103 protein-coding genes, 2 pseudogenes and 1 riboswitch (2 of these 106 cut by a window edge) are annotated in these 113,652 nt (G+C 63.0%); of the genes and pseudogenes, 51 read left to right on the forward strand and 54 right to left on the reverse strand.

Annotated features, from left to right (window positions below):
* Positions 1-1,874: the 3' portion of a 1-deoxy-D-xylulose-5-phosphate synthase gene (gene dxs / locus ACP146_RS05735; RefSeq protein WP_422365809.1), read on the forward strand. Its footprint begins 61 nt before the window's first position; only the last 1,874 of its 1,935 coding nucleotides appear in the window; its start codon lies off the left edge, out of view; its stop codon occupies positions 1,872-1,874.
* 41 nt (positions 1,875-1,915) lie between these two features.
* On the opposite strand, the gene ACP146_RS05740 is transcribed toward dxs, so the two are convergent.
* Positions 1,916-3,235, reverse strand: a complete 1,320-nt coding sequence (locus tag ACP146_RS05740) for a GAF domain-containing sensor histidine kinase (RefSeq protein ID WP_422365810.1) — start codon at positions 3,233-3,235, stop codon at positions 1,916-1,918.
* A 217-nt stretch (positions 3,236-3,452) separates the two neighbouring features.
* Here ACP146_RS05740 and ACP146_RS05745 point away from each other — a divergent pair, with 217 nt between their 5' ends.
* Positions 3,453-4,880 (forward strand): MATE family efflux transporter, encoded by a 1,428-nt coding sequence (locus ACP146_RS05745; RefSeq protein WP_422365811.1) that lies wholly within the window; start codon positions 3,453-3,455, stop codon positions 4,878-4,880.
* Positions 4,877-5,629, forward strand: coding sequence for a TlyA family RNA methyltransferase (locus ACP146_RS05750; protein ID WP_422365812.1), 753 nt, complete (start codon positions 4,877-4,879; stop codon positions 5,627-5,629). The genes ACP146_RS05745 and ACP146_RS05750 overlap by 4 nt, the downstream gene beginning before the upstream one ends.
* A 146-nt stretch (positions 5,630-5,775) precedes the next feature.
* On the opposite strand, the pseudogene ACP146_RS05755 reads toward ACP146_RS05750, so the two are convergent.
* Both ACP146_RS05755 and sppA read right to left on the reverse strand, forming a co-directional pair.
* Positions 5,776-6,533 (reverse strand): annotated as a pseudogene (locus ACP146_RS05755) (IS5 family transposase).
* 99 nt (positions 6,534-6,632) lie between these two features.
* Positions 6,633-8,462 (reverse strand): signal peptide peptidase SppA, encoded by a 1,830-nt coding sequence (gene sppA / locus ACP146_RS05760; RefSeq protein ID WP_422365813.1) that lies wholly within the window; start codon positions 8,460-8,462, stop codon positions 6,633-6,635.
* Positions 8,463-8,714: 252 nt separating this feature from the next.
* Between sppA and ACP146_RS05765 the strand changes: the two genes are divergently transcribed.
* Positions 8,715-10,007: a class I SAM-dependent RNA methyltransferase gene (locus ACP146_RS05765; RefSeq protein ID WP_422365814.1), complete on the forward strand. Its 1,293-nt coding sequence runs from the start codon at positions 8,715-8,717 to the stop codon at positions 10,005-10,007.
* 6 nt (positions 10,008-10,013) lie between these two features.
* On the opposite strand, the gene ACP146_RS05770 is transcribed toward ACP146_RS05765, so the two are convergent.
* The 3 genes from ACP146_RS05770 to fabI form a co-directional block, all read right to left on the reverse strand.
* A protein-coding gene (locus tag ACP146_RS05770; RefSeq protein WP_422365542.1) for an IS630 family transposase occupies positions 10,014-10,962 on the reverse strand; the annotation gives its coding sequence in 2 pieces (ribosomal slippage) (positions 10,014-10,625 and positions 10,627-10,962; 948 coding nt in all).
* Between the two features lie 296 nt (positions 10,963-11,258).
* Positions 11,259-12,353, reverse strand: coding sequence for a chorismate synthase (gene aroC, locus ACP146_RS05775; protein ID WP_422365815.1), 1,095 nt, complete (start codon positions 12,351-12,353; stop codon positions 11,259-11,261).
* A gap of 20 nt (positions 12,354-12,373) precedes the next feature.
* Complete coding sequence (gene fabI / locus ACP146_RS05780; protein ID WP_422365816.1) at positions 12,374-13,213, reverse strand: enoyl-ACP reductase FabI; 840 nt, start codon at positions 13,211-13,213, stop codon at positions 12,374-12,376.
* Positions 13,214-13,384: 171 nt separating this feature from the next.
* On the opposite strand from fabI, the gene ACP146_RS05785 reads away from it, so the two are divergent.
* Positions 13,385-14,653, forward strand: coding sequence for a YihY family inner membrane protein (locus ACP146_RS05785; protein ID WP_422365817.1), 1,269 nt, complete (start codon positions 13,385-13,387; stop codon positions 14,651-14,653).
* On the opposite strand, the gene ACP146_RS05790 is transcribed toward ACP146_RS05785, so the two are convergent.
* The 3 genes from ACP146_RS05790 to ACP146_RS05800 all read right to left on the reverse strand — a co-directional run bounded on the left by ACP146_RS05790 (position 14,654) and on the right by ACP146_RS05800 (position 16,584).
* The gene (locus ACP146_RS05790; RefSeq protein WP_422365818.1) at positions 14,654-15,001 is read right to left on the reverse strand and encodes a chaperone modulator CbpM; all 348 of its coding nucleotides are present in this window, start codon (positions 14,999-15,001) and stop codon (positions 14,654-14,656) included.
* Between the two features lie 67 nt (positions 15,002-15,068).
* Positions 15,069-15,977, reverse strand: a complete 909-nt coding sequence (locus ACP146_RS05795) for a DnaJ C-terminal domain-containing protein (RefSeq protein ID WP_422365819.1) — start codon at positions 15,975-15,977, stop codon at positions 15,069-15,071.
* Between the two features lie 139 nt (positions 15,978-16,116).
* Positions 16,117-16,584, reverse strand: a complete 468-nt coding sequence (locus ACP146_RS05800) for an RT0821/Lpp0805 family surface protein (protein ID WP_422365820.1) — start codon at positions 16,582-16,584, stop codon at positions 16,117-16,119.
* 198 nt (positions 16,585-16,782) lie between these two features.
* Here ACP146_RS05800 and pdxH point away from each other — a divergent pair, with 198 nt between their 5' ends.
* The 6 genes from pdxH to ACP146_RS05830 all read left to right on the forward strand — a co-directional run bounded on the left by pdxH (position 16,783) and on the right by ACP146_RS05830 (position 20,922).
* On the forward strand, positions 16,783-17,391 hold the full coding sequence (gene pdxH, locus ACP146_RS05805; RefSeq protein ID WP_422365821.1) for a pyridoxamine 5'-phosphate oxidase: 609 nt from the start codon (positions 16,783-16,785) through the stop codon (positions 17,389-17,391).
* Complete coding sequence (locus ACP146_RS05810; protein WP_422365822.1) at positions 17,388-18,308, forward strand: cation diffusion facilitator family transporter; 921 nt, start codon at positions 17,388-17,390, stop codon at positions 18,306-18,308. Before pdxH ends, ACP146_RS05810 begins: the two co-directional genes overlap by 4 nt.
* 155 nt (positions 18,309-18,463) lie before the next feature.
* Positions 18,464-19,327, forward strand: a complete 864-nt coding sequence (locus tag ACP146_RS05815; RefSeq protein ID WP_422365823.1) for a universal stress protein — start codon at positions 18,464-18,466, stop codon at positions 19,325-19,327.
* A 70-nt stretch (positions 19,328-19,397) separates the two neighbouring features.
* Positions 19,398-19,673 (forward strand): hypothetical protein, encoded by a 276-nt coding sequence (locus ACP146_RS05820; protein WP_422365824.1) that lies wholly within the window; start codon positions 19,398-19,400, stop codon positions 19,671-19,673.
* A gap of 56 nt (positions 19,674-19,729) precedes the next feature.
* The gene (locus ACP146_RS05825) at positions 19,730-20,095 is read left to right on the forward strand and encodes a hypothetical protein (RefSeq protein ID WP_422365825.1); all 366 of its coding nucleotides are present in this window, start codon (positions 19,730-19,732) and stop codon (positions 20,093-20,095) included.
* A gap of 86 nt (positions 20,096-20,181) precedes the next feature.
* The gene (locus ACP146_RS05830; RefSeq protein WP_422365826.1) at positions 20,182-20,922 is read left to right on the forward strand and encodes an SDR family NAD(P)-dependent oxidoreductase; all 741 of its coding nucleotides are present in this window, start codon (positions 20,182-20,184) and stop codon (positions 20,920-20,922) included.
* 54 nt (positions 20,923-20,976) lie between these two features.
* Here ACP146_RS05830 and ACP146_RS05835 read toward each other — a convergent pair whose 3' ends face one another.
* From ACP146_RS05835 to ACP146_RS05855, 5 genes are all read right to left on the reverse strand, one after another.
* The gene (locus tag ACP146_RS05835; RefSeq protein ID WP_422365827.1) at positions 20,977-21,519 is read right to left on the reverse strand and encodes a hypothetical protein; all 543 of its coding nucleotides are present in this window, start codon (positions 21,517-21,519) and stop codon (positions 20,977-20,979) included.
* Positions 21,520-21,662: 143 nt separating this feature from the next.
* Positions 21,663-22,790 carry an extracellular solute-binding protein gene (locus ACP146_RS05840; RefSeq protein WP_422365828.1) on the reverse strand — a complete coding sequence of 376 codons (1,128 nt, stop codon included), beginning with the start codon at positions 22,788-22,790 and terminating at the stop codon, positions 21,663-21,665.
* Positions 22,791-23,026: 236 nt separating this feature from the next.
* Entirely contained in the window at positions 23,027-24,238 is a 1,212-nt protein-coding gene (gene hemA, locus ACP146_RS05845) for a 5-aminolevulinate synthase (protein WP_422365829.1), read from the reverse strand.
* A 292-nt stretch (positions 24,239-24,530) separates the two neighbouring features.
* Complete coding sequence (locus ACP146_RS05850) at positions 24,531-25,922, reverse strand: aspartate aminotransferase family protein (RefSeq protein WP_422365830.1); 1,392 nt, start codon at positions 25,920-25,922, stop codon at positions 24,531-24,533.
* A gap of 155 nt (positions 25,923-26,077) precedes the next feature.
* A complete protein-coding gene (locus tag ACP146_RS05855) occupies positions 26,078-27,925 on the reverse strand; it encodes an ABC transporter ATP-binding protein (RefSeq protein ID WP_422365831.1) in 1,848 nt (615 codons plus the stop codon).
* A 335-nt stretch (positions 27,926-28,260) separates the two neighbouring features.
* On the opposite strand from ACP146_RS05855, the gene ACP146_RS05860 reads away from it, so the two are divergent.
* The 8 genes from ACP146_RS05860 to ACP146_RS05895 all read left to right on the forward strand — a co-directional run bounded on the left by ACP146_RS05860 (position 28,261) and on the right by ACP146_RS05895 (position 37,492).
* Positions 28,261-28,959, forward strand: a complete 699-nt coding sequence (locus tag ACP146_RS05860; RefSeq protein ID WP_422365832.1) for a DUF2927 domain-containing protein — start codon at positions 28,261-28,263, stop codon at positions 28,957-28,959.
* Between the two features lie 89 nt (positions 28,960-29,048).
* Positions 29,049-30,284, forward strand: coding sequence for an amidohydrolase family protein (locus ACP146_RS05865; RefSeq protein ID WP_422365833.1), 1,236 nt, complete (start codon positions 29,049-29,051; stop codon positions 30,282-30,284).
* Between the two features lie 187 nt (positions 30,285-30,471).
* The gene (locus tag ACP146_RS05870; protein ID WP_422365834.1) at positions 30,472-32,085 is read left to right on the forward strand and encodes an ABC transporter substrate-binding protein; all 1,614 of its coding nucleotides are present in this window, start codon (positions 30,472-30,474) and stop codon (positions 32,083-32,085) included.
* An 87-nt stretch (positions 32,086-32,172) separates the two neighbouring features.
* Positions 32,173-33,198, forward strand: coding sequence for an ABC transporter permease (locus ACP146_RS05875; protein ID WP_422365835.1), 1,026 nt, complete (start codon positions 32,173-32,175; stop codon positions 33,196-33,198).
* A gap of 9 nt (positions 33,199-33,207) precedes the next feature.
* The gene (locus tag ACP146_RS05880) at positions 33,208-34,176 is read left to right on the forward strand and encodes an ABC transporter permease (protein ID WP_422365836.1); all 969 of its coding nucleotides are present in this window, start codon (positions 33,208-33,210) and stop codon (positions 34,174-34,176) included.
* A 7-nt stretch (positions 34,177-34,183) separates the two neighbouring features.
* Positions 34,184-35,218 (forward strand): ABC transporter ATP-binding protein, encoded by a 1,035-nt coding sequence (locus tag ACP146_RS05885; RefSeq protein ID WP_422365837.1) that lies wholly within the window; start codon positions 34,184-34,186, stop codon positions 35,216-35,218.
* A complete protein-coding gene (locus tag ACP146_RS05890; RefSeq protein ID WP_422365838.1) occupies positions 35,211-36,284 on the forward strand; it encodes an ABC transporter ATP-binding protein in 1,074 nt (357 codons plus the stop codon). The genes ACP146_RS05885 and ACP146_RS05890 overlap by 8 nt, the downstream gene beginning before the upstream one ends.
* A gap of 23 nt (positions 36,285-36,307) precedes the next feature.
* A complete protein-coding gene (locus ACP146_RS05895; protein ID WP_422365839.1) occupies positions 36,308-37,492 on the forward strand; it encodes a M20 aminoacylase family protein in 1,185 nt (394 codons plus the stop codon).
* A 27-nt stretch (positions 37,493-37,519) separates the two neighbouring features.
* Here ACP146_RS05895 and ACP146_RS05900 read toward each other — a convergent pair whose 3' ends face one another.
* Positions 37,520-38,125, reverse strand: coding sequence for a LysR family transcriptional regulator (locus ACP146_RS05900; protein WP_422365840.1), 606 nt, complete (start codon positions 38,123-38,125; stop codon positions 37,520-37,522).
* 199 nt (positions 38,126-38,324) lie between these two features.
* Between ACP146_RS05900 and ACP146_RS05905 the strand changes: the two genes are divergently transcribed.
* The 9 genes from ACP146_RS05905 to ACP146_RS05945 all read left to right on the forward strand — a co-directional run bounded on the left by ACP146_RS05905 (position 38,325) and on the right by ACP146_RS05945 (position 48,512).
* Positions 38,325-38,810, forward strand: a complete 486-nt coding sequence (locus ACP146_RS05905) for an L-2-amino-thiazoline-4-carboxylic acid hydrolase (RefSeq protein WP_422365841.1) — start codon at positions 38,325-38,327, stop codon at positions 38,808-38,810.
* A gap of 143 nt (positions 38,811-38,953) precedes the next feature.
* Positions 38,954-39,682, forward strand: a complete 729-nt coding sequence (locus tag ACP146_RS05910) for a rhomboid family intramembrane serine protease (RefSeq protein WP_422365842.1) — start codon at positions 38,954-38,956, stop codon at positions 39,680-39,682.
* 157 nt (positions 39,683-39,839) lie between these two features.
* Positions 39,840-40,541, forward strand: a complete 702-nt coding sequence (locus tag ACP146_RS05915; protein WP_422365843.1) for a hypothetical protein — start codon at positions 39,840-39,842, stop codon at positions 40,539-40,541.
* A 4-nt stretch (positions 40,542-40,545) separates the two neighbouring features.
* Positions 40,546-41,541 carry a ketoacyl-ACP synthase III gene (locus ACP146_RS05920; RefSeq protein ID WP_422365844.1) on the forward strand — a complete coding sequence of 332 codons (996 nt, stop codon included), beginning with the start codon at positions 40,546-40,548 and terminating at the stop codon, positions 41,539-41,541.
* A 70-nt stretch (positions 41,542-41,611) separates the two neighbouring features.
* Positions 41,612-41,863, forward strand: a complete 252-nt coding sequence (locus ACP146_RS05925; protein WP_422365845.1) for an acyl carrier protein — start codon at positions 41,612-41,614, stop codon at positions 41,861-41,863.
* A gap of 43 nt (positions 41,864-41,906) precedes the next feature.
* The gene (locus ACP146_RS05930) at positions 41,907-42,992 is read left to right on the forward strand and encodes a hypothetical protein (RefSeq protein ID WP_425032312.1); all 1,086 of its coding nucleotides are present in this window, start codon (positions 41,907-41,909) and stop codon (positions 42,990-42,992) included.
* Positions 42,982-44,229 (forward strand): MBOAT family O-acyltransferase, encoded by a 1,248-nt coding sequence (locus ACP146_RS05935; RefSeq protein ID WP_422365847.1) that lies wholly within the window; start codon positions 42,982-42,984, stop codon positions 44,227-44,229. The genes ACP146_RS05930 and ACP146_RS05935 overlap by 11 nt, the downstream gene beginning before the upstream one ends.
* Positions 44,226-44,387, forward strand: coding sequence for a hypothetical protein (locus ACP146_RS05940; RefSeq protein ID WP_422365848.1), 162 nt, complete (start codon positions 44,226-44,228; stop codon positions 44,385-44,387). The genes ACP146_RS05935 and ACP146_RS05940 overlap by 4 nt, the downstream gene beginning before the upstream one ends.
* A 423-nt stretch (positions 44,388-44,810) precedes the next feature.
* Positions 44,811-48,512, forward strand: a complete 3,702-nt coding sequence (locus ACP146_RS05945) for a CheR family methyltransferase (RefSeq protein ID WP_422365849.1) — start codon at positions 44,811-44,813, stop codon at positions 48,510-48,512.
* A gap of 26 nt (positions 48,513-48,538) precedes the next feature.
* Here the strand turns inward: ACP146_RS05945 and ACP146_RS05950 are convergent, their stop codons facing one another.
* From ACP146_RS05950 to ACP146_RS05970, 5 genes are all read right to left on the reverse strand, one after another.
* Complete coding sequence (locus tag ACP146_RS05950) at positions 48,539-49,498, reverse strand: ABC transporter permease (RefSeq protein WP_422365850.1); 960 nt, start codon at positions 49,496-49,498, stop codon at positions 48,539-48,541.
* Complete coding sequence (locus tag ACP146_RS05955) at positions 49,495-50,442, reverse strand: ABC transporter permease (protein WP_422365851.1); 948 nt, start codon at positions 50,440-50,442, stop codon at positions 49,495-49,497. The genes ACP146_RS05950 and ACP146_RS05955 overlap by 4 nt, the downstream gene beginning before the upstream one ends.
* A gap of 15 nt (positions 50,443-50,457) precedes the next feature.
* Positions 50,458-52,128, reverse strand: coding sequence for a peptide ABC transporter substrate-binding protein (locus ACP146_RS05960; RefSeq protein WP_422365852.1), 1,671 nt, complete (start codon positions 52,126-52,128; stop codon positions 50,458-50,460).
* A 105-nt stretch (positions 52,129-52,233) separates the two neighbouring features.
* Positions 52,234-53,226 (reverse strand): TAXI family TRAP transporter solute-binding subunit, encoded by a 993-nt coding sequence (locus tag ACP146_RS05965; RefSeq protein WP_422365853.1) that lies wholly within the window; start codon positions 53,224-53,226, stop codon positions 52,234-52,236.
* A 191-nt stretch (positions 53,227-53,417) separates the two neighbouring features.
* Complete coding sequence (locus ACP146_RS05970; RefSeq protein ID WP_422365854.1) at positions 53,418-53,978, reverse strand: hemerythrin domain-containing protein; 561 nt, start codon at positions 53,976-53,978, stop codon at positions 53,418-53,420.
* Between the two features lie 292 nt (positions 53,979-54,270).
* Here ACP146_RS05970 and ACP146_RS05975 point away from each other — a divergent pair, with 292 nt between their 5' ends.
* On the forward strand, positions 54,271-55,521 hold the full coding sequence (locus ACP146_RS05975) for a polyhydroxyalkanoate depolymerase (protein WP_422365855.1): 1,251 nt from the start codon (positions 54,271-54,273) through the stop codon (positions 55,519-55,521).
* Positions 55,522-55,606: 85 nt separating this feature from the next.
* On the opposite strand, the gene ACP146_RS05980 is transcribed toward ACP146_RS05975, so the two are convergent.
* On the reverse strand, positions 55,607-56,272 hold the full coding sequence (locus ACP146_RS05980; protein ID WP_425032314.1) for a class I SAM-dependent methyltransferase: 666 nt from the start codon (positions 56,270-56,272) through the stop codon (positions 55,607-55,609).
* 975 nt (positions 56,273-57,247) lie between these two features.
* On the opposite strand from ACP146_RS05980, the gene ACP146_RS05985 reads away from it, so the two are divergent.
* Positions 57,248-57,955: an AAA family ATPase gene (locus ACP146_RS05985; RefSeq protein WP_422365857.1), complete on the forward strand. Its 708-nt coding sequence runs from the start codon at positions 57,248-57,250 to the stop codon at positions 57,953-57,955.
* A 1-nt stretch (position 57,956) separates the two neighbouring features.
* Entirely contained in the window at positions 57,957-60,161 is a 2,205-nt protein-coding gene (locus ACP146_RS05990; RefSeq protein ID WP_422365858.1) for an SPOR domain-containing protein, read from the forward strand.
* 30 nt (positions 60,162-60,191) lie between these two features.
* Here the strand turns inward: ACP146_RS05990 and ACP146_RS05995 are convergent, their stop codons facing one another.
* The 4 genes from ACP146_RS05995 to ACP146_RS06010 form a co-directional block, all read right to left on the reverse strand.
* Positions 60,192-61,046, reverse strand: coding sequence for a division plane positioning ATPase MipZ (locus ACP146_RS05995; RefSeq protein ID WP_422365859.1), 855 nt, complete (start codon positions 61,044-61,046; stop codon positions 60,192-60,194).
* Between the two features lie 136 nt (positions 61,047-61,182).
* A complete protein-coding gene (locus ACP146_RS06000; RefSeq protein ID WP_422365860.1) occupies positions 61,183-61,764 on the reverse strand; it encodes a hypothetical protein in 582 nt (193 codons plus the stop codon).
* A 171-nt stretch (positions 61,765-61,935) separates the two neighbouring features.
* On the reverse strand, positions 61,936-62,622 hold the full coding sequence (locus ACP146_RS06005) for an orotate phosphoribosyltransferase (RefSeq protein ID WP_422365861.1): 687 nt from the start codon (positions 62,620-62,622) through the stop codon (positions 61,936-61,938).
* Between the two features lie 98 nt (positions 62,623-62,720).
* A complete protein-coding gene (locus tag ACP146_RS06010) occupies positions 62,721-64,016 on the reverse strand; it encodes a multidrug effflux MFS transporter (RefSeq protein ID WP_422365862.1) in 1,296 nt (431 codons plus the stop codon).
* A gap of 246 nt (positions 64,017-64,262) precedes the next feature.
* Between ACP146_RS06010 and ACP146_RS06015 the strand changes: the two genes are divergently transcribed.
* Positions 64,263-65,825, forward strand: a complete 1,563-nt coding sequence (locus ACP146_RS06015; RefSeq protein WP_422365863.1) for an MFS transporter — start codon at positions 64,263-64,265, stop codon at positions 65,823-65,825.
* 10 nt (positions 65,826-65,835) lie between these two features.
* Here the strand turns inward: ACP146_RS06015 and ACP146_RS06020 are convergent, their stop codons facing one another.
* Entirely contained in the window at positions 65,836-66,903 is a 1,068-nt protein-coding gene (locus ACP146_RS06020; protein WP_422365864.1) for a patatin-like phospholipase family protein, read from the reverse strand.
* Between the two features lie 205 nt (positions 66,904-67,108).
* Here ACP146_RS06020 and ACP146_RS06025 point away from each other — a divergent pair, with 205 nt between their 5' ends.
* A complete protein-coding gene (locus tag ACP146_RS06025; RefSeq protein ID WP_422365865.1) occupies positions 67,109-67,303 on the forward strand; it encodes a hypothetical protein in 195 nt (64 codons plus the stop codon).
* Between the two features lie 24 nt (positions 67,304-67,327).
* Here ACP146_RS06025 and ACP146_RS06030 read toward each other — a convergent pair whose 3' ends face one another.
* The gene (locus tag ACP146_RS06030) at positions 67,328-67,762 is read right to left on the reverse strand and encodes a PaaI family thioesterase (RefSeq protein ID WP_422365866.1); all 435 of its coding nucleotides are present in this window, start codon (positions 67,760-67,762) and stop codon (positions 67,328-67,330) included.
* A gap of 65 nt (positions 67,763-67,827) precedes the next feature.
* Positions 67,828-68,649, reverse strand: a complete 822-nt coding sequence (locus ACP146_RS06035) for a phytanoyl-CoA dioxygenase family protein (RefSeq protein ID WP_422365867.1) — start codon at positions 68,647-68,649, stop codon at positions 67,828-67,830.
* Positions 68,650-68,805: 156 nt separating this feature from the next.
* Positions 68,806-68,969: riboswitch (FMN riboswitch) on the forward strand.
* 82 nt (positions 68,970-69,051) lie between these two features.
* Between ACP146_RS06035 and ACP146_RS06040 the strand changes: the two genes are divergently transcribed.
* Both ACP146_RS06040 and ACP146_RS06045 read left to right on the forward strand, forming a co-directional pair.
* A complete protein-coding gene (locus tag ACP146_RS06040; protein WP_422365868.1) occupies positions 69,052-69,531 on the forward strand; it encodes a 6,7-dimethyl-8-ribityllumazine synthase in 480 nt (159 codons plus the stop codon).
* Positions 69,532-69,639: 108 nt separating this feature from the next.
* Positions 69,640-70,398 (forward strand): sulfite exporter TauE/SafE family protein, encoded by a 759-nt coding sequence (locus ACP146_RS06045; RefSeq protein ID WP_422365869.1) that lies wholly within the window; start codon positions 69,640-69,642, stop codon positions 70,396-70,398.
* Between the two features lie 12 nt (positions 70,399-70,410).
* Here ACP146_RS06045 and ACP146_RS06050 read toward each other — a convergent pair whose 3' ends face one another.
* From ACP146_RS06050 to ACP146_RS06115, 14 genes are all read right to left on the reverse strand, one after another.
* Positions 70,411-71,454, reverse strand: a complete 1,044-nt coding sequence (locus ACP146_RS06050) for a succinylglutamate desuccinylase/aspartoacylase family protein (RefSeq protein WP_422365870.1) — start codon at positions 71,452-71,454, stop codon at positions 70,411-70,413.
* A gap of 4 nt (positions 71,455-71,458) precedes the next feature.
* A complete protein-coding gene (gene rimK, locus ACP146_RS06055) occupies positions 71,459-72,364 on the reverse strand; it encodes a 30S ribosomal protein S6--L-glutamate ligase (protein WP_422365871.1) in 906 nt (301 codons plus the stop codon).
* 97 nt (positions 72,365-72,461) lie between these two features.
* Entirely contained in the window at positions 72,462-72,950 is a 489-nt protein-coding gene (locus ACP146_RS06060; protein WP_422365872.1) for an ATP-dependent zinc protease, read from the reverse strand.
* A 283-nt stretch (positions 72,951-73,233) separates the two neighbouring features.
* On the reverse strand, positions 73,234-76,422 hold the full coding sequence (locus ACP146_RS06065; RefSeq protein ID WP_422365873.1) for an efflux RND transporter permease subunit: 3,189 nt from the start codon (positions 76,420-76,422) through the stop codon (positions 73,234-73,236).
* A gap of 68 nt (positions 76,423-76,490) precedes the next feature.
* The gene (locus ACP146_RS06070) at positions 76,491-77,639 is read right to left on the reverse strand and encodes an efflux RND transporter periplasmic adaptor subunit (RefSeq protein ID WP_422365874.1); all 1,149 of its coding nucleotides are present in this window, start codon (positions 77,637-77,639) and stop codon (positions 76,491-76,493) included.
* A 592-nt stretch (positions 77,640-78,231) separates the two neighbouring features.
* Positions 78,232-80,007 (reverse strand): SulP family inorganic anion transporter, encoded by a 1,776-nt coding sequence (locus tag ACP146_RS06075; protein WP_422365875.1) that lies wholly within the window; start codon positions 80,005-80,007, stop codon positions 78,232-78,234.
* Positions 80,008-80,112: 105 nt separating this feature from the next.
* Positions 80,113-81,780, reverse strand: coding sequence for a TIGR01244 family sulfur transferase (locus ACP146_RS06080; RefSeq protein WP_422365876.1), 1,668 nt, complete (start codon positions 81,778-81,780; stop codon positions 80,113-80,115).
* A gap of 53 nt (positions 81,781-81,833) precedes the next feature.
* The gene (locus tag ACP146_RS06085) at positions 81,834-82,697 is read right to left on the reverse strand and encodes an MBL fold metallo-hydrolase (RefSeq protein ID WP_422365877.1); all 864 of its coding nucleotides are present in this window, start codon (positions 82,695-82,697) and stop codon (positions 81,834-81,836) included.
* A 48-nt stretch (positions 82,698-82,745) separates the two neighbouring features.
* Entirely contained in the window at positions 82,746-82,946 is a 201-nt protein-coding gene (locus tag ACP146_RS06090; protein ID WP_422365878.1) for a YgaP family membrane protein, read from the reverse strand.
* A gap of 126 nt (positions 82,947-83,072) precedes the next feature.
* On the reverse strand, positions 83,073-83,735 hold the full coding sequence (locus tag ACP146_RS06095) for a Crp/Fnr family transcriptional regulator (RefSeq protein WP_422365879.1): 663 nt from the start codon (positions 83,733-83,735) through the stop codon (positions 83,073-83,075).
* 204 nt (positions 83,736-83,939) lie between these two features.
* Positions 83,940-85,037, reverse strand: coding sequence for a TRAP transporter substrate-binding protein (locus ACP146_RS06100; RefSeq protein WP_422365880.1), 1,098 nt, complete (start codon positions 85,035-85,037; stop codon positions 83,940-83,942).
* A gap of 79 nt (positions 85,038-85,116) precedes the next feature.
* Entirely contained in the window at positions 85,117-86,439 is a 1,323-nt protein-coding gene (locus ACP146_RS06105; protein ID WP_422365881.1) for a TRAP transporter large permease, read from the reverse strand.
* 103 nt (positions 86,440-86,542) lie between these two features.
* Entirely contained in the window at positions 86,543-86,923 is a 381-nt protein-coding gene (locus tag ACP146_RS06110) for a TRAP transporter small permease subunit (protein ID WP_425032321.1), read from the reverse strand.
* A gap of 118 nt (positions 86,924-87,041) precedes the next feature.
* On the reverse strand, positions 87,042-87,797 hold the full coding sequence (locus ACP146_RS06115; protein ID WP_422365883.1) for a DeoR/GlpR family DNA-binding transcription regulator: 756 nt from the start codon (positions 87,795-87,797) through the stop codon (positions 87,042-87,044).
* Between the two features lie 257 nt (positions 87,798-88,054).
* Here ACP146_RS06115 and ACP146_RS06120 point away from each other — a divergent pair, with 257 nt between their 5' ends.
* The 6 genes and pseudogenes from ACP146_RS06120 to ACP146_RS06145 all read left to right on the forward strand — a co-directional run bounded on the left by ACP146_RS06120 (position 88,055) and on the right by ACP146_RS06145 (position 94,304).
* Positions 88,055-89,464 carry an NAD(P)/FAD-dependent oxidoreductase gene (locus ACP146_RS06120; protein ID WP_422365884.1) on the forward strand — a complete coding sequence of 470 codons (1,410 nt, stop codon included), beginning with the start codon at positions 88,055-88,057 and terminating at the stop codon, positions 89,462-89,464.
* Entirely contained in the window at positions 89,448-90,713 is a 1,266-nt protein-coding gene (locus ACP146_RS06125; RefSeq protein WP_422365885.1) for an NAD(P)/FAD-dependent oxidoreductase, read from the forward strand. The genes ACP146_RS06120 and ACP146_RS06125 overlap by 17 nt, the downstream gene beginning before the upstream one ends.
* Positions 90,714-90,730: 17 nt before the next feature.
* Positions 90,731-91,426 (forward strand): annotated as a pseudogene (locus ACP146_RS06130) (FGGY family carbohydrate kinase); the annotation flags it as partial.
* 42 nt (positions 91,427-91,468) lie between these two features.
* Positions 91,469-92,161, forward strand: coding sequence for an FGGY-family carbohydrate kinase (locus tag ACP146_RS06135; RefSeq protein WP_422369622.1), 693 nt, complete (start codon positions 91,469-91,471; stop codon positions 92,159-92,161).
* 153 nt (positions 92,162-92,314) lie between these two features.
* A complete protein-coding gene (locus ACP146_RS06140; RefSeq protein ID WP_422365886.1) occupies positions 92,315-92,797 on the forward strand; it encodes a GFA family protein in 483 nt (160 codons plus the stop codon).
* 238 nt (positions 92,798-93,035) lie between these two features.
* On the forward strand, positions 93,036-94,304 hold the full coding sequence (locus ACP146_RS06145; RefSeq protein ID WP_422365887.1) for a sensor histidine kinase: 1,269 nt from the start codon (positions 93,036-93,038) through the stop codon (positions 94,302-94,304).
* Positions 94,305-94,362: 58 nt separating this feature from the next.
* On the opposite strand, the gene ACP146_RS06150 is transcribed toward ACP146_RS06145, so the two are convergent.
* The gene (locus ACP146_RS06150) at positions 94,363-94,707 is read right to left on the reverse strand and encodes a DUF6665 family protein (protein WP_422365888.1); all 345 of its coding nucleotides are present in this window, start codon (positions 94,705-94,707) and stop codon (positions 94,363-94,365) included.
* A gap of 247 nt (positions 94,708-94,954) precedes the next feature.
* On the opposite strand from ACP146_RS06150, the gene ACP146_RS06155 reads away from it, so the two are divergent.
* The gene (locus ACP146_RS06155) at positions 94,955-95,755 is read left to right on the forward strand and encodes a crotonase/enoyl-CoA hydratase family protein (RefSeq protein ID WP_422365889.1); all 801 of its coding nucleotides are present in this window, start codon (positions 94,955-94,957) and stop codon (positions 95,753-95,755) included.
* A 17-nt stretch (positions 95,756-95,772) separates the two neighbouring features.
* Here the strand turns inward: ACP146_RS06155 and ACP146_RS06160 are convergent, their stop codons facing one another.
* Both ACP146_RS06160 and gcvA read right to left on the reverse strand, forming a co-directional pair.
* Positions 95,773-96,273, reverse strand: a complete 501-nt coding sequence (locus ACP146_RS06160) for a YdeI/OmpD-associated family protein (RefSeq protein WP_422365890.1) — start codon at positions 96,271-96,273, stop codon at positions 95,773-95,775.
* 19 nt (positions 96,274-96,292) lie between these two features.
* Positions 96,293-97,210, reverse strand: a complete 918-nt coding sequence (gene gcvA, locus ACP146_RS06165) for a transcriptional regulator GcvA (RefSeq protein ID WP_422365891.1) — start codon at positions 97,208-97,210, stop codon at positions 96,293-96,295.
* 119 nt (positions 97,211-97,329) lie between these two features.
* On the opposite strand from gcvA, the gene ACP146_RS06170 reads away from it, so the two are divergent.
* The 5 genes from ACP146_RS06170 (at position 97,330) to ACP146_RS06190 (ending at position 100,882) form a co-directional block, all read left to right on the forward strand.
* On the forward strand, positions 97,330-97,791 hold the full coding sequence (locus ACP146_RS06170; protein WP_422365892.1) for a carboxymuconolactone decarboxylase family protein: 462 nt from the start codon (positions 97,330-97,332) through the stop codon (positions 97,789-97,791).
* An 11-nt stretch (positions 97,792-97,802) separates the two neighbouring features.
* Positions 97,803-98,708, forward strand: coding sequence for an RNA polymerase sigma factor SigJ (sigJ, locus tag ACP146_RS06175; protein WP_422365893.1), 906 nt, complete (start codon positions 97,803-97,805; stop codon positions 98,706-98,708).
* A gap of 84 nt (positions 98,709-98,792) precedes the next feature.
* On the forward strand, positions 98,793-99,233 hold the full coding sequence (locus tag ACP146_RS06180) for a RidA family protein (RefSeq protein WP_422365894.1): 441 nt from the start codon (positions 98,793-98,795) through the stop codon (positions 99,231-99,233).
* A 33-nt stretch (positions 99,234-99,266) separates the two neighbouring features.
* Positions 99,267-100,034, forward strand: coding sequence for a methyltransferase domain-containing protein (locus ACP146_RS06185; protein ID WP_422365895.1), 768 nt, complete (start codon positions 99,267-99,269; stop codon positions 100,032-100,034).
* Between the two features lie 158 nt (positions 100,035-100,192).
* Positions 100,193-100,882 carry a GntR family transcriptional regulator gene (locus ACP146_RS06190; RefSeq protein WP_422365896.1) on the forward strand — a complete coding sequence of 230 codons (690 nt, stop codon included), beginning with the start codon at positions 100,193-100,195 and terminating at the stop codon, positions 100,880-100,882.
* Between the two features lie 60 nt (positions 100,883-100,942).
* Here ACP146_RS06190 and ACP146_RS06195 read toward each other — a convergent pair whose 3' ends face one another.
* The 3 genes from ACP146_RS06195 to ACP146_RS06205 form a co-directional block, all read right to left on the reverse strand.
* Complete coding sequence (locus ACP146_RS06195) at positions 100,943-102,226, reverse strand: TRAP transporter large permease (RefSeq protein WP_422365897.1); 1,284 nt, start codon at positions 102,224-102,226, stop codon at positions 100,943-100,945.
* Between the two features lie 2 nt (positions 102,227-102,228).
* Positions 102,229-102,789, reverse strand: coding sequence for a TRAP transporter small permease (locus ACP146_RS06200; protein ID WP_422365898.1), 561 nt, complete (start codon positions 102,787-102,789; stop codon positions 102,229-102,231).
* A gap of 88 nt (positions 102,790-102,877) precedes the next feature.
* Positions 102,878-103,876 (reverse strand): TRAP transporter substrate-binding protein, encoded by a 999-nt coding sequence (locus ACP146_RS06205; protein WP_422365899.1) that lies wholly within the window; start codon positions 103,874-103,876, stop codon positions 102,878-102,880.
* Between the two features lie 260 nt (positions 103,877-104,136).
* On the opposite strand from ACP146_RS06205, the gene ACP146_RS06210 reads away from it, so the two are divergent.
* Complete coding sequence (locus tag ACP146_RS06210) at positions 104,137-104,901, forward strand: SDR family NAD(P)-dependent oxidoreductase (protein WP_422365900.1); 765 nt, start codon at positions 104,137-104,139, stop codon at positions 104,899-104,901.
* A 19-nt stretch (positions 104,902-104,920) separates the two neighbouring features.
* On the opposite strand, the gene ACP146_RS06215 is transcribed toward ACP146_RS06210, so the two are convergent.
* Positions 104,921-105,361 carry a GNAT family N-acetyltransferase gene (locus ACP146_RS06215; protein ID WP_422365901.1) on the reverse strand — a complete coding sequence of 147 codons (441 nt, stop codon included), beginning with the start codon at positions 105,359-105,361 and terminating at the stop codon, positions 104,921-104,923.
* A 247-nt stretch (positions 105,362-105,608) separates the two neighbouring features.
* Here ACP146_RS06215 and ACP146_RS06220 point away from each other — a divergent pair, with 247 nt between their 5' ends.
* The 3 genes from ACP146_RS06220 (at position 105,609) to ACP146_RS06230 (ending at position 108,735) form a co-directional block, all read left to right on the forward strand.
* Positions 105,609-106,550, forward strand: coding sequence for an ImuA family protein (locus ACP146_RS06220; RefSeq protein ID WP_422365902.1), 942 nt, complete (start codon positions 105,609-105,611; stop codon positions 106,548-106,550).
* Positions 106,551-106,557: 7 nt separating this feature from the next.
* The gene (locus tag ACP146_RS06225; RefSeq protein ID WP_422369623.1) at positions 106,558-108,183 is read left to right on the forward strand and encodes a Y-family DNA polymerase; all 1,626 of its coding nucleotides are present in this window, start codon (positions 106,558-106,560) and stop codon (positions 108,181-108,183) included.
* A 201-nt stretch (positions 108,184-108,384) separates the two neighbouring features.
* Positions 108,385-108,735: an endonuclease domain-containing protein gene (locus ACP146_RS06230; protein WP_422365903.1), complete on the forward strand. Its 351-nt coding sequence runs from the start codon at positions 108,385-108,387 to the stop codon at positions 108,733-108,735.
* A 189-nt stretch (positions 108,736-108,924) separates the two neighbouring features.
* On the opposite strand, the gene ACP146_RS06235 is transcribed toward ACP146_RS06230, so the two are convergent.
* The 5 genes from ACP146_RS06235 to ACP146_RS06255 all read right to left on the reverse strand — a co-directional run.
* Complete coding sequence (locus tag ACP146_RS06235) at positions 108,925-110,280, reverse strand: IS4 family transposase (RefSeq protein WP_422364713.1); 1,356 nt, start codon at positions 110,278-110,280, stop codon at positions 108,925-108,927.
* A 236-nt stretch (positions 110,281-110,516) separates the two neighbouring features.
* Complete coding sequence (locus ACP146_RS06240) at positions 110,517-111,275, reverse strand: amino acid ABC transporter ATP-binding protein (RefSeq protein WP_422365904.1); 759 nt, start codon at positions 111,273-111,275, stop codon at positions 110,517-110,519.
* Between the two features lie 259 nt (positions 111,276-111,534).
* Complete coding sequence (locus ACP146_RS06245; protein WP_422365905.1) at positions 111,535-112,422, reverse strand: amino acid ABC transporter permease; 888 nt, start codon at positions 112,420-112,422, stop codon at positions 111,535-111,537.
* A 5-nt stretch (positions 112,423-112,427) separates the two neighbouring features.
* Entirely contained in the window at positions 112,428-113,171 is a 744-nt protein-coding gene (locus tag ACP146_RS06250; RefSeq protein WP_422365906.1) for an amino acid ABC transporter permease, read from the reverse strand.
* Positions 113,172-113,351: 180 nt separating this feature from the next.
* On the reverse strand, positions 113,352-113,652 hold the 3' end of the coding sequence (locus ACP146_RS06255) for a transporter substrate-binding domain-containing protein (RefSeq protein ID WP_422365907.1). 533 nt of this gene lie beyond the right edge of the window; 301 of the gene's 834 nt are visible here — the last part of the coding sequence; its start codon lies off the right edge, out of view; the stop codon is at positions 113,352-113,354.

Consider the following 113,652-nt stretch of genomic DNA (forward strand, 5'->3'; position numbering starts at 1 on the left):
CGGATCTGCGCAAGCTGGAGGAAGACCAGCTCAAGGATTTCGCAGACGAACTGCGCGCGGAGATGATCGAGGCGGTGTCGGCGACCGGCGGGCATCTGGGGGCCGGCCTGGGTGTCGTGGAACTGACGGCAGCCCTGCACTACGTTTTCAATACGCCCGACGACCGTCTGATCTGGGACGTCTCCCATCAGTGCTATCCCCACAAGATCCTGACCGGCAGGCGGGAGCGGATGCGCAGCCTGCGCCAGGGCGGGGGGCTGTCCGGATTCACCAGCCGCAAGGAGAGCGAATACGACCCCTTCGGCGCGGCGCACAGTTCCACTTCCATTTCCGCCGGTTTGGGTTTTTCGGTCGCCCGTGATTTCCGTGGCGAAGACAACGCCGTGATCGCGGTCATCGGCGACGGCGCCATGAGCGCCGGCATGGCTTATGAGGCGATGAACAATGCCGGCGCCATGAACAGCCGGCTGATCGTCATTCTCAACGACAACGATATGTCCATCGCCCCGCCGGTCGGCGCTATGAGCGCCTATTTGTCCCAGCTTATTTCCTCCAAACCTTTCCAGTCGGTGCGCAGCCTCGGGCGGGAACTGGCAAAGCGTTTTCCCCGGCCCATTGAAAAGGCTGCGAAACGCGCCGAGGAATATGCCCGTGGCCTGCTGACCGGCGGCACGCTGTTCGAGGAATTGGGGTTCTTCTACATCGGTCCCATCGACGGCCATAACCTGGACCACCTGCTGCCGGTTCTGAAGAACGTGCGCGATGCCGACTACGAAGGGCCGGTGCTGATCCACTGCGTCACTCAGAAGGGAAAGGGCTACGAGCCCGCAGAGGCCGCTGCCGACAAATATCACGGCGTCGCCAAGTTCGATGTGGTGACGGGCAAGCAGGCAAAGCCTGCACCGAAGGCGCCGGCCTATCAGAACGTTTTCGCCGAAGCCCTGATCGCCGAAGCCGAGCAGGACGACAAAATCGTGGCCGTCACTGCGGCCATGCCTTCCGGCACCGGACTCAACAAGTTCGGGGCGCGTTTTCCCGAACGCACCTTTGATGTTGGGATCGCCGAGCAACATGCCGTGACCTTCTGCGCGGGGCTTGCCTGTGAGGGCTTTCGGCCCTTTGCCGCGATTTATTCGACCTTCCTGCAGCGCGCCTATGACCAGGTTGTCCACGACGTTGCCATTCAAAGCCTGCCGGTGCGCTTCGCCATCGACCGCGCCGGTATGGTCGGTGCCGACGGCGTAACCCACCAGGGCAGCTATGATCTGACCTATCTCGGTTGCCTGCCGAACTTCGTTCTCATGGCGCCAAGCGACGAGAACGAGCTGATGCACATGGTTGCGACGGCATGCCAGATCGACGACCGGCCCTCGGCCTTCCGCTATCCGCGCGGCGAAGCTTTAGGTCTGGAGATGCCGGCGCGGGGCAGCGCCCTGGAGATCGGCAAGGGCCGCATCGTCCGCGAGGGCAGCAAGGTGGCGATCCTGTCGCTGGGAACCCGGCTGTCCGACGCCCTGGCGGCAGCCGATGATCTGGCGGCCCGCGGCCTTTCGACCACCGTCGCCGATGCCCGCTTTGCCAAGCCGCTAGACGAGGATCTGGTGCGCCGGCTGGCCCGCGAGCATGAGGTGTTGATCACCGTTGAAGAAGGCGCGATCGGCGGCTTCGCCACTCAGGTGATGCAGTTTCTGGCGCTGGAGGGGGCTTTCGACAAGGGTCTGCGCTTCCGGCCGGTCACCCTGCCGGACGTCTTTATCGACCATGACAAGCCGGATCTGCAGTTGGTCCAGGCCGGTATCGACCGCGGCGGGATTCTGAATGCGGTGCTGCAGGCTCTTGGCCAGGACAGCGTCGAGTCGCCGGCCCGCGCCTGACGCCGCCCCGCTGTTTCAGATCATCTGCCGTTTCAGATCATCTATTGAAGATTGATCGGCTGGGTATCTGCCGGTATCCCGGCTTCGCGCACCCGGTAAGCCGGAAAACGCAGGGTTATCCTGGTCCCGCGGCCCGGCTTGCTGTCGATCGCCAGTTCGCCGCCGTGCAGTTCGAGCAGCCGCTTGGTCAACGGCAGACCGATCCCCAGGCCGGCTTGGTGGCCCTGGTCCTCCCGCTTGATTTTGCTGAAGGGGGTGAGCGCCCGGCGAATGTCCTCTACCGTCATGCCGCTGCCCTGGTCGGTCACCGAGAGGTCGAGCCCGCCGTCCGAACGCTGCTTGGCGTCCACGGCAATGCTGCTGCTTTGCGGTGAGTGGTGGGCCGCATTGCAGATCAGATTGACCAGCATCTGGGCAACCTGGCCGCGATCTGCAAGCAGCTTGGGGGCATCGGCGCCGAAATCCAGCTTCAAATCTGCCTGAAAGACGTCCAACTCGCTTTGGGACAGCTTTTTCGCCAAGCGTGAAACCTCTTCGAGATCTACGACGGATTCTTCCAGTTTCAATCCTCCACGCATCGCCCGTGACAGATCCATCGTTTTGCTCAGAACCCCTAACAGGTGCAGCCCGCAGTCTTCGATCTGGCTGGCATAGGCCGCATAGCGCTTGTCACCGATCTCGCCGAAGAACTCACGGCGAATGATCTCGGCGAATCCCATCATGGCGCTGAGCGGGGTGCGCAGCTCGTGGGCGACGTGGGCGATTACATTCATCTGAGCCTGACGGGCAAGATCCTCTTCGGCCTCGCGCATGGAGTTCAGGGCGCTGGTGACCTCGCTGCTGAGCCCGAAGCTGCTGTCGCCCAGCAGCCGGCGCAGCCGCCGCAACTCCATTTCATTGATCACCAGTTCGGCGAAGTCACGCAACCGGGCCTGTTGCACCTCGTCCAGCGGCTGACGGGGCCGGGAATCGATCATGCAAAGGGTGCCGAGCCGGAAGCCCTTCTCGGTGACCAGCGGTGCGCCTGCATAGAAGCGGATGTGCGGTTCGCCGGTGACCAGGGGGTTTTGGGCGAATCGCGGGTCCACAGTGGCATCGGGGACCTGCATGACCTGATCATCCATGATGGCAAACTGGCAGAAGGAAAACTCACGCGGTGTTTCGTCAACCTCCAGGCCGATCTTCGACTTGAACCACTGACGCGCCGGATCGATCAGCGATATCAGGGCGATCGGCACGTCGAATTGCTGGGCAGCCAGACGTGTCACCCGGTCGAAAGCCGGCTCCGGCGGCGTATCGAGAATGTCCAGAGCCTGGAGCGACGCCAATCTTTGGACTTCATCGAAGGGAATCGGGTTCATGCGGCTTGCGGCTTCCCTGTTGGTTTCCCGTTCATTCTACGGCCTGTGAACGGTCAGCTTAAACGTTTGCATAAAAAATAAATCGTATATCTGACGGCATCATTGACAAGCGAGCCCGAGTTGCGATTTTAACCGGCCGATTCAGGTCGCCGCTGCATAGCCGCTCTGCACCCATAGCGGGTTTTATGCTTCATATAGAAGCGTCATAGTGGGAACGATGTCAAAGAGTCTCTTTTCTGATCCCGGCACTCCGGGAACCAGCGGCTCCCGGTCACCTGGCGGTCTCTGGCGCCGGGAAATTTGGGAAACCCTATGCCTTTCAGCGCCGCTGGCCTTCACCCAGCTGGCGATGATCGGCATCAACACGACCGATATTGTGATGATGGGCTGGCTGGGTCCGGAGGATCTGGCCGCCGGTGCCCTGGGCATGAATATCTATATCCCGCTTTTCCTTTTCGGGCTGGGGATTGCCACGGTGGTCGCCCCGATGGTGGCCCAGGCGCTTGGCGGGCGGGATTTCAAGGGCGTGCGCCGCACGGTCCGCCAGGGCTTCTGGCTGACCCTGGTGTTCTCGGTGATCTTCAGTCTGGTGATCTGGAATGGGCGCTGGATCATGCTGCTTTTCGGGCAGGAGGCCGATGTCGCCCTGCGGGCCGACGCCTATCTGAAGGCGGTCACCTGGGCCCTGCTGCCCAGCCTGTGGTTCGTGGTGTTGCGCTGTTTCGTGACCGCCCATTCCCGTCCGCGTTCCGCCCTGGTCATCACGCTGCTGGCGGTCGCCGTCAACGCGGTCGGCAACTACGGCCTGATGTTCGGCAACTTCGGTCTGCCGCGCTGGGAACTGATGGGGGCGGGGATCACCAGTTCCGTCGTCTCCTGGCTCATGTTCGCAGCCCTGCTGGGCTTTGTGCTCTGGGACCGGCGCTTCAAGCGCTACGCCATCCTGCTGCGTTTCTGGCGCCCGGACTGGCCGCGCTTTCGTGAACTGTTCCGCCTCGGACTGCCGATCGGGCTGACCCTGCTGGCGGAAACGGGCTTGTTCTCCGGTGCCGCTTTCCTGATGGGGCTGATCAGCACTGAAGCGCTGGCGGCCCATGCCATCGCGCTGCAGTGTGCGGCGGTGGCCTTTATGGTGCCGATGGGGATCAGCCAGGCCGCTGTGGTGCGTGTCGGCCTGGCCGCCGGATCGCGCGACGCTGCCGCGGTGGGCCGGGCCGGCTGGTCCTCGCTGATCGTCGGCACCCTCTTCATGACCGGCTCGGCGCTGGTGTTCTGGTTTGCGGGGCGGCAGCTTGTCGGCTTGTTTCTGGACCTGGACCTGCCGGCAAATCAAGGGGTTGTCCAGTTGGCGGTTTCCTTCCTGGTGATCGCGGCTCTTTTTCAGTTGGTCGACGGCGCCCAGGTCATCGGCGTCTCCGCCCTGCGCGGCCTGAAAGACACCAAGGTGCCGATGTGGCTCGCCCTGACCGGTTATTGGGGTGTCGGCTTCGGCACCTCCGCGGTGCTCGCTTTTCCGCTCGGCCTTGACGGCATGGGCGTTTGGATCGGGCTGGCGGTTGGCCTCGCCTTTGTCGCCGTTGCCGCGGTCTGGCGTTTTCACCGACGCGCTGTCCTGCTGCCCAACGGTGGTCTGGCGGTCGCGTGACCAAGGCGCTGAAGGTCAGGGCCGACGTTGCCCTGGTGGACCGTGGTCTGGTCGAAAGCCGCAGCAAGGCCCAGGCGCTGATCATGGCCGGCAAGGTCTTTGCCGGCGAACGCAAACTGGCCAAGGCGGGGGAGGCGATTGCCGCCGATCAGGTGTTGGAGGTGCGCGGTCAGGACCATCCCTGGGTCAGCCGCGGCGGGTTGAAACTGGCGCGCGCGCTGGAGGTTTTCCGGATCGATCCGGCGGGCGCCGTCTGTCTCGATCTCGGGGCTTCGACCGGCGGCTTCACCGATGTTCTTCTGAGCGCGGGGGCGGCGCGGGTCTATGCCGTTGATGTCGGCCATGGCCAGCTTGCCTGGAAGCTGCGCAACGATCCCCGCGTCGTGGTGCTGGAGCGCACCAACGCCCGAAATCTCACATCTGCCGAGGTGCCGGAACCGGTCGATCTGCTGGTTTGCGATGCCAGCTTCATCGGCCTGGAGGTGATCCTGCCCGCCCCCCTGGCCCTGGCCAAACCCAACGCCAGCCTTGTGGTGTTGATCAAGCCGCAGTTCGAAGTCGGACGGGAGAACGTCGGCAAGGGTGGTGTGGTTCGCGATCCCGCCCTGCACGACCAGGTCTGTCGGCGCATCGAATCCTGGATGAACGCGCAGCCCGGCTGGCGCGTTGACGGGATCTGCGAAAGCCCGATCACCGGACCGGAAGGCAACAAGGAATTCCTGCTCGCCGCCTTCAAGAACAGCGGCTAGATCGGATCATGTTTTATCGGAACCACTTCGTGGTTGCGCCAAAACATGTGAATCCGATCGACATTAAATGGTTAGAGCAGATTCACCGGGTTTAATGGATCGCTGAAGCGATTCCATCAAACCCGGATCTGCTCTAGGGTCGAGACTCAATTGAGCCACCAAGTGATAGATGCGGCCAGACAGATGGCGGCGAGGAAGATATCGGCGCGCTTGTCGTAGCGGGTTGCTATCCTTCTGAAATCCTTGAGCCGACAGAACATCCGCTCCACGCGGTTGCGGTCTCGGTAGGCGACTTTGTCGTACGATTGAGGATGCTTGCGGGTTGGGTTTGGAGGGATGACCGGCTGGCAGCCTCGTTCGATCAACCAGTCCCGCAGCTTTGCGGCGTCATAGGCGCGATCGGCCAGGAGCCGTTTAGGGGTTGGTATGCGCTCGAGAAGCATGGCCGCGCCGACCAGATCATGGGTCTGTCCGGGCGTGATCGAGAGGGCAATAGGGCGCCCCAGTGCATCGGTTATGGCATGAATTTTAGTCGTCCGTCCGCCGCGCGATCGACCGATTGCGTGCTCGAAGTCCCCCCTTTTGCCCCCGCCGCCGAGCGGTGCGCCTTGATGTGGGTGGAATCGACCGCTGTGGTCGATACGACAACACTTTTACCCGTCAGGGCGTAGAAAATATCCTCCCAAACCCCTTGCTTGCTCCAGCGATTGAAGCGGTTGTAGATCGTCGTGTAGGGGTCGTATTCCGACGGACAGTCGCGCCAGCGCGCTCCGACCTTGAGCATATGGACGATACCGGAAATCACCCGACGGTCATCCACCCGATGAGCCCCGCGCCGACCGCGCGGCAGATAAGGCTCGATCCGAGCCCATTCCTCGTCCGAAAGCCAGTAAAGCCGTGCCATCCAATCCTCCCTGCCTTGGGAAACCTGGATCAAAGAATCACAACTGCAGACGTAGGGGAATCCCTAATTGAGTACCGACCCTAGTCGCGGAACCGCATCTTATCGCAGCGCCGTATCGGGAACCGGTCCGGTATGCAGGGTCTGGCCGCGGGGATCGGCGTTGAGGCTTTCGAGGGCCCCGACCAGCGGCGCCAGCGCCTGGGCCAGGCGAGCCAGACTGCGCACCATCGTACGTACCGCCGAATTTTCGATCTCTCCACCCATGGCGTCTTCCAGCAAGGCCGAGAAGGGGTCGCGCTCTTCCGGATAGGCCAAGAGCTGCACCGCCGCATCTGCGGGAATGCCGGCCGCTTCCTTGGCGAGGTTCAGCGCCTTGCGATAACCGCCCAGGTCATCCACCAGGCCGGCGGCGAGGGCATCTTCGCCGGACCAGATGCGTCCGCCTGCAGCCGCCAGAACCTCTTCACGCGAGAGGTTGCGGCCGCGCGCAACCTTTTCCGTAAAGTCAGCGTAGGTCGTATCCAGGGTCGACTGCAGCCAGTCCCATTCCTCGCGGGAAAAGGGCGCATGGGGGCTCCAGAGATTGGCCCGGCGCCCAGCCTGCACACCGTCCCAGTTTACCCCCAGGTCCTGCCAGAGTTCATTCAGGGCGAACTTGCCGGTGACCACGCCGATGGAGCCGGTGAGGGTACCGGGCTGGGCGACGATGCTGTGCGCCGCTGCGGAGACGAAGTATCCGCCCGATCCGGCGATATTGCCCATCGAGACGACGACCGGCTTGCCCAGGTCGCGGGCCCGCTGGACTTCGCGCCAGATGGTGTCTGAAGCCACGTAAGACCCGCCGGGGCTGTCGACCCGGAACAGGATCGCGGCCACCTCAGGATCATCGATTGCCGTGGCCAGGGCGTCGGCAACATCGACCGCGCCCATGGAGACGTTGCCGAACACGGGATCGTTTTCGCCCTGTTCGAGCACGATGGGACCGCTGCCATGCACCAGGGCGATGATCGGGGCGTCTTCAAGCACCCCGTTGTCTTCCCCGGCGGTTGCCCTGGCATAGTCGCGCAGGGAGACAAGCTCGGCCTCCGGCCCGGCGGCAACCTCGACGGCATTACTGGCCTCATCCCAGTAGCCCAGCTTGTCGACCAGTCCGCGCTGCAAGGCGTCGCTGCCGCGGTGAGGCGCGTTGTCGATGAGGCCGCGCACGGCGCCGGCCTCCAGGTTGCGGGCCTCGGCCACAGCGGTAACGATCTGGGAGAGGGTGGAATCCAGATAGCGCTGCAGATTGCGGCGCTGCGCTTCGGGCAGGCGGGTTTCGGTGAACATCGCCATGGCGCCCTTGTATTCCTCGCGCTGACCGACCTGGGCGCGGACACCATATTCCTCAAGCAGCTGGCGCAGGAACGGCTGCTCCATGGCAAAGCCGGTGATGTCGACATCGCCGGAGGGCTGCACCCAGATTTCCCCGGCGGCGGAGGCGAGATAGTAGTGCAGGGTGCCGTTGCCGGCTTCCCCGAAGGTCTCGGCAAATGCGGTCACCGGTTTGCCCCGGGCGCGAAAGTCGACGATGGCATCGCGCAGCTCCTGGATCTGGGCGAGCCCGGGATTGCCCCAGCCGGCGCGGATCACAAGGCCTTTCACGCGTTCGTCGCGGGCCGCCGCATGCAGGCTGTCGACCGCATCGCGCAGGATCAGGGCTGAACCCATGGAGATCTGACCCAGGGGATTGTCTGAACGCTGCTCGATCAGGCCGTCGGCCATGTCCAGCACCAAGACGGAATCTTCCGGCAACTCGGCCAACTTCGGCTGCCAGCCGCTGAAGTTCTGCAAAATCAGTCCGCCGGCCAGGATTCCGGCGGCGACGAGCAATCCGATCGTCGCGAAAATCCCGACGAAACACTTGAGAATGAAGAGAATGATTCGTGTCATGGGCCTATATCAGCCTTTGCGCGCCGTCAGTGCCAGTGAAATTTTAGCGCCAGGTCAGTGCGATTTGTCGCAATGGAGCTTGTCGTCAAGCCGGGCTGAGTCATCCAAAACCGGGCTTGTCAGCACGCAGTCTTCAGCGCAGTCTCCCGCACTTCCGACGACAAGCGTGGTTTTCAGACGTGGTTCCAGCGATACACCCAACCTCCTACGGTCCTCCGGCCCCTGCGGACAACGGCTTCGCGCCGGTGACCCTTGCGCCGTAGAGCGCGCGGCGGCGGTGGCCGTCAGGCGGAAGTCGTGATCAGCGGCCTCGGCGCCAAAGGCGACGGCCTGGCGGAGATCGACGGCCGGCCGCTGTTTCTGCCCCAGACCGTGCCCGGCGACCGGGTGCTGGCCCGGGTGACCGGGGAGCGCAGCGGCGGCTTCAAGGGCACGGTGATCGAGTTGCTGGAGGCCGGTCCTCTGCGCGCCGAACCACCTTGTCCTTTCTTCGGGCCCTGCGGCGGCTGTGCCCTGCAGCACTTCGACGAGGCGGCCTATGGCGACTGGAAGGCCGCGTTGCTGCCGCAGGCCCTGGAGCGCCGTGGCCTGGAAGCCGGGAAGCTGAACCCCCTGGTGAAGATCCCGCCGGGACGGCGCCGGCGTCTGGTGCTGTCCGCCACCCGAACTGCAAAGACGGTCCTGCTCGGCTATCACGAGCGCGAGTCCCACCAACTGGTGGATATCGACCACTGTCTGCTGGCGACACCGGGCCTCACGGCCTTGCTGCCGCCGCTGCACGACTTTCTGGGCGCGCTGCTGTCGGTACGGGAGGAGGCGCGGATTACGCTGCTTGAAAGCGAAACCGGCCTCGATCTGTTGATCGACTCGCGCCATCCTTTGGCGCTGCGCGACCGCGAGCTGCTGGCGGCTTTCGCCGAGACCGCCGACCTGGCGCGTCTTTCCTGGGCCGACAGCGGGGCGGAGGCCGAACTCGTCAGTCTGCGGCGCGAACCCCTGCTGACCTTTGGCGGTGTGCCGGTGGTGCCGCCGCCCGGCGGTTTCGTGCAGCCCAGTGCCGAGGGGCAGCAGGCCCTCGTCGACCACGTGATGGCCGCGACACCGAAGACGGCAAAGACGGCCGCCGATCTGTTTTCCGGCTGTGGGACCTTTTCTTTTCCCCTCGCCGAGCGGTTGGAGGTTTATGCCGCTGAGGGGGAGCGGGACGCCGTGGCCGCGCTCTCCGCCGCCGCACGACGTTCAGACCGGGCCGCCCGCATCACCGCCGAGGTCCGTGATCTCGCCCGCTTCCCGGTATTGGCCGACGAGCTTTCCGGCGGCGATGTGGTTGTTTTCGACCCGCCGCGCAACGGCGCCCGCGAACAGGTCCGCGAACTGGCGGCCAGCGACGTTCCCCTGGTGATCGCCGTCTCCTGCAATCCGACGACCTTTGCCCGCGACGCCCGCAGCCTGGTGGACGGCGGCTACCGCCTGAAAGAAGCAACCCCGATCGACCAGTTCCCCTGGTCCGGCCATCTGGAGCTGGTTGCGGTCTTCGAACGCTAGAGCGTTTCACGTTTTGACGGAAGCATATCCAGCGTTTTGGAAGTAGTTGGCGCATTCCTGTGCCTGGATGGTTGCGAGGAGCTGGCCGAGGTGGCGCCAGGTGTCATCGGTGCTTCGGCGTTGGGCAAGGCGCATCCAGTGTTTGATTTTGGCGAAGGCCTGCTCGATGGGGTTGAGGTCGGGCGAGTAGGGTGGCAGGAACCAGAGCCGTGCGCCGGCGGCCTTTATGGCGGCTCGGACGGCCTTGGATTTGTGGCTGCCGAGGTTGTCCATCACGACGATGTCGCCGGGCCTCAAGGTGGGCAGGAGTAGCTGGTCGACGTAGGCGCGAAATGCCTGGCCGTTGATCGGGCCGTCGAAGACGCAAGGAGCGGTCAGGCCATCGCACCTGAGGGCCGCCAGGAAGGTCATGGTGCGCCAACGGCCTTGCGGGGCAAAGCCGCGCAGGCGCTTGCCCTTTGGTCCCCAACCGCGCAGCGGCGCCATATTGGTCTTGATCCAGGTCTCATCGATGAAGACGAGGCGCTGGGGATCGAGCCGGCTCTGCCAGGACTTCCAGCGCCATCGCCGCCGGGCGATGTCGACGCGCGTCTGCTCAAGAGCGAACAGCGTTTTTTTTGAAGCGCAATCCCTCGCGGCGCAGGAACAGCCAGACCGCATTGTGGGAGACCTTGACCCCGCGCGCGGCCAACTCGTCCTTCAAGCCGTGCAGGGTCAGGTGCGGGGTCTGCTCGATCCGTTCCACGATGAACGCCCGATGCGGCTCCAGAAGCCGACGACGGTGACCGCCAACCTTGCCTGGCGCAACGCTACCCGTCGCCCGATAGCGCTGATGCCACTTCACCACTGAAGACACTGCCACACCGAACCTCTTGGCAACCACACGACAGCTCTCGCCTGCTTGCAGGGCCGCTATCGCGCGCTCACGAAGGTCATTCGAATAGGGTCGCGTCATGCATGCTGGCCTCCTACTCCAGTAGAAAGCTTGAATCACAAATCCGCGCCCCTGGGAACCCACATTCCGATTCAATCAATGCGTGAAACGCTCTAGAGGGCGGTTTTCTTCGCTGGAGAGCTCCCCCTCACCCCGACCCTCTCCCACGAGGGGAGAGGGGGAACCAAAAACGTTGGCTCCAATTCCCTCTCCCCTTGTGGGAGAGGGAGGGGCCCGCGTTAGCGGGAGGGTGAGGGGCTTTTGGTTTTAGCGGTCCGATAACCGCCTAGGCAGACATCAGCCCCGCAAATGTGGCTTTAGTTTTCGAAATCGCCGCAGAGGGCGCGCTGGCGCAGCAGGTGATCGGCCAGCACGATCGCCATCATGGCTTCGCCGACCGGCACCGCACGAATGCCGACGCAGGGATCGTGGCGCCCCTTGGTGACGATTTCGGTTTCCGCGCCATGGCGGTCCACGGTCTTGCGCGGGGTGAGGATGGAGGAAGTCGGCTTCACCGCGAAGCGCACGACCACGTCCTGGCCGCTTGAGATGCCGCCCAGCACGCCCCCGGCTTTGTTGGAGGTGAAGACGACGCGGTTGCCTTCCTTGCGCATCTCGTCGGCGTTTTCTTCGCCGCTGAGGGCGGCGGCCTCCAGGCCGGCGCCGATCTCCACGGCCTTCACCGCGTTGATCGACATCATCGCCTTGGCAAGGTCGGCGTCGAGCTTGTCGTAGATCGGCTCGCCCAGGCCCGCGGGCACGCCGCTGGCCACCACCTCGATCACCGCACCGATGGAGGAGCCGGCCTTGCGCAGGCCGTCGAGATAGCCTTCCCAATCCTTGGCGGCGGCCGGGTCGGGACACCAGAAAGGGTTTTCCGTGATCTGCGCCCAGTCCCAGTTCGCCCGCTCGATTTTGTGCGGGCCCATCTGCACCAGGGCGCCGCGAATGGAAACCGGCAAGGGCAGCACTTGGTCCAGCACTTTGCGGGCGATTCCGCCGGCGGCGACCCGCATGGCGGTTTCCCGCGCCGAGGAACGGCCGCCGCCGCGGTAGTCGCGGATGCCGTATTTCTGCCAATAGGTGTAGTCGGCATGGCCCGGACGGAACTTGTCGGCGATATCGCCGTAGTCCTTGGAGCGCTGATCCTGGTTTTCGATGAGCAGCGAAACCGGTGTACCGGTGGTCATGCCCTCGAAGACGCCGGAGAGGATTTTTACCTGGTCCGGTTCGCGGCGCTGGGTGGTGAAGCGCGATTGGCCGGGCTTGCGGGCATCGAGCCAGCTTTGCAGCTCGGCCGCCTCAAGCGGAATGCGCGGCGGCACGCCGTCGACAACGCAACCGATTGCCGGCCCGTGGCTCTCGCCCCAGGTGGTGAATCGAAATGCTTCGCCGAAGCTGTTTCCCGCCATGGCAGCTGCGTCCCGGGGGCCTAAGACTGAGGCGTGAAGTTTTTCAGCATCTCGGCGACAGCCGGTGCCGCATCGACGGCCATCATCCCGACCACGTGATAGCCGGAGTCGACGTGATGCACCTCGCCGGTGACGCCGGCGGAAAGATCCGACAACAGATAGAGGCCGGAGCCGCCGACCTGATTGATGCTGACGTTCTGGCGCAGCGGCGAATTCAGCTCGTTCCACTTCAGGATATGGCGGAAGTCGCCGATGCCGGAGGCGGCAAGGGTCTTGATCGGACCGGCCGAGATTGCGTTGACCCGAATGCCCTGGTCACCCAGATCGGCCGCCAGATAGCGCACGCTTGCCTCCAGCGCGGCCTTGGCGACACCCATGACGTTGTAGTGCGGCATCACCCGCTCGGCGCCGTAGTAGGTCAGTGTGAGAATGCTGCCGCCTTCCTTCATCAGCGGCACGGCACGCTGGCTGATCGCTGTCAGCGAGTAACAGGAGATATCCAGGCTGCGCACGAAGTTGTCGCGGCTGGTCTCGAGATACTTGCCCTTCAACTCTTCCTTGTCGGCGTAGGCGATGGCATGGACCAGGAAGTCCAGCTTGCCCCACTTCTTTTCGATCTCCTGGAAAACCTGATCGATCGAGCCGTCGTCGGTGACGTCGCAGGGCACGACAATGTCCGATCCGACCGACTGCGCCAGCGGGCGCACCCGCTTTTCCAGCGCCTCGCCCTGATAGGTGAAAGCCAGTTCGGCACCCTGATCATAGGCGGACTTGGCGATACCCCAGGCAATTGACCGATCATTGGCCACACCCATGACAAGACCACGTTTTCCGGCCATCAGCGGTTGGGGCTCGGTCATTCCAATTCCTTAATGTCGGTCAGAATACAAAGGCTTTGCGGAAAGAGCGGCATCCTACACCAAAGGCCTGCCGGGTCAACGCTGTGACAGCGCAATAATCCCACTTTTCTGCGGAATTCTGGTGTAAAATGGAGCAGGATCATAAGCTTGCCGGAACAGCGGGAGCCAGCCATGAAAACGCCCGACTTTTCGGGATTCCTGCGCAGTCTGACGGGTTTTGCCGCCTATTGCGGGCAGCGCTTCGCCGCGGACCAGTGTCTGCGCACGGCAACCCAGCTCAGCTATGCATCCTTGCTGGCCATGGTGCCGATTCTGGCAATCTGTCTGGGCCTGTTGTCGGCCTTTCCGGCTTTCGAACATCTGCGCCAGGACGCGCAGATCTTTCTGTTCGAGAATCTGGTGCCCAATGCGGGGGTGGAGGTCAGCGATCAGCTTGCGACCTTTGTCGAAAATGCCCGCGGCATGACGGGCTTCGGGACCGCCGCCCTGGCGGTAACCGCGCTGTTTTTGCTGTCGACGATCAACGGCGCCTTTAACGGCATTTGGCGCGTTACCGAGCCGCGTCCGCTGATGGTGCGGATCATGGCCTATTGGATGGTGCTGACCGTCGGACCGATCTTCCTCGGCATCTCCCTGTCTTTGTCGAGCTATGGCTTTGCGACGACCTTGCTGGAGCAGGGGGACCGTGCCTTCGGACTGACGCGGCTGCTGCCCTTCGTGCTCACCACCTGCGCCTTCACGGTGCTCTATGCAGTGGTGCCGGCGCGCAATGTGGCGCTGCGCCATGCGCTGGTCGGGGCGCTTGTTGCGGCTGTTCTCTCGGAGGCCTTGAAGTTCGGCTTTGCCTTCTACCTGAAGCAGTTTCCCTCCTACGAGGTCATCTACGGGGCCATCGCTTCAGTGCCGATTTTTCTGATCTGGATGTACCTTTCCTGGGCCGTGGTGTTGTTCGGGGCCGAGGTCGCCGCCGCGGCGCCGGAGTGGCGGCTTGTCGACCGTCTGCGCACGGCGCGCTATGGGCCCGGCCCGCGCTTGGCTCTGGCACTCTCACTACTCTTTCGCCTGCGCTCGGCTGCGCGGGCGGGCACGGTCATGAAGGAATCGGCGCTGACCCGCCAACTTCCGGCCGGGCTCGACGAGTTGTCGAAGGTCATGCATTCCTTGAACAGGCACGGTTTTGTGAGCCGCGCCAACGGGCGCTGGGTGCTGTCACGCGATCTGACGGCAACCAGCTTGGAAGAACTGTTGCAGGCGATTGATCTGGACCTCGAACCGGGTGAGGGCTGGCCCGAGGGAGTCGACCAGATCGTCCGCTCCGCGGGTCAGATGATGGCGGACGTTCGCGGCAAAAGCCTGGCGACCCTCTTGGACGAAGCTTCGGAGACCGAGACCCCAGATGGCGTTGCGCGCCTGCATCCCTTGCCGCGCGACGAGGGCTGATTAACTCTGCCCATGGTGGCTGTCGGTGTCGTCGCTGCGGTCGGCCAGGCTGTCGCGGAGTTGTTCCTGAACATCCTCCGGCAGAACTGCAATCGCGTCGTTGAGGTCTGACAAGGCACGGCGCAGGCTGTAGATCTGGTCGAGCAACCGCAGTACCACGGGAATGGCATCGTCGTTGACGCCCATGTCGCTGCGCAACTCTGCGATCAGGCGCACACGGGCGACATCGGCGTCGTCGAAAACAAAGGTTTCCTGTTCGCGGACCGGCAGAACCCAATTCTGTTCGATCCAGCTGTGCAGCTCGCTGGCGCCGATGTCCAATTCGGCCAAGACCTCTTCGAATTCCATTCTACCGGGTCTCCATTAGCCTATCTGCCTGTTGCGGCCTGCCTGAGGGACATGGGACTTCGTCCGTTCAGGTCATGCCGGATTTGCGCCGCGGATCGTAGCCGTGCGACTGGCTCCAGCTTTCGACGAAATCGCGCAGCTCCTGGTCCGGCCGATCCGGCAGCATGACCCGCAACTTCACGTACTGATCGCCGATCTCCGCAGAGTCCTTGGCCTGGATTCCCTTGCCTTTGAGCCGCAGCGTGGTGCCCGAGTTCGATCCTTCAGGGATCTTCATCGAAACACTGCCGTGCACCGTGGGCACGGTGATCGTCGCCCCCAACAGCGCCTCCTGCAGGGTCACCGGCAATTCCAGATGCACGTTGTTGCCCTTGCGCTCGAAAAAGGGGTGGGCCTGGATCTGCACCTCCACCAAAGCGTCGCCGGCCGGGCCGCCGCCGACTCCGGGCATGCCCTGGCCCTTCAGCCGCAGGGACTGACGATCCTCGGTGCCCGGTGGGATCTGCACGTCCAGCGTTTTGCCGTCGGCCAGCTTGATGCGTTTCTTTGCGCCCTGGGCAGCTTCCAGAAAAGAGATCGGGACCGTGTAGGAGATGTTGGCGCCGGGCCGACGAACCCGGCGCGTGCGGGCGCCGAAAAGGTCGGCGAAGATATCATCGGCGCTGTCGGTCTCGCCGAAATCAAAGGGGTTGTACTTGGCGCCATGCCGGGTGCCTGCGTGATTGCGGTAGAAGCCACCCTTCCAGGGTGTTTCCTGGCCGCTGGCATCGATCTCCCCGCGGTCGAAGCGCTTCCGTTTCTCGGCATCGCCCAGGATGCTGTAGGCCTGAGAGATCTCCTTGAACTGCTGCTCCACCGCGGCGTTGCCCGGGTTGATGTCCGGGTGCAGTTCCTTGGCGAGTTTGCGGTAGGCGCGCTTCACGTCCTCCTGGGAGGCGGAGCGGTCAATGTTCAAGAGCTTGTAGGGATCCTGCATGGGCCAGTCTCAGCGCAAGAAGGCCGAATCAACGAGAGGGAGCATCCCGACAGGATACTCCCTTCGTCGTTCCGACCCAAGAGCGGTCTTGCATATCGGTAAGCAGGCGAACTGGAGGGCCGTTTATGCCCCCGGTCCGTCAGGATTGGATTTCCCAGGCGCCGTCGGGCTGGCGGCAGGCTGTTCCGTAGGCTTCTTCCTGCTTGCCGCCGATGGTCACGGTCTGTTGGAACTCGCGGCAATAGGCCCCGGTTGAAGAGGTCCCTTCGCGGGTCGGCGTGACCGAGCCGCTGTTCCCGGTGTCCGGGTTGCTCCAGGTGATTTTCTCGCCGACCGGTGCGGTGGTCGCCTTGTTGTAAGCCTGCTGGGCCTTCAGCCGGTCGACCTCGTCCATGGTGCGGCCGATTTCACTGCCGACGAAGGCGCCGAGCAGGGCGCCGGCGGCGGTCGCGGCCAACTGGCCGGAGCCACTGCCGAACTGGGCGCCGAAAAGGCCGCCCGCAGCACCGCCTGCCAGGGTGCCGATGGTCTGCTTGGTACCGACGCCTTCGCAGGCGGCGGTGGTCAGGGCGATCGCGGCAGCGGCGATGACGACTTTGAATTTCATAGAAAAAACCTCTCTCGAAGAATTGCCCCGTCGTCGACGATTCCGGGGCCGACGCCCGCTAATGGCGGCCTGTTGGTACTACGCGCAAAGCACCTAAAACATCCCCGACCAGCATATTCGCCGGGGATATCGGTTTTCTAGGCTATATCGCCGCTATATGTTTCAAATAAGGCAAATCTAACAGGAATAAAGCTTCGCATGAGCTTGCCAATCCAGATTAGGGCGGATGCCCCTGCAGATCCGCTGGAAATCTTCAAATCCTGGCTGGCGGAAGCGGAATCCGCCGAGCCCAACGACCCCACGGCGCTTTCGCTTTCCACGGTCGGCGAGGACGGCATGCCCTCTTCGCGTATGGTCCTGCTGAAGGGCTATGACGCGCGCGGATTCGTCTTCTACACCAATTACGAGAGCCGTAAGGGCCGGCAGCTGCTCGGCCACCCCAAGGCCGCCATGCTGTTCCATTGGAAGAGCCTGCGCCGCCAGGTTCGGATAGAGGGCGCGGTCGAGCAGGTGAGCGCGGCGGAGGCCGACGAGTATTTCGCCTCCCGCCCGAAGCAGAGCCAGATCGGTGCCTGGGCCAGCGATCAGTCGCGCCCGCTGGAGGGCCGCTTCGAGCTGGAGAAGCGTGTCGCGAAGTTCGCTGCAAAATACGGCCTCGGCAAGGTACCGAGGCCGCCTCACTGGTCCGGCTTCCGCGTGGTCCCAAGGCTCATCGAGTTCTGGCAGGACGGCGCCTTCCGTCTGCATGACCGTCTGGTCTATACCCGCGTGGGCGAGGACTGGACGACCGAGCGGCTGTTTCCGTGAGCAGCGGGCCTCAGCGTCTGACAGGGCCGGAAGCGGCCAGTCTGCTGAAGCTCGCCACCACGGCTTCGGTCGTCACAGCGACGGTGCTGATCGTCGTGAAGTTGGTTGCTTTCCTGCTGACAGATTCGGTCAGCATTCTTTCCACCCTGGTTGACTCGCTGCTCGACGTGGCGGCCTCCATCGTCAATCTCATCGCCGTGCGTCACGCGCTGGTGCCGGCCGACCGCGAACACCGCTTCGGCCACGGCAAAGCCGAACCCCTGGCCGCTCTCGGCCAAGCCGCGTTCATCACCGGCTCGGCGGTCTTCCTGATGATCGAAGCCAGCCAGCGCTTCGTTTCCCCGCGCCCCCTGACCAACGGCGACATCGGCATCGCGGTCATGGTGTTTTCGATTCTGGCGACGCTTGGCCTTGTCACGCTGCAGCGCTATGTCATCCGCCGGACCGGCTCATTGGCGATCAAGGCGGATTCGCTACACTACGTCGGCGACATACTAGTCAACGCCGCCGTCATCGTCGCCCTGGTGATTACCGCGCAGCTCGGCTGGCGTTATGCCGATCCGGTCTTCGGCCTGGCGATTGCCGTCTACATTCTCTACAACGCCTGGCAGATTTCCGCCGGCGCCATGGACATGCTGATGGACCGCGAACTGCCCGAGCAGGACCGGCGCAGGATCATCGACCTGGCCTTGGCGCATCCCTCGGTGAAAGGGTTGCATGACCTGCGCACCCGTGCATCGGGTCCGCAAATCTTTATCCAGGGACATATCGAAATGGATGGCGCCTTTTCTCTGCTGAAGGCGCATGACATCGCCGATGAGGTGGAGGCCGAATTGCGCCAGGCTTTTCCCGGCGCAGAGATAATCCTTCATCAGGACCCCTTCGGTATAGAAGAGGAGCGCAGCGATTTCGCCTAGGGACGGGCTTAAGCTTTTGTATAACCAGAATTTCTGGGGCTGTCGTTGAGCGGCCAGGACGCTTGACCCAAGTCAATGCCCGAACAGCCCCATCTCATCTCTAATTGACGTTGTCAGGGCGTTTTCCTGGTTTCACGGGTTAGAGGATACATATGATGGTTTGGGCCAATGTTCTTGCCGTAACCGACGGCGGTGCCGGATGCGAAGCTGCGATGACTGCAGCCATCGACCTGGGACAGCGCTTCGGCGCCAGAGTCGAATTTCTGCACGTCGAGAACGACGCGCGCGACCTGATGCCCTTTGTCGGCGAAGGAATGTCGGCGACGGCGATGGAACAGATTATGGCCTCGGTCGACGCCCGCAACGTTGCGCGGCGCGAAACGGTGGACAAGAGCTACAAACGCCATTGCAGTGGCGCGGGCCTGCCGGAAACGGATCCAGGGCTGCCGCCGGAGCCTGGGCAATTCAGTGTCTGCCTGCATCGCCTGACCGGCCGAGAGGCGGAACAGGTGGAACGCCTCGGACGCCTGAGCGATCTGATCGTGTTGCCGTTTCCCGCGGCCTTTGAAGGTGATGGAGAGGCCACCCTGGATGCGGCGCTTTTCGGCAGCGGCCGGCCGGTGCTTCTGGCGCCGGTGTCGAACAGCAAGAACTTCGGCAAGAAAATCGCGGTCGCCTGGGATGGTTCCAAGGAGGGCGCCTGCGCGGTCACTGCGGCCCTGCCGTTGCTGAAAGAAGCGGAAAGCGTGGTCGCGATTACGGCCCGCGAGGGCGGTGAGGCGGACCCGAGTGCGCTGGCCCGCTATCTCGCCGGTCATGGGGTCGCAGCCAAGACCTGGGCCTATACGCCGGGTTCGGAGAGCATCGCTGCCGGCCTTCTGGAGCAGGCCGACCATGCCCATGCCGACATGCTGGTCATGGGGGCCTACGGCCACAGCCGGCTGCGCGAACGTATCCTCGGCGGCGCCACCCAGGGCATCCTCGAGCACGCCAAGATCCCCGTGCTGATGATGCACTGAAGCCCGCCTCCCTTTGATCGCGGAATTTCCTCCGGGCGGTCCAAGGGCTGCTCTTTGGGAAGGATAGCGAATGTTGACCTTGGAAGACTGCATAGCCTTGTCGGAGCTGAACGAGGATGAGATCGCAGCGATTTCCGAACACGAGCATGTGCCTGAGATCGTTGCGGCGGAGTATGGCAACTATCTGTTGCATCAGCCGAACGGGGTACCTGCGCTGAAGCGGATCATTCTCGAAGACATCGCCGATGCCGAGCAACGCAATGATCTGAAGCATGCCCTGCATCTGCGGTTGGTCCTGCGCCACTTCGTCCGGAACCATAGCGATCTGCAGTCGACCGGAATGTGAACTGCGCCTGAGATTGGCGGTTCGGATTTGCTGTAAACGTCTCTTTTGGAGGATCAATGACCTTGAAGACCATCCGCCTGGAACTTGCCCGGGACCATGACTTTCCCAATGGTTCTCCGGAAAGAGGCTATGAGATGCGCGTACCGCTGACCGGTGAAGGCCATATCGATGCCGAAGGGTGGCGCAAGAACCGGGCCGCCTGCCGCGTGACGCGTTTCTGGGAGGGTGAAGGGGACGAGAGCGGCCATCTGCGCCACACCCGCGGCGGCAAGTGGGCCTTTCACTACGACATTGACGGCGATCCGGACGACGACGAGGTCGGCTTCAAATTCGAATCGCATATCTTCAAGGAGGGCGAGTACGTTTCGATCCGTGAACACGACGGCGCCCTGCGAACCTTTCGTGTGGTGTCCGTTCGCTAGGGCGGCTCCAGACTCTTTTTGCTTCAATCGGCCCTGTCGCCATATTCCGCACTGGCATGATGCAGCGCGGGGTATATGATCGCGCCATGACGCAAGATCGGCAAAGAGTGGTCCTGACCGGCGCCAGCCGCGGGATCGGGCATGCGACGGTGAAACGTTTCAGCGACGAGGGCTGGGAGGTGATCACCTGTTCGCGCGAAGACGTGCCGGAACACTGTCTCCGCGATCCGAACTGGACCCATCACATTACCGCGGACCTGGCCAATCAGGCAGCGGTGGACAGTTTTCTGGAAGAGGCCTTGGCATTGATCGGCGATGGACCGGTCCATGCTTTGGTCAACAATGCGGCCGTTTCGCCGAAAACCGAATTCAAGGAACGCCTCGGCTGTCTGAACGGGGACCTCGACCATTGGCGCGAGGTCTTCGAGTTGAACCTCTTCGCCCCTCTGGCGCTCGGCCGCGGTTTTGCCACGCCGCTGCGCAAGGGCGCCGGCGCTATCGTCAACATCACCTCGATCGCCGGTCACGGGGTGCACCCCTTTGCCGGTTCGGCCTATTCCACTTCAAAAGCGGCCCTGTCGGCGCTGACCCGCGAAATGGCCGTTGAGTTTGCGGAACTGGATATCCGGGTCAATGCGGTGGCGCCCGGGGAGATCGAAACCGCCATGATCGGCGAGGAATACGAAGCGCTGATCCCCCGCATTCCCCTGCACCGCATGGGCCGGCCGGAGGAGGTGGCGGCGACGGTCTTCCGACTCTGTACTGAGGATTTCGGCTATGTCACCGGCACCGAGATCTTCGTCACCGGCGGCCAGCACCTTTACTGAGCCGGCAGCGCAAGCGTCGCTCCTGGTGAGTTTGTTCTACCTGGTGAGTCTGTTTTAGGCGAGGCGCCGGTGCAGGCCCGCGAGCCAGTCGAGGCGGGCCCGTGTCTGGGCGACTTCAAGGTCAAGCCAGTCGCGCAGGTGGCCGCCTTCTGTGGCGTGATGTTCGCGCAGATCGTTGAGCCGCGCCAGTTCCCGCTCGCAGATGTCGTGCAACAACTCGGCCTGGATCTTCTGGTCCTCGACCGGCATCAGATGCAGGAAGCGCATCTTCAGCGCGATGATCAACTTGTTGAGGTCGCTGACCTGCGGGCGCACATTGGCGGCCAGAAGGCGCAGCATTTCGCTGCGGCCCTGATCCGTGACGGTCAGGGTGGCTTCTTCGCCTTCCGCACCGGCATCGACCGTGTCGACGAGACCCTCCACCTTCAAAACTTCCAGCGGGGCCCCGACCAGATCGAGTGACGGGCCGACAATGCGGCCGGTGAAATGACGCACCTCGCGCGCCAAAGCGGCATAGGAGAGCGGGGCGCTGGCCAGCATGCCAAGGGCCAGCAGTCGGATCGCTTCACTGGGGATCAGCGTATTGTCGCGGTACATGATGCCTCTGCTCGCTTGGTTCGCCGCCAAGCGGAACCATCAGGATGCCGGGGGTCTAACTCAACACGACCTCAATATAGACCTGCATACCGGGACTGTCCATCTATTTGAGAACGATTCGCAATTAAGAGTCTTCTTTAGACCTATCTTGTCACCCACAGGTTAAATTTTTCCACCAGTTCTTCGCCGTTCTGGCTCCAGAAGGCGGCACTGCTGCGCAGTGATACGGCGAAGTTCTCCTCCGATGTTGGCAGCAGCGGTCCCATCTCAACGTCCTCAGCCAACGCATAGGGGCCGGCCAGAGCGTTGGCGGATCGCCGTGCGGGGCCGTAGGGCATCGCCTTGGTGAAACTCGCAAGGGGTACGGTACCGGTGGCGAAGCGGACGAACTCAATCGCCTGCTCCTTGTTTTGCGCGCCCTTAGGGACCGCCCAGAGATCCACGTCCCAGACCTGATGGTCCCAGATGAGGCTGTAGGGCTTCTTCTCCACGGCGACGTCGTTGAAGATGCGGCTGCTGTAGGTGGAGGTCATGATGACCGCTTCCCGGTCGAGCAATTTGCCCGGTTCGTCGCCACTTTCCCACCAGACGATCTGGTCTTTGATGGTGTCCAGTTTGGCGAAAGCGCGCGCGACGCCGGCATTGCTGGCCAGCACCTCGTAGACCTCGTCCGCCGGAACGCCGTCGGCGATCAGGGCCCATTCCAGATTGACCTTCGGGGTTTTGCGCAGGCCCCTGCGGCCGGGAAAGTCTGCAAGGTTGAAGAGGTCGGCCAGTTTATCCGGCTGGTTTTCGCCGGCCCGGTCACTGTCGACGGCGAGAACCGTCGACCAGACGGTGGAGCCCACCGCGCAGGCCTGCAGGGTGCCGGGCAGGAAGTCCTCGACCGCAGAGGTGCCGTCAGGCGCCGGCGGCAGCAACAGGGGCAGTCTCTCCAAAAGCCCCTCTTCGCAGGCGGCTTCCGCATCGCCGGGCGTGATATCCACGACATCCCAGTAAACATCGCCGCCCTGGACCTGGGCACGGATCTCACGCAGACCGCCGCGATAGTCTTCGCTGATGACCTCCAGGCCGCTCATCTTTGTGAAGGGCTCCAGGAAAGCCTCTTGCTGGCTGCGCGCATAGATGCCGCCCCAGGAGACGACGACCAGGCTTTCGCCGGTTACGGTCTCCTGCGCTGCCGCCGAACCGCCGGCGCCCGACAAAACGCCGCCAAGGACGGCGGCGAGCGATGCCTGTCTCAGTGTTGCTGCTATCGCACTTTCGCGCATGGCGATCCCCGATGTCGTCGTTTCCTTGGCATGATGACTGAGCCGACGGCCAGAGGCCAGCCAGGCACGACTAGCTAAGCCCCGCGGTCCGCGTTTTGCCCCTTCGAATCACAGCTTTACCCGCTGTGACGGCTTGGGCAATCCCCGAGAAGGTGTCTTATTTGTGCCCTGATGGCCTGCGACGCTTGCAGAGGTCCGTTTTGGCGGATCAACCGCCGCGATAACGGCGCTCGGCTTCAGGCCGCGCGCCGCAGGTCCATGGCTTGCCAGATCTCGCTGAGGGCGTTCACCAGATGGTCCATGTCGCCGTCACTGTGCAGCGGGCAGGGGGTGAGGCGCAGACGCTCGGTCCCCCGGGGTACCGTGGGATAATTGATCGGCTGCACATAGATGCCGTATTGACTCATCAAGCGGTCGGTGACCGCCCGGCAGGCCACCGGATCACCAACCAAAATCGGCACGATATGGCTTTCCGACGGCATCACGGGTATGCCGGCAGCCTCTAGGCGCTGCTTCAAGGTGGCCGCGCGTTCCTGATGGGCCGCACGCTCCGCCTGGCTGCGGCGCAGGTAGGCGACGCTGGCGCGGGCGCCCGCGGCGATTGCCGGGGGCAGGGAGGTGGTGAAGATGAAGCCAGAAGCAAAGCTGCGCACGAAATCGGTCAGGTTGGCGGAGGCGGTGATGTAACCGCCCATGACGCCGAAGGCCTTGCCGAGGGTGCCTTCGATGACCGTCACCCGGTCGGCCACCCCGTCGCGCTGTGAGATACCGCCGCCTTCGGCGCCATAGAGGCCGACGGCGTGGACTTCGTCCAGATAGGTCATGGCGCCATGGCGCTCGGCGACGTCACAGATCTCGGCGATCGGTGCGATGTCGCCGTCCATGGAATAGACCGATTCAAAGGCGACCAGCTTGGCGCCTTCGGGGCCGGCTTCCGTGAGCTTGCGGTCGAGGTCTTCCGGGTCGTTGTGGCGGAAAATCGCTTTCTTTGCCCGGCTCTGGCGGATGCCCTCGATCATCGAGGCGTGGTTCATGGAATCGGAGAAGACCGTGCAGTCCGGCAGGCGGCTTGCCAGGGTGCCCAGCGCCGCCCAGTTGGAAACATAGCCGGAGGTGAAGAGCAGCGCTGATTCCTTGCCATGGAGGGCCGCCAGTTCTTCTTCCAGAAGCACATGGTAATGGTTGGTGCCGGAAATGTTGCGGGTGCCACCGGCGCCGGCGCCGCAGCGCTCGATCGCTTCGTGCATCGCCCCCGTAACCACCGGGTGTTGCCCCATGCCGAGATAATCGTTGGAGCACCAGACCGTGACTGCCTCGACCCCGTTGGGGCCGTGATAGGTGGCTTGGGGGAAATTGCCCATCTTGCGCTCAAGATCGGCGAAAATCCGGTAACGGCCCTCGGCTTTCAGCCCGGCCATCTCTTCAGCAAAAAAACGCTCGAAGTCCATGCGCTTGATATCTCTCAATCCGTTTCGCGGCGTCTCATGCCCCGCTTGCCGGCCATTTTAGTCGTTCAGACGGAGTGGTCCTTGATGTTCATCAAGTGGCTCCGCAGTGTTTTTGGCCCAATTTGTCCACAACTTTAACAAGCCCGACAGAACTGGTCATAATTCATTCTATCGGACTTAACAAAGTTTTGTGAACAACGCGTCAATAGGCCGCATAACCTGGGGTTTTTTGTCTTTCGGCGCCAATGCACCTGTTCAGCTATCGGGGTTCACGGGCAACAAAAAACCATCCTCAGGCCACCGCGGCCAGGCCCTGCTCGGCGACCCAGGCTTCTGTTTCGGCCAGGGCGGCGGCAAAGCCTTCCAGCAACTGGTCGATTTCCGCTTCGGTGATGATCATCGGGGGGCAGACCGCGATCGAATCCCCCAGATTGCGGAAAATCACCCCATGGGCCTGGGCGCGGGCCGTGAAATAGGCGCCGACCTTGCCGATGGGGTCGAAGGGCGTCTTGCCGGCCTTGTCGGCCACCAGCTCGGCGGCGGCGATCAGCCCGATGCCCCGGATTTCGCCGATGATGGGGCTGTCCTGGAAGCGCCGCAGACCCTCCTGCAGTTGCGGGGCGACAGTCTGGACATGGGAAACGATCTCCCGCTCCTCATAGATTTTCAGGGTTTCCAGGGCGACCGCGGCGGCCACCGGATGGGCGCCGTAGGTATAGCCGTGGCCGAAGGAGCCGAGCTTGTCGGAGCTGTCGGCGACGGCCTGATAGATCGGGTCGGAGACCATGACGGCGGAGATCGGCGCATAGGCGCTGCTGAGCTGCTTGGCCAGGGTCATCATATCGGGCTTGAGGCCGAAGGTCTCGCTGCCGAACATCTGTCCGGTGCGCCCGAAGCCGCAGATCACCTCGTCGGCGATCAAGAGGACATCGTATTTCTTCAGCACAGCCTGAATCTTGGCCCAATAGCTTTCCGGCGGCACGATAACCCCGCCGGCGCCCTGCAGCGGTTCGCCGATGAAGGCGGCCACGGTGTCAGGGCCTTCGCTCAGGATCAGATCCTCCAGTTCCTGCGCCAAGCGGTCGGTGAAGGCCTCCTCGCTCTCGCCTTCCTTGGCGAAGCGATAGTGGTGCGGCGCGCCCGTGTGGATGATGTTGGCGATCGGCAGGTCGAAACCGGTCTGCACATAGGGCATGGCGGTCAGGCTGGCGGCCGCGATGGTCACCCCGTGATAGCCCTTTACCCGGCTGATGATCTTCTTCTTTTCCGTGCGGCCCAGGGCGTTGTTGTAGTACCAGACGATCTTGATGGCGGTGTCGTTGGCCTCGGAGCCGGAGTTGGCGAAGAAGACCTTGGTCAACTGCGGTGGCGTCATCTCGACCAGCTTTTCGGCGAGGTCGACCACCGGGCTCGCGGTTTTCTGTGCAAAGGAATGGTAATAGGGCAGGCGGGCCATCTGGTCGGTCGCCGCCTTTACCAGGCGCTCTTCGCTGAACCCCAGGCCGGTGCACCAGAGGCCTGCCATGGCCTCCAGGTAGCGGTTGCCCTGGTCATCGACGACATAGACCCCGTCGCCGCGTTCCATGATCATCGAGCCTTCGTGCTCGTTCTTGCGGGCGTTGGTGTAGGGGTGCAGGTGGTATTCGATGTCGCGGTTTGCCGCCGAGTTCGAGCGCGCAGTCATTTTTGTCTCCCGATCTTTTGAGCTGTGCCCCGCTTCCGGCGGCAGTTGACGGCAGCCTACCCTTCGCGGGCAGGTGCGGCCAAGTCTTGTCGGCGCATAGCGGGCCGGGGCCCGGCGCATGGCCACGGCATTCCGATGGAACGCGCTGCCGGGCGTCAGGAGGCCCGGCGGGCTTCGTTGAGCCCCAGGAAGCCGCCGGACTGGCGCTCCCACAGCCGGGCATAGAGGCCGCCCCGGCGCAGCAGGTCCTCATGACTGCCCTCTTCGACGATGCGTCCCTGGTCCATCACGACCAGGCGGTCGAGGGCGGCGATGGTGGAGAGGCGGTGGGCGATGGCGATCACGGTCTTGCCGGTCATCAGGTTCTGCAACTGATCCTGAATGGCTGCTTCGACTTCCGAATCGAGGGCCGAGGTGGCCTCGTCGAGGATCAGGATCGGGGCGTCCTTCAGGATCACCCGGGCAATGGCGATGCGCTGGCGCTGGCCGCCGGAGAGTTTGACGCCGCGCTCGCCGACATGGGCGTCGAAGCCGCGCCGGCCCTGCATATCCTCCAGCTCCGGAATGAAGGTCTGGGCCTCGGCCAGCTCGGCGGCGCGGCGCATCTCCGCCTCGCTGGCTTCGGGCCGGCCGTAGAGGATGTTGTCGCGGATCGAGCGGTGCAGCAGGGCGGTATCCTGGGTCACCATGGCGATCTGACGGCGCAGACTATGCTGGGAGACCCTGGCGATATCCTGGCCGTCGATCAGGATGCGCCCGCTTTCCAGGTCGTAGAAGCGCAGCAGCAGGTTGACCAGGGTCGACTTGCCGGCGCCGGAGCGCCCGACGATGCCGACCTTCTCGCCGGCGCCCACCGTGAGCGACAACTCCTCGATGACGCCCTCTGTCTTGCCGTAGTGGAAGCGGATGTTCTCGAAGTTCACCGCGCCGTCGCCGACAACCAATTCTTCGGCCTCTGAGTGATCCTGCACCGCATAGGGTTGGGAGATGGTTTCGATACCGTTCTGCACCGTGCCGATGTTCTCGAACAGGCTGGTCACGGTGCGCAGAATCCAGCCGGACATCTGGGTCAGGCGGATGATCAGGCTGATGGCGACGGCAATGGCGCCGGTGCTGATGCCGCCGTCCATCCAGAACATGATCGACAGCCCGGCGACGAGGACGATAAGGGCGGTGTTCAAAAGCGTGAGCGTGATCGTCATGCCGATGACGGAACGCATCAGGCGGCGCAGCGCTGCGGTGTGACGGCCGACGACCTCGCCGACGAAGTCGTCCTCGCGTTCGCTGTCGGCAAACAGTTTCACCGATTGAATGTTGGTGTAGCTGTCGACGATGCGCCCGGTGAGCGCCGAATTGGCTTCGGAAAGGTCGGCGGACTTGCGGCGCACCGGCGGTACCATGAAATAGATCACCGCAGCATAGGACAGTGTCCAGGCGAGGACCGGCAGCAACAGGCGCCAGTCGATCCCGGCGAAGAGCACCAGGGTGCCGAAAAGGTAGATCAGCAGGAACCAGACGCCGTCGATGACGTTGACCACAGCTTCGCGCAGAGCATGACCGGTCTGCAGCACCTTCTGGGCGATGCGGCCGGCAAAATCGTTGTGGAAGTAGGTAAGGCTCTGGCGCAGCACATAGCGGTGGTTCAGCCAGCGCACCCGGTTGGTCAGGCCGGGCACCAGGCTGAGGTTGACCAGCCCGCGGGAGGCGAGCGTGGCCACCGGACGCAGGATCACCGCGACCACGGCCATGGCGGTCAGCCCCCAGGCGTGATCTTGCAGAAAGGTCTCAGGGGTGCCGGCGGTGAGCCAGTCCACCAGCTTGCCCAGGAAGGCATAAAGCGCGATCTCCGCCACCGCGGCGATGCCGGAAACGGCGAGCGTGACCAGCAGCAGGCCCTTGATCGGCGCCAGGAAGTGGACAAAGAATGCACGCGTCGTGGTGGGCGGTTGTTCGATCTCCGCCTCTGCGAGGGGGTTGAAGAGGCGCTCGAAGAAGGCATACATCTGCGGGGCGGTTCTCCTGGTCCGTTCCGGTTTTCGGTTTCGCGCGCGGGCCACTCAGGCCAATCAGGCCACAAGGGGGACATTCGGCGTGCTGCGACTTCCAAACTTAATCTGAAACGCAGCAGCGCAAAGGCAATCTCTTCCGGGATTGCCACATCAGAGGTGGCGCGATGGAGGGGATCATAGCAGCTTCTTTGCTCGGCACCTTTGCTAAAACCGAAGCCCTGCCAATCAGGTCTTTGAGCAGGGCCCTGGCGTTCTCCTGCCTGCTCCTGACAGTTCCGGCAGGCTGTACGCCGCCGTCCGGGCCGCCCGATCCGGTAGAAGAGGGGCTGTTGCAGGATTTCCGCGCTGTTGCCTACCGGACCGAGCGCCCGGTCCTGGGCAATGACGGACAGCCGCGTCCGCGCCGGGATCATCTGGCGAAGTGGACCTTGCCGGTCCGGGCTGCCCTGATTGCCGGCGACACGGCGGACACCGCCGCGCCACTGCCGCCGGCCTTTCGGCAAATGGCGGCGGGTCACCTTGCCGAACTTGCGGGGCTCACCGGCCTGGATATCGCTGCCGCGCCGGTTGAGGCGGCCAACCTGCTGATCTTTCTGGCCGATGATCCCTTCGCCGCGGCCCGCCGCCATCATGGCCTCTTCGGCCACAAGATTGCCGACCGGCGCCGCTACGAGGCCTTACTGGCCCGGATGGAAGACTCTGCAACCTGCTTCGGTTTCGTCTGGGGCGGCTGGCCCAGCGGGCGCAGCATCGACTTCGCCGTCGCCTTTATCCGCAGCGACCGTGGGGAGCGCACCGTCCGAGGCTGCCTGGTGCAGGAGGTGACCCAGGTCTTCGGCCTGATGAACGATCTGGCGCCGACGGCGGACTCGGTCTTCAGCGATTCAGGTCGGCAGGTCGACCTGACCGCGCGCGACCGCTTGTTGATTCGGATGCTCTACGATGACGGCCTGAAGCCGGGTATGCCTTGGGCCGAGGCCGAACCCCTGGCGCGGGCGGTGCTGCGCGGTATTCGCAGCGACGGATAGTTCTCAGGCGCTCAATTGCCAGCAGGCGGACAAGTCCCTAGCATGCGCTGACTGTGCAGGGTCCGGTAGCAAGGGGGGAGGGCGCGACGATGGCTCAGATAGTTTTCCAAGACTGCAGGCTGTTCGACGGGCTCGGTTCCGAGTTATTGGAAGGTCGCCATGTCCTGGTCGAGGGCGAGCGCATCAAAGAGGTGTCCGACCGCCCGATCACCGCTGATGGCGCGGAGGTTATCGATCTGGGCGGGCGCACCCTGATGCCCGGTTTGATCGACGCCCACTTCCACGCCATGGCGGCAGATCCGGATTTCGCCAAGATGGAAGTCATGCCGCGTTCCCTGCTGGCCCAGCACGCCCGCCATCTGCTGGAGGCGGCGCTGCTGCGCGGTTTCACCACGGTGCGTGACGCCGGCGGCGCCGACTACGGCCTGGCCATGGCGATCAAGGCAGGGCTCATCCAGGGCCCAAGGCTTTTCTACTCCGGGCGGGCCCTGACTCAGACCGGCGGCCATGCTGACTTTCGCGCGCTGGAGGATCACAGCGCCTTTTGCTTCTGCGGACAGGGCAGTCATATCTTCGGCGTCATCGCCGACGGTGTGCCGGCCGTTCAGCAGGCAGCCCGCGAAGAACTGCGCAAGGGTGCAACCCAGATCAAGATCATGGCCTCCGGCGGCGTGGCCTCGCCGAGCGATCCGATCTGGAACCTGCAGTATTCAGAGGATGAGATCCGCGCCATCGTCTGGGAGGCTGCTTCCTGGCGCACTTATGTGATGGCGCATGCCTATACACCGGAAGCGATTTCCCGCTGTGTGCAATACGGCGTGCGGTCCATTGAGCACGCCAATCTGATCGACGAGCCGACGGCGGCGCTTTGCGCGGCGGAGGGCGCCTTCGTGGTGCCGACCCTGGTGACCTATGACGCGCTGCACCGTTTCGGGCCCGACCTTGGGCTGCCTGCGGTCAGCCAGGAGAAGCTGAAAGCGGTACGGGCCGCGGGCCTGACGTCGCTGGAGATCTTGAAGGCGGCCGGCGTGACCGTGGGCTTCGGTACAGACCTTCTGGGCGATATGCAGGCCCACCAATCGGGCGAGTTCCTGATTCGCGCCGAGGTGCTGTCAGCCGCTGAAATCCTGCGCTCGGCGACCTCGGTAAATGCCGCCCTGCTGAACGCCGAGGGCGAACTCGGCGTGGTGGCGGAAGGCGCCCTGGCGGACCTTATCGTCGTCGACGGCGATCCTCTGGCAGACCTGTCGGTGTTGCAGGATCAGGGCAAGCATATTCCGATGATCATGAAAGCCGGCGCCTTCGTGAAGCGAAAGGCGTCGTAAGACCCGTTTCCGCCAGCAGTTGGGGCTGCTCGGCGGGGCGGCAAGCGGCTTGTGAATCCGGAGCGCATCGGGCTAGGCTGTGACCCACAGAAAAAACAAAACCCCTAAGTTTCTCCGGTTTGACCCTTTGGCAACCGGAATCTCTGAGGGATGTGGGTGAACAGGGATGACTGCGAGGGAGACAGCAATGAAATTGCGACGAGGAAAGAGTCTGCGCCACGGCCTTATGGCCGCTGTTGCAGCCGCCGCTCTGACGATTGGCGGCGCCGTGGGTGGCGCCGAAGCGAAGACCTTTAAATGGGCTTTCCAGGGCGACGTTCAGACCATGGATCCCCATGGACTTTTTGAGACCATGACCCTGGGTTTCCAGTCCAACTTCTATGAAGGCCTGGTGACCCGGACGCCGGATCTGGAGTTGGTGCCGGCCCTGGCGACATCCTGGGAAAACGTGAAGCCGGACACCTGGCGCTTCACACTGCGCAAGGGTGTGAAGTTCCAGAACGGCAACAGCTTCAATGCCGATGACGTACTCTTCTCTGTTGATCGCATCAACACCGAAGGCTCCGACATGAAAGTCGTGGCCGGCCTGATCAAAGAGGCGGTGAAGGTCGACGACCATACGGTCGACATCGTGACCCCGGCGCCGAACCCGATTCTGCCGCTGCAGCTCGAAATTTTCTACATCATGGACAAGGAATGGGCGGCGGAGAACAACACCACCTCCGCCACCAACGTGAAGGGCGATGATCAGGGCAACTTTGCCAACATCAACGCCAACGGCACCGGCCCCTTCATGGTCACCGAGCGCCAGCCGGACGTGAAGACGGTGCTTGTTCCCAATCCCAATTGGTGGGGTCAGAACAAGAGCAACATCACCGAAGCGGTGTTCACCCCGATCAGTCAGGACGCCACCCGTGTCGCCGCGCTGATTTCCGGTGACGTGCACATGGCCTATCCGATTCCGGTGCAGGACTGGAAACGCCTGGAAGACGCCAACGGCGTCAGCCCGCTGACCGGTCCGGAAGCGCGCACGATCTTCCTCGGTTTTGATCAGGACCGTGACGAACTGCTCGCCTCCAGCGTCAAGGGCAAGAATCCCTTCAAGGATCAGCGGGTTCGCCAGGCTTTCTATCAGGCGATCGATATCGAAGCGATCCGCTCAAAGGTGATGCGTGGTTCCGCCACGCCCAGCAACCTGATGGTCGCGCCGCAGATCAACGGCTTCAATGCAGCGATGAACGAGCGTCTGCCCTTTGACGTCGAGAAGGCCAAGTCCCTGCTGGTGGAGGCCGGTTATCCCGATGGTTTTGAAGTCACCATGGATTGCCCCAACGACCGCTATGTGAACGACGAGCGGATCTGCCAGGCCGTGGCCTCCATGCTGGCCAAGATCGGCGTGAAGATTGATCTGCTCGCGCAGACCAAGTCGAAGTACTTCGGCAAGGTTCTGGCCCAGAACAACTACGACACCAGCTTCTATCTGCTGGGCTGGACGCCCTCGACTTTCGACTCGCACAACCCGATCACGGCGCTGATGTCCTGCCGTGTCGACGGCAAGGGCGCCTTCAATCTGGGCGGTTATTGCAATGAGCGGGTGACCGAGCTGTCGGATCTGATCCAGGTCGAAACCGACCAGGAAAAGCGTCAGGCGCTGATCGACGAGGCTTTCAAGATCCACTCCGAAGAGGTGGGGCACATTCCGCTGCATCAGCAGCCGCTGTCCTGGGGCGTCAACGACGACGCCACGGTCGCCCAGCGGCCCGACAACGTCTTTCACCTTCAGTACGTGACGGTGAACTAGATCACGATTGCGTAGAAGGCCCGGACCTGCCGGTTCGGGCCTTCGCTTTTCGCGTTCCGCCTTTCTTCGGCTCGGGTTCTCGAATTCATGATCGCCTTCGTTGTCAGACGGCTCTTGCAGTCCATCTTCGTGATGCTGGCAGTGGGCTTCATCGCCTTCTCGCTGTTCAACTACGTCGGCGATCCGATCAACAACATGGTGGGGCAGGACACCACCCTGGAACAGCGCCAGGAACTGCGCGAGCGTCTCGGCCTCGACGATCCTTTCGTGGTGCAGTACGGGCGCTTTCTGGTGAAGGCGGTACAAGGGGACTTCGGAATTTCCTACCGCCACCGCCGCCCTGTCTCGCAACTGATTGCCGAGCGCATGCCGGCGACCCTGGAACTCTCCCTGGTGGCCGCCTTCCTGGCGCTTTTCATCGGCGTGCCCATGGGCGTCTATACAGGTCTGCATCGCCGCGGCTTTCTCTCGCAGGTTTTTCTGACCATTTCGCTGATCGGCGTGTCGCTGCCGACATTCCTGATCGGCATCCTGCTTATTCTGATTTTCGGCGTGATGTCCCAGGACATAAACTCGGCGCTGGGTTTCTCTCTATTGCCGCAGCTGCCGACCTTCGGGCGCGGCGAGGTCACCCAGGTCGGCTGGTGGAGTACCGGTTTCCTCACACAGTCCGGCATTCTGGCGCTGATCCTGCCGTCGATTACCCTGGCGCTGTTTCAGATGACTCTGATCATGCGCTTGGTGCGCTCTGAGATGCTGGAGGTGCTGCGTACGGACTACATCAAGTTCGCCCGCGCCCGCGGCCTGACCAACCGTGCCGTCAATTTCGGCCACGCGCTGAAGAACACCCTGGTCCCGGTGATCACCATCACCGGCCTGCAGCTCGGCTCGATCATTGCCTTCGCGCTGATTACCGAACAGGTATTTCAGTGGCCGGGCATGGGCCTGTTGTTCATTCAGGCAATCAACGAAGTCGACATTCCGGTCATGGCCTCCTACCTGATGATGATCGGCTTCTTCTTCGTGGTCATCAACCTCGTCGTCGACCTGCTTTACTACGTCGTCGATCCGCGGCTGCGCGCCGACCGCGCCGTCGCGGCCGGACATCAGTAGGGGGCGGGCATGGCTGTGAACCAGGAAAGACCTCTTGCCGCCGGGCCCGGATTGGGTGAGCGGATTATCGATGTCACAAAGCGCTTCTTCGACAGCGACATCTGGTATTCCTTCACCCGCTCGCCGGTGATCATCGTCTCCGCGGTCATCACCCTGATATTCGTCGGTGCTTCGGCCTTCGCGCCGCTGGTAGCGCCCAACAATCCCTTCGATCTCACGACCATCGACCTGCTCGATTCCTTCATCCCGCCGATCTGGCAGGATGGCGGAGACGCCCGTTTTCTGCTGGGCACCGATGATCAGGGGCGCGGCATTCTCTCGACCATCATCTACGGTTCGCGCATTTCCCTGGGCGTCGGCTTTGCGTCGGTTCTTTTCGCCATGGTGCTGGGTATTTCCCTGGGCCTGATCAGCGGTTACTTCGGCGGCACCATAGATGCCATCATCATGCGCGCCGCCGACGTGCAGCTCACCTTTCCGGCGATCCTCATCGCCCTCCTGATCGACGGCCTGGCGCGGGCGGTGCTGCCCCGCGACTTCCACAGCGAGGTCTGGTTCTATGTCCTGGTGCTGGCCATCGGGCTTTCGTTCTGGGTGCAATACGCCCGTACGGTGCGCGGCTCGGCCATGGTGGAGCGCAACAAGGAGTATGTGCAGGCCGCGCGGGTTATCGGTATTCCGCCGTTCCTCATCATGCTGCGCCACGTGCTGCCCAACGTGATGGGGCCGGTGCTGGTGATCGCCACCATCAATCTCGCCATCGCCGTCATCACCGAGGCGACACTTTCCTTCCTCGGAGTCGGGGTGCCGCTGACCTCGCCCTCACTGGGCACGCTGATCCGCGTCGGCAACGACTTCCTTTTCTCCGGCGAGTGGTGGATCACCATCTTCCCCGGCGTGGCGCTGGCGGTCCTGGTTCTGGCGGTCAATCTGTTGGGCGACTGGTTGCGCGACGCCCTCAATCCGAAGCTCCGTTAGAGCTGATATGAGCGATCTCTCCGCCCTCTCCCCGCAGACCAATCCGGCCCAAAGCAATCAGCCGCTGCTGCAGGTCGATCATCTCCGCATCGAGATTCCCAACCGCCGGGGCACTCTGGTTGCGGTGGATGACGTGTCGTTCCATATCAATGAGGGCGAAGTTCTGGGCGTGGTGGGTGAATCGGGCGCCGGCAAGTCGCTGACCGGTGCCGCCGTGATCGGCCTGCTGGAGCCGCCCTGCCATGTCGCCGGCGGTCAGATACAGTTGGACGGCCGGCGTATCGACAACCTTTCTTACGAGAAGATGCGCCGCATCCGCGGACGGGAAATCGGCATGGTCTTTCAGGACCCGCTGACCTCGCTCAATCCGCTCTACACCATCGGGCGGCAACTGACCGAAACCATCCTGACCCACACCGACCTGAACGAGAAGGGGGCCCGGGCCAGAGCCATCGAACTGTTGGAGGAGGTTGGCATTCCGGCCGCCGCCCAGCGCATCGACCAGTATCCGCATCAGTTTTCCGGCGGCATGCGCCAGCGTGTCGTGATCGCTCTGGCGCTCTGCATCAACCCGCGCCTGATCATCGCCGACGAGCCGACGACGGCGCTGGATGTTTCCATCCAGGCCCAGATCATCGCCCTGCTGAAGCGGCTCTGCCGGGAACACGGCGCCGCCGTCATGCTGGTCACCCACGACATGGGGGTAATTGCGGAAACGGCTGACCGCGTCGCGGTGATGTATGCCGGGCGCATCGTCGAGATCGGCCCGGTTGACGATGTAGTGCTGCGGGCCCAGCACCCCTATACCGCCGGGCTGATGGGATCGATCCCCCTGGTCGGCCATGACGTTGAGGACCTCGCACAGATCGATGGTGCCATGCCGCGCCTGAACGCGATCCCCCGGGGCTGTGCCTTTAATCCGCGCTGTCCGCGCGCCTTCGACCGCTGCCGTCAGGAGCGGCCGGATCTGCAGCCGGTCGGTGCCACCCAGGCGGCCTGCTGGCTGTTCGATGAAGGGGTGAGGAGCGGCACTGATGGTTGAGGTCCCGATGAAGGATACTGCAGGCGACAGCCCCCTGGTACAGGTCGAGGGCTTGGCCAAGCTTTTCGATGTTTCGCCGCCCTTGTTGAACCGCATCCTGCAAGGTGAGAAACGGGTGCTGCTGAAAGCCGTTGACGGGGTTTCTTTTGACATCCCCCGGGGCAAGACCTTCAGTCTGGTCGGCGAATCCGGCTGCGGCAAGTCGACGGTGGCGCGGCTCGTAGTGGGGCTGCACAGCCCCACACGCGGCAGGATCGTCATCGACGGCACGGACATGGCGAGCCTGAAGACCCGCGCCGAAATCGCCCCGCTGCGCAAGCGCCTGCAGATGATTTTCCAGGATCCTTACGCCAGTCTCAATCCGCGCTGGCGCGTCGCGGACATCATCGCCGAGCCGATCCGCGCCCACGGCCTGATGAGCGACAAGAAGGAGATTGCCGAGAGGGTTGGCGAACTGCTGGTTCAGGTTGGTCTGGCCGCCGCCGACGGGGAGAAGTTTCCGCACGAGTTTTCCGGCGGCCAGCGTCAGCGCATTTCCATTGCCCGGGCGCTGGCCAGCAACCCGGAGTTCCTGATCTGCGACGAGCCGACTTCCGCGCTCGACGTCTCGGTCCAGGCACAGATTCTCAATCTCATGAAGCGGCTGCAGCGCGAGCTGGGCCTCACCTATCTTTTCATCAGCCATGACCTGGCGGTGGTCTATCACATCTCCGACATGGTCGGGGTGATGTATCTGGGCCGCTTGGTGGAGTGGGGGGAGGCGCGGGCGCTGTTCCGAAATCCCCAGCACCCCTACACCCGGATGCTGCTCGACGCCATTCCGGACCTTGAGATGACAGGGCGCCACCGCATCCCCGTGGCCGGCGAGGTGCCGAGCCCGATTTCACCGCCCAGCGGCTGCCACTTTCATCCGCGCTGCCCCTTCGCCAATGATCGCTGCCGGCAGGAAGCGCCGAAACCGCTCCTGACCGCGGCGGGCGAAGTCGCCTGCCACGCGGTGGAGGAAAACCGCCTGCCGGCGGCGGAGCCCCGCCGTATGCCGCAACAAGACGCGCCGCAACCTTAGACGAGCGCTGTAGGAGAACGACCATGGCCGTCATCAATCGCATTGCCGAGTTTCACGAGGAGATCAAAGGCTGGCGCCGCGATCTCCATGCTCATCCCGAAACCGCTTTTGAGGAATTGCGCACCTCCGACTTCGTGGCCGAGAAGCTGGCCGAGTTCGGTATTGAGGTGCATCGCGGCCTCGCCACCACCGGCGTTGTCGGCGTGCTTGACGGTACAACCAACAAGAGCGGACGGGCCATCGGGCTGCGCGCCGACATGGACGCCCTGCACATTCATGAACTGAACGAGTTCGATCACCGTTCGCAGAACGAGGGCAAGATGCACGCCTGCGGCCACGACGGCCATACCGCGATGCTGCTCGGCGCCGCCAAGTACCTGGCCGAAACCCGCAACTTCGATGGCCGCATCGCCTTCATCTTTCAGCCGGCCGAGGAGAACGAAGGCGGCGGCCGGGTGATGGTGGAAGAGGGCCTCTTCGAAAAGTTCCCGGTCGAGGCGGTCTACGGCCTGCACAACATGCCGGGCCGCGAGGCTGGCACCGTCGGCCTGCGGGCCGGGCCGGCGATGGCGGCCTTCGACATCTTCGAGATCACCATCACCGGCAAGGGCGCCCATGCGGCGATGCCGCACCTCGGCGTCGATCCGGTGGTCACCGGCGCGCAGCTCGTATCCGCCCTGCAGACCATCGCCAGCCGGCGCAGCGACCCCCTCGACCCGGTGGTCCTGAGCGTCACGCAGTTCCACGCCGGCGATACCTGGAACGTTATCCCGGAGACCGCGGTGATCCGCGGCACCGTCCGGACTTTCCGCAAGGAAACCCAGAGTCAGATCGAAGAGGACATTGCCCGTATTGGCGAATCGGTCTGCGCCGCCCAGGGGGCGACCATGGCCCTGCGTTACGAGCGCCGCTATCCCGCGCTTGTGAACAGCGAAGCCGAAACCGGCATTGCCGCCGCGGTCGCCGCCAAGGTCGTGGGGGCGGAAAACGTCGAGATCGGCGCCGAGCAGTTGATGGGCTCGGAGGACTTTGCCTATATGCTGGAAGAGAAGCCCGGTTGCTACATCTGGCTGGGCAACGGCACCGAGGGCGGCCCCGGCGGCTGCTCTGTCCATAACCCCCATTACGACTTCAACGACGAGGTCGCGGTGGTCGGCGCCAGCTATTGGGCGACACTGGCGGAATCGACCTTGCCGAAGGCGGGGTGAAGGTCCGGCTATTGACCTGAACGGATACTACGGGTTTGCGCCCGCCTGTTCCTCTAAGTCTTCCAGTATGGCCTTTGATTGCCGGCAGTCCGCAAGGCCGGGCTTGCAGACGAAATGCAGTGCTTTCGGATGCTTCGCGGTGCTTGCCGGGCTGGGAACTGTAACCAATGCAAGGTCGCCATAGGGGCCGCCACCGAGTCGGATCAGGCAGTCGATCTCGTTGGTCCTGACCAACTCAACATCGGTCGTTTGGACCACGTCTCGCACGTAGGGTCTCAGTCGGTCGCAGTGGTTTGGCCAGTTCGCCGGCAATACAGCCTGCGCTTTGGAACACAGACCGACATTGAACTTCTTGCCGTTCATGTTCGGCGCGATGGCTTCGGTGGCATCGGTCAAGTCTTCGAAGACCCGGGTGATCCGGGGCAGATAGGCCTCCCCTTCCGCCGTCAGAAGCAGACCCTGCGCCAGGCGGCGGAACAAGGCCACGCCCAAAGAGGCTTCCAGCTTTTTCACCTGTTGACTGACGGCGCCTGCGGTAACGCCGAGTTCGCTGGCGGCTGTCTTGAAACTCAGGTGCCGCGCCGCCGCTTCGAAAGCGCGCAGGGTGTTCAGCGAAGGTAGTCTGTAGGTCATCGTTTTTCTCCTCGGCGCAGAATGCCACGAAACGATGCCCCGGGAGACTCAGTATATCTATTCCTCCGACCGAGATTTCCTGAGTTGAGGGGCGGTCTTCCAAAGCGATAGCGTCGCCCTGGTTTAACGGTCCAGTGATGTCGGGCCGGTGATATCGGGCCGGTGATATCGGGCCGGTGATATCGGGAGTGCATTGGGAATGAACCAGGAAAAATCCAACTCGTTGCTGAGCAACGCCATCAAGGAGCGCGGAAGAATTTATCTCGAAGTCTTTCGGGAGCTGTCAAAGAGATATGGCGAGACCGAAGCGGTCAGTGTGATGCGCAGCGCCAGCCATGCGCAGGGCGCCGCCGTGGGCAAGGCTTTGGCGCATCTCGGCCCGCGTGACTTTGCAGGCATGGCAGAGAGCTTTGCAAAACCCCCTAACAATGGTGTGACCTATGCAACGGAGATCAGGCAGTTGGACGGCACCTGCCTGGAATTCAAGAACATGGCCTGCCCGCTGAAGGAAGCCTGGGTGGAGGCCGGCTGCAGCGATGAGGAGATCTGTACTCTGCTGCATTGTGCCTCGGCCTGGGATGAAGCCGCCCTGGAGGCCGCCGGATTCGACTATGAGCTGGAGTTGTGGTCGCCGGGCAAAGAAGGGTGCTGCCGCACGAAGATCACGGAAAGAACCGCTCCGTAAGCCTGAGGACCCTGAGCGCTGCGCCGGGCGCAATCTCCGCGGATGGCGAATAATTCGAACGTTAATGATTAACGTCTATTGTCTTGGTCGGACCGGGATAACACATCTCATGAGTCCCGTCAGAAACCCTTGCCGGCCAGCCGATGAGTTCAGATCCGATTCCCTTCCGCCGCCCGCCCGCACCGCCGCCTCCACCGGAGGAGAAGGGGGCCGAGCCGATGTTCAATCTGCCGCCGGCGACGCTTTGGCTCGCGGCCGTCATTGGCGTCAGTTTCTTCGTCGATCTGCTGCTGCCTGGCACGGTCGGGCGCATCTTCTTCGACAGTCTCGCCTTCAATTCCCTGACCTTCTGGCCGCCGGGCAGCGATCTGCCGAGTCTGACAGGCCTCTTGACGCTGGCGACCTATACGCTGCTGCATGGCGACTTCATGCATCTGGCGTTGAACCTGGGCTTCCTCCTGGCTTTCGGCAGCTACGTGGAACGCAGCATGGGCCTGCTGCCCTATCTGTTTCTATTTATCGTCTGTGCCGTTGCCGGTGCCTTGACCGAGTTTGCTTTCCGCGGCGGAAGCGAACTGGTTCTGATCGGCGCTTCCGGCTCGGTCTATGGTGTTACCGCAGCGGCAATCTGCTTCATGCGCGTCGATCCGCGCCCCGACCGCCGCCGCACGGCCCTCGCTTTCGTTGCAGTTCTGATGGGGCTGAACCTGATGCTCGGCCTCACCGGCCTTGGCGAGTTCCTCGCCGGCGCCCAGGTCGGTTGGAAGGCGCATCTCGGCGGATTTCTGGCCGGCTTACTGATTGCCCTTGCCTACTGCCGCTGGCGCCCGCCTTCCGCACCCGGGGGAAGAGCTGAAGGGCTGCGGGAGTAATACACGCGCCCCGCCGGGCCGTTTTCCACTATCCCTCTGCGTGCCCCAGAACGGTCACATCTGACCGAGCCTGCGACTGTGTATAACGCCAAGGCCCCGGCGCGGTCGAACGACCGGGCCGGGCGCTTAGTGGAACAGGCGGCACAACAGAGGGTTCATGGCAGCCTCCCTGGCGCATCCGAGCAAGCCCTTCACCGGCGACGACCTGCATCGTATCGACGTCTTTCTGAACGGCGGGCGCGACTATGTGCAGGGTACGCAAATGATCGCCCGGGCGGCCGAGATCCTGCCCGGTGGATTGGCGGAGACGGCGATCCTCACCACGGCGGCCTTCAAGAAGATCACGCGGAACAAGATACTCTGCCTGCGCGGGGATGCCGCGCCGCCCGAGGGGCTGGCGCTGATCGGCGATGCCGGCTTCAGAAAGGACGGCGAGACCTTGACCTTGCGCTTTGCCGAATTGGTGGAGCCTGCCGAGCGCCGCGACCTTCCGGAGAACGTCGCCTATGAACCTCTCGGGATGTTGAAACCTGACCTCTGCGGCGACTTCGCCTTCGCCGGGCTCAACAGTTTCGAAGATCTGCTGGTCCTGATTGTCCAGACGGTCAAGGCGGTACATGAAGCCGCCGGTCCCGGTGTCCATGATATCTGGTTCACCGGCTGCCGGAACGCTGCGCTGCCGTTGGCGGGCCCGCCAATGACCGCCGGCAAGCTGACGGTCCGGCATCTGCGGCTGCTGGGCCGTGCGCCTTTGTTTCAGACCATGTCGGCAGTCGACGTCGAGGGTGCGGGCGGCGACACGCTTTCCGCCATCGTTACCTTCGCTTTCCAGGCTCCTGCCTTCGAATTGGAGGGCTAGCCGCATGTCGCTTGAGGCGATTGCTTCGGCACTTCCCTCGATCCGCCAGGACGCTGCAGAGGTCGCCCGGCTGACCGGCGCCAAGGAATCCTTCATCAAGGACAAGGTGGGCCTGAAGCAGCGTTACATCCTGGCGCCGGAGGAAACCGGCGTCGGCCTGGCGGCAGCGGCCTGTGAGAAGCTGATGGCGGCGAAGGGGCTGAAGCCGGAAGCGGTCGATGTCCTGATCTTCGTGACCCAGACGCCGGACCGCAAACTGCCTCAGAACTCGGCGCAACTGGCCCAATGCCTGGGCCTGAAGGCCGGGCTTGCGGCTTTCGACCTGGCGCTTGGCTGCTCCGGATATGTATACGGGCTGCAGGTGGTGGAGAGCTTCCTGGCGGCGACCGGCTGTGAGACCGCTCTCCTGGTCACCTGCGATCCCTATTCGCGGATCATGGCAGCGGAGGATACGGCGACCAATGCCGTTTTCGGCGACGCCGCCACCGCAAGCCTGGTGCTGCGCCGCGGCGACCGCAGCCGTTTGGGGATCACCGACTTCGGTACCGACGGCGGCGGTGGTGAAGCCATCCGCATTGATGCCGGCGCCGCCCAGGCGCCTTCGGTGGCCTTGCAGGTCGACGACGTGGCGGCGCATGACCGTGATGCCCTGCGCTTGAAGATGAATGGGCGCGAGGTCTTCAACTTCGTGATGACACGCATTCCCGTAAGCATAGAAACCTGCTTGGCGCGTAACGGTCTGGCGCTCGACGAGGTCGACTGTTTTGCCTGCCACCAAGGTTCCCTCTACATGCTGCAGTCTCTCGCCAAGCGCGCCGGCATTCCGCCCGAGAAACTACTGATCAACATTGACCGCTACGGCAATACCGTCTCCTCCACCATCCCGATGCTGCTGGAAGCACAGATGGCCAATGGATCGATGGCCGGGAAGACGGTTTTGGTGTCGGGTTTCGGTGTCGGTCTCTCTTGGGCGACTTCCGTGATCCGCTTCGGCAGTTGAACGGAAGGCGGCTGCCGTATGTGCAAATCTCCGCAGTTCCTTTCCCCCCAAACAACATCCGGGTAACGCCATGACCGACACGATGACTGAAGACGCCACCCTCCTGTTGATCCGGGATTCGCTGAACAAGGTGGCTGAAGGGGCCGGCGATAAAATCACGCCGGAAACCGATCTGGTCGCAGAGGAGATCGTCGACTCTCTCGACCTGATGAACTTCCTCTTCGAGGTCGAACAGACCCTCGGCACCAAGCTCACCGCAGTTACCGAGGATTATGACGACTACCGCGTCTCCAGCCTGATGAAGGTGATCGCCGGGAACTGAGGGCGGGCCGGGGCCCGGTTTTACGATGCTCTCCAAGGGTCTCATGGCGGTGCTCCTGGGTGCTGCTGCCGTGCTTGCCGTCGGCCTGCTGATCGTCTTCGACAGTCTGGCGGTGCGGGCCAGCGGCCTCGGACACTCCCAACACTGCCTGCACGGCCTTCTGACCGGTGCGGCGCGCGAGGCAAAGGTTCTGGTCATCGGCTCGTCCAGGACCCGTCAGGCGATCGACCCGTCGCAGCTCGCCCGGTTCTGGAGGCTGCCGGAATCGGCGGTGGTCAGTCTGGCTCACCCCGGCCGCAGCTTTCGCCTGGATGCCCACTGGGTCGAACTGCTCACCCGCGAGAAAGGGATCGAGCTGGTCATCATGGAGGCCCAGGTCGGCTCCGCCGCGACACGGCGCCTGGAGCAGCGCATCGACCCGGCCCGTCTGGAGCGCCACGACCTGCAATTGGCCAGCGGCCGCTATCGTGAATTCTACGCCACCGCGGCCAGCTATCGTGACCTTCTGGGCTCGGTCGCAGAGTCGTCGCAGACGGCCCTGCTGCAGGCCTACGACAGCAGCCGCCTGCTGCTGCGAAAACTGGATCGCTCGACCAAGTTGCTCGCCACGCGCCAGGTGCAGAAAACGCTGTACCGCCCCGACCCGGCAATCGACTACAGCCGCCGCAACATCTGTTTTCTCGCCTCGGGAAATGACCCGGACCGGCAGAACGGGACGCCACGCCAGCAGGAGAAGAAGCGGCTCTTTGCGGAAGCCTTTCATGCCGCCAACCCCGATGGCTGGGCGGCAGCCGCGCCCGATGCGCCGGACTTTCTGCTCGACCCGGAGCGGGCACCCGACCGGCTGGTCTTCGGCCGTCTTGCGGAGCTTTCGCAGGAGCGGGGCTTTGCACTTGCCTATGTCTATATGCCGAGCATCTTCGTGCCGCCCCCGGACGACGCCTTTGCAGCGCGTTTCGAGCGTTCCCTGAACGCCCCATTGTTTTTGCCGCCGCGTGGGCTGTTGGCGGACTTGCAGGCCGATGGCTATTACGACAACTCGCATCTAAACCTGAAGGGAATCCGGCAGTTCACCGACTGGCTTAGTGATGCGATGCGTGCCCGCGGAGTTCTCCACCATGGTGGTTAGCCTCGAGGTCCTCGTTCTGGCTCTGCTGCTTGTGGTGCCGCTTTACTGGTCGATTCCCGTCTCTTTGGCGATGCCCGCGACGGCCGGCTCGGCGCAAGCCCCGGCGGCGTGGTCCGGCGGTGAAGTCGGCGTGATGGCGCGTCAGTTGTTGTTGATCGGCTTCTCGCTGCTGCTGCTTTTTTCGCTCAGCCCCTTGATTCCGGCGATTATCGCCTTGGCTTTTGGTGCCGTATTGCTTTTCAGGCTGGCGCAGCGGCGCGGCATCAGTCCCGAGCGGCTGAAACCACTCTCCTGGGGGCTCTTTGCGCCGCTGGCGGTGGTCGAGTTCCTGCCGGCTGACATGGTTGTCGGCGGGCTGTTCTCCGAGCGTGCGGCCGCGGTGCCGACACTGGTGAACTGGGCCTATCTGGGCCTCAGCTATTGTGCGATCAGAAGCTTCCTGGTGTTGCGTGAGGCGATGAACCGCGGGGGGCTCGATCCCTTGGCGGCGCTTGGCTGCCTGACGTTCTTTGGCAGTTACGTCGCCGGCCCGATCTGCGGGTCCAGGCCGTTCACCCGGGAGATGCAGGCGCAGACGCTTACCTTCGAAGCTGCGCTGCGCGCGGTCTGCCGTATCGGCTGGGGGGCGGCGCTGCTTCTGGTCATTGCCCCGAAGCTGGCGGGTCTCGATCTTGCCGGGACGATGGAGCGTGCCGGGCTCACCGCGGGGCAGGGGCTGCTGGCCTGGCTGGATCTCTACCGCGCTTTCCTGGTGCTCTACTTCGATTTCGCGGGCTATACCTCGATCGCCATCGGTGCGGCGCTTTTGTTCGGCATCACGCTGCCGGAGAATTTCCGCATGCCGCTCGTCTCCCGCTCCGTGCAGGAGTTTTGGCAGCGCTGGCATATGAGCCTTGGCGCCTTCATCGGGAACTACCTCTTCAAACCCATCGTGCGGGCGCGGGGCCGCCCGGCCCTGGCGATATTTTGCGCCTTTGTTGCCGTCGGGCTCTGGCACAACGTCAGCTGGACCTATCTGTTCTGGGGCTTCGGCCACGGCGCTGCCCTGGCGCTGCAGATGATCCTCAGCAAACGGATGGCCGCCGTCGCGTTGTACCCGGTGCTCAGGCTGCTGCTGCCCTGGGCCGGCTGGGCGTTCACCATGACCTATGTATCGCTGCTGTCTGCCATCGCCAACAGTTCGGGGCCGGCCGCCGCCATCGATCTGGTCCTGACGCTGGGAGGCCTGGGAGGATGAGAAGATCGGCGGGGGCAGGAGCGCGAGAGGGCAGGCTGGGCAGGTTGAAGGCCTGGGCGGCGCGCTATCAGGTCTATCTGCTGGGCATCATTGGCTGGGGCATCGTTCTGCTGTCCTATCCCATCGCCTGGCAACTGCCGATCTACGCCGAGTTCTGAGCGGCGCCCTCTGCGCTCTCGATGGCCAAGACCGGGCTCCCTGTCATCGCGAATCGACATTCAGACCCTATCTTTTCCAAGAACAGGGTACTTCTCTCTGCGGAAGATCAACTTTAAATAGATTTTTCTTTCTCCCTTTTATCGCGCTGGTCTTTGGAATGTGGAACGATCATTCGAAGACAGAGAGAGAAATATTATTATATACCAATCTATTAGGTCGCTCGCTCGAATTCGCAGGCTGCGCGGGATAACTGCTATAAGGAGTTTTTTTGACTCGCACTTCGCATTTTGCTTGTGCAATGTTGACTTGATGATTTGGTCAACTAATTCTAGTCGTATCGAAAATATCGCTCGCTTTATTGAGTAGTCGTTTCATTCATATTCGCGGCTGATCTGAGAGCTCCATTTTGGGGGAGTAGGAAATTGGGCGGCAGCCTCGCGGTGATCGGGATTGGCGCTTCCGCCGGTGGGTTGGAGGCGCTGCGGGAGTTCGTGGCGAACCTCGCCCCCGACGGCAGAACTTGTTACGTGGTGGCCCAGCACCTCTCGCCCAGCCATCGCAGCATGCTGATGGAGTTGCTGGCGCGGGAGACTACGCTGGAAGTGAAAGAGATCACCCGCAACCAGCGGCCGAACCCCGATATCGTTTATATCACGCCGCCCAATCGGCATGTTGAGCTTCAGAATGGGCAGTTGACCGTTCGGACCCCAAAGATCAAGGCTGGGCCGCAGCCTTCGGTCGATCTTCTGTTTGCCTCCCTGGCTCTGGAGTGTGAAGAGCGGGCGACCGGCGTGATCTTTTCCGGCACCGGCTCTGACGGGGCCAGGGGTATCCAGGCGATCAAGGCGGCCGGCGGTATCACCTTTGCCCAGGACAGCTCCGCCAAATACAACGGCATGCCGAATGCCGCCATCGGTACGGGCTGTGTCGATCTCGTGCTGTCGCCGTCGGAGGTTGCCAAGCGCCTCCCGCAATTGCTGGACAGTGGCCAGCGAGAGGTGCTGAAAGAGGACGATGGGGCTGGTATCAGCGACACTTATGTCGATATCTGCGCGCTTATCCGAACGCACACGAATATCGATTTCGCCAACTACCGCTCCTCTACCATCCTGCGCCGCCTCTCCCGCCGCATGAGCCTGTTGCATCTGCCGGGCCTGGACACCTATCTCGAGTTGCTGAACAACGATCCCGGCGAGATAGATCGCCTCGTGCGCGAACTGCTGATCGGCGTAACGTCATTCTTCCGTGACCCCGGTGTCTGGAAGGCCATGCAGCAGCCCATCGAAAAGCTGGTCGCGTCAAAAGACAGAGGCAGCACCATAAGGGTTTGGGTGCCCGGCTGCTCCTCCGGCGAAGAACCCTATTCCCTGGCAATTCTGTTTGCCGAAGTGATGCGCAAAGCCAAGAAGCGCATGAAAGTGCAGATCTTCGCCAGCGACCTGGACTCCAATGCCCTGGCGCGCGCCCGCCGCGGGATCTATCCGCCCTCGGTTGCCGAACAGATGAACACGACGCTTCTGAACCGTTACTTCTCGCCGATGGCCTCGGAGTTTTCGGTGAAGCAGGAGATTCGGGAAATGATCGTGTTCAGCCGGCACGATCTCATTCAGGATCCGCCCTTCTCCAAGATTGATCTGATCTCCTGCCGCAATCTCTTCATCTATTTCAAACCGGAGCTGCAACGCCGCATTCTGGAGCGCTTCCACTATGCGCTGAACAGCGGCTGTCTGTTGCTGCTCGGCAAATCAGAGGCAATCAGTGACCTCGGCGACCTGTTCGATCTGGTCGACCGGTCTCATAAGATGTTCCGGGCGGCCAGCTACAAGTGCTCACCTTTCAGGCCGAGCGCCTTCACGCCGATGAAAAACCCGCTGCCTCTGAGCGCCAAGCACAAGGCGGTGCAGCCGCGGTCGCGTGAAGCGCGCGCCAATGAGGCTATCGCCAAGCGTTTCGGTCCGCCGACGGTGATTGTCGACAGCGGTGACAAGCCCTTGCATATCGCTGGAGCCATCAAGCCCTATCTCAATGTGCCCATGGGGTCATCCCAGTTCGATGTGTACAGCCTAATTGACGAAGACCTGCGCGCTGAACTGCGCGCCCTCCTGCTGCGCAGCCGCCGGGAAAATGTCGTTGTCCGCAGCCGCCTTCACACCGCGGAGGTCGAGGGCGACAAATGGCAATATCGCATTGTCATTCATCCTTACCGCGACAACGAGACAGACGAAGAGCTCAATCTCATCGCTTTCATGACCGTAAGGGCCCTCCTTGAAGAAGAGGAAGGCGAGGTCGATGAAACCGGCAAGCACGACCAGGTCAAAGAGCTTGAGCATGAGCTGTTGGCGATGCGCGAGCATCTTCACACCATGGTCAACGAGTTGGAGACTTCCAACGAAGAGCTTCAAGCTCTGAACGAGGAACTGCAGTCTTCCAACGAAGAATTGCAATCGACAAATGAAGAGCTGGAGACTTCCAACGAAGAACTGCAGTCAACCAATGAAGAGCTGACCACGGTAAACGAGGAGATCGTGGTCAAGTCGGATGCCTTGACGGAGGCCTACTCCTTTCAGGCGTCGATTCTGGAGAGCATTTCCGACGCCGTTGTCGTTGTTGACCGGAACCTGGTGATCCAGCGCTACAATGCGGCGGCGTCAAGGGTTTTCTCGATTGACGAGCATGGTATCGGGGAGCCGTTGACGGCGCTGAAGGCGTCGTTTCGGCTGCCTGACCTGCGCAACCTTGTCGAGGACGTGATCCGCGGCGGCAAGCCGAAGTCGAAGTCGATCCGGGCAGCGCAGATTGAGAGCTATTTCGATCTTGCCGTACACCCTTGCATCAATGAAGGGCAAGCGGTCACCGGTGCCGTCCTGACGCTGCATGATGTCTCCCGCCTTGCCAAGGCGAACACGAAACTGCGCCGCAGCAGACGCGAGTTGGCTGAGGAAATGGAACTGCGCCGGGCGATCCTGGATAGTACGCCGGCCCAGATCGCGGTTCTCGACGGCCATGGCGTGATTACCCTGGTGAATGAGGCCTGGCGGGAATTCGGGCGCCAGAACGGCGGCACGGATGACAGCTTTGGCATTGGCATGAGCTATCTGACGGCTTGTGAGAACAGCGATGACGCCGCGTCCAATGAAGTTGCGGAACGCCTGCGTGAAATACTGGATGGGCAGGCGAAGCTCGCTGAGGTGCGTTACTCCTGCCACGCGCCGGACGAACCGCGTTGGTTCAAATGTGTTATGCGCCGGACAACGCTGCCGAACGATGAGGTGGGTGTGCTGATGATGCACATCAATATCGCAACGGAAATGCGGCTCCAGCGGTCGATGGCGACAGCGCGACAATTGGCCGAGGAGGCGAGCCTCGCCAAATCGAGTTTCCTGGCAAACATGAGCCATGAACTGCGTACACCGCTGAATGCGATCATCGGTTTCTCCAACATGATTGGCGAGGAGACCTTCGGCAGGCACAGCCATGCAAAGTATGCCGAGTACGGCAAGGATATCGGCAACGCAGCGGATCATCTCCTGGGCATGATCAACCACATTCTCGATCTTTCAAAGATCGAGTCCGGCCGACTGGAACTTGAAGAAGAGTACCTGAACCTGGCGGATTGCCAGCAGCGCGTCTTCAAGCTCTTCGAACAGGGCGCCAAGCTGAAGAACATCGAGCTGACTGCGAAGGTCGCCAAAGACTTGCCGAGGGTGAAAGCCGACCAGAGTGCCGTTCAACAGATCCTGATAAACCTGATCGCAAACTCAATGAAGTTTGTGGGTGACAAGGGAAAGATCAGTTGCAGTGCCCAGCTGCTGCGAAGTTCCGGCGATCTGATACTCGAAGTGATGGACAACGGCATTGGCATTGCGCCTGACGACATCCAGCGCATCACCGAACCTTTTTCCCAGGTCCGCTCTACCTTGACCACCAACAATTCCGGTGTCGGATTGGGGTTGTCTCTGGTCAAGGGTTTGGCCGAGCTGCATCAGGCCAGTCTCGAGATTGTGAGTGATATCGGCAAGGGAACCAAGGTTCGCCTTGTCTTTCCGGCCGACCGTGTCGAGCAGGTCCGAGGTCGGCTAAAGAGTCAGCCGAAAAAGCAACCGCAGTCCGTAGCCGGCAGCTAACGCCAGATTGAAACGGGCGAGCATGCCTATTCGCGCGTTTCGATGGCGCGCGGGTCCAGGGCGTCCTGCAGCCCGTCGCCCAGGAAGTTGAAGGCGATGACGGTCAGGAAGATCAGCAAGCCGGGGTAGACAGCCAAAACCGGCGAATCCCAGATCAGCTCCTGGGCATTGGTGAGCATATTGCCCCAGGACGGTAATGGCGGTTGAATGCCGAGGCCCAGAAAGCTCAGAACCGATTCCAGCAGGATTATCCCGCCGACTGAAAGCGTGGTGGCGACAATGATGGGCGAGACCACGTTGGGCAGGATGTGGACCAGCATGATGCGGGGCGCCGAAGCGCCCAGAGCTTCGGCGGCACGCACGAACTCCCGCGTCCTCATGGAAAGCGTGGCCCCGCGCACCAGGCGGGCGACGGTGGTCCAGCCGACCAGGACGATCAGGGCCACCATGCGATAGATCGAGACGCTTTCCGAGGCCACGAGATCGCTCGGCAGCCCCAACTTGTTGAGATCGACGGCGGCCAGGATGATCAGCAGCGGCAGGATCGGGAGGGCGATGACGCCGTCTGTGAAGCGCATCACAAGGCTGTCCAGGCGTCCACCGTAGTAGCCGGCGAGAATGCCGAGAAAGGTGCCGATGACGGCTGAGCCGACTGCCGCGGTCAGCCCCACGATCAGTGAGACCTGGCCGCCGTAGAGCAGCCGCACCAGCGTATCGCGCCCCAGCTCGTCGGTTCCGAGCGGATGCTGCGCCGAGGGTGGTTGCTTGGTGTTGAAGAGGTCGACCAGATTGCCGTCGACGCCGAGCATCGACTCGATCAGCGATGCCGAGGCGGTGAGCAAAGATAGAAGAACAAGAAACACGAGACTGACGACGGCCAGACGGTGAGCGAAGAAGCGCCGCCAGAATATCTGCCTGACCGTCAGCGCGGCGCTGCCTGCAAGGGCGGCGTCCGCTGCGAGGACGGGAGGCGCCTGTTCGCTCATTGATAGGAAATCCTCGGATCGAGCCAGGTGTAAGCGAGATCCGCAAGGAGGTTCGCCAGCAAGGTCGTCAGGGTCGCCAGCAGCAGACCGACGAGCGCCACGTTGTAGTCGTTGCCGACGACGGAATAATAAATCGTCTTGCCCATGCCGAGGTAGGCGAAGATGGTCTCGGTGATCAATGCGCCTGAAAAGAGATTGCCCATCTGTAAAGCGAGAATGGTAGCGACCGGTATCATTGCGTTGCGCAGCACGTGGCCGGTCAGGATCTGCCGGCCGCTGAGTCCCTTGGCCCGGGCCGTACGCACATAGTCCTGGCGCAGCGCCTCGATCGCCGCGGCCCGCATGAAGCGGATCACGCCGCCGATGGTGGCGATGGTGAGGGCGATGACCGGCAACACGAGGAAGCGTTGGTCGGCCCAGAAATCGCGGCCTTCACCCATACCCCCGGCGGGCAGCCAACCCAGAGTGACGGAGAACAGGATGATCAGTAGGATCGCGAGCCAAAAGGGCGGGATCGATATGCCGGCGAAAGCCAGCAGGTTGATGCCGTGATCCACCAGGCCTTGCGGACGGGTTGCCGCGTAGATGCCGGCGGGCAGGGCGATGGCCAGCGCCAGAACAAAACTGAGGCCCATGAGAATGATGGTGTTGCCCAGACGCGGCAGCAGGATGTCCAGCGTCGGCTGGTTATAGAGGCGCGAATAGCCGAAATCGCCCTGCAGCGCCGAGCCCAGCCAGGTCATATAGCGTTCCGTGATCGGCCGGTCGAGACCGTAGAGCGCGCGCAGGCGCGCGGCATCCTCCGGGCTCATCTCGGGATCGGAGAAGATCATTACATCGATGGGATCGCCGGGCATCAGCCCGATCAGACCGAAGATCAGGGCCGACATGATGGCCAGCACCAGAAAGGACTCCGTCAGCCGGCGTGCCAGGTAGGCAAGCATCGCGGGGCCCCCTGCTCAGCGGTCCTCGACTGTCCAGTTTTCGACCCAGAGCGATGAGGTGGCCATCTGGCCGGTCGGGCGCACACCTCTCAGCCATTTGGGCAGCACATAGGCGTTGGCGCGCCAGTAAAGCGAGACGACCGGCACTTCCTCGGCGTAGATCTGTTGAACACGCGCCCACATCTCTTTGCGGGTCGGCCGGTCGAGCTCCACGCCGATAGCTTCGATCAACTCGTCCATTTCGGTGTTGCGAAAGCCGGTGTAATTCTGGCCGGACCAACCGTTGGCCTCGTTGGGGATCTCTTCGGAGTGCAGGGTGCTGCGCGGCACATGTTCCGGTCCCTTGCCCCAGGCAAACATCGCAAGGCCGGTGAAGCGGCGGTGATGGACGGTTTCGCCGAAGAAGACCCGCGCCGGTTCATTGCGTACCCGGATATCGAGGCCGGCCTGCCGCCATTGACTCTGCAGTACCTGCTGGACGAGCTCGCGAATCCGATTGCCGGCGGTGGTCATGAACTCGAGGCGCAAAGCTTCGCCCGCTGCATTGTGCCGGATCCCGTCGCGGATATCACTCCAGCCGGCGGCGTCCAGCAGCTCCCCGGCCTTCTCCGGATCGTGGTCATACATCTTGATGTCGGGGGCGTAGACCCAGTCGAGTGGAGAGACGCCGGAATGGGCGACCGGCTGGCGGCCTTCGAAGAGCCTTTGGCTGATCGCTTCGCCGTCGATGGCATAGACCAGCGCCTGGCGGACCCTCTTGTCCTGCAGGATCGGGTTCTCCAGCATCAGGTCGATGTGTTCATAAAGCAGGCCGGGTTCGTAGATGATCTGGTAGTCATCGCCGTGGCGCTTCTCAAAAGCCAGGGCTTGATCGAGCGAGAGGCCCAATTCACCGGCGATCATATCGACGTTCCCAGACAGCAGGTTGGCTTCCAGGGCGGTGGTTTTCTCGATCGTCAGCAAGGTAATGCGGTCGAAGACCGGCTTTTCCCCCCACCAGGACTCATTGCGCTCCAGGACGATGCGTGACCCGGGCACAGCTTCGACAATGCGGTAAGGTCCGAAGGCGAGGCCCGGATTGGTCGGATCGCTGTCGAAGGCGGTGCGGTTTTTGTAGTCGTCCGGCGCGGCATCGAAGATTGGTCCTTCGATATGGGCCGGCAGCAGCTTGAAGTCGTTGATGGCCGCATACTCAAACGAAACACGGTCGGCATGCATAACGAAGGTCTTGTCGTCGATCACATCGATCGAAAGAATGCGGCGGTAGAGCTCCAGATTGCCGATACCGGATTTCTCGTGTCGTCCGACTTTCCAGGTGAAGACTACGTCTTCTGTGGTGATCGGCGTCCCGTCGCCCCAGGTCGCCTGCGGCTGGATCCGATAGGTGAGGGCGATGCCGCGGCCGTCGCCGGCGCCCTCGACGCCTTCCGGCAGATCCTCCGGCACGGCGGTGCCGGCTTCGATGGACGGCAGTTCGACACAAAGCATGCAGACCAACTGCCACTCGTGATCGTAAACCGTCATCGGGCGCTGGGTCATGGACATCACATAAGACTTGGCAGTCGAGGCCTCCATGTTGGGGTGCAGGGTCGTGGGATACTGTGAGAGGCCGATGCGCAGCTCGGTCGCGGAGGCAGTCGCGGAGCCCGCGAGGACCATGATGATCGACAAAATCAGCTTTCGCATCCCTACACCCCTTGTTTGACCTGTCCGGTCGCTCCGCCCAGCATACCTGGGCGGTCTGGTCCACAGTCTAGCCGACTCCGGGACGAAGGCGAAGGGGATCGGTGTCTAGAGCCAGCCGCGCTCTTTGAAATAGCGCAACGCGCCTTCATGTAAAGGCGCCGAGAGGCCGTCGCGCACCATCAGTGCAGGCTGCAGGTCAGTGAATGCCGGGTGCAGACTTCGGAAGCTGTCGAAATTGTCGAAGACAGCCCTTGTTATGGCGTAGACCGTTTCGGCGTCGACCTTGCTGGAGGTGACGACGGTGGCCTTAACCCCGAAGGTCCGTACATCGTCCAGGTTGCCGGAGTAAAGCCCGCCGGGGATCGAGGTGAAAGCGTAATAGGGGCGCTCGGCAATGAGCTTTTCGATTTCCTTGCCGGAGACCTCTGCAATCATCGCGTCGCAGAGCCTCACCGCCTGTGCGACGGAATCATTGGGGTGGCCCACGGTATAGACCATTGCCTGAACCCGATCATGGCAAAGTGCAAGAGACTGTTGGCTTGCGGGTAGTTCATCGGTCAGGCTGAACGACCTCTTGTTCCAGCCCATCGCCTCCATAACCACTTCCATGGTGCCGCGTTGGCCGGAGCCGGGATTGCCGATGTTGACCCTTCGGCCCTCCAGATCGCGGAGGTGCCGGATTCCGGAGTCCCGCCGTGCCACAAGCGTAAAGGGCTCGCCGTGCACTGAGAATACCGCGCGCAGATCCGGATCGGGTTCGGCGGTGGTGAAGCGGCTGGTTCCCTTGACCGCATGGTATTGCCAGTCGGACTGTGCCACAGCCAGTTGCAGCTGACCGCTGCGCAAGGCCTGCAGGTTTGATATTGATCCGGCTGTCGAGGGTGCATCGCAGGCAATGCCGTGGTCGGCCTGGGTCTGATTGACCAGCCGGCAAATGGCGCGGCCGACCTGAAAGTAGACGCCCGCCCGGCTGCCGGTCCCGATGGTGACTTTGTTGTCGCTGGCCCAGGCGGGTGTGCCGATCGGCAAGGCAAGGCAGATCAGCGACAAACAGATGTAGAGGCTGCGCCAGCCCGACTTGAAGGTCCGCAGCAACACGACAAGCTCCCCTATGCTTCCCCGAACGCTGCCCGCGACTTCCACGACCCCTTGGGGTTTGTGGGCAGCCGGCGGATCACAGCGCTGATCAGGAAAGACTAGAGCATGTTCGGGCGATTTGGAACCTTTTGGCCCTTGGCCACGCTGTTGCGTCTGGGCCGCAATGCCTAGGACGGATTTCCGGGGTAAGCTCAGGCGGTCAGGGCCCGGTCCCAGTCCATGATATCTTTGTAGAGGGCTGCGAACCGTTCATCTTCGCGCATTTCGAAGAGCGGGTCTTTCATCGGCTTCAATTGATTGGCGATCGCATCCCAGTCTTCGCGTTTCAGGCAGCGTTGGGCGGCCGGGAAAAAGTGCTTCTCCTCCATCATGATGTGATGCCGATAGGCGTTCAGGAAATCCTGGGCGACTTTCTTGACGGCTTCGCGCTCCACAGCGATGTCTTGCTCCACGGTGCGGATTGCGGCGGCGAATCGCCTGGTCACACTGGCGAGTTCGTTGTGCTCTTCGCGCAGATCTTTGAGGCCGCCGAGTGCTTCCGGATCGCGTGCCCGCAACCGGTCGAACATCAGATCTTCCAAGGGGTGATGGTGAAGGTCGGGGTAGGAAAGACAGTAATAAAGAATACCGTCCAGAATCTCGAAGTCGACCGCTTCGCCCTCTTCGAAGCGGGCCAACTGGCGCTCTAGCGCGTCGAGCAACTTGGTTAGCCGCGAATGATCGCTGCGCAAGGATTCGATGACGCCGGCCATGATGCTACCTCTGCCTTAGAAAGTCGTTTGTTAGCGATTTCACCCTAGGATTGCGGACTTTGTGGCGCATTGACTTGCGTCAAGGCTTTTCGAGGCCTGCTGCGGGCCGGAACGGGAGACTTTTCGCTTCGCGCGGCGCGGGCCGGAGTGATAGCGTTCGGGCGCATCGTGATCAGGCTGTCATGATCCTGCAATGCCGTTTGGCCCGAAACGCCGAATGCCAACCAACAAGGACAGCGCCAGGAGGGAGAGTGCCGCAAGGCGGCACGGAGACTCTGGAGGCCATTAGGTTTTGCTTTATCACGCTTATGAGTTGACCCACGCAGCGGTACAGCCTTTGCGAATTCAGTCGGATGCCATGCGCCGGCTTTATCGCAGCGCCCTTAATCCGGTTGCCTACACGCCGGTCGGAAAGGCGGTGGCTGCCGCTTGCGAAGTCTTTGAGAATGTGACCCGACGCTATCGCAAACCTGAATGGTCTATCGACGCGGTTGAGATCGATGGGCAGGCGGTGGCGGTCGAACCGAAGCTGGTTTACGGCAAGCTGTTCTGCGATCTGCTGCATTTCAAACGCGATGCCGAGGCGACCGCGGGACGGAAAGACCCGAAGGTCTTGATAGTCGCTCCGCTGTCCGGCCACTACGCGACCCTGCTGCGCGGAACCGTGAAGGCGATGATTCCCGAGCATGAGGTTTTCGTCACCGACTGGCGTGACGCTAGGCTGATGCCGCTGGCTTACGGCCGCTTCGATTTGGACGACTTCATCGACTACGTTGCCGAATTCATTCGCTTTATCGGACCGGATACGCATGTGATTGCGGTCTGCCAACCGTCGGTTCCCGTCCTGGCGGCGGCGGCGGTAATGGCGGCCCAGGGCGACCCCGTCCAGCCGGCTTCCATGACGCTGATCGGCGGACCGATCGACACCCGGCGTAATCCGACCGCGGTCAACGATCTCGCGGCGTCAAAGCCGCTGTCCTGGTTCGAGCACTCGGTCATTTCGACCGTGCCTTTTCCGCATCCCGGCGCCTTGCGGCCGGTCTATCCGGGTTTTCTGCAGCTGACCGGATTCATGACCATGAATCTGGAGCGGCATATGGATGCCCATGCCGACCTTTTCCGTCATCTGATCGAAGGTGATTGCGATTCTGTCGAACAGCATCAGCGCTTCTACGAGGAGTACCGCTCGGTCATGGATCTGACCGCCGAGTTCTACCTTCAGACCATCAAGACGGTTTTTCAGGACCACGCCCTGCCGGAAGGCAAGATGCGCCATCGCGGAGAGTTGGTGGATTGCGGTGAGATACGCAACACGGCGCTGATGACGATCGAGGGCGAACTGGATGACATCTGCGGTCTCGGCCAGACCGAGGCGGCTCACGACCTTTGTCGCAACATTCCGCAGGACGACAGGCACCACTATGTGCAGAAGGACGTCGGGCATTATGGTGTGTTCAACGGACGCCGCTGGCGGGAAGAAATCCAACCCCGGCTGCGAAACATGATCCGGACGACGGAGCAGAGGCGCCAGAGACTGCTTTAGCCGGAAGTGATATGTGTCTGTTTGCCGGCGCCTGGTCGCGGGCCGCGCGGCTCGGCGCAGAGGGCCCGGGTTTGATGTTGTGGGTTTAGGCGCTGCGCTTCTGCAGCCGCTCTGCGGTAAGCGGTTCTGCCCTAGCCTCGGTCTTTGTCGAAGCAATGCCCTGACGACTGTAACGCCAGACGGCAGCCGGCGGAATATTGTCCATCACCCAGCTGGCGCGCTGCGCCTTCAGGCCCAGGCGGGAGACGATGCGCCGCGAAACGGGGGAGGCGGGACCATAAGTGAATTGGACCAGCGCGCCTTCCTCGCCGAGCACCGCCATCGCCTCGGAAACGATCTGCAGGCAGATGCGATCTGGGATCGACAGCAGCGGCAGGCTTGAGACGATCCCCTTCACCTTGCCGATGCCGGCGGCCTTCAAGAGGCTGCGCAGATTTGCGGCATCGCCTTGAAGAACCCGGACGTCGGGGAAACGCTCTGCGATCACACGATAGAATGACGGATCCCGTTCGATCACCGTGATGTCGCCGGGCGCAAAACCGGCGGTCCGGAGGGCGGCCGTGATGTTACCGGTCCCGCCGCCGAGTTCGATAACCGCGCCTTCGCCATCACGGTCGATCTCCGCAACCATGGCGGCGGCCAGGCTCTTGCCGCTGGGCACGACCGCGCCCACGGCCTTTGGGTTCCGCAACCAGCGGCCCAGAAAACGTATGTTGCGGCGCAGGGATGTTTTCCCCTGATTTATCGGCATTTGCGGCCCAGTAAAGTTAACCATACCGAAGTCGGCCGTACCCCTCTCTCAACCGCCCTGTGGAGGTCGGGGAGGAAGAGCGCAAGGCGCCGGCGACTCCATTGTTCGCAATTCTACAAGCTGTATATGGACTTTGCCGAAAGATCCACAAGTGATCTTCCTGTGGCCGCCCCCGCTTCTGCCGGCCTGGCCCTGAACCGGAAAACGGCGGAAGCTCCGAAAAAAGCCTTTTTTGGGCCTCTCTCGGAGCTTCCTAATTTACCGTCATGGTTCCCCCCGGATATTCGACGCGTAAGGGTAGAAGATCAGGCTTCGATATTGACCCTCTGGCCTCGGTCGGGATCCGGATAGGGAAACCTCGGAGAAGGATCCTTCTGTGCCGACTCCACAGGCCTTGCCGAATCCGGTTTGGCGGCAGCAGGCGCCTCGGGCGCCGCCGTCGACTGAACCGAACCGGTATTGGCCAGCGGCACCGGTGCTGGTTGGATCTGCATTTGAACCTCCTACAGTTCAGGCAGTTACTCTGCCATACACATATAATACATCGAGGTGTTTAAGTAAACATTTAAATAAAAGTCCAATTTATACTTATTTATCTAAAATTTTACGCAAATTATCGCCAAATATTTGAGTAATTCTATTGAAGATCAATTGATTTTACAGGTAATACTTGCTGTGACTGCGCCAGAGCGTTCTGTGGGCCGGGAATCGAGACACCAAGGCCGGCGGAGGACCCCTTGCGAGGCGAAATGCATCGTTCGCGTGCCTGCGACAATCGCTTTTCACCAAAACAGCGATATGTCGAACTTCCAATCAACCGCTACATATAGTATATGTTAATCAATAATTAACTTTCGCTGGTAGGTACGGAGGCATAGTCTTTCGTATCTGAGGTGATCGGAGCCGTTGGCGTTGCGTCGGGCAATGAAGCGCCAGCAGGACTAGGCTCTTGTCAGTTTTGGGGGAGCAGGCGGTTTGAAGGTTGTTGTTGTTGCGTCTCAAAAGGGCGGTTCCGGAAAGACAACGATTGCCGGTCATCTGGCGGTCCAGGCTGAATTAAGCGGGAACGGCCCGGTGGGATTGATCGATGTCGATCCCCAGGGCAGCCTCGCGGACTGGTGGAACGAAAGGGCCGCACCCAACCCATTCTTTATTCAGACCGCCGTGCCGCGCCTCGCGGCGGACATCAGAGAGTTGGCGGCTCATGGCATGGAGTTGCTGGTGATCGACACGCCGCCGGCGCTGACCGGCACAATTGCCGATGTGATCCGTGTGGCTGATCTGGTGGTGATACCCACCCGTCCCAGTCCTCATGATCTGCGTTCCATCGGCGCGACCATGGAACTGGTTGAGCATCTCGGCAAACCCCTGGTCTTCGTGGTCAACGGGGCGGCGCCGAGGGCCAAGATCACTGCCGAAGCGGTTTCCCTGCTGTCCCAGCACGGCCCTCTCGCGCCCTCCATCATCCACCAGCGCGTGGATTTCGCCGCCTCGATGATCGATGGCCGCACGGTCATGGAATTACCGGGCGAGTCGCGCTCTGCCAAAGAGATCGAGGCGCTATGGGACTACCTTGAACTTCGGCTCTCAGGCGGGCGGCGGCGAAGGCCTGTGCCCATGATTCCGGCCAGTGTCGCAAAGGCGGCCCGAAACAATCAGATCAAGGTTGAGGGCAGAGCCTGAGATGACCCAGGCCAAGGCGGCTTCGCTGACGAGCGCCCTCTTCGCGCGCAAGGGCGCTGCATCCCCGGCCGATTTGGTAATCGCCGAACTGGAAGAGGGGACGGGCGCGAAGGCGTCGATGCGAAAGGCGCGTTCAAAGGAGCGCGGCGGCGAGTCCGCCCAGCGGAAGAAGGCGAGGCTTCCCGAAGTCGAACAGGAACTGCCTCTGCTTGCCTTTGTCGATGCCCAAACCTCAGAAGCAGAAGCTGTGCCGGCAGCGCCGGCAGAGGCGTTCGCCACTGCCGATCATGCTCTCGCCGACCCTGCCCTCGGCGAAGACGATCATCCCGATCCAGCCGCCAGCCTGATGGCCCACCGGCCGCTGGCCTTCGGCGGCAGCGGGTCAACGCCCCATGCGGACGACAGCGCTGAAATCCCGGCTTCCGATCGCGAAAGTCTCGAAACTGAAACCCCCGCCGTAGCCGCTGCGGCTGAAGACGAAAAGGCGCAAGAGGTTCCTGCTGAAGAGACAGCGGTCGCAGACGCGATTGTTGTCGCTGCGCAAACCGATGATGAAGCGGTCGAAGCCGTTCCGCTGGAGGAACGGGAGGCGTTGCCGGTTGTTGGGGAAGACGAAAGCCAGGCCATCGCCGCGTCCTTGCCTGCTCCGGCAAATGAGACCCCGCCGAGTGAGACCGAATCGGACGATGGGGGCACTGTGCCGGACGTCCAGGCCGAAGGTGTCGAGGCCGCATCGCCCGAGGCCGCATCGCCCGAGGCCGCATCGCCCGAGGCCGCATCGCCCGGGGCCGACGTTGCCTCGGAGGATATGCAGGCAGACGCTGCGCCGAGGGATGAGGTATCGGCCGAGGCGGCGACTGCTTCGTCGTCGTCCGCGCTCAGTGATGATCCGGCTTCTGCGGCGTTGGCCGGACAGAAAGAAGCCTCAGGGACAACCATCCGGACTGCGGGAAGCGCAGCGTCTCTTCCCGTCGAGTCTCAGGATGGAGAGCGCGCCACCGCCGCGGCGGCGCCTGCCGTACGGCAATCCGTCGATACCCTGGCAGACCCCAAGGATCGCGAAATGCCCGACGCGGCTGCAGGCAGCCGGGCAGTCCTGGCGGCGAAACGCAGCGCAGGTCTTGTCGGTTCGCCCTGGCGTATGGCGGCGGTAATCGCCCTGGGGGTGGGGCTCGGACTGGCGGGTTATGCGCTTTGGCCAAAGGAGACAAGCGAGCCGGAACTGGCGGCGGTCGAGCCAAGTCCCGATTCCACAGAGGCGGCAGATGCCGCGCTCCAAAGCACGGCGCCAAGAGAGGCTGGCGATGCAGCGGCCGCCAACGCAGAGGTCGATGCAGAGGTTGTCCAGACGGCCGCCGGTCCGGTTACGCAGCCTGCCGCCTTGGCTGACGGCAACAGTACCCTTGGCGGGCAGTTGTCTCAGCCCGAGCCTTCCTTCGACGTCATTCGAATCGAACCCAATGGCCAGTCGATCATTGCGGGTCGTGCGGAGCCTTTCAGCGAGTGGATCCTGCTGAACAACGGAGAGCCCATCGGTTCGGTGCAGGCGGACCTGAACGGCGAGTGGGTCATCCTGCCCGATGCGTCTCTCATTCCCGGCGCCAACGACTTCAGCCTGGTTCCCAAGACCGAACGCGGCAAGGTTGCGATCCCCGCCGCGAATGAGGCGCCGGCCGAGGCCATAAAAAGCGATCTCCCGGAGAGCGGCCCGCTGGCCCCGCGCAGTGAGCGTTCGCCCTCTTTATTGGAAGAGAAACTCGCGGCCTTGGGGCAGGATACGGCTTTGCCCTTGCCGCGGCTGAAGCCCGCCGCTGGCGATGCGAAGGCGGCATCTCTTGGGGTCCGGATCTCACCTGACGGCGGCTATCAGATCCAGATCGCCTCGGTGCGGCAAAGCGCTGCGGCGGAACGTGAACGTGTCCGCCTGGTCGATGTCTATCCGGTTCTGCTGGGTGCTCTCGGCCTGCAGGTGCAGGAGGCCAGCATAGACGGGGCGGGCGTTTTCTATCGCCTGCGCTCGGGACCGATCGCCGATCTGGCCGATGCCCGGGAACTCTGCCGTCAGCTTGAATTGCGTGGCCAGAGCTGTCTGGTGGTCGTGCGGGCCGGCGATGACGCGGTCCCCAACCCCTCCGGGGTAAACGCGGTCCAGCCGCTGGCGGCGCCGGGTCTGTCCTCGACCCAGCAGGCCGAGAACCCCGACTGATCAGTCAGGATCGGCTGTCCCGGGCGCCGCTTATGCCGGGGCAACCTCGAACAGACCGATTGCTTCCAGAACGTCCTTGATCTCACGCCGCGCCGAGGCATGGCTGCTGTTCGGCTGATCGTCCGAAAGGTCCAGGGCCGTCAGGCCGCTCAGGAACAACTCCCGGAACACCACTCTTTCGCTGACGCCGGGGGCGATGCGAAAACCGATGCGTTTCGACAAGACCGTCAGAAGATTGCTGATCTCACGCATGTTTCGCGCCTCGATATGGGCGAGGCGGTTACGCAACACGACCCAATCGATCGGCGGGCGCCCCATCACCACACGCTGATTGTTTTGCTCCCAGACCAACTGGCTGTAGACGCTCGGCGCCTCAACCTCCCGGCGCTCCGGATTGATCCGCGCCAGAACCTCGATGTCCAGCAGGCTGTCGTTCAGCGGTGTCACCAGGGTATCGGCATAGCGGTGACCGAGCCGGCACAGCGAGGACGCGCTGCCGGGGGTGTCGATGACGACGAAGTCGCAGTCGTCGAGATCCCGAAGGGCCTCTTGCAGGTTCTGTTCTTCCTCCGCCTTCGCCGCCTCGATGCTGTCGGCGCCGGAGCGTTCGACCACGCGGTGACGGGGCAACTCCAGGGTCTGGCCACCACGCCGCGCGTAGTTCTCGCGATTTGTATAGAAGGCGGTAAAGGTTCCCTGGCGCGCATCGAGGTCGATCGTACCCACCGCGAAGCCGATCTTCATCAAGGCAACGCTCAAGTGAATTGCGGTGGTCGACTTGCCGGTTCCGCCCTTCTCGCTGCCCACAACAACGACGTAGGGTCCGCCAGCCTGTATCGGCTCGCTCCCGACCTCTTCCCCTTGCTCGACGATCGCCCCCTCCATTCCGACGAGGCTACCACAGAGCGAAGATCAGATCATCCTGTTGCGTGGTTTTAGTGAGGCCGAAAATGCAATCGGCGGTGTTTTTTTGAGAGGCTGTGACCTGAAATCCCGACTTGGTTTCAGAACAGTCCGGGACTCAGAACAGTACGGTCCAGCTTTCGCCTTCCCGTGCCGCTCCCGCGACCCCGTGGCCGGCGGTCGCATGGCCGGCAGTTGCGTGGTTGCCGCTCGATACCATTCTCAGGTGTTCGGAATCGCCGTCGTCGTCAAGAGACTCGCCGTCTTCAGCGTCCTTGCCGTCCGTCTTCTCGCGTTCACTGCGGCCCAAGGCGACACTGCCTTTCAGCGCCGCAAGCCGCCTTGCCAGAACCTCCGTCTTGGCCCAGGCCAGGACCTCTTCGCCAGCGGGTCCCTTGTGGACGGCAGCCCATTGGCGACGTTTGTCGGAGCGCATGGCAAATGCGATGTTCTCACCGGCGATGCCGCAGTCCAGCGACTGGGTATAGGGCGGGACCTTGCCGCCCCAAATCTCTGAAATGACGTTCCAGGAGAAACCTTCTTTGACCAGCAGTTCCATCATCACCTGATCGAACTCGCCCCGCGCCAGTTCCAGGGCGTAGCTGATCATGCAGTCCAGTTCCTGGCTGCCCTCGGTCGCGTTTTCCAAGTCCGACACCACACGATCGATGATGTCGTTTTCCGGCTTTTGCCTGTCCATTCACACCGTCCCCAGAACTTGGAGAGGAGTGTACCGATTTTGCGGAGGAAAAGAAGCGCCCCTACCTCCGATTCACAAAAAATAGATTATCGTATGGTTAATTTCGCGCCTTCGCGGCTGTCCCGGGGAATTTTTACGCCGAATCAACACGGCATCGGCGAGTGTCGAAGCTCAATTCCCGTCGGCCGGCTTGTCGGGGGACCAGGTTTCGGGGTCCTGGAGAAAGCGGCGGACCGCGGCGACCTCGGCTTCGGCCAGGTACCCGCTGCGTTCGGCGACGCCCAGCGCGTCCCACCAGGTTGCCAGGGCATGCAGTGTGACACCGCGTTCGGCCAGCGTGGCGACCCCCTCGGGAAAAATCCCGTAATGGAAGATGACGAAGGTGTGCGCGATCTTGGCCTCGGCCTGGCGGATGGCGTCAACGAAATTCAGTTTCGATCCGCCGTCGGTGGCAAGGTCCTCGACCAGAAGCACGCGGCTGCCTTCAGGCAGGTGACCTTCGATCTGAGCGTTGCGGCCGAAGCCTTTAGGCTTTTTGCGAATGTAGAGCATCGGCAGGCCGAGACGCTCGGCGATCCAGGCGGCGAAGGGGATGCCGGCGGTTTCTCCGCCTGCGATGCAGTCGATCGATTCATAGCCCACCGAGCGCTGAATCAGTTCACAGGCAAAGTCCATCAGTTGGGCCCGGGCCCTGGGAAAAGAGATGATTTTCCGGCAGTCGACATAGACCGGGCTTGCCCGGCCCGAGGTCAGAGTGAAAGGGTCGTTGGGCCGGAACAGCACCGCCTCAATCTCCAGCAGGATGCTGGCGGTGACCTCAGCCATGGCCTGTTGATCGTTCGTAGAGCCCGAAAGCATACCTTGTTCCCCCAGGGTGATCGGCAGCCTTGTTTATCGCGTCTTCTCGATTCGGACAAAAGCGCCGGCGGTCTTTCGTTCTCCCATCCGTAACCCGGTCAGTCGCCGCCCGGTGACAGGCCCTCGGCAGCGGGGCGCAGGGCCAGGGCGGTGCGGGCCACCAGATAGCCGAGAAAGGCGATCACCGCGGCGGCGGTCATGACCATCACCATCGGCAGGGCCGAATCGGTTTGCACCTGCCCCACGACAAAGGAGGCGAGAGCACCGACCATCATCTGCAGAAAGCCGGTCAGGCCCGAGGCCGTGCCGGCCAGATCCGGGCGTATCGAGATGGCGCTTGCCGTGGCGTTGGGCAGGCTGAGGCCGTTGGCGAGGCCGACCAGCATCACGGGGCCGAAGAGCATGATCGGGATCATCTCGCCCGACAGGGCCAGGCCGGTCAGCAGGGCGACGCCCACCAAGGCGATCAAGCTGCCGGAAAAGACCATGCGTTCCGGGCCGACACGGGTCGACAGCACGCCGGAAAGGAAGTTCCCGGCCATGTAGCTCGCCCCGTTGAGGACGAAATAGATCCCGTACTCGCTGGGCGGACGGCCCATGATCTCGATCATGATGAAGGGGGCCCCGGCCAGAAAGGCGAAGAACACCGCCGTGGTGAAGGCGATGTTGATGGCATAGCCGGCAAAGGCCGTATCCTTCAGCAAGGTGCCGAAGCCTCGGAGCATGCTGGCCGGGCCGGCGACCGCGGAGCGGTCCGTGTGGGTTTCGATGAGAAACCGCCAGGCCAGCAGCAGCACCACCGCGCCCACCGCAAACAGCAGGAAGAAAGAAGCCTGCCAGCCGAAGAGGTCGTCGATGATACCGCCCAGCAAGGGTGCCATCATCGGAGCCACCACCATGGCCATGGTGATATAGCCGATCATGCTGGCGGATTCCTCGCGGCTGTGGGTGTCGCGCACGATGGCGCGGCCCAGAACCAGGCCGGCGCAGCCGCCGACCGCCTGGACGATCCGCCCGACGATCAACTCGCCGATGGTACCGGCAAAGGCGCAGAGCAGGGTACCGACGAGAAACAGCAGCATGCCCCAGAGCAGCACGGGACGGCGTCCGAAACGGTCGGACAGCGGACCCAGGAAGAGTTGGGAGACGGCGACGCCGAAGAGATAGAGCGAGAGCGTGAATTGGATCGTCGCCATGTCGGTGTTGAACACCGTCTGCATCCCCGGCATGGAGGGCATGAAGATGTTCAAGGCCATGGGACCCAGGGCGGTAACCGCAATGAGGATCGCCAGCGACGGACGGCGCCGGGGAACGGCAGCCGTCGTTTCGTGGGAAACCGGGCCGCTCTTGCCGCCTTGGTCGTGATCGCCGGGGGCCTGCAGCGTCTCGCTCATGAATCCTCTAACCAAAACAACTAGTCACAGCTTTGCCGCTTGTCCCTGGGCGGAACAGATCCCAAAGCTGCCTGTAAGTAATGCAGCGGCTGCGGAGGTTGAGTTTGGCGCGGCGCAGGCGACTGCCATCATGATGTCGTAGGCCTAAGATGGTATATGTCTTCCGACAAAGCCAGCGGACAGTCTGCATGGCTGGTCTGCCCGGCGGAAACCGGGTGATGGCGCAGCTCTGGGTGGGGCGACTGGATGAGAACATTTCCATGCGATGAAGGCGTCATTCTGGGCGGTGGTGATCCGACCCCCTGCCGCCGCAACGCCCGCCCGGTCGTCTTGCTGGTGACCATCCTCGGCTCAAGCCTGGCATTCATCGACGGTACCGTCGTGACGGTGGCACTGCCGGTGATCGGCAGCGAGTTCGGCGGTTCTCTCAACCTCATGCAGTGGGTTGTGAATGCCTACGCCCTGCTGCTGGCGGCCTTGCTGCTGATCGGGGGGGCGGCGGGCGACCTCTATGGCCGGCGGCGGGTCTTCAACACAGGGGTCGCGATCTTCGCGCTGGCCTCCCTCTGGTGCGGGCTGGCGGAGACGGCGCAGCAACTGGTCGCGGCGCGGGCCCTGCAAGGCCTGGGCGCCGCCTTTCTGGTGCCGAACAGTCTGGCGATCATCTCCGCCGCCTTTCCGGAATCCGAGCGTGGCCGGGCCATCGGCACCTGGGCCGGGTTCTCCGCCATTGCCGCAGCCCTGGGGCCGATCCTCGGCGGCTGGCTTGTCGATCTCGGCTCCTGGCGCCTTGTTTTCCTGATCAACCTGCCGGTCGCGGCGCTGACCCTGGGGCTGTCCTTCTGGCGGGTCCCGGAATCGCGGGACGCCACGGCGGGCCGCCGCATGGACTGGGCCGGTGCGGTTCTGGCGGTTCTGGCGCTCGCAGCGCTGACATACAGCCTGACCGGCCTGGGCGAGGGGGGATCGCTGCCCCAGAGGATGCTGTTGCTCATCGGCCTTGGCGGACTGGCGGTGCTGTTGGTGTTTCTCTGGGTGGAGGCGCGCAGCAACGATCCGATGCTGCCTTTGGCCCTGTTTCGCTCGATGGCTTTCAGCGGGGCCAACCTGCTGACGTTGTTTCTCTACTTCGCGCTTTCGGGGGTGTTGTTCTTCCTGCCCATCACGATGATCGAGGCGCACGGCTATTCGGCGACCCTGGCAGGGGCGGCTTTTCTGCCGTTCACCCTTGTGATGGCCTTCATGTCGCGCTGGGCCGGCGGCCTGCTCGACCGCTTCGGCGCGCGCCTGCCGTTGACGATTGGTCCGCTGATCGCCGCCATCGGCTTTCTGCTGTTCATACCGCCGGAGCCGGGGGCGCCCTTTTGGCTTTCCGTAGTCCCGGCGATGCTGGTTCTGGGGCTCGGCATGGCGGTGACGGTCGCGCCGCTTTCCACCGTCGTGATGAACGCGCTCTCCGCCGAGCAGTCGGGCCTTGCCTCAGGCGTCAACAATGCGGTTTCGCGACTCTCGGGGCTCCTGGCGGTCGCCGGTCTGGGTGTGGTCGCGGCGGTGGTCTTCGACCGCAGCCTCATCGATCTGCTGGCGCTGCCGGAGGCCGCCGTCCTGCCAGACCTGCGCTACGGCCGCGATCTTGAGGCGATGAACCTGCTGGGACCCGGCGCCGCTGAACTGGAGGCGGCGGTCCGCAGCGCCATGCTGCAGTCGTTTCGTGCCGTCGCTCTCATCGGCGCCGCGCTGGCGGTGCTGAGCGCTCTCTGCGGCTTTTTCCTGATGCCCCGCCGGGCCCTGCGGTCGGAACAGGCGTGAGGCGGCAGGCCTAGAGGTACATCGTCTCGATGTCAGCGGTGGAGCGCGCGCCGATATCGGCTCGATGAGCCGCCAACCAGTCATCGGTGCGTTCGTAGCCGACATCGCGGAGGTGGCAAAGAAAATCCCAGTCGGCGTTGAGCTTCGAAGAGAACCCAGGGTCCTGCATCACGTCTTCGGCGTCCACCACATGCATGTTCAGGCGCTTCAGACGACCCTCGTCGTCAAAGCCGCCGTCAATCAGCTTGGTGACGAAATCGATGGCGCGCATCTCGCGCATCAGTCCGGCGTTGAAGGTGATGGTGTTCAGCCGGTCGATGATCTCCTGCGCCGAGGTGGGTGTTTTCTCGATGTTGATCGGGTTGATCTGAACCAGCAGAACGTCGCGGCACTCGGTGCCGTAGATCAGGGGATAGATTGCCGGGTTGCCCATGAAGCCGCCGTCCCAATAGGCCTCGCCGTCGATCTCCACGGCTTTATGAAGATAGGGCAGGCAGGCCGAGGCCATGACGGCATCCAGGCTCATCTCCGCCAGCTCGAAGATCTTGATGCGTCCGCGGCGGACGTTGGTGGCGGAGACGAAGAGCTTCACCGCTTCGCAATGCCGCAGCCGTTCGAAGTCGACGAACTCGTGGATCGTGTCGCGCAGCGGATTGACGTCGAAAAAATTGAACTGATAGGGCGAAAAGACGCGGGACAGGGTATCGACCATCCAGTAGCCGGGCGTGTAGTTCATATTGCCCAGCCCGGTCATGCGGTCCAGGAGGCTGGGCTGCATCGGCGTCAGAGCGGCGATCTCGGAGATCCTGCGCCAGACGGCAGAGAGCATCTCCCTTGCACCTTCACGGCCCCCGACCGTCAAGCCATAGGCCATGACGGCGCCGTTGACCGCGCCGGCACTGGCCCCGGTGACGCCCTCCACAGCGATTTTGTCGTCCGCCAGCAGCCGGTCCAGGACGCCCCAGGTCAGCGCGCCATGCGCGCTGCCGCCCTGCAGCGCCAGGTTCAGGTGTTTCACGCCCGGCCCCCTGGGCCAGGCGTCGCTGCAATCGGCGCCTGCCTCTTTCGCCTTTGCCATCGCCGCCTTGTTGCCTCTTGGTCGTCCTTTGCCGCTGCCGGTCCAGCTTACTGTTGCGGCGCTGCATCGCAAAGGGCAGAGTCCCTGTTGAAAGCAGCGCTAGATCGAAGCATGTTTTGACGGAACCACTTTCTGGTTGCGTAAAAACATGTGAATCCGATCGGCATCAAATAGTTGGGGCAGAACTGCCGATGGTTTATGCGTGATGGCCGGCGGCGGCATCGACTTCCACACAGAGAATTGGCTGGCCCGACACTGGCTGCGCCTGCGTCAGCGCGCCGGGACTTTCGGTGAGGGCCAGCGGATGATGATCGAGGAAGGCGAAGAGCAGCTGCTGGGCCGTGCCCTGGCGCTTGTCGGATTCATCGCCGTGGTGACTCTGCTCTCTTGGATATCATAGCTCTCCGCCTGACAGCTAACGGGTCTAGCGCAGGGTGATGTACTTGAAGCTGCCCTGACCGCTGCCGATCAGTCGGCCTTCGTCGTCCATGACTGTGCAATCGGCAAAGAAGATGCTCTTGCCGCCACCGCTGCGGCGCCCGGTTGCAACAAGTTTCCGGCCGGCCTTGGCCGCACCAATGAAACTGCAGGTCAGTGAAAGCGTGAAGGCACGCCGGGGCGTTTCCTCCGGCGCCGCGTAGCAGCCGCAGTAACCGCAAGCCGTGTCGATCAGCGTACTCAGCATGCCACCGTGCATGACGCCGCTGCGGTTGAGGTGCTGCGGCTCAACAAGAAGGGAGACCTGCGCCAGGTCCGGTTCCCAAAGCGTCAGCTCATAGCCGACCAGATCGGCGAAGCCGCCGCGGGCACGCAGGGGGTCGGAATCGGTCGTATGAGATTTCGAGGTCGTATCGGGCATGGCCGGGAGACTGCCGGGCTTTTCAGGGTCTGTCCAGGCTTCTGGATCGCCTCCGCTTCACTCGGTCAGGCAACCCGGCCTTCGGCGTTTCCGGCCTCGGCTTCATCGAGGATCTGCGGATAAGGATAGTCGAGGCCGACAAGCTGGCGCAGCAGGGGCGATGCCGCGGCCAGGACTTCGGGATCGAGGCCGCGCACCTGATCCTCCATCGGCTTCACGAATTTCGGCAGGTACTGAATCAGGATCGCCGTGCGGTCCCCCTTGCTCTCGTTGGGCATGGCGGCGTGCCAGGCCATCCCGAAGAAGATGGCGGCATCCCCGGCCTTGCCGATCAGACGATCCGGCTTTGCCTGTGCCCGGTCGGCATCGGACGGATAGCGGGCGAGCTTCTGGCTGCCCGGGACGATGGCCGTGGCGCCGTTCTCCTCGGTAAAGTCGTCCAACAGGATCGAGACCTGGGCGTTCAGCGGGAAGCTCGGGTTGATGCCGCTGGGAAAGCTCTCGCGCTTGTACATATCCCAATAGGGATAATCGATATGGAGTTCCTGCCCCGGCCCGCCGGGCAGCAGGCGGTTGGCGGCGATGGAACCGAGAATGAACTCGGTCCCGAGAAACCGCTTCATGATGGAAACGATGGGCTCGCGCTGCACCATATCGACGAAGATCTGACCCTTGTTCAGCAGGTTCCACACCCGGCGCTGCAGATGCAGTTTCTCGGCATTGGCGCCCTGGAAATGGGTTGCCTTTGCGGTATCCTGGTCGGAAAACCGCATGATCAGATCGCGGGCCTGCCTGATCTCCGCCGGAGAAAAGACTTGCGGCAGAACGACATAACCCCTGCCGTCCAGCAATTCCCTGACGATGGCATCCTGTGCGGCTTCGTCCATTTGCCGACCCTTTCTCGATTGGCTGTACCAAGCATAGAGCCGAAACGCCTTTCGATGCCAGCCTCGGAAGGCCGCTGAGGGAATTCATCCGCCGTCACCCCATCGACAAGCCGGCGGTGCTGCGCTAAATGATGCTTCAGCCCTGCCTCTGGTGGGGTCCGTTCTCGGGGCGGGGTGGAAGTCCCCACCGGCGGTAAGGGCCCTTGTCATGGCCCAAAGCCCGCGAGCGCTCCCGGGCCTTCTGTCGGAAGGTCGGGAGGTCAGCAGATTCGGTGCAATTCCGAAGCCGACGGTAACAGTCCGGATGGAAGAGAATGGAGCAGCGGCTCCCGGCCGACGGCCGGGCGCGCGGCTGTTTCCTGACGCCCTGGTTCTGGTCTCTGATGCGACAAGGAGAAAGCCATGAATCAGAGCTCTGAAGATACCCAAGAAAAGAAGCTGGTGGCCTTCGTTAAAGCGCGCTGGCATGCGGACATTGTCGACCAGTGTCATACCGCCTTCGTTGAAGAAATGGATCGCCTGACCCAGGGCGGCTTTGCGGTCGAGGTTTTTGAAGCGCCGGGGGCCTTTGAGATTCCCCTCTTGGCCCGCGATCTGGCCAAGACCGGACGTTATCAGGCGATTGTCGGATCGGCCTTTGTCGTCAACGGTGGCATCTATCGTCATGAGTTCGTTGCGGAGACGGTGGTGGCGGCATTGATGCAGGTGCAGATGGAAACCGACCTGCCAGTCTTCTCCGCTGTGCTTACGCCGCACAACTTTCATGAAAGCGAAGAACACCGCCAATTCTTTCACCAGCATTTCCGGGTAAAGGGGCGGGAGGCCGCTGCGGCCTGCGTCGAGATGCTGGCCGCGCGTCAGGCGGTAAAGCAGGCGGCCTGACACCTTCGGGTTTGGGCGGCTCCTGCGGTCTCTGCTAAAAGAGGGGATTCGCTGGGGACGTCGGTCGCTGCGACCGCCGCCGGCAGATTGCGATAGGCCGGAGGCCGCATGATCGAATGGCTTGTTCCCGCCGACGTCGGCCTCGCGGCATCCTTGGTTCTCGTGGCCGTCAGCGCGGCGACCTCGTTTCTGACCGCTGCCGCCGGGATCGGCGGTGGTATCGTCCTGATTGCCGTCATGGCCGTCCTGGTGCCGGCCGCCGTGCTGATCCCCGTTCACGGGGTCGTTCAGATCGGCTCCAACGCCGGGCGCACGGCCGTCATGCTGCGCTCCGTACAGTGGCGGGTTATCCTGCTGTTCAGTCTGGGCAGCCTGGTGGGGGCGGCGCTTGGCGGTATGACGGCGGTGCGCCTGCCGCCGGCGGTTCTTAACATCGGTCTCGCCGGTTTCATTCTCTGGTCGGTCTGGGGGCCGGTCATGGCACCCCCGGGCCGTTTCAAGGTCGTCGCCAGCGGCGCTTTTTCCAGCTTTCTCACCATGTTCTTCGGCGCCACCGGACCCTTCGTCGCGGCGACGATAAAGACCATGAAATTCGGCCGCCTGGAGCATGTGGCGACCCATGCCGCCTGCATGGTGGCCCAGCACGGCATCAAGGTTTTCGCCTTCGGGCTGCTCGGTTTCAACTACGCACCCTACGCCGCTCTGATCGTGGCGATGATCGTCAGTGGCTTCCTCGGTACCTTGCTGGGTCGGCACGTGCTGGTGAGAATGAAGGAGGAGACCTTTCAGCGCGTCATCGCGGTCGTGCTCTCCGTCCTGGCGCTGCGTCTGCTCTACGAGGGGGTCGTCTTGCTGGGGCTCGTTTGACCGCCGTGACGCTCAGATAATCTCGTCTTCGTCGAAGAGAGGGTCGGACTGAAGCTCGGCTTCAATCTGGCCGACGGCGGCCTCCAGTTTTCCAGCCCGCTTGTGCCGGGCGATGTGAGCCAGGCCGTCGCCCTGGTTGACCACCGGCAGGTTGGTGCGGCCGATCATCAGCCCGGCATCGCGGGCGCGGACCTCGGTCTCGGTCTCTCCGAAGGGGTCGGAGATGATGCCGATCAAGTCCCCTTCGGCAACGCTGTCGCCGATGGTCTTGAAGCTGCGCAGGACGCCGCCGTCAGGCGCGCGCAGCCAGTAGCTCGACTGCGAGATGGTGGGCGTCACCTTGGCATCCCGCACACTGCGCGCTGGCAGCATGCCCAGGCGCTTCATCACCCGCAGGATGCCGGTGACCCCGACCCGTATGGCGAACTCATCGAAGCGCAGGCCTTCACCGGCTTCGAACAGCATGACATCGGTGCCGACGGACTGCGCCGCCTGGCGCAGGGAACCCTCGCGCAGCGGCGCTTCCAGGATCACCGGCGGGCCGAAGACGATGGCCAGTTCCTCCATGCGCTCCTGGTCCGGCGAGATACGGATCTGCGGCAGGTTCACCCGGTGTACCGCGGCGGAATGAAGATCGATCCCGACCTCCGCCCGGGCGACGATTTCCGTCAGGAAAAGGTCGGCGAGCTGGCCGGCCAGGGAACCTTTGGCCGAACCCGGAAAGGAGCGGTTCAGGTCGCGGCGGTCCGGCAGATAGCGCGAATGACTGATGAAGCCGAAGGCATTGACGATGGGCACGGCAAGCAGGCTGCCGCGCAACTTGGCCAGGGCGGGCAGGGCCAGCAGCCGGCGGATGATCTCAACGCCGATGATTTCGTCGCCATGGATGGCGGCGGAGACGAAAAGCGTCGGACCGGGCCGGATGCCGTGGGCGACATGGACCGGCAAGGCCATGGGGGTGTGATTGGAGAGAACCGAGAGCGGCAGGCCGACGGTACGGCGCTGCCCGGCCTCGACGCTGAATTCGCCGATCTGAAACGCGGCCCGCCCCGGCATCGCCTCAGCCGCGGCCTTTCGTCTTGGTCTTGCCCGGTTTGGCGTTCTTTTCCAGGTACTGGATCATCAGGTCGGCGACATCGACGCCGGTCGCCTTTTCGACACCCTCCAGGCCGGGCGAGGAATTCACCTCCATCACCACCGCGCCGTGATTGGAGCGCAGCATATCGACGCCACAGACGTTCAATCCCATTGCCTTGGCAGCTCGCACGGCGGTCGAGCGTTCCTCGGCGGTGATCTTGATCCGATTGGCTTCGCCGCCGCGGTGCAGGTTGGAGCGAAAGTCGTCCGTGGCGCCATGCCGTTGCATGGCTGCCACCACCTTGCCGCCGACCACGAAGGCGCGGATATCCGTGCCGCCGGCTTCCTTGATGAACTCCTGCACCAGGATGTTCACGTTGGCGCCGCGGAAGGCCTCGACCACCGACTTGGCCGAAATCTTCGTATCGGCCAACACCACGCCGATCCCCTGGGTGCCTTCCAGAAGCTTGATCACCACCGGTGCGCCACCGGCGATCTTGATCACTTCCTCGGTCACCTTGGGATCGTGGGCGAAAGCGGTGACCGGCAGGCCGATGCCGTCACGCGCCAGCAGTTGCATGGAGCGCAGCTTGTCGCGGGACCGCCCGATTGCCACCGACTCGTTCAGCGGAAAGACGCCCATCATCTCGAACTGCCGCAGCACGGCGAGGCCGTAGTAGGTGATCGACGCCCCGATCCGCGGGATCACCGCATCGTAACCGGCCAGCTTCTCGCCGTTGTAGATCACCATCGGCCGGTGCGAGGTGATGTTCATGTAGCAGCGCAGCGTGTTGATGATGTCGAGTTCGTGCCCCCGCGCCTCCGCAGCCTCGACCAGACGCTTGTGCGAGTAGAGATTGGCGTTTCGGGCCAGCATTAGCATCTTCATCGGCGCGTCCTAGTTTCGAAGTCTGGGTCTCGGCGTTTTTGGGTTCGCCGTTTTTGGGTTCGTGTGCTGCTGCCTCGGTTTTTTCGCCTCGGCCTGGTTACTTGGGGCTTAATAGAAAGGATTTCGTCGGGTGTACCAGAAAGCGCCCGGCGCGCAATGCGGTTCTGCCGAACAGCATTTCGAAACCCATCTCGGCGCGGTCGGTTAGGGTGACCTCGATATCGAAGTGGCGGCCGCCCAGAACAACCGGCGTGGTGATGACATAGCGGTCCTGGCTGTGCCCGCTGGAGCTTTTGATGCTGCGTCGGTCGCGGACCGGGGCGCGGCATTCGATTCGCGCCAGATCGCGGGCGCCGCCGCTGTGGGGGGCGACCTGAAAGGAAACCCAGGCAGTGCCGTCGTTGTCGAAGGGCGTGATCTGCATGGCGTGGAGCGCCGAGGTGCGGGCACCGGTATCGACCTTGGCCTTGATCCGCTCGATCCCGAAGGCCGGCAGGGCCAACCACTCCCGCCAGCCGATCAGGGCCCGCTTCTCCACCAGCGAGAGGACCTCCGCCTTGATCCCCCGCCGTTTCGGCGCTGTCATCCGCGCCCCGGGCTTTCTCACGGGCTTTTTTGCCTTCTTTGCCATCGCGCGTGACCGCCGGGCCCCCCAAAGACGTGCTTTCTTTGGATGCTGACGGACCTTGGGGGCCGGATCAAGGAAACTATCGCCGCTACAGCAGATCCAGGATTGATGGAATCGCTTCAGCGATCCATCAATCCTGGATCTGCTTCAGCTTTTGGTCGTAGAGCGGATTCACATGTTTTGCCGAAACCACGCAGTGGTTCCGTCAAAGCATGATCCGCTCTAGCCGGCGCCCGGCTGCCTATTCGGCGGGGGCGCTGCTGGGCTTCTGGGCCGACTTCTCGTCCGGTTGCGCGCGGCGGCGCCCGAAAATGCGCCGCAGAAGGACATAGAAGACCGGCGTCAGCAGGAGGCCGAAGAAGGTAACGCCCAGCATGCCGGAGAAGACGGAGGTGCCCAGTGCCTGGCGCATCTCGGCGCCGGGGCCCTGGGCGATGGCCAGGGGCAGAACCCCCAGGATAAAGGCAAAGGCCGTCATCAGGATCGGGCGCAGACGCAGGCGCGACGCCTCGACGGTGGCCTCGATCAATTCCTTGCCCTCTTCTTCAAGCTGCTTGGCGAACTCCACGATCAGAATGGCGTTCTTGGCCGCCAGGCCAACAAGCACGATCAAGCCGACCTGGGTCAGGATGTTGTTGTCCATGTCCCGGAAATTCACCCCCAGCAAAGCCGCCAGGATACTGGTGGGCACGATGAGAATGATGGCCAGAGGCAGCACCCAGCTTTCATACTGTGCGGCCAGGACAAGGAAGGCGAAGATCACCGCCAGGGCGAAGATATAGATCGCCGCATCGCCGGCGATTTTTTCCTGATAGGCGAGTTCAGTCCACTCGAAGCTCAGGCCGCGGGGCAGACTGTTGTCCGCCATGCGTTCCATGATCTCAAGGCTCTCGCCGGTGGAAACGCCGGGCGCCGCGTTGCCCTGAAGGGGCACCGATACCAGCATGTTGTATCGTTGCACGAGGTCCGGGCCGGAGCGGTTCTGGATCTCGACCAGGGTGCCAAGCGGCACCAGCGCTCCGGTGGCCGAGCGCACCTTCAGTCCGACGATGTCTTCCGGCGCCAGGCGGAACTGCTGATCGGCCTGGACGCGCACCTGATAGAGTCGCCCGAAGGCATTGAAGTCGTTCACATAGGTCGAGCCCAGGTTGACCGACAAGGCTTCGAAGATGTTGGCGATCGGTACGTTCAGCATCTGCGCGCGCACCCGGTCGATCTCCAGGAAAATCTGCGGGCTGGAGGCGGAGAAGGTGGTGAAAACACCGGCGACACCAGGCGTCTGCTGCGCTTGGCCCATCATCTGGAAAGCCGCGGCGAGAACCCGGCGCAGGTCCGACCCCTGGGTTTCCTGAAGCTGCATCTTGAAACCGCCGGCATTGCCGACGCCGCGCACCGGCGGTGGCGGGATGGCGATGATGAAAGCTTCCCGGATCGACTGAAGGCGCTGGTAGAGCTGGCCGATGATCGCGCCGGCCGGCAGTCCCTGCTCGATACGCGGATCGAACTCGTCGAAGCGCGCGAAGATGACGCCCTGATTGGAAGCGTTGGTGAAGGTCGCGCCGGAAAAGCCCGCAAAGGCCACGGCATCGGTGACGCCGGGCGTCGAGTTCACGATCTCCGAGGCTTTGCGGATGACAGCGTCGGTGCGGTCGAGCGCCGATCCGTCCGGCAACTGCACGACCACGATGGCATAGCCCTGGTCCAGTGTCGGGATGAAGCCGCGCGGAACCGTGGTCAGCATGTAGTAGGCGCCGTAGATAAGGCCGGCGAAGACGACCATGACCCCGGCCAGCGTCGTGCCGCGGGAGACCAGCATGCGAATCAAGCTGGCGTAGGCGTTCGCCATGCGATCGAAGCCGTTGTTGAAGTGCGTCGCAATCCAGCGCCCGCCGCGGGCTACGGGGTTTTGCGACTGAGGCTTGTCGTGGCGCTGCAGCAGGATGGCCGCCATGGCGGGTGACAGCGTGAGGGAGTTGACCGACGAAATCGCCGTCGAGACGGCAATGGTCACGGCAAACTGCTGATAGAACTGGCCGGAAACACCGGGAATGAAGGCGGTGGGGACGAAGACCGCGATCAAGACCAGCGAGGTGGCGATGAGCGCCCCGGCCACTTCGTCCATGGTGCGGTGGGAGGCGTCACTCGGACTCATCCCGTTGGCGATGTTCCGCTCGACGTTCTCGACCACCACGATGGCGTCATCGACAACGATACCGATCGCCAGGACCAGGCCGAAAAGCGTCAGCATGTTGATCGAGTAGCCGAGCGCCAGCATGACGGCAAAGGTGCCGACCAGGGAAACCGGAATCGCAAGGATTGGAATCAGGGCCGTCCGCCAGGATTGCAGGAAGACGATGATCACCACGACGACCAGCAGAACTGCTTCGAAGATGGTCGTATAGACAGCGTCGATGGATGCGGAGATGAATTCGGTCGGGTTATAAACGACCTGGTAGGCCAAACCTTCGGGGAAGTCGGCGCTCACCTCCTCCATCACCTGAAGGATCTCTTCCGCTGTTGCCAGGGCATTACTGCCGGGCCGCTGGAAGATACCCAGGGCGACGGCCGGCTTGTTGTTCAGGTAGGAGTTGGTGACATAGTCCTGTGCGCCCAATTCCACCCGCGCCACGTCGCGTACCCGCACAATGCGCCCATCCTCCGTCGCGCGGACGATGACATTGCCGAACTCCCTGGCCTCGTCGAAACGGCCCTGGGTGGTGACCGTATACTGAAAGGCATTGTCGGCTTCGTTCGGCGGTGCGCCGAGAGCACCGCCGGATACCTGCACGTTCTGTTCGCGCAGCGCACTCACCACGTCGCCCGGAGTCAGGCTGTAGGCCGAGAGCTTCTCCGGGTCGATCCAGACCCGAAGGGCGAACTGACGCTCGCCGAAGATGGTCAGGTTGCCGACGCCGTCCAGGCGGACGAGGATGTCGCGCACCCGCGAACGTGCGTAGTTGGAGACGTAAAGCTGATCGTAGGTTTCGTCCGGCGAGAGCATATGAACGACCATCATCAGGTCGGCCGAACTCTTGTTGGTGGAGATCCCCAGACGCCTTACTTCCTCGGGCAGGCGGGCCTCGGCGATGGAGACCCGGTTCTGTACCAGAACCTGCGCATCGTCGAGATCGGTACCCAGTTCGAAGGTAACTGTCAGCGACATGCTGCCGTCTGAGGTGGAGTAGGAAGACATGTAGATCATGCCCTCGACTCCGTTGATTTCCTGCTCCAGCGGTGTCGCCACCGTGGCCGCCACGGTTTCGGCATCGGCGCCGGGGTAGCTGGCCTGGACGACAATGGAAGGGGGCGCGATTTCCGGGTACTGCGAAACCGGCAGCTGCGTATAGGCAACAAGCCCCAGGATCACCATGATGATCGAGAGCACCGAAGCGAAGATCGGACGCTCGACGAAGAAGTGTGCAAAGTTCATGGCTGCGTCCCTACCAGGCGGCCGAAAGAATTGTTGACCTTATCGGCCACCAAAGAGATTGGTCCGCGCTATTGTTCGCGGACCTGTGCAAGCTCGGACTCCTCAGGTGCGACGACAATGCCGGGCCGTACCCGCATCAGGCCTTCGATAACGATCCGCTCTTCACCGTTCAGCCCGTCGCGGACCACCCGGTAGCCGTCGATCTTGGGACCGGGGCGAACTTCGCGAATGGCAACCGTTCCCTTGTCGTCGACGACATAGACGATGCGCTTGTTCTGATCGGCTGTGATGGCCTCGTCGGGAATCAGGATGCCGGTGTAAGGCAGCGATCCTGGGACGTTTACGCGGCCAAAGAGGCCGGGCTGCAGAACCAGGTCCTGGTTGGGCAGGATCGCCCTGACCCGCATGGTGCCGGACTCCCGGTCCAGGCGGTTTTCGGAGAAGTCGAGCTGGCCGCTGCGCGTCGCGGAAATGCTGTCGCCGAGCGTTACCGTAACCGGCAGTCCACCGCCGCCTTCCTGCATGGAAGCACCGCGAGACCGGGCGTCGCGGGCATAGGCCAGGTAATAGCGCTCATTGATGTCGAAGTAGAAATAGATCGGATCGAGAGAGACGATAGAAGTGAGGACCGTCTCATTGGCTCTGATCAGGTTACCGACGGAGAGCAGATCCCGGCCGATGCGCCCGGCAAAGGGTGCCCGGATTTCCGTGTACTCCAGGTCAAGGGCCGCTGACTCCCGCGCCGCTCTGGCTCCGGCGACCTCAGCCTGCGACGAAATGAACTCCTGGCGCCGCTCATCGACGACGCTGCGCGAGATATTGCCGCGGCCGACAAGTTCTTCGGCACGCTCCAGTTCCTTCCTGGCGAACTCCAGGCGCGCCTGAGCCACTTGCAGGGCTGCGTCGGCCTGCCTCAGAGTTGCCTGGAACGGGCGTTGATCGATGGTGAAGAGCAGTTGTCCTTCTTCCACCAGCGCTCCGTCTTCGAAGTGAATCTGATCCAGATAGCCGCCGACCCGGGCGCTGACCTGCACTTCGTCCACAGCTTCGAAGCGGCCGACGAATTCGTCGTCCTCCAAGATCTGCTTTACCAGAGGCTTGGCCGTCGTCACCGCCGGTGGCGGTGGGGGCCCGGCATTGGCTTGGGCAGCCTGATCGACGTCGTCGCAGGCTGCAAGCACGGCTAGCGCCGCGAAGGGAAATAGGAAACGCAGCATCGTCATCGCTCGCCCTGAGGTTGGTTGAGAAAAGCAATGCCAGAAGGAGAGGACGCCGCGGCAGCGACACTCTCCGGTCCGACCCAGCAGACGACATAGTTATGGTAGCGGGCGGGAGATACAACCCTATGAGAAATTAATAATCATTGCGATTGATGAAAAGGAGGGCGCTATAGCAGAGGTTGTCGCAAATCTGACACGAATCTCCATAGGCAGACTTCCTGACAAGCCCCTGACCTTTACTTCTCCGGAAGTACATCTCCTGAAATCCGAGTTTCCGTCGTTTGGCGATGCAATCGCCTTGGTTTGTGAGGATTCTCATACGCGATAGCCGCCAGCCAAGCCAAAATCCCGGCATAGGGGCCAGTTGGTGACGGTCCCGAACAGAGGTGGAGGAGGAAACTCATGGGACGTTTGCGGCTGACTTACTACACCGTTCTTATCTTCACGACGGCCGTCATCGCCAGCGCGATTGCCAACGCGTAACGAGCGGAATTCCCGGGTTGGGCAGTGATGCCGTTCTGCTATGCGAAACGCCCGGGCCTGCCGATAGGCGCAGCGACTCCATATGGGTCACCAGGTCCGTGATGCGTTATCCGCATGGCGGTGTTGCCTGCGCCGGGGCGTTCGGCGTTTCGGGGTGAGCTGACGCCTTGCCGGTCGTCTCGGGATCGAGGGCCGCCAGGGCATCGTAGTGGCTGAGGAAAATCTTGCCGCTAAGCTCTTCGAGGAAATGCGAGCGCTTCAGCTTGTCCATCACCGGACCTTTCACCTCCGAGAGATGGAAGCGGACCCCGGCCGCATCGAGGCGCTCGACCAGCGTTTCCAGGCTTTCCAGCGCGCTGGCGTCAATGTCGTTCACTGCCGAGCAGACCAGCACGACATGGTTGATCGCCTTGTCGGCCACGGCCATGTCGTAAAGCTTGTCTTCCAACCACCGGGCGTTGGCGAAGTAGAGACTCTCATCGACTCGCAGGCTCAGGATGGCCGGGCTTGTCACCACGCTGTGGCGTTTAATGTTGCGGAAATGATGACTGCCCGGCACTTGGCCCACCACTGCCATGTGGGGCCGGCTGGAACGGGCCAAAAACAGCACGATGGAGAGGGTGACGCCGGTAATGATCCCGGCCTCCACCCCGGCGGCCAGGACCATCACGATCGTTGCCGCCATGGCCGCGAAGTCGCCCTTGGCATAGTGCCAGGTGCGTTTCAGCGCCGGAAGATCGATCAGCGACAGTACGGCGACCACGATGGTGGCGGCCAGGGTTGCTTTGGGGAGTTGCTGAAACAAGGGCGTCAGGAGCAAGGCAGCCAGGCCGATGCCGACGGCGGTCATGACCCCGGCCATAGGGGTACGCGCGCCGGCATCGAAGTTGACGACGGAGCGGGCGAAGCCCCCGGTCACCGGGTAGCCGCCGGTCATGCCGGCAGCGACGTTGGCGGTGCCGAGCCCGACCAGTTCCCTGTTCGCGTCGATGCGCTCGCGCCGCTTGGCGGCCAGTGTCTGGGCGACGGAAACCGACTCGACAAAGCCGACCACCGAAATCAATACGGCGGAGGGCAGCAGCTCCCGCCAGAGCGCCGGGTCGAACGGCGGCAGGGCTACCGGCGGCAGGCCCTGGGGGATTTCTCCGACGACCCTGACCCCGGCATCGCCCAGCGACAGCAGGTCGACCAACACAATGGTGACGACGACGGCTGCCACTGGTCCGGCTTTGGCGATGCTGTCGGCGAGCCTTGGGCCCAGCCCGGCTCTCATCAACAAGGGTTTCAAGAAGCGGCGGACCCAGAACAGGAACAGCGTGGCGCCGGCGCCGATGGCCAGGGTCGCCCCGTTCACCGAATCGATCCGGTCGGCGAGAGAGCGGACCAACTCGATCAGGTTGTGCCCGGAGGCCTCGATTCCCAGAATGTGTTTCAACTGGCTGGCGGCGATCAGGATCCCCGAGGCCGTGATGAAGCCCGAGATCACCGGATGGCTGAGCAGGCTGGCCAGAAAGCCGAGGCGCAGCAGTCCCATGGCGATGAGAAAGACCCCGGAAATCAATGCCAGGGCAAGGGCCGCGCCGCGGTACTCCGGCGTGCCTGCAGCGGTCAGGTCCCCGACCGCCGCTGCGGTCATCAGCGAAACCACGGCGACCGGGCCGACGGCCAGAGTGGAAGAACTGCCGAAGAGCGCATAGGCGGCGAGCGGGGCCATGCTGGCGTAGAGCCCGACCTCCGGCGGCAAGCCGGCCAGCAAGGCATAGGCCAGGCTCTGCGGTATCAGCATGATGGTGACAATCACCGCCGCCAGGGCGTCGCCCTGGAAAGACACCTTGTCGTAGCGGCGCATCCAGGCGAGGCCCGGCAGCAGGCGTTCGATCATGTTTTGCTTCCGCTCTATATCAAATGGTTAGAGCAGATTCACCGGGTTGGAGGGATCGCTCACGTGATTCCATCCAACCCGGATCTGCTCTAGGCCCGGGGCCGCTCAGTTGACGACTTCCGGTTTGGCCAGCCATTCCCTGCCCCGCAGCATCGCCTGCCAATAGACCGGCGGCAGGATCTTTTCCTTGAGCAGCCAGGCCAGGCGGCTCGGCTGCTTGCCGTTGATCAGCCAGCCCGGAAAGCTCGGCAACAGCTTGCCGCCGTAACCGAACTCGGCCAGCACGATTTTCCCGCGCTCCACCGTCAGCGGGCAGGAACCGTAGCCATCGTAGTGGCCGATGGCGACCTTGTGCCCCATGTCGGCCAGGACGTTTTGCGCCACCACCGGCGCCTGTTTGCGGGCCGCCGCTGCCGTCTTGGCGTTGGGGGCGTTCATCACGTCGCCGAGGCTCCAGATGTTTTCGTAAGTCTTGTGGCGCAGGGTGTTCTGGTCGACATCCACCCAGCCGGCCTGATCGGCAAGCGGACTGACGCGGATAAAGTCCGGGGCGCATTGCGGCGGGCAGACGTGGATCATGTCGAACCTGCGCTCGACTCTCTTGGTGTTGCCATCGGCGTCGGTTTGATCGAACCAGGCCCGCCTGGACGGCCCATCGACTGCGACGAGGTTGTGACTGAATTTCAGTTCGGCCCGGTACTTCTCGATATAGTCCATAAGGGCGGGCACGTAATCCTTGACCCCGAAGAGCACGGCGCCGGCGTTGTAGAAGGCGATGTCGATACGGTCGAGCGTCCCGCTGCGCAGCCAATGATCGGCCGAGAGATAGAGCGCCTTTTGCGGTGCGCCGGCGCATTTGATCGGCATCGGCGGCTGGGTGAAAAGCGCGGTTCCCGCCTTCAGCTCATTGACCAGTTGCCAGGTGTAGGGCGCCAGATCGAAACGGTAGTTCGAGGTGACACCGTTCTTGCCGAGGGTGTCGACCAGCCCCTCCACCTTGTGCCAGTCCAGCTTCAGGCCGGGGCAGACCACCAGGCGGTCGTACTGAATGGCGCGGCAGCCTTCCAGCAGTACCACGTTGCGCTCCGGCTCGAAGGCGGCGACGGCGGCCTTGATCCAGTGCAGCCCCTTGGGCAGGACGGAGGAGAGGGTGCGGACGGTTTCCTCCGCCTCGAACACACCGGCGCCGACCAGTGTCCAGCCGGGCTGATAGTAGTGAATATCCGCGGGGTCGATGATGGCGATCTCCAGGTCGCCGGCACGGTTCTGTAACGAGGAAGCAACGGCGATCCCCGCCGAACCGGCGCCGATGATCACGATGTCGAACTTGCCGTCGATGGCCTCGCCCGGGGTTTTGCCTTGATTGGCGATCCGCCGCACCACGCCGGACATGTCGTAGCCGGCGTTCTTAGTGGCGACCAGAATGTCGGCCAGCGGCATCTTGCCGGCACGGCTGAGCGACCACAGCGTGATCGAGCGGGTGCCGCTGCGGCAGTAGGCGAAAACCGGTTTGGGCGCTGCGTCGAAGGTTTCGTCAAAGGCCGTTGCATCTGCGTCGCTGACCTTGCCGCTTTCGACCGGTAAATAGAGCGCCTGCAGACCAAGCGCCTGGGCTGCCTCCTCGATCTCATGAAACAACGGCTGGTCGTTGCCTTCCCCGTCGGGGCGGTTGCAGATAACGGTCCGGTAACCCGCCTCGGCAATCTGCTTCAGATCGCCGGGCAGGATCTGCGGCGCGACGCCGAAGCCGTTGTCGACTGTCTTGATTTCCATGATTTCCTCCTGCCTCCCTTTTTTTTGAGGGAGTTGCTTTTTCTGGGCGCGCCTTACAGCGCGTCTACGGGAATCTTCAGGTAGCTGACCCCGTTGTCCTCTGGCGGCGGCATGTCACCGGCGCGCATGTTGACCTGGACCGAGGGCAGGATGAGAACCGGCATGTCGAGTTTTTTGTCGCGGGCGCTGCGCATGGCGACGAACTCGTCTTCGCTGATGCCGTCGTGGACGTGAATGTTGTTGGCTTTTTCCTCCGCCACGGTGGTTTCCCAGGCATAGGCGTCGCGGCCCGGCGCCTTATAGTCGTGACAGAGGAAAAGCCGTGTCTTGGGTGGCAGCGCCAGGATCTTGTGGATCGATTGGTAGAGCTGACGGGCATCGCCGCCCGGGAAGTCGCAGCGTGCGGTGCCGAAGTCCGGCATAAACAGCGTGTCGCCGACAAAGGCCGCATCGCCGACGATGTAGGTCGCGCAGGCCGGCGTGTGGCCGGGCGTGTGCATGACCTTCGCCTCCATCCCACCGATGGCGAAGGTCTCGCCATCCTTGAACAGCCGGTCGAATTGACGTCCATCCGTCGCGAAACTTTCTTCGGCGTGGAAGACCTTCTTGAAAACACCCTGCACCTTGTCGATCGCGGCACCGATCGCCACCGTGCCGCCGACCTCCTGCTTCAGGTAAGGGGCGGCTGTCAGGTGATCCGCGTGGACATGGGTTTCCAGGATCCACTCGACGGTCAGCTTCTCGGCCTTGACGAAGGCGATGACCGCATCGGCCGAAGCGGTGCCGGTGCGTCCCGACTTGGGGTCGTAGTCCATCACCGAGTCGACAATGGCGGCTTTGGCGGTTTCCGGGTCCCACACCACATGGGTAGCCGTGAAGGTTGCTTCATCGAAGAAGCTTTTGATCTTGGGGGTCATAGCATTCACTTCCCTAGGGTATTTATCTTTGACTGCCGGTTCTCCGGCTTAGCTCTGCTCTTTCTGCTTGGCGCTGGTGCAGATCCCCAGCAGGCGGTAGGCCGGGCAGAAGCCGACGAGAGCGGTACCGAGGGGGATGACGCCGATCCAGCCCCAGGGGGCTTGCGGGCCGACAAAAACGAGGGCGATCAACACGATGCCCAGTACGACACGCAGGCCGCGGTCCAGGGCGCCAACATTGCGGTTCATCGATTGTCTCCTTTGAAAGGCGGGGATTCGGTTGCCTTGCGCCGGAGACTAGCGAAGCATCAAAGCCTTTTATGTGACCAAGTCACCAAGGGGCGGGGCGCTCATTGGCCCTGGACTGGCAGGCGATCACTCACCGGCAGTGAGCCGTGTCAGAGCCGTGGGGTCGTTGAGTTTTATCTGGCCGCGGGTCATCTCCAGCCAGCCGCGGCGCTGAAACTCCTTCAGGTGGCGGCTGATCACTTCCCGCGCACTGCCCAGCTCCACGGCCAGCTCCTGATGGGTGAGGGAAAGCCTGCCTTCGGGGTCGGCCAGCTCCGCCAGTTTCTGTGCCAGGCGCTTGTCGATGCGCTCAAAGGCCACCTCCTCGACCACATGCAGCAGATCGGTAATGCGGCTGGAGTAGTCGGCGAAGACGAAGCGGCGGAACTCCGCCGAGCGCGCCATCATCTCGTCGAAAGTAGCCTTCGGGACAGCGACCGCCTGTACCGGCGTCTCTGTAATGCCTTCGGCATTGTAGGTATCCTGGGACAGCAGGCAGGCCGTGGTCATGATGCAGCTCTCGCCGCCGGTAACCCGATAGAGAACGATCTCCCTGCCGCCTGAGGATACCTGCTGGACCCTGACGGTGCCGTCGAGCAGCAGCAGGAAATTCTCGGCCGGCAGCCCCGGTGCGAAGACCGTCGTCTGGGCCGGCAATTCGACGAGCTGTGCAGATTCTGCGACCCGTTGCTGCTCGGCAGGAGTCAGCTTGGTCAGTTCCGGAAAGCGCGGGATCCAATCAAGCGGCATGGCGGGCGAGGGGCTCCTGGGGTCTGACCGATGGCGACTGCGGTAAGGTCACACGATAACCCGTCAGGGTAAAGGGCGTCCGCCGGCTGTGACTGGCAGTGAGAAGACCGCCCCTGATATAAATCCCAGCGCCATAAACAGGAGGTCAATAAAGAAGGGGCGGCCCCGGAAGGACCGCCCCGACAAAACGCTTTCCCGCAGAAGTCAGGAGTAGCGGTAGGGAACGCCGACCTTTTCCATCACGGCCGTGTATTCCTCGAAGATCTTCACCACGCGGGCGGCCCGGGGGCTGCTCTCGGCGATCTCCGTCCAGAAGCCCTTGGCGTCGGCCACGACCTGATCCCACTCCTCGGTCGGGATCGTGGTCAGCTCCATCTTGTCACCTTCGGCGCGCAGCTGCGCTTCACCGCCCCAATACCAGACCTGGCGGTAGTAGTGCGACTGATCGATGGTGATCTTGAACAGCTCCTTCAGGTGATCGGGAACCTTCGCCCAGCTGTCGGTGTTGGCGAAGTAGGAGCCGCACCAGGCGCCGGTGACGTTGTTCAGAAGGGCATAGTTGCAGACGTCCGCCCAGCCCACTTCGTAGGCTTCGGTGAAGCCGCACCAGGCAACGCCGTCCAGCTCACCGGTCTGCAGGGCAACTTCCACGTCGTCCCAGGGCACGGTCACCGGGATCAGGCCGTAGCGCGACAGGAAGCGGCCGGCAGTGGGAACGCCGAAGACGCGCTTGCCCTTCATGTCGGCGAGGGAGCGGATCGGATCCTTGGTGAAGATGTGAAGCGGGTCCCATGCGCCGGCGGAGATCCACTCGACCCCGTCGACTTCGCCGTAGGCTTCCGCCCAGATCTCGTTCAGGCCGTAACGGTCGAAGAGCACCGGCAGGTCGAGGCTGTAGCGGGTGGAGAAGGGGAAGTAGCCGCCGAAGACGCTGATGTCGACGGGGGAGGCCATGGTCGCATCATCACTCTGCACCGCGTCGATGGTGCCGTTCTGCAAGGAGCGGAACAGCTCGCTGGTCGGCACCAACTGGTCGGCATAGTAAAGCTCGATCTCCATCTCACCGTTGGCCGCCTTGTTGAAGGCCTCGATCTGCGGCTTGATGACATGGGCGCCCAGCGGCGCGCCGGAGTAGGTCTGCAGGCGCCACTTGATGGGCCCGCTCTGCGACAGCACCGCCGGCGCCCCCAGAGTCGATGCCGCTGCCGCCGTGGCGCCACCGATGCTCGCCTTTTTCAGAAAGTCGCGCCGGTTTGTCTTGCCCGCCGCCTTCATGGTCTTGTTGTCGGTTTTCTTTGTCATTCCTTGCTCCTGTTCGTCAGTTTCTCTCTGCTATCGTTTGACCTTCTCACTAGGGTCAGTCATTCCCCCTTGCCTGCTGTCACTTTCCGTAAACGTAATCGGGAAGCCAGAGCGCAAGCTGGGGAAAGGCCATCACCAATGCCAGCGCCAGCGTCATCACCAGGACGAAGGGGATGATGGATCGGTAGATATCGATCAGCGTTATTTCCTTCGGTGCCATCGCCCGCATCAGAAAGAGGTTGTAGCCGAAGGGGGGCGTCATGTAGGCGATCTGACAGGTGATGGTGTAGAGCACGCCGTACCAGATCAGATCGAAGCCCAGCACTTTGACAAGCGGCACGTAGAGCGGCGCGACGATCACCAGCATGGCGGTGTCGTCCAGGAACATGCCCATCAGCAGATAGGAAAGCTGCATCATGATCAGCACTTCCCAGGGCGACAGGTTCCAGCGCGTGATGAAGAGGGACTCGATGGCGCGCGCCGCGCCGATACCGTCGAAGATGGCACCGAAAGCCAGGGCCGCCAGTATGATCCAGAGGAACATGCAGGAAATGCCCAGCGTCTTCCTCACCGTCTGGTGAAAGATCTGAAAGGTGAGGCGGCGCTTTGCAATGGCGGCCAGGGTGGCGCTGGTGGCGCCGACGGCCGAGCTTTCGACAAGGCTGGTAATGCCCATGACGAAAAGGCCGGTCATGAAGAAGAAAATCAGGAAAGGGATGATCCCGGCGCGCAGCAGCCGCAGCTTCTCGGCCATGGGAATGTCCAGTTCTTCCCTGGAGAGCGTCGGGCCGAGGTGCGGTTGGGCGCGGCAGCGTATCGCGATGTAGATGATGAAGAGGGCCGCCATCATCAGGCCGGGTATGGCTCCGGCCAGCCAGAGCTGGCCGACCGGTTGCCGGGCGATCATGCCGTAGAGCACAAGCACTACAGAGGGTGGCACCAGGATTCCAAGCGACGAGCCCGCTTGCACTACACCGGTGATCATCACCTTGTCGTAGCCGCGGCGCAGCATCTCCGGCAGTGCGATACTGGCGCCGATCGCCATGCCTGCGACGCTGAGGCCGTTCATCGCCGAGATGACCACCATCAGGCCGATGGTGCCGATGGCAAGGCCGCCCTTTATGTTCCCGAACCAGACGTGGAACATCTTGTAGAGGTCTTCGGCGATGCGTGTTTCGGAGAGGATGTAGCCCATGTAGATGAACAGGGGCAGGGTCAGCAGCGGAAACCAGTTGAACAGCTTGAAGGCGGCGTTGAAGGGCATTTCGATGGCGCCCTCGCCGTAGAGCAGCAGCGCCGCCGATGCGGCGACAAAGCCGATGGCCGCAAAGACCCGCTGCCCCATCAGGAGCATTACGAGCATCGTCGCGAACATCGTAATGGCGATGAGTTCGTGGCTCATTGCACCGACTCCCCCTTCGCCTTGGCGAAGTCCTTAAAGAACATGGAGACGGCTTGCAGCAGCATCAAAATGATGCCGGCCACCATGATGACCTTGATCGGGATCATGGAGGGGTTCCACATGGAGAAATTGCGCTGGTCGTATTTGATCGCATAGGCGGTGCTGGAGATCGATCCGACCAAAAGGCAATCAGATAGAACACCAGGAAGAAGCTGGTGAAGGCGTCCATCCGCGCCTTGCCTCTCTCTGAGAAGCGGTCGTAGAGCAGGTCCATTCGGACGTGATCGCCGAGCTGCAGGGAGTAGGCGCCGCCGCAGATGTAATAGGCCGCCAGAATGAACTGGGCCATCTCGATGGCCCAGTGGATCGGTATGTCGAGAATGTTTCTGGTGATGGCATTCACCAGGAGAACGCCGATCATGGCGACGATGAGATACATCGTCACGATGCCGATCTTCTCCGAGATGGAATCGATGTACTTCACATATAGCTTTATTGCTCTCGGCAATGCCCGAAACCCCCTGCAGCCCCGATCTGGATTTGCGCCAACCCGCGGTTTCTTCTTCTTCTCCCAGGTCTGCGCCTTTTTGACGTCCGCAATATCATCGCACTGTTGTCTTTGCCGCCGCCAACACTTTCTGCATTTCCGGCCCCGGCGGTTTGTCCGTAACCAGGGTTTGTATGCGCTCCAACGGGCACACCCTGAAGCTGCCTTTGCGCCCGAACTTCGTCGAATCGGCGAGAACGACCGCTTCTCCGGCGTTGTCGATCATGGCGCGGGCGATCTGGGCTTCGTCAAAATTGAAGTCCATCGCGCCTTCCCGGCTGTCGAGGGCGCCGACGGTAATGACGGCATAATCGGCGCGGAAGCTGGCGATCTGTTCGATGGTCGTCGGCCCCACGGTTTCGCGGTTGTCGCCGTCGAAGCGGCCGCCAAGCAGAAAAACACTGGACCGGTTGTCCGCCGACGCCATGGTCTCGGCGATCCGCGAGGCGTTGGTGACCACCGTCAGCCCGCTTACCTTGGCGAGTTCCTGCGCGCACATCAGAGTTGTCGACCCGGTATCGATGAAGAGTGTCTGGCCGGGCGAAAACAGCGCCGCCGCCTTCGCGGCAATCGCGCGTTTGGCGGCTGCGTTCTGTGCCATCCGCTCGCGGAACGGCCCCTCGGCGCCGTCGCGCGGCAGGCGGGCGCCGCCATGGAACTTTTGGACCGTGCCGGCCTCGGCAAGGGCGCTCAGATCGCGGCGAATGGTTTCGTGCGAGGTATCGAAGCGGACGGCCAGGTCGTCGACCGTGACCTGCCGCTGCTTTTGCACCAGCTCGGCTATCCGCGCTTGCCGTATTCTCGGCCGCATTTCCGAACCCCCGTCACTCCCGAACCCCCGCGCCGCAGCTTGGCGGTTGCGCCGCCCAAAGCACTCAGCTTGCCATTTCTGACTATAAGTGCACTGACTGAATTCACATAAATTACATTAACTTATTGATTTATATTGTAAATAATTCAGACTACAGATAATCGAAACTTGACCGTTCGGTCATTTGTTTTTAGGCTAGCCGTCTCACGGGAATGGCACAAGCCCCAAAACTTGCCCAGAGGGTCTGGAGACCGGTCATGCCGAGTGCGCCACCGGAAAGCGAAGAATATTTTGATGTCGCGGTGATCGGCGCCGGCGTCGTCGGCTGCGCCATTGCGCGGCGCTTCACGCTTGAGGGCGCGCGGGTCGTTGTGATCGAGAAGGCCGTCGATATTCTCGACGGTGCCAGCAAGGGTAACAGCGGCATCCTTCACACCGGTTTCGATGCGCCGGTCGGTTCTCTCGAACAGCGCTGCATCGCAGCGGGCTACCGGGAATACCTCGACATCAAGGACCGGCTCGGGCTCTCGGTTCTCAAGACCGGCGCGCTGGTACTGGCCTGGACTGAGGAAGAAGAAGCGCGGCTCGAAGCCTTAATGGAACAGGCGAGCGCCAACGGTGTCGACGATGTCGAGCGGCTCGGCGTCACGGAGATACGGGCGCGGGAACCCGGCCTTTCCGATCGGCTGAGAGGCGGGTTTTCAGTGCCGCGGGAATACATCATCGATCCCTGGACCGCACCGCACAGTTATCTGCTGCAGGCGCTTGAGAACGGCGCCCGGCTGCTGCGCCGCGCAGAAGTGTTGGATGGCGGCTTTGACGGTTCGGCCTGGCGCCTGGAGACGTCGCGCGGCGCGGTCAGGGCGAGCACGGTGATCAATGCCGCGGGGCTCTATGGCGACCATGTCGACCAGCGGCTTCTGCAGGCAAGCAGCTATGCCATTCGCCCGCGCAAGGGCCAGTTCGTGGTCTTCGACAAGGCGGCTGCTGCGCTGCTGTCGGCGATCCTGCTGCCGGTGCCGACGGCGACGACCAAGGGCATCGTGGTCTGCAAGACAAGTTACGGCAACGTGCTCGTCGGTCCGACGGCCGAGGAGCAGGAGAGCCGTGACGAAGCCGGCGTCGATCACGAGACCCTTGCCGCCTTGCAGCGGCGCGGCATTGAAATCCTGCCCGGCCTGGCCGACTTCGAGGTGACGGCGACCTATGCCGGCCTGCGCCCCGCCACCGCCGATAAGGATTATCAGATCAAAGACCACCCGGCGCAGCGCTACATCTCCGTCGGCGGCATTCGCTCGACCGGTCTCTCGGCGGCGTTGGGCATCGCCCGTCATGTCTTCGATCTCTATGGGCAGTTCGGGGGCCGGCATCAGCCTCCGGAAACGCCGCACTGGCCCAAGGTCAGCCCGATTGCGGAATACCAGAACCGCGGCTGGACCGAACCGGGCAATGCCGGGGTGGTCTGCCATTGCGAACTGGTGACCCGCCGCGAAATCGAGGAGGCGCTGAACGGACCGCTTGCTGCAGGCAGCCTGCCCGGCCTGAAGCGCCGGACCCGGGCGACGATGGGTCGTTGCCAGGGATTCTACTGCCTCGGTGAACTGGCCGAGATCACCGAGGGACGGTTCGAAAGGCCTCTGGCAACAGCCTATGACAGCAATTCCTGAGCATGCCGGAGGACTGCCGGGCGCCTGCGATGTTGCCATCGTCGGCGGCGGTCCGGCGGGTCTCGGCGCGGCCCTGCGCCTGAAACACCTCGGGATCGAGGCCATCGTGCTGGATCGCGAGGCCGAAGCCGGCGGCATCCCGCGCCACTGCGGCCACTATCCTTTCGGCATGCGGGAGTTTCACCGCATCCTGAAGGGGCCGGACTACGCGCGGCGCCTGGTGCAAGCAGCGAAACAGGCTGGTGTTGCGATCTTCACGCAAACCAGCGTCGTGGCTTTGGATCCTGGGCCCTGCCTGACCGTGACGACACCGGACGGTAGAGCTGAAATTCGGGCCAAGCGGATTCTGCTTTCTACCGGGGTGCGTGAACGCAGCCGGGCGGGCCGCCTGGTCGGCGGCCAGCGGCCCTGGGGCGTCCTCTCGACCGGGGCGCTGCAATCCATGGTCTATCTGAAGGGCAGGCGGCCCTTTGAGCGTCCGGTGATTGTGGGCAGCGAGTTGGTCTCCTTTTCCGCGATCCTGACCTGCCGCCATGCCGGCATCCGGCCTGTGGCGATGGTGGAGGCCAACGACCGGGTGACCGCCTGGTGGTTCGCCGCCGGGTTGCCGCGCCTGACCGGTGTTCCGCTTCACCTCAACAGCCGGGTGTTGCGCGTTGTCGGGGATCAGCGGGTCGAGGCGGTGGAATTGCAGAACGGCGCCGGCGCGTCGCGTCTTATCGAAGCCGACGGAGTCATCTTCAGCGGCCAGTTCCTGCCGGAGGCGACGCTGCCGCGTGCGGCGGGACTGACGATCGATCCGGGCAGCGGTGGCCCGGCGGTCGATCAGTACGGGCGTTGTTCCGACCCGGCGGTCTTTGCCGCCGGCAACCTGCTGCGTCCGGTGGAGACAGCCGGCTGGTCGTGGCAGGAGGGAGTCTTTGCTGCAGACAGGATCGCGGCAAGCCTCGCGGGGCAACTGTCCGAAAGGCAGGGGGCGATAGAAATGCGGGTTCACGGTGATGCGGCGGTCAAGTTCGTGCTGCCGCAGCGTCTGGCGTTGCCCGTGCTGCCAGGTGCTATGAGGAACCTTCAGCTTCGGGCCAAGCGGCCCTTCCACGGCACCCTGTCTGTCCGGCAGAACGGCAGGACCCTGTGGTCGGGCCGGCGGTCCGGCCGTCCGGAGCGTCGTATCCTTTTGCCCTTGGCGCCGATTGCCGAAAAAGCGGTTCCAGGTACCATCGAGATCGACCTGCAGGAAGAGTTCTAAGTCGGGGGTTCGCGAATATGGCTGTCGTTGCAATTGATCAAGGGACGACCAGTACCCGCTCGCTGTTGCTTGCCAAAGGGCGGGCGCCGAGGGTGTTGCGTGCCATTGAGCACAAGCAGATCTATCCGCAACCCGGCTGGGTCGAACATGATCCGGAGGAGCTTGTCGGCAACATCCTGCTCTGCGCCGAGGCGGCCGACGACATCGAAGCCATCGGCATCGACAATCAGGGGGAAAGCTGTCTCGCCTGGGATCGGGAAACCAAAGCGGCAGTCTCGCCGGTGCTGGTCTGGCAGGACAATCGGACCCAGGCTGCGATCGACCGGCTGAAAGCCGAGGGCGCTGAGGCCGTGGTCTTGGAGCGCGCGGGCCTGCCGCTCGATTCCTACTTTTCCGCCTCAAAGCTCGCCTGGATTCTCGAAAACAATCCGGAGGCCTGACGGCTTGCCGCCGAGGGACGCCTCTGCCTGGGGACGACCGATGCCTTTTTCCTGGACCGTCTGACCGGGCATTGCGTTACCGACATCACGACCGCTTCGCGGACATCCTTGATGAACCTGGCGAGCGGTGCCTGGGACCCGGATCTCTGCGCACTCTTCGGCGTGCCCATGGACGCTCTGCCGCAGATCGTGCCCTCGACCGGAGACTTCGGGGCGATGCAGGTCAACGGCCGGGCGGTTCCGGTTGCCGCGAGCATCGTCGATCAGCAGGCCGCGCTCTACGGCCACGGCTGCCGGGCGGCCGGCGATGCCAAGATCACTTTCGGTACCGGCGCTTTCGCCCTGATGGTGACGGGGGCGGAGATCCACCGCGCGCCGGAGAAGGGGCTGCTGCCGACCGTCGCCTGGCAGAAAGAGGGGGAGGCGCCGGTCTACGGCCTCGACGGCGGTGTCTATTCCGCCAGTGCCGCGGTCAACTGGGCGCGAAGCCTGGGGCTGTTCGAGGAGTTCGATGCGATCAACAGCTTCGATGGTCCTTCGGCCATAGAGCGCGGCCTCGCCTTCGTCCCAGCCTTGACAGGCCTTGCCTGCCCGCACTGGGACCGCAAGGCTCGGGGCCTATGGCTCGGCATGGCCCTTGAAACGACCCAGCGCGACCTTGTGCAGGCGGTGCTGGAAGGAGTCGCCTTTCGGGCGGCAGAGGTGCTGACCGCGATGAACGAGCGCGTCGCCATGGCCGGGCCGCTGTCGATCGACGGCGGCATGGCGGCCAATGGCTACTTCCTGCAGTTTCTGGCCGACATCCTGCAGCGTGACCTTGCGGTGCCGCAGAGCGGTGAGCTCACCGCCATGGGGACCGCCTGCCTCACCGCAGAGGTGATAGGCGCGGTGGCGGAAGAAACGGACGATGTTTCGGTCGTCAAACCGCGCGTCGACCTGGACCGGCATCGCGCAGACTTTTCTAAGGCCGTCGACCTCTGCCGTTCCTGGGCGCCGGGACAAGCCTGAGGTTGCCGCGCAGTGGTCGTCTATGCGAAGCGATCGTGCCGATACAAATAGCGAGTTCATTTCAGCACTTCTTAATATGCGCTAACCTGATTCCAGCCGGACGCCCGTGCTTCCAATGGGCGCCCGCTTGAAGGGATATCGGGAGTTCTGAAAATGACCACTGAGGATTTTGCGCTGGAAGGCGGCTGCGCCTGCCGGGGAGTCCGCTACCGCCTGACCGCGCCGCCGATCTACGTCCACTGCTGTCACTGCCGTTGGTGCCAGCGCGAGACCGGGAGTGCCTTTGTCCTCAATGCCATGATTGAGGCCGGCCGCGTCGAACTGTTGAAGGGGGAGCCGCTGGCGGTGATGACCCCGTCCAACAGCGGCAAAGGCCAGAAGATAACGCGCTGCCCGGACTGCATGGTCGCGCTCTGGAGCAACGATGCCGGGGCCGGCGATGCCCTCAACTTCGTGCGTGTCGGAACGCTGGACGATCCCGACAGGGTGCCGCCGGACATCCACATCTTCACCGACTCCAAGCAGCCCTGGGTCATCCTGCCGAAGGACAAACCGTCGTTTCCCGAATACTACAACCGCAAGGAGGTTTGGCCGGCAGCTGCGCTGGCCCGCCGTTCGGCGGCTTTGGGGCGCTGAGCGGCGGTCGCCAAACCGCCTCGCTCAGGCCGAAATACCCTTGTAACCCTTTATACTCAAAGCGTTTTGCGCCCTGCGGGCGGTGATGGGCAGGTGTATTGAGCCGTTGCCGGATAGTGATCGATGGTTGAAAAGAAGTTCTGCTTGCCGGTTCTGATATAAACGATTTGTTAAGCGTATTCGGTCAGGTTCCATTAAATTTCACTAATGAACCGTGAGTCCGAATCGGTTGAAGACAATGGCAGCGCCCATTCCCATAAACGAGCCTTTGCGGCTGCAGGCCCTGCTCGAGCTGGACATCCTCGACACGCCGCCCTGTCCGCGGCTGCAGTCCCTCGTGCAGATAGCGGCGCGTGTACTGGGCGCGCCGGTTGCGCTTGTTTCGTTGATCGATTCCGACCGGCAGTGGTTCAAGGCCAACGTTGGCCTTGATGCGGCGGAAACCTGCCGCGACTATGCATTCTGTGCCTACGCAATCCTTCAGAGCGAGCCGCTGATCGTCGAGGATGCATCGTTGGACCCGCGTTTCGCGGCCAATCCCCTGGTGACGTCGGCGCCCTTCATGCGTTTTTATGCCGGAGCGCCGCTGACCACGACCAAAGGCCACAACCTCGGTACGCTCTGTGTCATCGATCAAAAACCGCGGTCGCTGACATCGGAGCAGGTCTCCACCTTGCAGATGCTCGCCTCATTGGCGGTACAGACCATCGAGACTCAGGAAAGGCTTGATCACGCTGAGGCCCGCGTCAGCCAACGGAGCCAGGTGGATGGCCCCCTTACGGCAAGCCTGTCGAGCTTCGGGCACGAGATGCGGACGCCGCTGAACCATATCATCGGCTTCGCCGACCTTATGAAGCTCACCTTGCCGCCGGAAGGGGAGGGCAAAGCGTCCCGCCACCGGGAATACCTGGATATCATCCGGCAAAGCGGCGCACATCTTCTGGGCTTGATCGACAATGTCATCCGTAGCGACCGGACGACCCTTGAAGACAGTCTGCAGGCGGTTCACGTCGACGTAAATGCAGCCCTGGCGGAGGTCGTGCGATCTTTTACCGGGACCGTCGAGGCCAAGCAGCAGTCGTTGCGCTTTCTCCCCGATGCGGGCAGGGCCATTGTTCTCGGTGACCCGACGGCGCTGCGTCAGATTGCGATTAATCTGATCGCCAATGCCTCCAAGTATTGCCCCAACGGCGCCTCGATTGATGTCTCCGTCTATCAAGCTGCCGTTGGCTCCCGAATCTGTGTAGCCGTGGAGGACAACGGCCCCGGGCTGCCCGAGGATGTTCGTGAGGAGTTGGGCCGGCCCTTTGTCCGTGGGGCGAAGGCTTGCGTGAGCGGAGAAGACGGATTCGGCTTGGGCCTGCACATCATCAAGCGCCTGAGCGAGGCCATGCGGGGATCGCTGGACTTTGAAGAAGGCAGCGAGGGTGGCCTGCGGGCCGTGCTGCAGCTTCTGGCCGCCGACCAGGAGGCCGGTTACGCCGCACCGGTTGTTGCCAAGCTCTGACACTGTTTGTGCTGGTGATGCCTCCGCAGCTTGGACCTTACAACTATGTGCGGATCTTCTACTTGGCGCCGACCCGCGCCAGGACTTCCGGCGGGATGGCGTACTCGGCGATAGGGTCGTCGTGACCCATAAGGCCGCATAGCTCGCGTTGAATGAAATAGCCGTAGACCGCGTCCGCTGCGGCCTGCAAGGCGGCCTGTCTTCCGGTTGCGGTTGTGCCGTTGCGGGTGTCTTTGCCTGGGTCCCCGTCAAGCTTCTTCAGGGCATCCAGAGCCTGCCGAACCTGCCGGCCTGCGTGGCCGAGCGAAGCGGCTTTCTCCGCGAGGATCTCGCCGTCGAGGACGCTGGCCCCAGTCTCAGCATTCAGGCCGGTGGAGAGGTTCTGCGGTAAGCGAAACGACATGGGGTGCTCGTAAACAGTAGCTGTCGTGGGTCCTTACAGTGGCTTGACTTCTCGGACCGGTGGGATGCTATCGCCTGTTTGGGGTCGAAGTCACCGATTTTGAGCTTGGCGGCAGTGTGATCGGGCCGACCACGACACTCCCCGACCTCGGGTGAATTTCATTCACGCCCGCCTGTGTCTTTCGCGTTTGCCGCTTGGCCCCATTGCCGCGACCTTGGGGCTCCCTTTGACCACGGAGAGTGCCCTCATGCCCCGAACCACCGAGCCCGTTCTTTATGAAGTCTCCGATGGCATCGCCACGCTGACCCTGAACCGTCCGGCAAAGCTGAATGCCATCAACTATGCGATGGCCGATGCGTTGCTGGCCCGGCTCGACCGCCTGGAGGTCGAGGGGGCGGTGCGGGCGGTAATTCTGACGGGGGCGGGCGAGCAGGCGTTTTCGGCCGGCGGCGATATTCATGAGTTTTCCGAAAGTGTCGCCGCGGGGCCGAAGACGGCACTGCGCGATTTCGTGCGTCGCGGTCAGGCGATGACGGCCCGCATCGAGGCCTTTTCGAAACCGGTCATCGTTGCGGTGAACGGTCTCGCCTTTGGTGGCGGCTGCGAAATCACCGAAGCGGCGCCGCTGGCCGTTTCGAGTACGGCCGCCGTTTTCGCCAAGCCCGAGATCAAGCTCGGCATGCCGCCGACCTTCGGCGGTACCCAGCGCCTGCCACGCCTTGCCGGGCGCAAGCGTGCTCTGCAACTGCTGCTGACGGGGGAGACCTTCTCACCCGAGCGGGCCTTGGAATTGGGTCTGGTGAACCAGGTTGTGGCGCCGGAGGATCTGCTGCCCGCCGCGCGCGATCTTGCCCGGCGGATCATGGAGTATTCACCCTTGGCGGTCAGCGCCATCCTCGGTGCCGTTACCCGCGGCATCAATCTCTCCATCGCCGAGGGGTTGCTGGCGGAAGGTGAGGCCTTCGCGCGGCTGGTGCCGAGCCATGACCTGGGGGAGGGCCTGGCCGCCTGGAAGGCACGTCGCCCTGCGGTCTATGAAGGGCGCTAGAGCAAGCCGGCTGTGTTTTAATCGACTGGTTTGCCGCGCATGTCGAGCTTGCCGCTCAAAATGCCGAAGACCTCGCTAATCCGTTTGTTTTGTGTTGCGAGGGTTTTGGCGGAGGCGACCCGATAAGCAAGCCCGCGTTGCTTGCCGGCGGTCTGAGCCTTCCAAAGGCGATCCATTTTCCTGTTGGCTGACAAGGCCTCCTGCAGGGCTTTTGGTACGTTGACGGCGTCCTGATCGGCGATGTCGAAGCAGACTTCAACGATGTCGCCGACGCCGCTGCCCAGGGTCCGCAGCATTTTTCGGGAGAGAAGAATGTACCAGCAGCCCCTGACCGGAGTCAGCGCCGCTTCGAAGGGGTGTTCGCCAATTTCTCCCGAGACGCGCAGCCTGGGATATGTCTTCAAGGGAAGCTTCTGGGCCAGCTCACCGGGCAGAAAAACGACCGTATAGGCATAGGTTTCGCTGCCGACGTCATGGTGGACGATTTCACCTTCGAAACGGTATGGAAAATAACTCACGGTCGCTTCGATACTGTGATCATGAAAGGTTTTCCGCAGCGCCGGGCTCCAATGTGCTGCAAATCCACTCCCGAAAGCGGGCCGCTGCGGGGCGCCGCAGCGCGTCCTCGCCGCCGGTCAGCCAGTAGGCTGTTGATGCGCGCTGCGGCGGGCCCAGAACCTGAACCAGGCGGCCGGCTTCGAGGTCCGCGTCGATCAGCGGGCGGCGGCCGACGGCGACCCCCAGACCGGCCGCGGCGGCCTTCAGGGCCATGTCGATGTTGTCGAAACGCGGGCCCTGTTCCAGGTCGATGTCGTCAACGTCGATACCGGCGAGCCGGGCCCAGGCCGCCCAGTCTTCACTGACGCTGGTGACCTGCAGCAGGGTCTGTTGTCCGAGGTCGCCGGCGTGGCGGATCGCCGGGGCCAGGACCGGGGCGCAGACGGGCACCAGGTATTCGTCCAGCAGGTTGTCCGCATGGAGGTGGGGCCAGCGACCTTGGCCCATGCGGATTGCAAGGTCGATCCCTTCACGGTCGAGGTCGACGCGCCGTTGGCTGGTGTCGAGTGTGACGGCGATGTCCGGGTGCCGTTCGCTGAAAGCGGCGAGCTTCGGGATCAGCCAGCGCAGACCGAAGCTCGGTGCGACCGAGAGCGCGAGCCTTTGCCTGGTCTCGCCTCCTTGCTTGCGCCCCGGAAGTGCGGCGGTGGCGCGGGCCAGCCTCTCCAGGGCGGCGCGGATCTCCGGCAGGTAGGCGGAACCGGCTTCGCTCAAGGTCAGGCCGTTGGGGCTGCGGTGGAAGAGCGCCACGCCGAGCTGTTTTTCCAGAGCGCGGATGGCATGGCTGACGGCGCTGGGGCTGCGGTGCAGTTCGGCGCCTGCGGCCTTGAAGCTCAGGTGGCGCGCCGCAGCCTCGAAAAGGCGCAGGGCGCTCAGCGGCGGCAGGGGGCGGGGCATAAGGACCTCCTGGAAAAATGACGGGCCTGAAAAAAAATGATAGGCGGCTGTCACAGGCGGCGGTCCTGGATCGTCATAAGGGTATAAAGCGAATTCAGCCCGACGAAAGAAGGACCGTCATGAGCGACAGCGAAACCCTTGAGAGAGTATCATCGAAAAGCAAGGCCGTGAACTACGAGACGGTTATTCCCAATGTTTTGAAGGCCATGGCCGGGGTCAACGAGGTCATGGCCGCCAGCGGCTTCGACCGGACCATCCATCATCTGGTGCAGCTTCGCGCCTCGCAGATCAATGGTTGTGCCTACTGTGTGAAGATGCATACCCGCGAAGCGCGCGAGGACGGCGAAACCAACGATCGGCTGGACCGGGTGATCGTCTGGGCGCATGTCAGCGACTTCACGGCGCGGGAGCGGGCGGCCCTTGCCTGGACCGAGGCCTTGACGATCCTCGACCCCAAGACCAACCTCGGTGCTCTGCGGAAAGAACTGCGCGAACAGTTTTCCGAGGCCGAGATCGGTATCCTCACCGGAACCATCGCCCAGATCAACCTGTGGAACCGTATCGCCATCTCCCGGCATTGATGGGTAGGACCATGAGGCAGAACAGCGATTCGCTGAACCGTGAAGAGACCGAAGTCTTCGAGGAGGCCCGTCCCCGGCTTCTGGGGCTGGCCTATCGCATCCTCGGCTCGCGCGCCGATGCCGAGGACGCGGTTCAGGACAGCTTTCTGAAATGGGTCCGGGCTGAGCGCGGCGAGATCGAGAACCCTGCCTCCTGGCTGACGACGGTCTGCGTCCGGCGCTGTCTCGATCTGCAGCGCTCGGCTCAGCGCAGCCGCGTCAACTACGTCGGCGCCTGGCTGCCCGAGGCGGTGCAGACCTCCGTTGAGCACGAGGCGGAAGCGCGGATGGATCTTTCCGCCTCCCTTACCACCGCGTTCCTGTTGATGCTGGAGCGGTTGAAGCCCAAAGAGCGTGCCGCCTATCTGCTGCACGACATCTTCGAGATGCCTTACGCGGAGATCGCTGGGATGTTGGAGATCAACGAGAGCACCTGCCGCAAGTGGGTGTCCCGCGCCAAAGCCCATATCGAGCAGGCGAAGGTGCGTCATGCGACGCCCCTGGAACAACAGGACCGGTTGCTTGCCGCCTTTCGGGCCGCGGTCGAGGAAGGAACCACGGCGAGGCTTGCCGAACTGCTGTCGAGCGATGTCCGTTTGAGCACCGACGGCGGCGGCAAGGTGGTGGCGCTGCGCGAGACGCTGCATGGTGTGGAGCCGGTGCTGCGCTTTGTTTCGCAGGGCCTCAGCCGCTATTGGATCGGCTTCGAATGGGTCGTCACGGAATTGAACGGTGGCCGGGGTATCCTGCTCCGGCAGGACGGTGCGACGGTGGCGGCGGTTTCCTTTTCCTTTGACGAGGCGGGGAAGGCCACGGGCATCTTCATCCTGCGCAACCCGGACAAGCTGGCCCATCTCGGTCCTGCCGTCCTGCAATAGAAACAAATCCGACGACAGTGGAGGTTCACGGCCATGCGGACGCCGTCGCTTAAACCCGTCTTACTCTTAGGAGTGCTATCTCTCATGAGCAGCTTTCCCCCAACAGCAGCCGCCGAGCAGCGCGGCGTGTCTCTTGCCATCGTCAATCCGGCGGAACTCTATGACCCCGCGCCCAACGGCTACAGCCATGCGGTGGTCGCCAAGGGCGGTTCGCGCCTTGCCTTCATCGCCGGTCAGGGCGGGGAGGATGCAAGTGGTGCCCTCCCGCCCAACTTCGCCGATCAACTACGCCAGGCTTACGCCAACCTGCGGCTTGCACTGGATGCCGTCGGTGCTCGGCCGGACCAAGTGACGATGATCACCACCTACGTTGTGGACTACGATCCGACGATGCTGGCGGTGATGACCCGAGAGGTGAAGGAAACCTTTGGCAAGGCGCTGCCGGCCCAGACCCTGGTGCCGGTGCCGCGCCTGGCCCTGGACGGCATGCTCTTCGAGGTCGATGCCGTGGCGGTGCTGGAGTAGAGTGGTGTTCTGAGAAGAGACCTGGAAAAGGGAATGGCACTAGAGTCTGTAAATCAGCCTTACGACCAAGCCGATTTTCACAGGCAACTGGTAGTGCTTGCCGGGGTCGAGGCGTCGTCCCGAGTACTTGACGTCGGTTGCGGTATTGGCAGAACTCTCCGGGAGGCTGCGCTGGTTACTCAACAGATCGTTGGTGTAGACAGCAGTGAAGAGTTCCTGGAGCTGGCAAGGCGTTCTTTGAGCGAGACAGGTCACGACAGTGTGGTGGAGCTTTTAGGCGTCGATCTTAACCGAGATGTCTTGCCGTTTCCCGATGCCGATTTCGATAATCTGGTCTGCCAGAACGTCCTTGAGTGTATCGAGGATAAGCCGCGGCTTGTCGCCGACTGTCACCGCGTGTTGAAGCCGGGCGGCGTGTTTCTTCTGGCGCACCATGACTTCGGTGGAGTTATGGTGAACAGCCGTGACAGCGGGCTTACACGGCAGATCCTTGCCGCCTATGCTGACGAGGCGCAAGGCTGGATGGACACCAGCGACGGAGAGATGGGTCGGAAGCTCCCTGGCTTGATGCAGGGCAGCGAATTCCGGGAAATGACAAGTGAGACACGGCAGCTTGTCGCCTTCAGCTTCGCCGAGGGAACCGCTGCGCACGACTACTGCTCGGACGCCGCCAAGGCGGCAGTTCAGAGGGGGATCGCCAAGCCGGATGTCGATCGCTGGTTTGCCGATCTCGTGGCACTCGAACGCCGCGGAGAATTCTACTTCAGTATTCCCTGGGTTTATGTAAAAGCGCTGAAGTGACGGCGCGCGGGATATCCGATAAGCCCCAAACTTCTTAACGCTGGTGGGCCGTTGCCGGGCGATATCACCCGCACGGATCGAGCGCTTTCCGGTCGCACATCTAGCTGGTATGGTAGTTGTCCGGAAAGGATGGAATTGACCATGAACGCAAAAACCCCATGAGTGCAGAAGCCTGGGACCTTGAGACGACGCGGCGCACCACCGCCGATGACATCTTCGAAAAGCTGCGTGCGGATATCGTGTCCCTGGACCTGCCGCCGGGCACGAAGCTGTCGGAGGCGGAGGTGGCGCGAAAGTTCGATGTTTCCCGCCAGCCGGTGCGCGAGGCTTTCATCCGCCTGGGGAACATGAAGCTTCTGCGCATTCAGCCGCAGCGCGCAACCATCGTGCGCCGCATCTCGCGCAGCGAGATTCTGGAAAGCCGCTTTATCCGCACGGCGGTGGAGACGGAAATCATGCGGCTGGCCTGCGAGCGCTATGACCCCGCTCACGAGAAGCGGTTTAAGAGCAATCTGAAACAGCAGAAGGCCGCCGTCGCCGCGGGCGATACGGACCGCTTCAACAACCTGGACTATGCGTTTCATCGCTTGATCTGTGACGCGGCGGGTTGCGACTTCGCTTTCAAGACAATCGCCGAGAACAAGTTCTATGTCGACCGGCTCTGCATGCTGTCGCTTTCGAGCAAGGCGGGGCAACAAGAGGTCTATGAAGACCATGTCGGCATCTTCGAGCGGCTGAGTGCTGGTGATGAAGCCGGCTTGATTGCCATCACCCGGCTGCACTTGTCGCGCCTTAACGAGACTCTGGACTACGCCGAGAAGCAGTATCCCGCCTATTTCGAAGACTAAGTTGGTGTTTTGGAGTTTCGGCGCCGGGCCGGAATCGCTTCGACGCAAGTCGCCTAAGACTTAAAGACTCACCAGGCCGGGCAGGGTCATGGAGATCGCCGGTATGAAGGTGACGGCGAGCAGGGCCGCCAGGATCGCCAGGTAGAACGGCCAGATCGATTTCAGCGTTTCCTCGATCGGAACCTTACCCACGGCGCAGCCGACAAAGAGGCAGGCGCCCACCGGCGGCGTGCAGAGGCCGAGCCCCAGATTCATCAGCAGCATGATTCCGAACTGAACCGGGTCCATGCCGATGGCGCTGGCGATGGGCAGGAAGATCGGCGTGCAGATCAGGATCAGCGCCGCCATGTCCATGATCATGCCCAGCATCAAAAGCATCAGGTTGATCATCAACAGGATCATGATCGGGTTCTCGGAGATCGCCAGCAGCGAGCGGCTGAGCAGTTCCGGCACCTGATAGAGCGCCAGCAGATAGCCGAAGGCGCTGGCGCAGCCGATCAGGATCATCACCATGGCGGTGGTCCTGACCGAGTTGACGACGGCGGTTTTGAAAGCCTCCCAGGAGAGCGAGCGGTAGACGATGACCGTCAGGGCAAGGGCGTAGATCGCGCCGAAGGCGCCGGACTCGGTGACCGTGAAAACGCCGGAGAGAACGCCGCCGACGATAATAATGGCGGTGACAAGGCCGGGAATTGCCGTGGCGGCGGCAAGGGCGACCACGCGCCAGCCGGGAAAGGCCTCGGCCGGGTAGTTGTGGCGCAATGCGACGATATAGGCGGCGATGGCAAGGCAGAGGCACATCAGAATGCCCGGCACCACCCCGGCCATGAAGAGTTTGGAGATCGAAATCCCGCCGCCGGCGGCGACGGTGAAGATGATCATGTTGTGACTCGGCGGAATCACCACACCGGCGATGGAGGAGGTGACGGTGACGTTGACCGCATAGTCGCCGCGGTAACCCTTTTCCTTCATCACCGGAATCAGGATCGATCCGAGCGCGGAGATGTCGGCAACCGCCGAGCCGGAGATGCCGCCGAACAGCATGCTGGAGAAGATGTTCACCGAGGCCAGGCCGCCGCGCACATGGCCGACCAGAGCGGAGGCGAAGCGCACCAGCCGGATGGCGATGCCGCCATGGAGCATCAGCTCGCCGGCGAAGATGAAAAACGGGATCGCCAGCAGCGAGAAAACGGTGATGCCGGAGGTGATGCGCTGGAAGGTGATGAGAAGTGGAAAGCCCTCGTAGAAGAAAACGGCGGCGGCGGCGATCCCCATCGCAAAGGCCACCGGAACGCCGATCACGATGCAAAAGGCAAAGAGACCGAGCAGAAGGGCCAGCCCCACGGTCAGTGCGCTCCGGCGTTACTGGAGGGATGTTCGGCCGGCTGCGTTTCGTCAGTGTCCCGGCCGATCCAGTATTTGTGCACCATGCCGATGGTCCGCCCTCCGGCGAAGAGAAAGATCAGGCCGCCGCAGATCGCCGCGGGCAGGGTGCGGACGCCCTCGGGAATATTCAACATCGGCAGCAGGGTGCCCCAGCCGAAGGCGACGAGTTCCAGGCAGGACAGGAACATCACCAGGCCGAAGGCGGTCATGGCGGCCTCGGCGAGAATGCGCAGGGAGCGGCGCAGCGGCGCCGGCATGGCCTCGCGGATGAAGGAGACCCCCAGATGGGTGTTGTCCTTGACCCCGGCGGCGGCGCCGAGGAAGGCGATGTAGCAGACCAGCACCAGGGCGAGTTGTTCGACCCAGGTGGGGGTTTCGTTCAGCACGTAGCGGCCGAAGACCAGCCAGGCGAAAATCGTGATGAGGACAACCATGGCAAGGCTGCTGAGCAGGACGCAGCAGGATCTGATCAGCGTCAGTACCTTGTCGGTGGCATTGCAGACGGAGGCAACGGACTTCACGGTATGAACCCCTTGGCGGAAGCTGCGGCACACCGGCGATCCCGCAATCATTGCAGGGCCGCCGGTATGGTCCGCAGGTTACAGCAGGTCAGTCCGCGTTGCGGATCAGGTTGACCAGTTCCGTCAGGTCGGGGTTCTGCTCCAGGAACTGATCGTAGACCGCGCCCATCGCATTCTGGAACGGCGCCTTGTCGGCGATCTGGTTGACCACCGTGCCGCCGGCAACGACGGCATCCATGCTCTTGCGTTCACGCGCCTGCCACAGTTCACGCTGCTTCAGGGCGCTGGCGTGTCCGGCCTCTTTGAGGACTTTCTGATCCTCGGCGGAGAGACCGTCCCAGGTCTTTTTGCTCATGCAGAGGCATTCCGGAATGATCAGGTGCTCGGAGATCGAGTAGTACTTCGCGACCTCGAAGTGGTTGGTCGACTCGTAGGACGGCGGATTGTTCTCCGCACCGTCGACCACGCCGGTCTTCAGGGATTGATAGACTTCGGCGAAAGCCATCGGCGTCGCGTTGCCGCCCATCGATTCGATCATGCCGACGAAGAGGTCGTTGTTCATGACCCGCACTTTCATGCCGCCGACGTCCTCTGGTTTGTTGATCGGCTTCACCGAGTTGTAGAATGAGCGGGCGCCGGCGTCGTACCAGCCCAGCGCCACGATGCCCTTGGCCTCCATGCCCTTGCCGATGGCCTCGCCCGCGGCGCCGTCCATCAGGCGGTACATCTGATCGATGCTTTTGAAGATGAAGGGCAGGGAGACGACGTTGGTTTCCGGCACAGCCTGGCCCATTGGCCCGAGGCTGAAGACGGCGAAGTCGATCGCGCCGAGGCGGACCTGCTCGATAGCATCGGGTTGGGAGCCCAGCACGCCGCCATGGAAGACCTTGCCGCTGAGGCGGCCGTCGGTCTTCTCCGCAACCTCGGCGATGAACTGTTCCATGCCGTGGGAAACAGGATAGTCGGGGACGTGGATGTTCCAGCCCCGGAGTTCCTTGGCCTCCAAGGCCGTGGGCAGGGCCAGGCCCGCCGCCGCCAGGAGGGCGCCGCCCAGGGCGAAACCGCGCAGGATGTTCACTGTTTTCATTGAGTTTCCTCCCAATTCGAATGCCTGCATTTCGGGATCGCCGTAGCAGGTCTGGATGATTTGCTGCGCAAGCATCTGCTGCTTGACAGTGTCTGGCATACTACCATACTAATTTTGCCGAACAAGCCGAATTCATGCCCGTCCCGGGTCTGACATCCGGTGCGCAGACAAGCGCCGTCATCGGATGACGGCACCATTCTAACGCCGTTTGTAACGAACAATACAACCAGCGAATCACCAGTAGCTTTTAGGAGAGACCCATGCAGTTCGCCCCGATGTCGTTTCAGGGAAAGACCGCAATCGTAACCGGCGGTGGCCGCGACATCGGCCGCGCCTGCGCGATGCGCCTGGCGGCACAGGGAGCCCGGGTCGCCATCAACTATTTCAGCAGCGCCGAGGGGGCGAAAACCGCCGTCGGCGAGATCATGTCGGCCGGGGGTGAGGCCTTTGCCCTGAAGGGGGATATGACCCAGCCGCTGGACGTCGCTGAACTCGTCACCGAGACGCAGATCCGTTTCGGCGACAAGATCGATATCCTGGTGCATGTGACCGGCGGCCTTGTCGCCCGCAAGACAGTTCAGGAAATGGATGTTGCCCACTGGAACAAGGTCATGGCCCTGAACGCCACCTCGTTGTTCCTGACCGTAAAGGCGGTCGTGCCGCGCATGTCGGCGGGCGGCTCCATCGTTGCCCTGGCATCACAGGCCGGGCGTGACGGCGGCGGCCCGGGTGCGGTTGCCTATGCCTCTTCCAAAGGGGCGGTGATGACCATGACCCGTGCCCTGGCCAAGGAACTGGCGCCCGGGATTCGGGTGAACGCGCTTTGCCCCGGCATGATCGACACCGACTTCCACAACATCTTCACCAAGCCGGAGGTGCGGGCCAATGTCGCCAAGGCAACGCCGCTGAAGCGCGAGGGCACCTCCGAAGACTGCGCCGAGCTTGTCGCCTTCCTGGCTTCCGACCAGGCCGCCTTCATGACCGGCAACTGCGTCGACATCAACGGCGGCCTGCTGTTTTCGTAAGCGGTGTTTTATGCAGCGGTCACACTGAACCGCGGAGGTTGATTTCCATCGTCTGATGGGGGATGCCGGCATCGAGATATTCGGTACCGACGGGCGAGAAGCCGAGTTTCCGATAAAAGGCGAGGGCCTGTATCTGCGCGCCAAGCCGCACTTTTGAAATTTCCGGGTTGCCTGAAACCTCGGTAAGGACGAAGCGGATGAGTTCTGCGCCGAGGCCCCTGCCGCGGCAGTCTTCGGCAACACAGATCCGTTGGATTTTTGCCGTGCCGCCTGCATATTGAACCCGGCCCGCGGCGACAGGGCGACCGTCAAGCCTTGCCAGCACGTGCGCGCTGACACCGTCCTCGCCGTCGATCTCCAGTTCCTCGCTGACACCCTGCTCGGCGATGAAGACTTCGCGCCTCAGCCGTATGCAGAGGGCGATGTCATCTTCACTGTCGACGAAGCGGATGTCGATCACTTTGGTTTTTGTCATATCGGTTGTCGGCCTGTCGGCTGTTGCTGACGGCGCGGCGCAGTTCCGGCCAAGCATCATCAGATACCCGGATCAAAGGCCGATTCCAAGCCGGCAGGGGCCGTTGTTTTGGGCTGCTGCGGTTGACTGTTCACGGTCCCCTAGTCTCCCGAAATCTTGACTCTTTGCCTAGGAGAATGTAGAACAAAAAGAGAACAAATCAGAACATATCCTCTAGGTTGAAAGGCTGCGCATGGCACCTGCTCTGCACGAAAAGAGCCGGGATTCCGGGCTTTCGGGACCCGCCGGGGCTTTCCGGCGGCCTTTGTCGAGAGCTGAAGGACGGCAGGCCGGGCTGGCGGCCCTGCGCGCCCAGATCAGCCGCATCGAATCCGCTGGGCGGGGGTTGGCCCGGCGCCCGGTGCTGCCGCTGGGGCTGTCGGCCTTGGACGAGGCGCTGCCCGGCGGCGGCCTGCCGCTCGGTGCGCTGCATGAGATCGAGGGTGAACGCGCGGAGTGGGACGACGGCGTGACCCTCGGTTTCTGTCTCGCGCTTCTCGCCCGGCTGCGGAGATTTTCATCAAGTAATTCCCCCAAGCATGTCCTCTGGATATCGCGTTGGGGCGACCTCTACCCCCCGGCGCTGGTTGCCCTGGGGCTCGACCCCGGACGCTTCATTATGGTGCGCGCCAAGGCCGAACCCGATCTGCTCTGGGCGATGGAGGAGGGGTTGCGCTGCAACCGCCTCGCCGCCGTGGTGGGGGAGGTCGAAGGGCTTGACCGCCTCGCCGGGCGGCGTCTGCAACTGGCCGCCGAAGCCTCTTTAGAGAACGGGGCTGGCGTGACGGCTTTTGCCTTGCACCGCCGCTTCCGGCCCCGCCGCCGCGGGCGCGATGCCAGCGCCGCCCTCAGCCGCTGGCGGGTCGCCCCTTTGGTTTCCAGGGCGGCAAGCTCGAACGACACAGAGGATGCAACTTTCATCGGCCGCCCGCGCTGGCGGCTGGACCTCCTGCGCTGCCGCGGGGCGGCGCCGGGATCATGGCAGGTGGAGTGGGACAATGCGGCGTGTGGTTTCTCTCTGGCTCCCGCGCTTCGCGACGGATCGTTGGCAATGCGCTCGCGAACAATCCAGACACAGGCAAGCGCAGGCCCAGGGGCAGGGGCAGAACTTATCGACTTCCGGCAAGCGGTCTGACGCGGGCCTGTCTGAAGAAGCGCCGCTGGCGCTGGTAACGGCGGAACGCGGGCAGCTCAGTCTGGCGGCGGTGAATGCCGCGGCGGCGGGCGCGGGCCTCACCCCCGGCCTGCCCCTGGCCGAGGCCCGCGCCCTCCTGCCCGGTGTGACCACGGCCCCCCACGAAGCGGAAGCCGACGCCCAGGCCATCGCCCGGCTCGCCGCCTGGTGCGGCCGCTACAGCCCCTGGACGGCGCCCTGCTCGACAGCCGAGGGCAGCGGGCGAGGGCCGGGCGGTGGGGCCGGGGTCTTGCTCGATGTTTCCGGCTGTTGTCACCTCTTCGGTGGCGAGGCGGCGCTGCTGGAAGACCTGCAGGCGCGGCTGACGGATCTCGGTTATACGAACCGCCTTGCCATGGCCGACACCATCGGCGCCGCCTGGGCCATGGCGCGCTTCGCCGCCTCGCCGGCGCATCCCTGCGTCGTCGTCATGCCGGGCAGCCAGCGCGCCGCCATCGCCTGCCTGCCGCCGGCGGCGCTGCGCCTGCCCGACGCCGCGGTAGAGGTGATGGATCGCCTGGGGCTCAGGCGCATCGAGGATCTCTATGCGCTTTCGCCCAGCGTGATGACGCCGCGCTTCGGCCCGCTGGCGGCGCGTCGTTTGGCCCAGGCCCTGGGGGAGGAGGCCGAGGCCCTGTCGCCGCGCCGCCCGCCGCCGGCCCACCTGCTGCGGCGCATCTTTGCCGAGCCGATCAGCGCCCCCGACGACATCGCCCGCGCCCTCGACGATCTGCTGCCGCGGCTCTGCCGCGAACTGGCTCTGGCCGGGCGCGGGGCGCGGCAGTTGGACTTCACCGCCTACCGCAGCGACGGCAGTTTCCAAAGCCTCTCCGTCGGCACCAGCCGGGCGAGCCGCGATGCCAAGCACCTGCGCCGTCTCTTCACCGAGAAGCTGGCGCAGATCGACCCCGGCTTCGGCATCGAGGTGATGACCCTGGCTGCCGCCCGCAGCGACCCTCTGGGTGCAAGGCAGATGAACTTCCCGGTGCCCCCACCCCCACAACAGCAACCGCCGCAACAACAAAAGGACGCAGAGGAAGAAGCGCCTGCACCCGCCGCCGTCACGGCGCAACCGATCAACAGCGCCGCCGGTGCCGAAGACATTCCCGATCTGGTCGACCGCCTGGGCAGCCGCCTGGGGCTTGCCGCCGTGCGCCGCCCCAGCCCCCGGGAAAGCCATCTGCCGGAGCGCGCCTTCATGCTTGCAAGCGTTGAAGGGGAGAGCGGAGAGGAAGTGCAGGATGAAGGCTGGCGCAAAACGCCCCATCCGAACCTGCGCCCCCTGCGCCTGCTGCCACGGCCGGAGCCGGTGGAGGCGGTCTCCCTGCTGCCCGATCATCCGCCGGCGCGTTTCAGGTGGCGCCGCATGCTGCACGAGGTGGTGCAGGCCGAGGGGCCGGAGCGCCTGCTCGGCGAGTGGTGGCAGAACGATTCGATTTTGGGCAATCCCGCGCCCAATGTCCTGGCTGGGGGCGACCCAATCGCCGGCGATGCCGAGCCGCGCGATTATTTCCGCGTCGAAGACGCCGACGGCCGCCGCTACTGGCTCTACCGCAGCGCCGGCCAGTGGTTCCTGCACGGGCTGTTCGGGTGATGGGTGAAAGGGCAAACGAAATCCCCCTCTCCCCTGGTGGGAGAGGGAGGGCCCCGCGAAGCGGGAGGGTGAGGGGGCTTCGCGCCGCTGCTTCATTACCCGCAGAAGATGACCGGGGATTGCCGCTTGCGAGAGTCACCCTCACCCCGATCCTCTCCCATCAAGGGAGAGGGGGAACCAAAAGAAGGGCGAGGAGAAATCATGACTAAGGCCGCTTGCGCCCGGCGTCTGCGGCGCGACGAGACCGCGGCGGAAAGGAAGCTCTGGTCGGCCCTGCGCAACCGCCAACTCGGCGGCCACAAATTCCGCCGCCAGGTGCCGCTCGGCCGCTTCGTCGCCGACTTCGCCTGCTATGACGAGAAGCTGGTCGTCGAATTGGACGGCGGCCAGCACGCTGAACGCCAGGACGGCGATGTGGAAAGAACCGCTTGGCTGGAGAATAAAGGTTTCCGCGTTCTGCGCTTCTGGAACAACGAGGTGCTGGAAAATCTGGAGGGCGTGTTGACGACCATCGCGCAGGCTTTGGAAAACCAAAAGCCTCCTCACCCATAGAGGGAGAAGGGAAACAAAAGAAAGGTGCGCAGTGATTTCCCTCTCCCCTCGTGGGAGAGGGAGGGGCCCGCGAAGCGGGAGGGTGAGGGGCTTCCTGCCGCTGCTGCATTTCTTGCAGAAGGTGGTTGAGGGCTACCGGCTGCGGGAATCACCCTCACCCCGGCCCTCTCCCCTTGTGGGCTATGGGATTCACACATTTTCGATGTTTGTTGCGAGTGCGAATCCGGTGAGTTGTGCTGCGAGGGTTTGCCAACCGGTTTTCATGGTCTTTGGTCCGGGCGGTTTGTAGTAGCAGTTCCATCCGCCGAGGCGGGCGCAGACCCAGGCGAGGAACGCGAGGCTGTCGGCTGGATGCGGATTTTTCTGGCGCTCGGTGTTGCCTTCGAGCGTCTTGGAGATCGCCTGGAGTGCGGGCAGAAAGCCGGCGTCGAGGGCGTCCGTCGCCGGTCGGCGCGAGCCGTCGCGGGCATCGACCAGTTGCATGATGCGGGCCGCGGCGCCGAGCGCCATGGCGGCGAACTTCATCAGCCGCCCGGCATCGTGCATCTGGGTTTCGTCGAAGCGCAGGCCGTCGCTCTTGCAGGTTCGGAACAGCTGCTCGATGCGCCAGCGCAGGCGGTAGAGCTGAACCGCACGCTGCGGCGCGATGTCCGCCGACGACAGCAGACGCCAGTGCAGCGCCGCCTTGCCCGCCGGCGGATCGGGCTCGCGCGCTTCGACGACGGTCATCTCGACCATCTCTGCGGCATGCGCCTTCTTCAGCCTCGAGGGGCGGACGATCCGCACACGGCGTGCCCGCAGTTCCACCGTGGCCTCGCGGCCCTTGTCGCCCGGCCCACGCGGGCCGACCTTCACGACAGACCGGCCTTGCGCAGGTTCCGCCGCCAGTGCCTCGAACAGGCGGCGGCCATCCGCCCCGTCTGCTTCGTTCTCCCCGTCCGCCAAGCCACGGTCGTGGCGCGCCCGCACCACAAGCTCCACGCCCTCGGGCTTGCCGGCAAACAGCGTGTAGACGTCGCTTTCCCGGTCGGCCACCACGGTTACGCTGGCGGCGCCGGCCAAACCCTCGCCGGCGCAGCGCGCCCCGGACAGCCAGCGACCGCTCTCCTTGTCCGAAGGCGCACGCCGCCGACGATCGCCCGCCTTGACCGGCGGCCGGGTCCAGATCTCGGCCCCCACAAGGCCAAGCACCGCCTCGTCCTCGGCGTCCACCGCAAGCAGCGGGTGCAGGAAAAAGGCCGGGCTCGTGCCATCCGCCCCGCATCCAAAACCCCGGCGGTTGGCCGCGCGGTTCTTGAAGTTGATCTCGCTCGTATCCTGGATGCAGATCACATGCCGACCCGCGCACACCGCCGCCGTCCGGGCCGCAAGGCCGGACAGGATCGCCGCAACGCTGGAATGCGGCGAAGACAAAAACCGGTGGCACGCCATCTCACCAGCCCGGTCACCACCAACCTTGCGCAATACGCAACTGCCGCTCGACACCAACTGGTCCATCATCCATTCCGACCGACCCGCAACACGCACGTCTCCAAACCCAGCCATCCAGATCCCCCAAAAAACCTGGATTGCTTGAATCACATCATCGCCTCAAAGAGAAGCAATTCCGTGAATGCCGTAGCCCATCAAGGGAGAGGGGGAACCGAAAAAGGGAGTGGCTGTTGTTCCCTCTCTCCTCCGTGGAAGAGAGGGAACCAATGAGGGGCTGCACAAAATCCCCTCTCCCCTCCGTGGGAGAGGGAGGGGCCCGCGTAGCGGGAGGGTGAGGGGGCGTTTGGTACCTACAGAATCTGGCTCAGAAACTCCCGCGTGCGCGGGTCCTTGGCTTCGGTGAAGAAGGTTGCCGGGGGGCCGTGTTCGACGATGACGCCGCGGTCGGTGAAATAGATGTGGCCGGCGACTTCCCGGGCGAAGCCCATTTCGTGGGTCACCAGGATGCAGGTCATGCCTTCCTCGGCGAGCTGGCGGATGGTGACCAGCACCTCTTTCACCGTCTCCGGGTCCAGCGCCGCGGTCACCTCGTCGAACAGCATCACGTCGGGCCGCATGGCGAGCGAGCGGGCGATGGCGACGCGCTGCTGCTGGCCGCCGGAAAGCTCGCCGGGGTAGGAGCCTTCCTTGCCCTCCAGGCGCACCTTCTTGATCAGCGCCAGGGCGCGTTCCTCGACCTCGGCCCTGTCTTCCTTCAGCACCTTGATCGGTGCCATCATCACGTTTTCCAGCGCCGTTTTGTGGGGGAAGAGGTTGTACTGCTGGAACACCATGCCGGCCTTGCGGCGCAGCGCCAGCTTGTCCAGCTTGGGGTCATTCACCTCCTGCCCCTCGACCTTGATGGAGCCGCTGTCCATCGGTGTCAGCGCGTTGATGCAGCGGATGAAGGTCGACTTGCCGGAGCCCGAGGGCCCGATGATGCAGACCACGTCGCCCTTCATCAGGTCCATGGAAATGCCTTTCAGCACCTCCAGCTCGCCGAAGGATTTGTGCACGTCGCGGCAGGCGACGATCGGCTGGTCCGGGGTCCAGGGAGCAGTGGCGTTCATGAGCGGTCTTTCGGATTCGGAGCGGCGTAGGTAACCCTCTCCCCTCGTGGGAGAGGGAGGGGCCCGCGTAAGCGGGAGGGTGAGGGGGGCTTCGTTGATCGGGGACTCATCTGTCTATACCGGGAGTCACCCTCACCCCGACCCTCTCCCATCAAGGGAGAGGGGGAACTAAATGTGGGCCGGTACAACTTGAGGAACCCTCTCCCCTCGCGGGAGAGGGAGGGGCCCGCGAAGTGGGAGGGTGAGGGGGCGCTCTCCATCACAGCTTCACCTGATAGCGCCGTTCCAGGCGGCGGGTGGCGACGGCGATGGGGTAGCAGTAGGCAAAGAAGCAGATCAGCACGAAGCTGTAGAAGGGGATCAGCAGCTCCGGCCGGTTCTCGGCGGCAAGCGCGCGGCCGGTCTGGGTCATCATCTCCGACACGCCGACGATGGAGGCCAGCACGGTGGCCATGGTGAGGATGGCGTAGAGGTTCATCCAGGGCGGCAGCATGCGCTTCACGCACTGCGGCAAGATGATCTCCCAAAGCGTCTGGCGCCGGGTGAAGGCGAGGGACTCGGCGGCTTCCCACTGGCCCGAGGGCAGCGACTTGACGGCGCCGCGCACGATCTCCGAGACGTTGGCCATCACCGGCAGGGCCAGGCCGATGGTCGCCTTCACCCAGTCGGGGAAGGGAATGACGACGATGCCCAGGTCGAACTCGAAGGGCAGCAGGAACATGCAGAAGAACAGCAGCACCAGCCAGGGCGCGTTGCGGAAGAACTGGGTGACGAACCAGGAACCGCCGCGCACCGGCGGCAGCAGGGAAATCTGCATGAGGCCCAACACCGCGCCCGTCCCGGTGCCGATGGCCATGGCGAGGAAGGAGATGGCGATGTTGAAGACGAAGCCCTCCAGCATCACCGGTACCCAATTGATGAGCGCGGCAAAGGCGCTCTGCTTTTCGGGTGTCCCACTTTGCGCCTCGGCGATGCCGGCGGAGAGCAGCAGGATCGCGACCAGCCAGAGCCCGTGGCGGGCGCGCAGGCGGGGCAGGGGAAAGCCGGCGGCGCGCTCCTTCTCCGCCGTGGCGGCAAGGCGCTGGGCGGCGGGCAGCAGCACCGGCAGATCGGTACCGCCATCGAGAACAGGCTTCTTACCGAACATACCCATTATCCGAATCCGGGCAGGCGCATCGCCCGCTCCCACCTGTGCATGAACCAGACCAGCACCCCGACCAGGAAGACGTAGGCGATGAGCAGGAAGGTCATCATTTCCGGCACGTTCACCGAGTCCGACCAGATCTGGTTGGCCATGTAGAGCATCTCCGGCACCGCAATCGCATAAGCAAGCGTCGTGGTCTTGACCAGGTTCACGAGGTTGTTGTTCAGCGCCGGCAGGCAGACGCGGAAGGCCAGCGGCAGAACGATGTAGAGGTAGATCTGCAGACGGTTGTAGCCAAGCGCCTCCGCCGCCTCCTTGGTCGACTCCGGCACCGCCTCGACGCCGGAGCGGAAGATCTCCACGTTGAAGGCGCCGGCGAAGAACGATAGCGAGATCACCGCCCAGGCGAAGCTGCCAAGAATCGGCTCCTGCAGGCCGAAGCGGTTTTCAGTGGTCGGCAGGATCGAGCCGATGGCGAAGTAGAAGAAGTAGAGCTGCACCAGCGGCGGGGTGTTGCGGAAGAACTCGATATAGGCGGCGACGATGCGGCGCAGGATCACCGAGCGCGCGCCCTGGACCCAGGCGCCGACCACACCGATCACCAGAGAGAGCGCAAGGCAGATCAGCGACAGCCAGATGGTCATGAAGAAACCATCGATCAGCCGGTTGCGGTCGTAGGAATCGTAGATGAAGGTGAGGTTGATCCCGGTGTCCTGATAGAAGACCCGGAACCAGTTGTAGACTGCCTCCACTGAGCCGCCGTCCCCCTGTTACTTTTTGTCTGGCGTCACCCTAGCGCATTTGGCGTTTGGAACGAAGGCCCCCTCACCCCGACCCTCTCCCACCCAGGTCATTTGATTGGGGGAGAGGGGGAACCAAAAAGACACCCTCTCCCCTTGTGGGAGAGGGAGGGTGAGGGGGCTTCTTTTTTGTTACCGCTCGATCGACGGATTCACGCCGCGGAACAGGGTATGCATCTTCTTGGCGAAAGGCGTTTGCTCCAGGCCGTACTTGCTCTCCAGCTCCAGGATGCGGCCGGAGGTGTGCCACTCGACGATCATGCCCGCCATCAGCGCGGCGAAGGCATCCTCACCCTTCTTCACCGCCAGACCCCAGGGGGCGTCGTCGATGGTCGGCAGCGGCATCTTCCAGCCTTCCCAGTCGGCATCGCCCAGGCGCGAGACGATGAAGCTGTCGTCGTAGACGAAGGCGACGCAGCGGTTCTGCTGCAGG

The sequence above is a fragment of the Pelagibius sp. genome (genome assembly GCF_965249265.1).
In the GTDB taxonomy this organism is placed as follows: Bacteria; Pseudomonadota; Alphaproteobacteria; order Kiloniellales; family Kiloniellaceae; genus Pelagibius.

Bases quoted from the DNA above. Each gene is read 5' to 3' on its own strand.
- ACP146_RS05740 (WP_422365810.1), bottom strand. From the start codon at position 3,235: ATGAACCCGATTCCCTTCGATGAAGTCCAAAGATTGGCGTCGCTCCAG.
- ACP146_RS05745 (WP_422365811.1), top strand. From the start codon at position 3,453: ATGTCAAAGAGTCTCTTTTCTGATCCCGGCACTCCGGGAACCAGCGGC.
- sppA (WP_422365813.1), bottom strand. From the start codon at position 8,462: ATGACACGAATCATTCTCTTCATTCTCAAGTGTTTCGTCGGGATTTTC.
- aroC (WP_422365815.1), bottom strand. From the start codon at position 12,353: ATGGCGGGAAACAGCTTCGGCGAAGCATTTCGATTCACCACCTGGGGC.
- fabI (WP_422365816.1), bottom strand. From the start codon at position 13,213: ATGACCGAGCCCCAACCGCTGATGGCCGGAAAACGTGGTCTTGTCATG.
- ACP146_RS05785 (WP_422365817.1), top strand. From the start codon at position 13,385: ATGAAAACGCCCGACTTTTCGGGATTCCTGCGCAGTCTGACGGGTTTT.
- ACP146_RS05790 (WP_422365818.1), bottom strand. From the start codon at position 15,001: ATGGAATTCGAAGAGGTCTTGGCCGAATTGGACATCGGCGCCAGCGAG.
- ACP146_RS05795 (WP_422365819.1), bottom strand. From the start codon at position 15,977: ATGCAGGATCCCTACAAGCTCTTGAACATTGACCGCTCCGCCTCCCAG.
- ACP146_RS05800 (WP_422365820.1), bottom strand. From the start codon at position 16,584: ATGAAATTCAAAGTCGTCATCGCCGCTGCCGCGATCGCCCTGACCACC.
- pdxH (WP_422365821.1), top strand. From the start codon at position 16,783: ATGAGCTTGCCAATCCAGATTAGGGCGGATGCCCCTGCAGATCCGCTG.
- ACP146_RS05815 (WP_422365823.1), top strand. From the start codon at position 18,464: ATGGTTTGGGCCAATGTTCTTGCCGTAACCGACGGCGGTGCCGGATGC.
- ACP146_RS05820 (WP_422365824.1), top strand. From the start codon at position 19,398: ATGTTGACCTTGGAAGACTGCATAGCCTTGTCGGAGCTGAACGAGGAT.
- ACP146_RS05825 (WP_422365825.1), top strand. From the start codon at position 19,730: ATGACCTTGAAGACCATCCGCCTGGAACTTGCCCGGGACCATGACTTT.
- ACP146_RS05830 (WP_422365826.1), top strand. From the start codon at position 20,182: ATGACGCAAGATCGGCAAAGAGTGGTCCTGACCGGCGCCAGCCGCGGG.
- ACP146_RS05835 (WP_422365827.1), bottom strand. From the start codon at position 21,519: ATGTACCGCGACAATACGCTGATCCCCAGTGAAGCGATCCGACTGCTG.
- ACP146_RS05840 (WP_422365828.1), bottom strand. From the start codon at position 22,790: ATGCGCGAAAGTGCGATAGCAGCAACACTGAGACAGGCATCGCTCGCC.
- hemA (WP_422365829.1), bottom strand. From the start codon at position 24,238: ATGGACTTCGAGCGTTTTTTTGCTGAAGAGATGGCCGGGCTGAAAGCC.
- ACP146_RS05850 (WP_422365830.1), bottom strand. From the start codon at position 25,922: ATGACTGCGCGCTCGAACTCGGCGGCAAACCGCGACATCGAATACCAC.
- ACP146_RS05855 (WP_422365831.1), bottom strand. From the start codon at position 27,925: ATGTATGCCTTCTTCGAGCGCCTCTTCAACCCCCTCGCAGAGGCGGAG.
- ACP146_RS05865 (WP_422365833.1), top strand. From the start codon at position 29,049: ATGGCTCAGATAGTTTTCCAAGACTGCAGGCTGTTCGACGGGCTCGGT.
- ACP146_RS05870 (WP_422365834.1), top strand. From the start codon at position 30,472: ATGAAATTGCGACGAGGAAAGAGTCTGCGCCACGGCCTTATGGCCGCT.
- ACP146_RS05875 (WP_422365835.1), top strand. From the start codon at position 32,173: ATGATCGCCTTCGTTGTCAGACGGCTCTTGCAGTCCATCTTCGTGATG.
- ACP146_RS05880 (WP_422365836.1), top strand. From the start codon at position 33,208: ATGGCTGTGAACCAGGAAAGACCTCTTGCCGCCGGGCCCGGATTGGGT.
- ACP146_RS05885 (WP_422365837.1), top strand. From the start codon at position 34,184: ATGAGCGATCTCTCCGCCCTCTCCCCGCAGACCAATCCGGCCCAAAGC.
- ACP146_RS05890 (WP_422365838.1), top strand. From the start codon at position 35,211: ATGGTTGAGGTCCCGATGAAGGATACTGCAGGCGACAGCCCCCTGGTA.
- ACP146_RS05895 (WP_422365839.1), top strand. From the start codon at position 36,308: ATGGCCGTCATCAATCGCATTGCCGAGTTTCACGAGGAGATCAAAGGC.
- ACP146_RS05900 (WP_422365840.1), bottom strand. From the start codon at position 38,125: ATGACCTACAGACTACCTTCGCTGAACACCCTGCGCGCTTTCGAAGCG.
- ACP146_RS05905 (WP_422365841.1), top strand. From the start codon at position 38,325: ATGAACCAGGAAAAATCCAACTCGTTGCTGAGCAACGCCATCAAGGAG.
- ACP146_RS05910 (WP_422365842.1), top strand. From the start codon at position 38,954: ATGAGTTCAGATCCGATTCCCTTCCGCCGCCCGCCCGCACCGCCGCCT.
- ACP146_RS05915 (WP_422365843.1), top strand. From the start codon at position 39,840: ATGGCAGCCTCCCTGGCGCATCCGAGCAAGCCCTTCACCGGCGACGAC.
- ACP146_RS05920 (WP_422365844.1), top strand. From the start codon at position 40,546: ATGTCGCTTGAGGCGATTGCTTCGGCACTTCCCTCGATCCGCCAGGAC.
- ACP146_RS05925 (WP_422365845.1), top strand. From the start codon at position 41,612: ATGACCGACACGATGACTGAAGACGCCACCCTCCTGTTGATCCGGGAT.
- ACP146_RS05930 (WP_425032312.1), top strand. From the start codon at position 41,907: ATGGCGGTGCTCCTGGGTGCTGCTGCCGTGCTTGCCGTCGGCCTGCTG.
- ACP146_RS05935 (WP_422365847.1), top strand. From the start codon at position 42,982: ATGGTGGTTAGCCTCGAGGTCCTCGTTCTGGCTCTGCTGCTTGTGGTG.
- ACP146_RS05940 (WP_422365848.1), top strand. From the start codon at position 44,226: ATGAGAAGATCGGCGGGGGCAGGAGCGCGAGAGGGCAGGCTGGGCAGG.
- ACP146_RS05950 (WP_422365850.1), bottom strand. From the start codon at position 49,498: ATGAGCGAACAGGCGCCTCCCGTCCTCGCAGCGGACGCCGCCCTTGCA.
- ACP146_RS05955 (WP_422365851.1), bottom strand. From the start codon at position 50,442: ATGCTTGCCTACCTGGCACGCCGGCTGACGGAGTCCTTTCTGGTGCTG.
- ACP146_RS05960 (WP_422365852.1), bottom strand. From the start codon at position 52,128: ATGCGAAAGCTGATTTTGTCGATCATCATGGTCCTCGCGGGCTCCGCG.
- ACP146_RS05970 (WP_422365854.1), bottom strand. From the start codon at position 53,978: ATGGCCGGCGTCATCGAATCCTTGCGCAGCGATCATTCGCGGCTAACC.
- ACP146_RS05980 (WP_425032314.1), bottom strand. From the start codon at position 56,272: ATGCCGATAAATCAGGGGAAAACATCCCTGCGCCGCAACATACGTTTT.
- ACP146_RS05990 (WP_422365858.1), top strand. From the start codon at position 57,957: ATGACCCAGGCCAAGGCGGCTTCGCTGACGAGCGCCCTCTTCGCGCGC.
- ACP146_RS05995 (WP_422365859.1), bottom strand. From the start codon at position 61,046: ATGGAGGGGGCGATCGTCGAGCAAGGGGAAGAGGTCGGGAGCGAGCCG.
- ACP146_RS06000 (WP_422365860.1), bottom strand. From the start codon at position 61,764: ATGGACAGGCAAAAGCCGGAAAACGACATCATCGATCGTGTGGTGTCG.
- ACP146_RS06005 (WP_422365861.1), bottom strand. From the start codon at position 62,622: ATGCTTTCGGGCTCTACGAACGATCAACAGGCCATGGCTGAGGTCACC.
- ACP146_RS06010 (WP_422365862.1), bottom strand. From the start codon at position 64,016: ATGAGCGAGACGCTGCAGGCCCCCGGCGATCACGACCAAGGCGGCAAG.
- ACP146_RS06015 (WP_422365863.1), top strand. From the start codon at position 64,263: ATGAGAACATTTCCATGCGATGAAGGCGTCATTCTGGGCGGTGGTGAT.
- ACP146_RS06020 (WP_422365864.1), bottom strand. From the start codon at position 66,903: ATGGCAAAGGCGAAAGAGGCAGGCGCCGATTGCAGCGACGCCTGGCCC.
- ACP146_RS06025 (WP_422365865.1), top strand. From the start codon at position 67,109: ATGGCCGGCGGCGGCATCGACTTCCACACAGAGAATTGGCTGGCCCGA.
- ACP146_RS06030 (WP_422365866.1), bottom strand. From the start codon at position 67,762: ATGCCCGATACGACCTCGAAATCTCATACGACCGATTCCGACCCCCTG.
- ACP146_RS06035 (WP_422365867.1), bottom strand. From the start codon at position 68,649: ATGGACGAAGCCGCACAGGATGCCATCGTCAGGGAATTGCTGGACGGC.
- ACP146_RS06040 (WP_422365868.1), top strand. From the start codon at position 69,052: ATGAATCAGAGCTCTGAAGATACCCAAGAAAAGAAGCTGGTGGCCTTC.
- ACP146_RS06045 (WP_422365869.1), top strand. From the start codon at position 69,640: ATGATCGAATGGCTTGTTCCCGCCGACGTCGGCCTCGCGGCATCCTTG.
- ACP146_RS06050 (WP_422365870.1), bottom strand. From the start codon at position 71,454: ATGCCGGGGCGGGCCGCGTTTCAGATCGGCGAATTCAGCGTCGAGGCC.
- rimK (WP_422365871.1), bottom strand. From the start codon at position 72,364: ATGAAGATGCTAATGCTGGCCCGAAACGCCAATCTCTACTCGCACAAG.
- ACP146_RS06060 (WP_422365872.1), bottom strand. From the start codon at position 72,950: ATGACAGCGCCGAAACGGCGGGGGATCAAGGCGGAGGTCCTCTCGCTG.
- ACP146_RS06065 (WP_422365873.1), bottom strand. From the start codon at position 76,422: ATGAACTTTGCACACTTCTTCGTCGAGCGTCCGATCTTCGCTTCGGTG.
- ACP146_RS06070 (WP_422365874.1), bottom strand. From the start codon at position 77,639: ATGCTGCGTTTCCTATTTCCCTTCGCGGCGCTAGCCGTGCTTGCAGCC.
- ACP146_RS06075 (WP_422365875.1), bottom strand. From the start codon at position 80,007: ATGATCGAACGCCTGCTGCCGGGCCTCGCCTGGATGCGCCGCTACGAC.
- ACP146_RS06080 (WP_422365876.1), bottom strand. From the start codon at position 81,780: ATGGAAATCAAGACAGTCGACAACGGCTTCGGCGTCGCGCCGCAGATC.
- ACP146_RS06085 (WP_422365877.1), bottom strand. From the start codon at position 82,697: ATGACCCCCAAGATCAAAAGCTTCTTCGATGAAGCAACCTTCACGGCT.
- ACP146_RS06090 (WP_422365878.1), bottom strand. From the start codon at position 82,946: ATGAACCGCAATGTTGGCGCCCTGGACCGCGGCCTGCGTGTCGTACTG.
- ACP146_RS06095 (WP_422365879.1), bottom strand. From the start codon at position 83,735: ATGCCGCTTGATTGGATCCCGCGCTTTCCGGAACTGACCAAGCTGACT.
- ACP146_RS06100 (WP_422365880.1), bottom strand. From the start codon at position 85,037: ATGACAAAGAAAACCGACAACAAGACCATGAAGGCGGCGGGCAAGACA.
- ACP146_RS06105 (WP_422365881.1), bottom strand. From the start codon at position 86,439: ATGAGCCACGAACTCATCGCCATTACGATGTTCGCGACGATGCTCGTA.
- ACP146_RS06115 (WP_422365883.1), bottom strand. From the start codon at position 87,797: ATGCGGCCGAGAATACGGCAAGCGCGGATAGCCGAGCTGGTGCAAAAG.
- ACP146_RS06120 (WP_422365884.1), top strand. From the start codon at position 88,055: ATGCCGAGTGCGCCACCGGAAAGCGAAGAATATTTTGATGTCGCGGTG.
- ACP146_RS06125 (WP_422365885.1), top strand. From the start codon at position 89,448: ATGACAGCAATTCCTGAGCATGCCGGAGGACTGCCGGGCGCCTGCGAT.
- ACP146_RS06140 (WP_422365886.1), top strand. From the start codon at position 92,315: ATGACCACTGAGGATTTTGCGCTGGAAGGCGGCTGCGCCTGCCGGGGA.
- ACP146_RS06145 (WP_422365887.1), top strand. From the start codon at position 93,036: ATGGCAGCGCCCATTCCCATAAACGAGCCTTTGCGGCTGCAGGCCCTG.
- ACP146_RS06150 (WP_422365888.1), bottom strand. From the start codon at position 94,707: ATGTCGTTTCGCTTACCGCAGAACCTCTCCACCGGCCTGAATGCTGAG.
- ACP146_RS06155 (WP_422365889.1), top strand. From the start codon at position 94,955: ATGCCCCGAACCACCGAGCCCGTTCTTTATGAAGTCTCCGATGGCATC.
- gcvA (WP_422365891.1), bottom strand. From the start codon at position 97,210: ATGCCCCGCCCCCTGCCGCCGCTGAGCGCCCTGCGCCTTTTCGAGGCT.
- ACP146_RS06170 (WP_422365892.1), top strand. From the start codon at position 97,330: ATGAGCGACAGCGAAACCCTTGAGAGAGTATCATCGAAAAGCAAGGCC.
- sigJ (WP_422365893.1), top strand. From the start codon at position 97,803: ATGAGGCAGAACAGCGATTCGCTGAACCGTGAAGAGACCGAAGTCTTC.
- ACP146_RS06180 (WP_422365894.1), top strand. From the start codon at position 98,793: ATGAGCAGCTTTCCCCCAACAGCAGCCGCCGAGCAGCGCGGCGTGTCT.
- ACP146_RS06185 (WP_422365895.1), top strand. From the start codon at position 99,267: ATGGCACTAGAGTCTGTAAATCAGCCTTACGACCAAGCCGATTTTCAC.
- ACP146_RS06190 (WP_422365896.1), top strand. From the start codon at position 100,193: ATGAGTGCAGAAGCCTGGGACCTTGAGACGACGCGGCGCACCACCGCC.
- ACP146_RS06205 (WP_422365899.1), bottom strand. From the start codon at position 103,876: ATGAAAACAGTGAACATCCTGCGCGGTTTCGCCCTGGGCGGCGCCCTC.
- ACP146_RS06210 (WP_422365900.1), top strand. From the start codon at position 104,137: ATGCAGTTCGCCCCGATGTCGTTTCAGGGAAAGACCGCAATCGTAACC.
- ACP146_RS06220 (WP_422365902.1), top strand. From the start codon at position 105,609: ATGGCACCTGCTCTGCACGAAAAGAGCCGGGATTCCGGGCTTTCGGGA.
- ACP146_RS06230 (WP_422365903.1), top strand. From the start codon at position 108,385: ATGACTAAGGCCGCTTGCGCCCGGCGTCTGCGGCGCGACGAGACCGCG.
- ACP146_RS06235 (WP_422364713.1), bottom strand. From the start codon at position 110,280: ATGGCTGGGTTTGGAGACGTGCGTGTTGCGGGTCGGTCGGAATGGATG.
- ACP146_RS06240 (WP_422365904.1), bottom strand. From the start codon at position 111,275: ATGAACGCCACTGCTCCCTGGACCCCGGACCAGCCGATCGTCGCCTGC.
- ACP146_RS06245 (WP_422365905.1), bottom strand. From the start codon at position 112,422: ATGTTCGGTAAGAAGCCTGTTCTCGATGGCGGTACCGATCTGCCGGTG.